At 50.1% G+C, this 114,262-nt stretch carries 109 protein-coding genes and 6 pseudogenes (2 of these 115 running past the window's edge); 56 read left to right on the plus strand and 59 right to left on the minus strand.

What is annotated here, in order from left to right:
* Together ACLJTG_RS02335 and srfC are read left to right on the plus strand one after the other, a co-directional pair.
* Positions 1-411 carry the 3' end of a virulence factor SrfB gene (locus ACLJTG_RS02335; protein ID WP_023218160.1) on the plus strand. It extends 2,571 nt beyond the left edge of the window, so the window shows 411 of its 2,982 coding nt (coding positions 2,572-2,982); its start codon lies beyond the left edge, outside the window; it ends in the stop codon at positions 409-411.
* Positions 408-2,552, plus strand: a complete 2,145-nt coding sequence (gene srfC, locus ACLJTG_RS02340; RefSeq protein ID WP_079957828.1) for a virulence-associated effector SrfC — start codon at positions 408-410, stop codon at positions 2,550-2,552. Before ACLJTG_RS02335 ends, srfC begins: the two co-directional genes overlap by 4 nt.
* A 44-nt stretch (positions 2,553-2,596) precedes the next feature.
* On the opposite strand, the gene ACLJTG_RS02345 is transcribed toward srfC, so the two are convergent.
* Positions 2,597-2,770, minus strand: a complete 174-nt coding sequence (locus ACLJTG_RS02345) for a GhoT/OrtT family toxin (protein WP_000171943.1) — start codon at positions 2,768-2,770, stop codon at positions 2,597-2,599.
* Between the two features lie 198 nt (positions 2,771-2,968).
* Between ACLJTG_RS02345 and yncL the strand changes: the two genes are divergently transcribed.
* Complete coding sequence (yncL, locus tag ACLJTG_RS02350; RefSeq protein ID WP_001103198.1) at positions 2,969-3,064, plus strand: stress response membrane protein YncL; 96 nt, start codon at positions 2,969-2,971, stop codon at positions 3,062-3,064.
* Positions 3,065-3,168: 104 nt separating this feature from the next.
* Here the strand turns inward: yncL and patD are convergent, their stop codons facing one another.
* The 5 genes from patD to ACLJTG_RS02375 all read right to left on the minus strand — a co-directional run bounded on the left by patD (position 3,169) and on the right by ACLJTG_RS02375 (position 7,979).
* Entirely contained in the window at positions 3,169-4,614 is a 1,446-nt protein-coding gene (gene patD, locus ACLJTG_RS02355) for an aminobutyraldehyde dehydrogenase (protein WP_000158093.1), read from the minus strand.
* Between the two features lie 114 nt (positions 4,615-4,728).
* Positions 4,729-6,153, minus strand: coding sequence for a GntR family transcriptional regulator YdcR (gene ycdR / locus ACLJTG_RS02360; protein ID WP_000760692.1), 1,425 nt, complete (start codon positions 6,151-6,153; stop codon positions 4,729-4,731).
* A 135-nt stretch (positions 6,154-6,288) separates the two neighbouring features.
* Positions 6,289-7,059 (minus strand): M15 family metallopeptidase, encoded by a 771-nt coding sequence (locus tag ACLJTG_RS02365; RefSeq protein ID WP_000237715.1) that lies wholly within the window; start codon positions 7,057-7,059, stop codon positions 6,289-6,291.
* Between the two features lie 258 nt (positions 7,060-7,317).
* Entirely contained in the window at positions 7,318-7,548 is a 231-nt protein-coding gene (locus tag ACLJTG_RS02370) for a hypothetical protein (RefSeq protein ID WP_001597849.1), read from the minus strand.
* A gap of 32 nt (positions 7,549-7,580) precedes the next feature.
* Entirely contained in the window at positions 7,581-7,979 is a 399-nt protein-coding gene (locus ACLJTG_RS02375; protein ID WP_410958880.1) for a D-alanyl-D-alanine dipeptidase, read from the minus strand.
* 536 nt (positions 7,980-8,515) lie between these two features.
* On the opposite strand from ACLJTG_RS02375, the pseudogene sifB (ACLJTG_RS02380) reads away from it, so the two are divergent.
* Positions 8,516-9,316 (plus strand): annotated as a pseudogene (sifB, locus tag ACLJTG_RS02380) (SPI-2 type III secretion system effector SifB); the annotation flags it as partial.
* 36 nt (positions 9,317-9,352) lie between these two features.
* Here the strand turns inward: sifB (ACLJTG_RS02380) and sifB (ACLJTG_RS02385) are convergent.
* Positions 9,353-9,511, minus strand: a pseudogene (gene sifB / locus ACLJTG_RS02385) (SPI-2 type III secretion system effector SifB); the annotation flags it as partial.
* 228 nt (positions 9,512-9,739) lie between these two features.
* On the opposite strand from sifB (ACLJTG_RS02385), the gene ACLJTG_RS02390 reads away from it, so the two are divergent.
* The gene (locus ACLJTG_RS02390; protein WP_000956438.1) at positions 9,740-9,970 is read left to right on the plus strand and encodes a DUF2554 family protein; all 231 of its coding nucleotides are present in this window, start codon (positions 9,740-9,742) and stop codon (positions 9,968-9,970) included.
* Here the strand turns inward: ACLJTG_RS02390 and ACLJTG_RS02395 are convergent, their stop codons facing one another.
* Positions 9,971-11,935 carry a DUF3656 domain-containing U32 family peptidase gene (locus tag ACLJTG_RS02395; RefSeq protein ID WP_198898136.1) on the minus strand — a complete coding sequence of 655 codons (1,965 nt, stop codon included), beginning with the start codon at positions 11,933-11,935 and terminating at the stop codon, positions 9,971-9,973.
* Positions 11,936-12,013: 78 nt separating this feature from the next.
* A complete protein-coding gene (locus ACLJTG_RS02400) occupies positions 12,014-12,550 on the minus strand; it encodes a helix-turn-helix domain-containing protein (protein ID WP_023165920.1) in 537 nt (178 codons plus the stop codon).
* Between the two features lie 91 nt (positions 12,551-12,641).
* On the opposite strand from ACLJTG_RS02400, the gene ACLJTG_RS02405 reads away from it, so the two are divergent.
* A complete protein-coding gene (locus ACLJTG_RS02405) occupies positions 12,642-13,820 on the plus strand; it encodes a benzoate/H(+) symporter BenE family transporter (RefSeq protein WP_064047067.1) in 1,179 nt (392 codons plus the stop codon).
* Between the two features lie 53 nt (positions 13,821-13,873).
* Here ACLJTG_RS02405 and ACLJTG_RS02410 read toward each other — a convergent pair whose 3' ends face one another.
* From ACLJTG_RS02410 to tehA, 3 genes are all read right to left on the minus strand, one after another.
* Positions 13,874-14,542: a DUF3313 domain-containing protein gene (locus ACLJTG_RS02410; RefSeq protein ID WP_001259025.1), complete on the minus strand. Its 669-nt coding sequence runs from the start codon at positions 14,540-14,542 to the stop codon at positions 13,874-13,876.
* A gap of 155 nt (positions 14,543-14,697) precedes the next feature.
* Positions 14,698-15,294 (minus strand): tellurite resistance methyltransferase TehB, encoded by a 597-nt coding sequence (gene tehB / locus ACLJTG_RS02415; protein WP_000218276.1) that lies wholly within the window; start codon positions 15,292-15,294, stop codon positions 14,698-14,700.
* A complete protein-coding gene (tehA, locus tag ACLJTG_RS02420; RefSeq protein WP_001244002.1) occupies positions 15,281-16,294 on the minus strand; it encodes a dicarboxylate transporter/tellurite-resistance protein TehA in 1,014 nt (337 codons plus the stop codon). The genes tehB and tehA overlap by 14 nt, the downstream gene beginning before the upstream one ends.
* A 106-nt stretch (positions 16,295-16,400) precedes the next feature.
* Between tehA and ydcK the strand changes: the two genes are divergently transcribed.
* Positions 16,401-17,381 (plus strand): YdcK family protein, encoded by a 981-nt coding sequence (ydcK, locus tag ACLJTG_RS02425; RefSeq protein WP_410958881.1) that lies wholly within the window; start codon positions 16,401-16,403, stop codon positions 17,379-17,381.
* On the opposite strand, the gene rimL is transcribed toward ydcK, so the two are convergent.
* Positions 17,378-17,917: a 50S ribosomal protein L7/L12-serine acetyltransferase gene (rimL, locus tag ACLJTG_RS02430; RefSeq protein WP_000229298.1), complete on the minus strand. Its 540-nt coding sequence runs from the start codon at positions 17,915-17,917 to the stop codon at positions 17,378-17,380. The genes ydcK and rimL overlap by 4 nt on opposite strands.
* Before the next feature lie 216 nt (positions 17,918-18,133).
* On the opposite strand from rimL, the gene ACLJTG_RS02435 reads away from it, so the two are divergent.
* The 8 genes from ACLJTG_RS02435 to aac(6') all read left to right on the plus strand — a co-directional run bounded on the left by ACLJTG_RS02435 (position 18,134) and on the right by aac(6') (position 24,131).
* On the plus strand, positions 18,134-19,252 hold the full coding sequence (locus ACLJTG_RS02435; RefSeq protein WP_000144629.1) for a M42 family metallopeptidase: 1,119 nt from the start codon (positions 18,134-18,136) through the stop codon (positions 19,250-19,252).
* Positions 19,249-19,530, plus strand: coding sequence for a PTS sugar transporter subunit IIB SgcB (gene sgcB / locus ACLJTG_RS02440; RefSeq protein WP_000976132.1), 282 nt, complete (start codon positions 19,249-19,251; stop codon positions 19,528-19,530). The genes ACLJTG_RS02435 and sgcB overlap by 4 nt, the downstream gene beginning before the upstream one ends.
* 10 nt (positions 19,531-19,540) lie before the next feature.
* A complete protein-coding gene (gene sgcC / locus ACLJTG_RS02445) occupies positions 19,541-20,854 on the plus strand; it encodes a PTS sugar transporter subunit IIC SgcC (protein ID WP_000460835.1) in 1,314 nt (437 codons plus the stop codon).
* Between the two features lie 13 nt (positions 20,855-20,867).
* A complete protein-coding gene (sgcQ, locus tag ACLJTG_RS02450; protein ID WP_000118615.1) occupies positions 20,868-21,674 on the plus strand; it encodes a BtpA family protein SgcQ in 807 nt (268 codons plus the stop codon).
* A gap of 131 nt (positions 21,675-21,805) precedes the next feature.
* Entirely contained in the window at positions 21,806-22,243 is a 438-nt protein-coding gene (sgcA, locus tag ACLJTG_RS02455; RefSeq protein WP_198898138.1) for an SgcA family PTS sugar transporter subunit IIA, read from the plus strand.
* Positions 22,244-22,254: 11 nt separating this feature from the next.
* Entirely contained in the window at positions 22,255-22,887 is a 633-nt protein-coding gene (locus tag ACLJTG_RS02460; protein WP_000600602.1) for a ribulose-phosphate 3 epimerase family protein, read from the plus strand.
* 15 nt (positions 22,888-22,902) lie between these two features.
* Entirely contained in the window at positions 22,903-23,694 is a 792-nt protein-coding gene (locus tag ACLJTG_RS02465; RefSeq protein ID WP_001682390.1) for a DeoR/GlpR family DNA-binding transcription regulator, read from the plus strand.
* On the plus strand, positions 23,694-24,131 hold the full coding sequence (aac(6'), locus tag ACLJTG_RS02470; protein WP_079951421.1) for a cryptic aminoglycoside N-acetyltransferase AAC(6')-Iy/Iaa: 438 nt from the start codon (positions 23,694-23,696) through the stop codon (positions 24,129-24,131). Before ACLJTG_RS02465 ends, aac(6') begins: the two co-directional genes overlap by 1 nt.
* Positions 24,132-24,177: 46 nt before the next feature.
* On the opposite strand, the gene ACLJTG_RS02475 is transcribed toward aac(6'), so the two are convergent.
* The 5 genes and pseudogenes from ACLJTG_RS02475 to ACLJTG_RS02495 all read right to left on the minus strand — a co-directional run bounded on the left by ACLJTG_RS02475 (position 24,178) and on the right by ACLJTG_RS02495 (position 30,937).
* Positions 24,178-25,380: a lactate oxidase gene (locus ACLJTG_RS02475; protein ID WP_000848088.1), complete on the minus strand. Its 1,203-nt coding sequence runs from the start codon at positions 25,378-25,380 to the stop codon at positions 24,178-24,180.
* A gap of 11 nt (positions 25,381-25,391) precedes the next feature.
* Complete coding sequence (locus ACLJTG_RS02480; protein ID WP_079942433.1) at positions 25,392-25,967, minus strand: YceI family protein; 576 nt, start codon at positions 25,965-25,967, stop codon at positions 25,392-25,394.
* A gap of 195 nt (positions 25,968-26,162) precedes the next feature.
* Positions 26,163-27,818 carry a glucan biosynthesis protein D gene (locus ACLJTG_RS02485; protein WP_001081954.1) on the minus strand — a complete coding sequence of 552 codons (1,656 nt, stop codon included), beginning with the start codon at positions 27,816-27,818 and terminating at the stop codon, positions 26,163-26,165.
* A 219-nt stretch (positions 27,819-28,037) separates the two neighbouring features.
* Positions 28,038-29,545, minus strand: a pseudogene (locus ACLJTG_RS02490) (carboxylesterase/lipase family protein).
* A gap of 48 nt (positions 29,546-29,593) precedes the next feature.
* Complete coding sequence (locus tag ACLJTG_RS02495) at positions 29,594-30,937, minus strand: VOC family protein (RefSeq protein ID WP_000024092.1); 1,344 nt, start codon at positions 30,935-30,937, stop codon at positions 29,594-29,596.
* A gap of 292 nt (positions 30,938-31,229) precedes the next feature.
* On the opposite strand from ACLJTG_RS02495, the gene ACLJTG_RS02500 reads away from it, so the two are divergent.
* Positions 31,230-32,153 (plus strand): LysR substrate-binding domain-containing protein, encoded by a 924-nt coding sequence (locus ACLJTG_RS02500; RefSeq protein ID WP_000414259.1) that lies wholly within the window; start codon positions 31,230-31,232, stop codon positions 32,151-32,153.
* A gap of 60 nt (positions 32,154-32,213) precedes the next feature.
* On the opposite strand, the gene ACLJTG_RS02505 is transcribed toward ACLJTG_RS02500, so the two are convergent.
* The 3 genes from ACLJTG_RS02505 to ACLJTG_RS02515 all read right to left on the minus strand — a co-directional run bounded on the left by ACLJTG_RS02505 (position 32,214) and on the right by ACLJTG_RS02515 (position 35,433).
* Positions 32,214-33,839, minus strand: coding sequence for a methyl-accepting chemotaxis protein (locus tag ACLJTG_RS02505; RefSeq protein WP_024792626.1), 1,626 nt, complete (start codon positions 33,837-33,839; stop codon positions 32,214-32,216).
* A 168-nt stretch (positions 33,840-34,007) separates the two neighbouring features.
* Positions 34,008-35,126, minus strand: a complete 1,119-nt coding sequence (locus tag ACLJTG_RS02510) for an S-(hydroxymethyl)glutathione dehydrogenase/class III alcohol dehydrogenase (RefSeq protein WP_021000368.1) — start codon at positions 35,124-35,126, stop codon at positions 34,008-34,010.
* Between the two features lie 31 nt (positions 35,127-35,157).
* The gene (locus tag ACLJTG_RS02515; protein WP_001120770.1) at positions 35,158-35,433 is read right to left on the minus strand and encodes a metal/formaldehyde-sensitive transcriptional repressor; all 276 of its coding nucleotides are present in this window, start codon (positions 35,431-35,433) and stop codon (positions 35,158-35,160) included.
* 522 nt (positions 35,434-35,955) lie between these two features.
* On the opposite strand from ACLJTG_RS02515, the gene steB reads away from it, so the two are divergent.
* A complete protein-coding gene (gene steB, locus ACLJTG_RS02520; RefSeq protein WP_001540100.1) occupies positions 35,956-36,357 on the plus strand; it encodes a type III secretion system effector SteB in 402 nt (133 codons plus the stop codon).
* 128 nt (positions 36,358-36,485) lie between these two features.
* Here the strand turns inward: steB and ACLJTG_RS02525 are convergent, their stop codons facing one another.
* Positions 36,486-37,202 (minus strand): membrane protein, encoded by a 717-nt coding sequence (locus ACLJTG_RS02525; RefSeq protein WP_000997196.1) that lies wholly within the window; start codon positions 37,200-37,202, stop codon positions 36,486-36,488.
* 425 nt (positions 37,203-37,627) lie between these two features.
* Here ACLJTG_RS02525 and sseJ point away from each other — a divergent pair, with 425 nt between their 5' ends.
* Complete coding sequence (gene sseJ / locus ACLJTG_RS02530; protein ID WP_001131425.1) at positions 37,628-38,854, plus strand: SPI-2 type III secretion system effector SseJ; 1,227 nt, start codon at positions 37,628-37,630, stop codon at positions 38,852-38,854.
* 120 nt (positions 38,855-38,974) lie between these two features.
* On the opposite strand, the gene ACLJTG_RS02535 is transcribed toward sseJ, so the two are convergent.
* Positions 38,975-39,319 (minus strand): DUF1294 domain-containing protein, encoded by a 345-nt coding sequence (locus ACLJTG_RS02535; RefSeq protein WP_000281185.1) that lies wholly within the window; start codon positions 39,317-39,319, stop codon positions 38,975-38,977.
* Positions 39,320-40,225: 906 nt separating this feature from the next.
* Between ACLJTG_RS02535 and ACLJTG_RS02540 the strand changes: the two genes are divergently transcribed.
* The 6 genes from ACLJTG_RS02540 (at position 40,226) to ACLJTG_RS02565 (ending at position 45,887) form a co-directional block, all read left to right on the plus strand.
* Positions 40,226-40,987 (plus strand): transporter substrate-binding domain-containing protein, encoded by a 762-nt coding sequence (locus ACLJTG_RS02540; protein WP_000949369.1) that lies wholly within the window; start codon positions 40,226-40,228, stop codon positions 40,985-40,987.
* A 6-nt stretch (positions 40,988-40,993) separates the two neighbouring features.
* A complete protein-coding gene (locus tag ACLJTG_RS02545; protein ID WP_021000369.1) occupies positions 40,994-41,641 on the plus strand; it encodes an amino acid ABC transporter permease in 648 nt (215 codons plus the stop codon).
* Between the two features lie 24 nt (positions 41,642-41,665).
* On the plus strand, positions 41,666-42,397 hold the full coding sequence (locus tag ACLJTG_RS02550; RefSeq protein WP_001196340.1) for an amino acid ABC transporter ATP-binding protein: 732 nt from the start codon (positions 41,666-41,668) through the stop codon (positions 42,395-42,397).
* Positions 42,394-43,074 carry an amino acid ABC transporter permease gene (locus ACLJTG_RS02555; RefSeq protein WP_000560166.1) on the plus strand — a complete coding sequence of 227 codons (681 nt, stop codon included), beginning with the start codon at positions 42,394-42,396 and terminating at the stop codon, positions 43,072-43,074. The genes ACLJTG_RS02550 and ACLJTG_RS02555 overlap by 4 nt, the downstream gene beginning before the upstream one ends.
* A 136-nt stretch (positions 43,075-43,210) precedes the next feature.
* Positions 43,211-44,758 carry a glycosyltransferase family 39 protein gene (locus tag ACLJTG_RS02560; protein WP_079951420.1) on the plus strand — a complete coding sequence of 516 codons (1,548 nt, stop codon included), beginning with the start codon at positions 43,211-43,213 and terminating at the stop codon, positions 44,756-44,758.
* Between the two features lie 466 nt (positions 44,759-45,224).
* Positions 45,225-45,887 carry a class I SAM-dependent methyltransferase gene (locus ACLJTG_RS02565; protein WP_001531566.1) on the plus strand — a complete coding sequence of 221 codons (663 nt, stop codon included), beginning with the start codon at positions 45,225-45,227 and terminating at the stop codon, positions 45,885-45,887.
* A gap of 271 nt (positions 45,888-46,158) precedes the next feature.
* Here ACLJTG_RS02565 and cybB read toward each other — a convergent pair whose 3' ends face one another.
* From cybB to hrpA, 3 genes are all read right to left on the minus strand, one after another.
* Positions 46,159-46,689, minus strand: coding sequence for a cytochrome b561 (gene cybB, locus ACLJTG_RS02570; protein WP_000527273.1), 531 nt, complete (start codon positions 46,687-46,689; stop codon positions 46,159-46,161).
* Positions 46,690-46,805: 116 nt separating this feature from the next.
* The gene (locus ACLJTG_RS02575) at positions 46,806-47,606 is read right to left on the minus strand and encodes a YdcF family protein (protein WP_001098498.1); all 801 of its coding nucleotides are present in this window, start codon (positions 47,604-47,606) and stop codon (positions 46,806-46,808) included.
* A 63-nt stretch (positions 47,607-47,669) separates the two neighbouring features.
* Complete coding sequence (gene hrpA, locus ACLJTG_RS02580; protein WP_079951435.1) at positions 47,670-51,572, minus strand: ATP-dependent RNA helicase HrpA; 3,903 nt, start codon at positions 51,570-51,572, stop codon at positions 47,670-47,672.
* Between the two features lie 200 nt (positions 51,573-51,772).
* Between hrpA and azoR the strand changes: the two genes are divergently transcribed.
* Positions 51,773-52,378, plus strand: coding sequence for an FMN-dependent NADH-azoreductase (gene azoR, locus ACLJTG_RS02585; protein WP_000048924.1), 606 nt, complete (start codon positions 51,773-51,775; stop codon positions 52,376-52,378).
* Here azoR and ACLJTG_RS02590 read toward each other — a convergent pair.
* From ACLJTG_RS02590 to ACLJTG_RS02605, 4 genes are all read right to left on the minus strand, one after another.
* Complete coding sequence (locus tag ACLJTG_RS02590) at positions 52,375-52,824, minus strand: GFA family protein (protein WP_001531579.1); 450 nt, start codon at positions 52,822-52,824, stop codon at positions 52,375-52,377. The two genes, azoR and ACLJTG_RS02590, sit on opposite strands and share 4 nt — an antisense overlap.
* 142 nt (positions 52,825-52,966) lie before the next feature.
* The gene (locus ACLJTG_RS02595) at positions 52,967-53,290 is read right to left on the minus strand and encodes a YdbL family protein (RefSeq protein WP_000760414.1); all 324 of its coding nucleotides are present in this window, start codon (positions 53,288-53,290) and stop codon (positions 52,967-52,969) included.
* 7 nt (positions 53,291-53,297) lie between these two features.
* The gene (locus ACLJTG_RS02600; protein WP_000784063.1) at positions 53,298-53,489 is read right to left on the minus strand and encodes a YnbE family lipoprotein; all 192 of its coding nucleotides are present in this window, start codon (positions 53,487-53,489) and stop codon (positions 53,298-53,300) included.
* Positions 53,489-56,125 carry a YdbH family protein gene (locus ACLJTG_RS02605; protein WP_017465577.1) on the minus strand — a complete coding sequence of 879 codons (2,637 nt, stop codon included), beginning with the start codon at positions 56,123-56,125 and terminating at the stop codon, positions 53,489-53,491. Before ACLJTG_RS02605 ends, ACLJTG_RS02600 begins: the two co-directional genes overlap by 1 nt.
* Before the next feature lie 239 nt (positions 56,126-56,364).
* On the opposite strand from ACLJTG_RS02605, the gene ldhA reads away from it, so the two are divergent.
* Entirely contained in the window at positions 56,365-57,354 is a 990-nt protein-coding gene (gene ldhA, locus ACLJTG_RS02610) for a D-lactate dehydrogenase (RefSeq protein WP_000762206.1), read from the plus strand.
* Between the two features lie 110 nt (positions 57,355-57,464).
* A complete protein-coding gene (gene hslJ, locus ACLJTG_RS02615) occupies positions 57,465-57,875 on the plus strand; it encodes a heat shock protein HslJ (RefSeq protein ID WP_079951418.1) in 411 nt (136 codons plus the stop codon).
* A 43-nt stretch (positions 57,876-57,918) separates the two neighbouring features.
* Here the strand turns inward: hslJ and ACLJTG_RS02620 are convergent, their stop codons facing one another.
* Positions 57,919-58,185 carry a DUF333 domain-containing protein gene (locus tag ACLJTG_RS02620; protein WP_001200679.1) on the minus strand — a complete coding sequence of 89 codons (267 nt, stop codon included), beginning with the start codon at positions 58,183-58,185 and terminating at the stop codon, positions 57,919-57,921.
* On the opposite strand from ACLJTG_RS02620, the gene ACLJTG_RS02625 reads away from it, so the two are divergent.
* From ACLJTG_RS02625 to uspF, 3 genes are all read left to right on the plus strand, one after another.
* On the plus strand, positions 58,101-58,400 hold the full coding sequence (locus ACLJTG_RS02625; protein ID WP_001137722.1) for a hypothetical protein: 300 nt from the start codon (positions 58,101-58,103) through the stop codon (positions 58,398-58,400). The genes ACLJTG_RS02620 and ACLJTG_RS02625 overlap by 85 nt on opposite strands.
* Before the next feature lie 60 nt (positions 58,401-58,460).
* On the plus strand, positions 58,461-61,985 hold the full coding sequence (nifJ, locus tag ACLJTG_RS02630; protein WP_079951417.1) for a pyruvate:ferredoxin (flavodoxin) oxidoreductase: 3,525 nt from the start codon (positions 58,461-58,463) through the stop codon (positions 61,983-61,985).
* Between the two features lie 481 nt (positions 61,986-62,466).
* Entirely contained in the window at positions 62,467-62,901 is a 435-nt protein-coding gene (uspF, locus tag ACLJTG_RS02635) for a universal stress protein UspF (RefSeq protein ID WP_001082296.1), read from the plus strand.
* Between the two features lie 49 nt (positions 62,902-62,950).
* On the opposite strand, the gene ACLJTG_RS02640 is transcribed toward uspF, so the two are convergent.
* Positions 62,951-63,289 (minus strand): SMR family transporter, encoded by a 339-nt coding sequence (locus tag ACLJTG_RS02640; RefSeq protein ID WP_000159240.1) that lies wholly within the window; start codon positions 63,287-63,289, stop codon positions 62,951-62,953.
* Entirely contained in the window at positions 63,282-63,434 is a 153-nt protein-coding gene (locus tag ACLJTG_RS02645; RefSeq protein WP_000089155.1) for a hypothetical protein, read from the minus strand. Before ACLJTG_RS02645 ends, ACLJTG_RS02640 begins: the two co-directional genes overlap by 8 nt.
* Between ACLJTG_RS02645 and ACLJTG_RS02650 the strand changes: the two are divergent.
* Positions 63,390-63,593 (plus strand): annotated as a pseudogene (locus ACLJTG_RS02650) (tyrosine-type recombinase/integrase); the annotation flags it as partial. The gene ACLJTG_RS02645 and the pseudogene ACLJTG_RS02650 sit on opposite strands and share 45 nt — an antisense overlap.
* Positions 63,594-63,644: 51 nt before the next feature.
* Positions 63,645-64,580 (plus strand): tRNA 2-thiocytidine(32) synthetase TtcA, encoded by a 936-nt coding sequence (gene ttcA, locus ACLJTG_RS02655; protein WP_001156208.1) that lies wholly within the window; start codon positions 63,645-63,647, stop codon positions 64,578-64,580.
* A 43-nt stretch (positions 64,581-64,623) separates the two neighbouring features.
* Here ttcA and dbpA read toward each other — a convergent pair whose 3' ends face one another.
* The 4 genes from dbpA to smrA all read right to left on the minus strand — a co-directional run bounded on the left by dbpA (position 64,624) and on the right by smrA (position 69,723).
* Complete coding sequence (dbpA, locus tag ACLJTG_RS02660; protein ID WP_000123700.1) at positions 64,624-65,997, minus strand: ATP-dependent RNA helicase DbpA; 1,374 nt, start codon at positions 65,995-65,997, stop codon at positions 64,624-64,626.
* A 486-nt stretch (positions 65,998-66,483) separates the two neighbouring features.
* A complete protein-coding gene (gene zntB, locus ACLJTG_RS02665; RefSeq protein WP_000387373.1) occupies positions 66,484-67,467 on the minus strand; it encodes a zinc transporter ZntB in 984 nt (327 codons plus the stop codon).
* 145 nt (positions 67,468-67,612) lie between these two features.
* Complete coding sequence (locus ACLJTG_RS02670; protein ID WP_000945621.1) at positions 67,613-68,767, minus strand: methyl-accepting chemotaxis protein; 1,155 nt, start codon at positions 68,765-68,767, stop codon at positions 67,613-67,615.
* Positions 68,768-69,159: 392 nt separating this feature from the next.
* Positions 69,160-69,723, minus strand: coding sequence for a DNA endonuclease SmrA (gene smrA, locus ACLJTG_RS02675; protein WP_001046799.1), 564 nt, complete (start codon positions 69,721-69,723; stop codon positions 69,160-69,162).
* Between the two features lie 257 nt (positions 69,724-69,980).
* Between smrA and ogt the strand changes: the two genes are divergently transcribed.
* The 3 genes from ogt to uspE all read left to right on the plus strand — a co-directional run bounded on the left by ogt (position 69,981) and on the right by uspE (position 72,542).
* Entirely contained in the window at positions 69,981-70,496 is a 516-nt protein-coding gene (gene ogt / locus ACLJTG_RS02680; RefSeq protein WP_000945036.1) for a methylated-DNA--[protein]-cysteine S-methyltransferase, read from the plus strand.
* A gap of 195 nt (positions 70,497-70,691) precedes the next feature.
* On the plus strand, positions 70,692-71,444 hold the full coding sequence (gene fnr / locus ACLJTG_RS02685; RefSeq protein ID WP_000611914.1) for a fumarate/nitrate reduction transcriptional regulator Fnr: 753 nt from the start codon (positions 70,692-70,694) through the stop codon (positions 71,442-71,444).
* Between the two features lie 150 nt (positions 71,445-71,594).
* Entirely contained in the window at positions 71,595-72,542 is a 948-nt protein-coding gene (uspE, locus tag ACLJTG_RS02690) for a universal stress protein UspE (protein ID WP_001262138.1), read from the plus strand.
* A 54-nt stretch (positions 72,543-72,596) separates the two neighbouring features.
* On the opposite strand, the gene ACLJTG_RS02695 is transcribed toward uspE, so the two are convergent.
* Positions 72,597-72,851: a DUF2534 family protein gene (locus ACLJTG_RS02695; RefSeq protein ID WP_000605645.1), complete on the minus strand. Its 255-nt coding sequence runs from the start codon at positions 72,849-72,851 to the stop codon at positions 72,597-72,599.
* A gap of 238 nt (positions 72,852-73,089) precedes the next feature.
* Here ACLJTG_RS02695 and ACLJTG_RS02700 point away from each other — a divergent pair, with 238 nt between their 5' ends.
* Positions 73,090-74,121, plus strand: a complete 1,032-nt coding sequence (locus ACLJTG_RS02700) for a mechanosensitive ion channel family protein (protein ID WP_000493670.1) — start codon at positions 73,090-73,092, stop codon at positions 74,119-74,121.
* Positions 74,122-74,206: 85 nt separating this feature from the next.
* On the opposite strand, the gene ACLJTG_RS02705 is transcribed toward ACLJTG_RS02700, so the two are convergent.
* Entirely contained in the window at positions 74,207-74,809 is a 603-nt protein-coding gene (locus ACLJTG_RS02705) for an XRE family transcriptional regulator (protein WP_410958883.1), read from the minus strand.
* Positions 74,810-74,852: 43 nt separating this feature from the next.
* Here ACLJTG_RS02705 and ACLJTG_RS02710 point away from each other — a divergent pair, with 43 nt between their 5' ends.
* Positions 74,853-75,539, plus strand: coding sequence for a B3/4 domain-containing protein (locus tag ACLJTG_RS02710; protein WP_017465581.1), 687 nt, complete (start codon positions 74,853-74,855; stop codon positions 75,537-75,539).
* A 27-nt stretch (positions 75,540-75,566) separates the two neighbouring features.
* Positions 75,567-75,905, plus strand: a complete 339-nt coding sequence (locus ACLJTG_RS02715) for an antibiotic biosynthesis monooxygenase family protein (protein ID WP_000051816.1) — start codon at positions 75,567-75,569, stop codon at positions 75,903-75,905.
* A 106-nt stretch (positions 75,906-76,011) separates the two neighbouring features.
* On the opposite strand, the gene ACLJTG_RS02720 is transcribed toward ACLJTG_RS02715, so the two are convergent.
* From ACLJTG_RS02720 to zirU, 4 genes are all read right to left on the minus strand, one after another.
* On the minus strand, positions 76,012-76,569 hold the full coding sequence (locus ACLJTG_RS02720) for a redoxin family protein (protein WP_001119109.1): 558 nt from the start codon (positions 76,567-76,569) through the stop codon (positions 76,012-76,014).
* Positions 76,570-76,664: 95 nt separating this feature from the next.
* The gene (locus ACLJTG_RS02725; protein WP_001652734.1) at positions 76,665-77,489 is read right to left on the minus strand and encodes a ZirS family two-partner secretion-like system exoprotein; all 825 of its coding nucleotides are present in this window, start codon (positions 77,487-77,489) and stop codon (positions 76,665-76,667) included.
* 26 nt (positions 77,490-77,515) lie between these two features.
* Complete coding sequence (gene zirT / locus ACLJTG_RS02730) at positions 77,516-79,498, minus strand: two-partner secretion translocator ZirT (protein ID WP_017465583.1); 1,983 nt, start codon at positions 79,496-79,498, stop codon at positions 77,516-77,518.
* A 74-nt stretch (positions 79,499-79,572) separates the two neighbouring features.
* Complete coding sequence (gene zirU, locus ACLJTG_RS02735; protein WP_023210613.1) at positions 79,573-80,418, minus strand: two-partner-like secretion system exoprotein ZirU; 846 nt, start codon at positions 80,416-80,418, stop codon at positions 79,573-79,575.
* A 296-nt stretch (positions 80,419-80,714) separates the two neighbouring features.
* Here zirU and ACLJTG_RS02740 point away from each other — a divergent pair, with 296 nt between their 5' ends.
* Complete coding sequence (locus ACLJTG_RS02740; protein ID WP_077248414.1) at positions 80,715-81,572, plus strand: GyrI-like domain-containing protein; 858 nt, start codon at positions 80,715-80,717, stop codon at positions 81,570-81,572.
* Between the two features lie 389 nt (positions 81,573-81,961).
* Positions 81,962-83,071: pseudogene (locus ACLJTG_RS02745) on the plus strand (hypothetical protein).
* 213 nt (positions 83,072-83,284) lie between these two features.
* On the opposite strand, the gene ACLJTG_RS02750 reads toward ACLJTG_RS02745, so the two are convergent.
* Together ACLJTG_RS02750 and ACLJTG_RS02755 are read right to left on the minus strand one after the other, a co-directional pair.
* Positions 83,285-83,521: a YgdI/YgdR family lipoprotein gene (locus ACLJTG_RS02750; RefSeq protein ID WP_001168017.1), complete on the minus strand. Its 237-nt coding sequence runs from the start codon at positions 83,519-83,521 to the stop codon at positions 83,285-83,287.
* Positions 83,522-83,649: 128 nt separating this feature from the next.
* Positions 83,650-84,240, minus strand: a complete 591-nt coding sequence (locus tag ACLJTG_RS02755; RefSeq protein WP_000208473.1) for a TetR/AcrR family transcriptional regulator — start codon at positions 84,238-84,240, stop codon at positions 83,650-83,652.
* A 77-nt stretch (positions 84,241-84,317) separates the two neighbouring features.
* Here ACLJTG_RS02755 and bdcA point away from each other — a divergent pair, with 77 nt between their 5' ends.
* Complete coding sequence (gene bdcA, locus ACLJTG_RS02760; protein WP_000979084.1) at positions 84,318-85,031, plus strand: SDR family oxidoreductase; 714 nt, start codon at positions 84,318-84,320, stop codon at positions 85,029-85,031.
* 90 nt (positions 85,032-85,121) lie between these two features.
* Here the strand turns inward: bdcA and ACLJTG_RS02765 are convergent, their stop codons facing one another.
* Together ACLJTG_RS02765 and ACLJTG_RS02770 are read right to left on the minus strand one after the other, a co-directional pair.
* A complete protein-coding gene (locus ACLJTG_RS02765; protein ID WP_000456780.1) occupies positions 85,122-85,991 on the minus strand; it encodes an aldo/keto reductase in 870 nt (289 codons plus the stop codon).
* Between the two features lie 275 nt (positions 85,992-86,266).
* The gene (locus ACLJTG_RS02770) at positions 86,267-87,172 is read right to left on the minus strand and encodes a LysR family transcriptional regulator (protein WP_410958884.1); all 906 of its coding nucleotides are present in this window, start codon (positions 87,170-87,172) and stop codon (positions 86,267-86,269) included.
* A gap of 118 nt (positions 87,173-87,290) precedes the next feature.
* On the opposite strand from ACLJTG_RS02770, the gene ACLJTG_RS02775 reads away from it, so the two are divergent.
* Positions 87,291-88,220, plus strand: a complete 930-nt coding sequence (locus tag ACLJTG_RS02775; RefSeq protein WP_154023534.1) for an aromatic alcohol reductase — start codon at positions 87,291-87,293, stop codon at positions 88,218-88,220.
* Between the two features lie 96 nt (positions 88,221-88,316).
* On the opposite strand, the gene ACLJTG_RS02780 is transcribed toward ACLJTG_RS02775, so the two are convergent.
* A complete protein-coding gene (locus ACLJTG_RS02780; protein ID WP_001216553.1) occupies positions 88,317-89,930 on the minus strand; it encodes an ABC transporter substrate-binding protein in 1,614 nt (537 codons plus the stop codon).
* Positions 89,931-90,119: 189 nt separating this feature from the next.
* Between ACLJTG_RS02780 and mpaA the strand changes: the two genes are divergently transcribed.
* The gene (gene mpaA, locus ACLJTG_RS02785; protein ID WP_410958885.1) at positions 90,120-90,848 is read left to right on the plus strand and encodes a murein tripeptide amidase MpaA; all 729 of its coding nucleotides are present in this window, start codon (positions 90,120-90,122) and stop codon (positions 90,846-90,848) included.
* Here mpaA and ycjG read toward each other — a convergent pair.
* Positions 90,823-91,788, minus strand: coding sequence for an L-Ala-D/L-Glu epimerase (gene ycjG, locus ACLJTG_RS02790; protein WP_021000382.1), 966 nt, complete (start codon positions 91,786-91,788; stop codon positions 90,823-90,825). The genes mpaA and ycjG overlap by 26 nt on opposite strands.
* A gap of 115 nt (positions 91,789-91,903) precedes the next feature.
* Between ycjG and tpx the strand changes: the two genes are divergently transcribed.
* Complete coding sequence (gene tpx, locus ACLJTG_RS02795; protein WP_000084401.1) at positions 91,904-92,410, plus strand: thiol peroxidase; 507 nt, start codon at positions 91,904-91,906, stop codon at positions 92,408-92,410.
* Between the two features lie 89 nt (positions 92,411-92,499).
* Here the strand turns inward: tpx and tyrR are convergent, their stop codons facing one another.
* The 8 genes from tyrR to pspA form a co-directional block, all read right to left on the minus strand.
* Positions 92,500-94,041: a transcriptional regulator TyrR gene (tyrR, locus tag ACLJTG_RS02800; RefSeq protein ID WP_001235493.1), complete on the minus strand. Its 1,542-nt coding sequence runs from the start codon at positions 94,039-94,041 to the stop codon at positions 92,500-92,502.
* A gap of 147 nt (positions 94,042-94,188) precedes the next feature.
* On the minus strand, positions 94,189-95,250 hold the full coding sequence (locus ACLJTG_RS02805; protein WP_001294467.1) for a YcjF family protein: 1,062 nt from the start codon (positions 95,248-95,250) through the stop codon (positions 94,189-94,191).
* Positions 95,247-96,644: a YcjX family protein gene (locus ACLJTG_RS02810; RefSeq protein ID WP_000825858.1), complete on the minus strand. Its 1,398-nt coding sequence runs from the start codon at positions 96,642-96,644 to the stop codon at positions 95,247-95,249. Before ACLJTG_RS02810 ends, ACLJTG_RS02805 begins: the two co-directional genes overlap by 4 nt.
* A 148-nt stretch (positions 96,645-96,792) precedes the next feature.
* Complete coding sequence (gene pspE / locus ACLJTG_RS02815; RefSeq protein WP_000913432.1) at positions 96,793-97,107, minus strand: thiosulfate sulfurtransferase PspE; 315 nt, start codon at positions 97,105-97,107, stop codon at positions 96,793-96,795.
* A 75-nt stretch (positions 97,108-97,182) separates the two neighbouring features.
* Positions 97,183-97,401 carry a phage shock protein PspD gene (pspD, locus tag ACLJTG_RS02820; protein ID WP_001097607.1) on the minus strand — a complete coding sequence of 73 codons (219 nt, stop codon included), beginning with the start codon at positions 97,399-97,401 and terminating at the stop codon, positions 97,183-97,185.
* A gap of 22 nt (positions 97,402-97,423) precedes the next feature.
* Entirely contained in the window at positions 97,424-97,783 is a 360-nt protein-coding gene (gene pspC / locus ACLJTG_RS02825; protein ID WP_000508938.1) for an envelope stress response membrane protein PspC, read from the minus strand.
* On the minus strand, positions 97,783-98,007 hold the full coding sequence (gene pspB, locus ACLJTG_RS02830) for an envelope stress response membrane protein PspB (protein WP_001274953.1): 225 nt from the start codon (positions 98,005-98,007) through the stop codon (positions 97,783-97,785). The genes pspC and pspB overlap by 1 nt, the downstream gene beginning before the upstream one ends.
* A 59-nt stretch (positions 98,008-98,066) precedes the next feature.
* Positions 98,067-98,735, minus strand: a complete 669-nt coding sequence (gene pspA, locus ACLJTG_RS02835) for a phage shock protein PspA (RefSeq protein WP_000511006.1) — start codon at positions 98,733-98,735, stop codon at positions 98,067-98,069.
* Between the two features lie 170 nt (positions 98,736-98,905).
* Here pspA and pspF point away from each other — a divergent pair, with 170 nt between their 5' ends.
* The 6 genes from pspF (at position 98,906) to sapF (ending at position 105,286) form a co-directional block, all read left to right on the plus strand.
* Positions 98,906-99,886, plus strand: a complete 981-nt coding sequence (gene pspF / locus ACLJTG_RS02840; RefSeq protein WP_001675625.1) for a phage shock protein operon transcriptional activator — start codon at positions 98,906-98,908, stop codon at positions 99,884-99,886.
* Between the two features lie 111 nt (positions 99,887-99,997).
* Positions 99,998-101,647 carry a peptide ABC transporter substrate-binding protein SapA gene (gene sapA, locus ACLJTG_RS02845; RefSeq protein WP_001241622.1) on the plus strand — a complete coding sequence of 550 codons (1,650 nt, stop codon included), beginning with the start codon at positions 99,998-100,000 and terminating at the stop codon, positions 101,645-101,647.
* Positions 101,644-102,609 carry a peptide ABC transporter permease SapB gene (gene sapB / locus ACLJTG_RS02850; RefSeq protein ID WP_410958886.1) on the plus strand — a complete coding sequence of 322 codons (966 nt, stop codon included), beginning with the start codon at positions 101,644-101,646 and terminating at the stop codon, positions 102,607-102,609. The genes sapA and sapB overlap by 4 nt, the downstream gene beginning before the upstream one ends.
* On the plus strand, positions 102,596-103,486 hold the full coding sequence (gene sapC, locus ACLJTG_RS02855) for a peptide ABC transporter permease SapC (RefSeq protein WP_001146150.1): 891 nt from the start codon (positions 102,596-102,598) through the stop codon (positions 103,484-103,486). The genes sapB and sapC overlap by 14 nt, the downstream gene beginning before the upstream one ends.
* A complete protein-coding gene (gene sapD / locus ACLJTG_RS02860; protein WP_001128869.1) occupies positions 103,486-104,478 on the plus strand; it encodes a peptide ABC transporter ATP-binding protein SapD in 993 nt (330 codons plus the stop codon). Before sapC ends, sapD begins: the two co-directional genes overlap by 1 nt.
* 1 nt (position 104,479) lies before the next feature.
* Complete coding sequence (sapF, locus tag ACLJTG_RS02865) at positions 104,480-105,286, plus strand: peptide ABC transporter ATP-binding protein SapF (RefSeq protein WP_000230462.1); 807 nt, start codon at positions 104,480-104,482, stop codon at positions 105,284-105,286.
* Positions 105,287-105,301: 15 nt separating this feature from the next.
* Here sapF and ACLJTG_RS02870 read toward each other — a convergent pair whose 3' ends face one another.
* Positions 105,302-106,009: an EAL domain-containing protein gene (locus ACLJTG_RS02870; RefSeq protein ID WP_001268402.1), complete on the minus strand. Its 708-nt coding sequence runs from the start codon at positions 106,007-106,009 to the stop codon at positions 105,302-105,304.
* Between the two features lie 465 nt (positions 106,010-106,474).
* Complete coding sequence (gene steC, locus ACLJTG_RS02875) at positions 106,475-107,848, minus strand: SPI-2 type III secretion system effector kinase SteC (protein ID WP_079951414.1); 1,374 nt, start codon at positions 107,846-107,848, stop codon at positions 106,475-106,477.
* A 34-nt stretch (positions 107,849-107,882) separates the two neighbouring features.
* Here steC and ACLJTG_RS02880 point away from each other — a divergent pair, with 34 nt between their 5' ends.
* The 6 genes and pseudogenes from ACLJTG_RS02880 to pdeR form a co-directional block, all read left to right on the plus strand.
* A complete protein-coding gene (locus tag ACLJTG_RS02880; RefSeq protein WP_001535215.1) occupies positions 107,883-108,062 on the plus strand; it encodes a hypothetical protein in 180 nt (59 codons plus the stop codon).
* The gene (locus ACLJTG_RS02885) at positions 108,037-108,336 is read left to right on the plus strand and encodes a hypothetical protein (RefSeq protein ID WP_010989025.1); all 300 of its coding nucleotides are present in this window, start codon (positions 108,037-108,039) and stop codon (positions 108,334-108,336) included. The genes ACLJTG_RS02880 and ACLJTG_RS02885 overlap by 26 nt, the downstream gene beginning before the upstream one ends.
* A gap of 117 nt (positions 108,337-108,453) precedes the next feature.
* The gene (fabI, locus tag ACLJTG_RS02890; RefSeq protein WP_000506501.1) at positions 108,454-109,242 is read left to right on the plus strand and encodes an enoyl-ACP reductase FabI; all 789 of its coding nucleotides are present in this window, start codon (positions 108,454-108,456) and stop codon (positions 109,240-109,242) included.
* A 199-nt stretch (positions 109,243-109,441) separates the two neighbouring features.
* A pseudogene (locus tag ACLJTG_RS02895) lies at positions 109,442-110,419 on the plus strand (CMD domain-containing protein); the annotation flags it as partial.
* 244 nt (positions 110,420-110,663) lie between these two features.
* Entirely contained in the window at positions 110,664-112,598 is a 1,935-nt protein-coding gene (locus ACLJTG_RS02900; protein ID WP_000485055.1) for an exoribonuclease II, read from the plus strand.
* Between the two features lie 261 nt (positions 112,599-112,859).
* Positions 112,860-114,262: the 5' portion of a cyclic di-GMP phosphodiesterase gene (gene pdeR, locus ACLJTG_RS02905; RefSeq protein ID WP_023245456.1), read on the plus strand. The gene runs 580 nt beyond the window's last position; 1,403 of the gene's 1,983 nt are visible here — the first part of the coding sequence; the start codon lies at positions 112,860-112,862; its stop codon lies off the right edge, out of view.

Consider the following 114,262-nt stretch of genomic DNA (forward strand, 5'->3'; position numbering starts at 1 on the left):
ACCGTTAATACGCTTCGCGATGAAAACATCTGGTATCACGAGATCGATTTGGATAAACCCGGCGCAACGCTGGACGCACGCCTGCATTTTCCGCTACGCGGCAACGTGACGTTGGGTTTCCGTCAACTGGCGAACAGTCGCTGGCCGGCAACCCCACTCTATTGCCTGAGCATTAATTCCGCCGAACTGGCGAAAACCATCGCTGGCGACGGCGTACTGAATGTGCGACTGAAATTACGCGGCAGTAGCAAAGATAGCGCCCCGGAATCGTTCATATTAAGTGATGCCTGGCTCCAGGACGGGACGCCGGTCGCCGCCGATGCGCTGACATTAAAATTGAATACGCTGGCTGACCGTCGCCACAGCGGCAGCCACTACTGGATAGATAGCGGGAGTGTATACCTGAAATGACAAAACCGTTAAACGCCACCCAGGCTGTTATCGAGTGGGTTAACAACACGCGCCGTTACGCAACGCGGCTGGATGATGAAGCCGACGCTCTGCTGGCGCAACTTACGCTTGCCGCAGCGGATGAGTCAGCGCTCAACGCCGCCTGCGCATCACATGGCTGCGTCGGTCTGTACGGGTATGCGCAATCCGCAAAAGCGCATCTGTTAACGACGCTATGCGGTAACGAGAATGGCAAGCTGGAAATTATCACGCCGGACCGTGACTATGATTATTTCAGCCACATCAATCCGGGTCATGCGCCAGCGAATATGGCTATTCGCTTTACGCGCGACATTTTTTCAAACGAGAGCGGCTGGCCGTTGCGCCTGCGCTTGATCAGTGAAGCCGAACTGGTGCAGATCTTTATTGCCTGGACCAGCTCGTCCCCCGTTTGTCGCCAGGTCGAAAAATCCATTATCACATCACGCCTGGAGAAATGGCAATCGCTTCGCCAACCGCAGCCCGTCCCCGGCGTTACCGCTGAAGAGGTAGCGACCATCGCGAGTTTCTGGCGCTCTTGCCTGCCGTCCGCCAGACAACATATTGATGATGCGACATGGCAACACTTTGCCTCGCTCTTGCCTACGCTGGATCTCACGACACGGGCGCACGCCTGGGCATTACTGTGGGGAGAGCAACCAGAGATCACCCAGCAATGGCTGGCGCTGGCGCATATGTTGCAACAAACCGGCCATGCCGGGGAACTGGCGGCGCCGCTCAGCCTGCTGGTCGATCATTTTGGCTTACCGGCGGAAAACTTCCTGACGCAAATGGCGCTAACCGCCAGCGATACGCAAAGCGATGTGGTGGTGCATCCGGTTAAGGAAGGCCGACTGCTCAATGCGGTCAGCCTTTCGCTTGATTCTCTGGCGCTGCTTACCCGCGAACTGGTGCTAACCGTTGAAAATAGCGTACTGGATAACGTTGATTTACTGGATATTCCGGTCGCGCCAGACAGTCATCCTCATCCGTTATGGCGGGCGAAATTAGGCTGGATGCTGGCCCATTACCGTCAGCAGATACAGCCCGATGTTCTGGTGATTTGCAATGCTCTGGCATCTCGCTCGCAAACGTCCACTGCCGCCCGTCACTTACTGGAGTGGGTTAACGCCACGCAGCCGCAGCATGAATCAGCGTTACCCGGCGTCGTCTGGGCTATTACTCCACAGGATGCCCGTTTTGCCACCCAGCAAAATCTGGATGAGGCCGTCCAGCAGTTGATGGGTAAACCTGGCGTGCATTGGGGAACGTTGCAGGCGCTGGATAAACACAGTATGCAGCGTTTGGTGGAGTGGTTATCGCAGGCGACATCGGCACCACAGCGACAGGCGCGCTTACAGGCGTTACGCGCACAACTGCGAGGCCGCGTGCGCGATCTGTTACCGATGTTTGATGACGCGCGGCTACCGGTTGAAACCGTGATCCGGCGTCTTCAGGCCCAGGCCGCCAGACATGGCGACCTGCTGGCCGGGCTGTTACCGCCAGTACAGAATTTCGAAGCGTTGCTGCGCACCCGACAGTCGCGAGAAGAACAGGTCAGCGGTTTATTTAATGACGCGATCGATCTCTTTGCCGACGAACCAACGCGCGCTTCAGCGTCAGAAGGTCACGAAACAGGCTACCAGGCGCACAAAATGTGGATCAATCATCTGCGCCAGTGGGCCCACTGCCGGGATAATGCGCAGCGTCTGGGACTGGAACCGCAGATGCTCAACGCCGTGGCGGAGATTTTAATTACCGCCAGCTATCGCCTCGGTTTACCTCAGCAGTTACAGAAAACCATGCAGCGCGAGGAGGTGAGCGGCGCGCAGCTTCATGCCATCATTGGTAACTTCATCGCCTGGCTCGGCTACGCAAATATCGAGGAGGCCCAACGCCCGGCCAGCCGCGTTCAGAAAGGCGCAGCCATTTTCGCCGCAACGCCGCGTTCGACAATGTTACGTCTAACAAAGCTTGACGAACAGCCCGTTCACGCCGCCAGCCGCTATGTCTATGACTGGCTTGTTGCGCTGTATACCCTGGCCAATGAGAACGCAGGTTATCGACATCCGCAGGACGTTACCGACGTAGACAGAGCGCAATTAATTGCCCTGATAGCCTGACCTGGCGGAAAAACCATGCCCGGTAACCTGTATCGGGCTTGAGGTCAGAAAAGCGAAAACAGCAATGCGACGGGGAAACTTATCGGCCATGTCGCGCCAACCAAAAAGGCGCTCAGGAAACGAATTCGTTTTTTGTCATGAGTCAAAAACCAGGTGATCAGGGATGATATCACCGCCATGACGGCGTAAAAAATTAATATCTTTTGAAAGAGGGTCATATCAGGCATCCGCGCCAACCAGAGGAAAAAACGCGCGCAATATGCTCTTTTTATTTGACACACATCAAGGTTTATCAGCCTTAACAGCAAAACGTTCTCAATGCACGGCTCCGCTCACAGAATATCCTGTTTACGTATTATTGCGGATCTCGCCAACCCGTACTATACCCATAGGGGTTATGATGAAAGGTGGCGAAAATGAATGTTTCCAGTAAAACCGTCGTGCTGATTAATGTCTTTGCTGCTGCAGGACTTTTGGGTCTGATCTCGTTGAGATTCGGCTGGTTTGCTTGAGGTGTTCAACCTTTGAGTACTTGCTGCGCATGTTGGCGGGGAGGTCCCCCTCTCCGCCGACACCCGCCTATTTTTTCATGATTTTTCTGAACAGTAAATGATCCTTAATGCTTAACCATGATGTGACGGACAAGGGTGTAGTCTTCCAGACCATACAATGACATATCTTTGCCGTATCCCGACTGTTTTTGCCCTCCATGCGGCATTTCGCTAACCAACATGAAATGGGTATTAATCCAGGTACAGCCATACTGCAATCTGGCGCTAAGCCGGTGCGCCCGCCCAACGTCCTGAGTCCAGACGGAGGATGCCAGACCATAGCGAGAATCGTTGGCCCACCTCAGAACCTGATCTTCATCATCAAAGACGGTTATACTGACCACCGGGCCGAAGACCTCGCGTTGCACGATGGCATCTTCCTGTTTTGCGTCTGCCAGCAACGTCGGAGCGAAATAGTAACCTTTACCTTCCGTTTGACTTCCGCCAGTAATCACTCGGATATGGCTGAGGGCCTTCGCCTCCTCTACTGCCGCTGTGACGCGCTTCAGGTGCGCCAGCGAACTTAACGGCCCCAGCTCTGTCGACTCATCCTCCGGCGCGCCCATTTTCAGGCTGCTCACCGCGTTCCCTAGCTTTTCGACCAGCGCATCATAGATACCGCGCTGCGCGTATATACGGCACGCCGCAGTACAATCCTGTCCGGCATTATAGAAACCGAAAGTCCGGACGCCCTGCGCCACCGCATCCAGATCGGCGTCATCAAAAACAATTACCGGGGCTTTACCACCGAGTTCCATATGCGTACGTTTTATCGCTGGCGCAGTATGGCGCAGAATATGCTCCCCGGTCGCGATAGAACCGGTTAAAGAGACCATGCGTACTTTTTCATGACCGGTCAATACATCGCCAACAGTCTGCCCTCGTCCGAACAGGACATTGAGCACCCCCGGCGGAAAGATATCCTTCGCCAGCGCGGCAAGTTTAAGCGCCGTCAGCGGCGTGATTTCAGAAGGCTTAATCACCACGCAGTTACCTGCCGCCAGCGCTGGCGCCAGCTTCCAGGCCGCCATCATGAGCGGATAATTCCACGGCGCGATAGAGGCAACCACGCCAATCGGATCCCGGCGGATCATCGACGTATGTCCTTCCAGATATTCGCCCGCCGCCAGCCCACTCAAACAACGGGCCGCGCCGGCAAAAAAGCGAAAGACATCCACGATTGCCGGAATTTCATCATTAATTACGCAGTGCAAAGGCTTACCGCAGTTTTGCGATTCAAGCCGGGCGAACTCAAGGGCGTTTTGCTCGATGCTGTCCGCCAGTTTTAACAGACATTCCGCCCGTGCTTTGGGTGTGGTCTGCCCCCATTCGGCAAACGCGCTATCGGCGGCCAGCACTGCGGCGTCAACCTGCGCGGGCGACGCTTCCGCAATCTCAAGTATGACCTCGCCTGTCGCCGGGTTATAAACAGACTGCCTTTCTCCCTCGCCGTCCACCAGCACGCCATTAATCAGTAATTGATATTGCATAGCATTTTCCCATATCGTCATTAATCGATTTCCGGCGAACGGGCCGCCGCTTTCCTAAAAATAGACGGCGCGCCAGATGCTCACCCGGCACACTCGGGAAATTTAGTCAGGTTGTGAGCTGACACGCATTCCACCTCACACAAGGCTTTTAGCGCTCAGCATCTCGCGAATCAGGCTGCCAAGCTGTTTTACGGCCTGTTCTTCCCGTTCTCCCCAATGCCATGCAGTGTTAAAACGAAAGAAACGCGTCCAGGCGCCGGACGTTGAAAACATTTTCCCCGGCGCGATACTGATAAGGTGTTCAAGCGCTTTGGCGCTAAGTTCACCGGCATCAAGCTGCTCAGGTAGCTCCAGCCAAAGAAAATAACCGCTATCGTTATGGTGAATTTTTACTTCCGCCGGGAGATGGCGCAAAAGGGTTTGCCAGGCTTGCTGTTTACGTTCGGCAAGCTGCCTTCGCAATCGTCGCAGATGCGCGTCATATCGACGTGTCGAGAGATAATCCACTAACGCCAATTGCATGGGGGAACTGGTAGATAATGTGCTCATTAACTGCAAACGCTGAATTTGTCTGGCATGGCTTCCTCCCGCAACCCAGCCAATGCGAAAACCGGGAACCAGACATTTGGAAAAAGACGAACAATGCAACACGGTATCGTCGCGATCCCATGCTTTGGCAGGCAGAGGTTTCTCGCGGCCAAAGTAGAGTTCGCTATAAACATCGTCTTCAATTAGCGTCACGTTATGGTGCGTGAGTAACGCAACCAGCCGCGCTTTTTTCTCAGCACTCAGCGTGAACCCTAACGGATTCTGGCTGTTCGTCATTAACCAGCACGCTTTCACCGGATATTCCTGTAACGCCTGTTCCAGCGCCATAAGATCGATACCTTCTTTAACATCGGTAGGTATCGACAACGCTTTCAGGCGCAATCGCTCCAGGGCCTGTAGCGCACCGTAGAAACAGGGGTTCTCCACCACCACCCAGTCTCCCGGCGCCGTCACCGCCTGTAAACTAAGATTCAACGCTTCCAGCGCGCCGGCGGTAATGACAATCTCGTCAGGAGAAACGGTAATCCCCTGCTGCGCGTAACGGCGTGCTATCGCATAGCGCAATTCTGCATTACCTGGCGGCAAGTTTTCGATGACGCTCATTGCCGTCGCGGTTTTACTGACCTGCGCCAGAGAGCGGTTCAATTGCGGCAAGGGAAACAGACGCGGATCGGGAAACGCTGAGGCAAAGGGCACCACAGAGGTATCACGGCTCGCCTGCAGCATCTCAAAAATATAGGTATTGATATCTACGGCTTCATCCCGAATAACGTGCGCTGCCGTCGCGACTGACCGACAAACCGGATGCGGCGCGACATAATAACCAGATTGCGGACGGGCGATAATCCGTCCCTGACTTTCCAGCAACTGGTACGCATGACCGACAGTCATAAAACTCATGCCGCTACTGGCGACCTGCTCCCTCAGCGAGGGTAATCGATCGCCGGGTTGCCAAACGCCAGAGGCGATTTGTTCTCTAATTTGCTCCGCCAGACGTTGATATTTTTTCATTATTCGATCTCATTGAGCGCTGCTTGCAGGTGGCAACCGCAGTGTATATCAGTTGTTAAAATTAACAATGATTTGCTAACTGTTATGGTGCTTTCCAACAGGCGTAATGATTAGATTTCGCAACAAAACGCCGTTTCAGGGTCTCTGCTTAACGGGAAAGTCAAACCAAGTGTTCGGGTATGGTTCATGAGTAAGAGAGAAGTGCCACCATTCAGTATCCAGTGGCGTAAAACCCGCATCACGCATCAATGTTTGTAATAACAACCTATTTGCGCGTTGCTGAGCGGTAAGTATGACATTATCGGGATGGGATAACGGACTAAAACAGTCAAAGCCGGTACCAAAATCCAGACTATTATCTGGCGAGCGTTGCGCCGCGGACGCAGTACAATTCACCAGTGGTCGTCCGGGATCGTATATTGGTATTTTACTGTCAAGTGGAACAATCGTTAGATCAAGCGTACTTCCCCGACTGTGGCCGGATCTGGCGGCAAGATAACCTTCCTCAAACAGACGATTTTTCTCTACCTGCGGATAAAATTCGTTTTTCATTTGGTTTTGAGAAGGATCTTTGGCCCACGCGATAAAGTCGTTCACTGCGCTTTGCGGACGGTAGCAATCATATATTTTTAAGGTAAGTCCGAAGGGGCGTAAACGATCGGCGACCTGCTTCACTGCGTTCGCGGCTGGTCGTGTTAACAGGCAAACAGGCGCGTTATAGCCTTTAATGGGGCGACCAATAAAGTTATGGGAACTGAAGTATCGCATGTCTACCTGTACGTCGGGGGCGACCGTAGTAATATCGACAAAGTCTTTTGGCTGGTGGAGATCAATATGGTTTTCAGCTGACATTGCCTGAACGGACAACAGGCTGAACAGGAGGAAAGAAGATACGCATTTTACCATATGTTACACCTCGCGAGAGTCACAGGGGTGATTATGTATTTGAGCAGGTAAAGATTAGCGGACACCGCTTAAACAGATGGTTAAAATAAACATCATTCCCCCTGTAATCTGTGCCTTATCACAAACGGAGAGTTTATATTTTGCTTATACGACCACTGCGCCTCCTGTTCTATACCCAAAATAATTCGAGTTGCTTAAAGGCGGCAAGGGAGTGAGTCCCAGGAGCACAGATAACGATGTGTTTTCACAAAGGCGAGTCTACCTGACCAGAAAGGTCATTTGATAATCAGTAGTACAGTTGTTGTCGCCTTCCATAACTAAATAACATTGTTTCGCCAAAGATAAGACCACTATATAGTCAGGAAGGCAATTAGTGAGGAACACGTCGATTGTCGGCGATAATGCACTGAAATTACGATTCACTGCAGTTGTGCAAACACATAGAATCCCCCTCGAACCGAGATAATTCGGTCTGCTGGTCATAGCCATTATTCAGTAAGACCGCAGGTTGCAGCGGCGGATCACGGGCGTGAAGAAAAATCCTGTGCCCCAAATTTTTTGGACAAGCGCTGAACCTGCCGTATACTTTTACTTAACGTACACTCCGCCATAAAAATAAACCCTGCGATGATACCGTAATGCCATAGGCATAACTTAAGGATATGCCATAAATCAAGCGAAGCATGATTTAACTTCTCAGTAATTGCGATAGTCTGTACAAATATTATGGGATGAAATAATAAGATGCCTAACAAAAATATCCCTGCCACGATCATGGCAAGTAACTGAAAAAAAGCCCATCCGATAACGAAACGGTAAAGTAACAGCAATAATAGCCGTCCACATTTCCTTAGCCATTCTGACTGCAAAATGCCCCAGAATGCTGTCTTTTCGTGAATTTTACCATCTGATTTCTTCATTTTGAGCCTCCTCGCAGGTTTTTATAATTTTATCGCCCAACTGGAAACAAAGCCGTCAGCTAATCGTTACAACAAATATAATTAAGACAAAAACTAAAGAGTAAGATATTTATATCATAAGCACTATCAGTATTGGCCTTCTGCCCTACCGCTAAACCTCTCATTGTTGTTAGCCTAATAATACTTTTAGTTTAACTTCTTATAAGACAATTTCTACACGGTTGAGCAACTATTTACTTTCTCTAAAAATAATATAGCGCGTAATTAATCATTACTCATAGTACATGATGATGTGATAATTAAGAAAACCGTTTTACTTTCATTCGTTTTATCTGACATATTTCATGGCCAGGAGGCGTGGGCATGACTAAAGCTACGGGTCGATTTGAACAATTGAACAATAATGTTGACGGTTCAGGACAAAGCAAAAATCAGGTGTTTCACCGATAGGCAAACCGATGGGCAACATGGGATAATATTTCGAATACCACCTATTCCAGTAATGAAGTATCATATAATCACTTGTGGTCTACATTATGCCAATTACTATCGGGAGAGGATTTTTAAAGAGTGAGATGTTTTCTCAAAGTGCCATCTCTCAACGCTCCTTCTTTACGTTACTATGGGAAAAGATTAAAGATTTTTTCTGTAGCACGCGAAGATCCGCTGCCGATCAATATATAAAGGAATTATGTGATGTTGCCTCTCCGCCTGACGCGCAACGTTTATTTGATTTATTTTGTGCGTTATATGAATTATCATCACCGTCATGCAGAGGAAATTTCCATTTTCAGCACTATAAAGATGCTGAGTGTCAGTATACAAATCTCTGTATTAAAGATGGCGAAGATATTCCGTTATGCATTATGATACGTCAGGATCACTACTATTATGAGATAATGAATAGAACAGTGCTCTGTGTTGATACTCAGTCTGCCCACCTGAAAAGATATTCTGATATTAATATAAAAGCTAGCACTTATGTTTGTGAACCGCTATGTTGCTTGTTCCCTGAGCGGTTACAACTCTCGCTATCCGGCGGTATAACATTTTCCGTTGACCTAAAAAATATAGAAGAGACGCTTATCGCCATGGCAGAAAAGGGTAATTTATGTGACTGGAAGGAACAGGAAAGAAAAGCCGCCATCTCCTCCAGGATTAATCTGGGCATCGCACAAGCAGGTGTAACAGCTATTGACGATGCTATCAAAAACAAAATAGCCGCAAAGGTTATTGAGAATACTAATTTAAAGAATGCAGCATTTGAACCAAATTATGCACAAAGCTCAGTTACTCAAATTGTTTATTCATGTTTGTTTAAGAATGAGATACTATTGCCAGGGGATTGTAAATCCATACTATTTATGGTGTGGTCAACTCTGGTAATGAGCCTCATTTTTTGTTGTTTCAACGAGTGAAGATAAATCTTCAGAAAAAAGGCTGTTATGAACTTGTAGCGCTACATATTCAGTAAGCTCGTTTAAACATAGCAGGCCATGAGAGGAACTTTCTTCCAGCATATTCAATACCAAAACCATCTAATACAATACCTTTAAAAATATGCTTCCAGGGAATAATGGATTTACTATGGAACGAATTGGCTCGTTATTTTTATAATTGACATACTCAGTATAAATATATTTTCTCATACAACTTATCGCACTTATTGACAAACCGTTTTCGCTAATTTGAAGTGTGGAATAATAACTCAAAGAAATTATTGGCATCATAGCCTCACGACGTAACTGGAAGGTGGCATGATGCTTACAAAAACGTTATCAGTAGTTTTACTGACCTGTGCGCTGTTTTCAGGCCAGTTACTGGCGAAACAGCAAGACCACGCATTCGTATGGTTTGCGACGGGAGGGCACCAGCTTAGACACGAAGCCGACAGCGATGAATTACGGGCGGCAGCGGAAGAATCCGCGGAAGGCTTGCGCGAGCACCACAACTGGCAGAAATCGCGCAAACCAGAGAGCTATTTTCGTTAATTAAACGCCCCTGCGCTTCGGCAGCGTTTTCATCAGCGCTTCAGGGCTCACTGAAGCGACAACGCTGCCGGGCTGGGGCATTTTTAAGATGTGGTTTTTAATTTTGCCAATGACATGCATTTCGCAAGGGCGGCAGTCGAATTTTAGCGTCAGTACCTCATCGCCATGCACCAACTGCATCGGCGTGGCTTTCCAGCTCTTAATATTTCCTTTCGCCTGCTTTGGACAAAGGTTGAACGCAAAACGCAGGCAGTGTTTGGTGATCATGACCGGTACCTCGCCCTTCTCCTGATGTGCCTCATAGGCCGCATCAATCAATTGTACGCCGTAACGGTGATAAAATTCCCGTGCTTTGTGGTTGTAGACATTAGCGAGAAAGCTGAGATGCGTTTGCGGATAGACCGGCGCAGGCTGCGCCACGGGTTTCCGACGACCTCGTTGATAATGGGCCAGCCGCGCCGCGTCAAGCATATCAATCGCCTCCCGACGGAACTGATTGAGCAGGCTATTTGGCACGAACAACACCGCCGGTAATGTCACCTGCATATCACGCGCGTAGTAAGGCGTCTGTCCCAGCTTCGCCAGTCCGGCTTTTAGGTTATTCAACGCTTTTTCAGAGTTGTTGGCTTCCTCAAATACCCCGTCAAGCGTATGCGTGATGCAGACACCGTCTTCACTGGTCAGTGTCAGAATAAGCTGTTCCTGCCAGCCGCCCAGCATGATATCAACCGCCACACGGCGCTCACTGGAGGTTTTTGTCAGCGCTTGCTGCCAGTTATGATCCAGATTACGATTCAACGGATGATGCGGACGGACTTTATGCAGGTCGGCAGGCATATCATTTGGCCAAACGCGGTAGCGGTTATGACCGGTTTTCTCCACCGTATTGGCGCGAAAACCCACCACTTCACGCTTAATCAACACGTTCAGACCATCGCCATTCGCCAACGGCTCCGTAGCTTCTACGTCGAGATAATCCTTCGCCACATTCAGCACCTCGCCTACCGGCAAGCCAATAAATTTTGGTGAATCAAATGCGCCAATATCACCTTTACGCGCGTTAACAAAATAGTCGGTGCTGCCGCGATGGAAAGTTTTCTCCGTGGAGGGAACAAAAAAGTGTTCGGTCCGACCAACCGACGCACGCGCCAGATCGCGACGTTGCTCGATAATCGCGTCCAGCATCTGACGATAATGCGCGGTGATGTTTTTGACATAGCTCATGTCTTTATAGCGCCCTTCAATCTTGAAGGAACGTACGCCTGCATCGATCAACGCGCCGAGGTTAGCCGTTTGGTCGTTATCTTTCATCGATAGCAAATGTTTTTCGTAAGAGACCACCCGCCCCTGATCGTCTTTTAACGTATACGGTAAGCGACAGGCTTGCGAACAGTCGCCCCGATTCGCGCTGCGCCCGGTTTGCGCATGAGAGATATAACACTGCCCAGAATAAGCGACACACAGCGCGCCATGAATGAAGAACTCAATCGTGGCGTCAGTAGCCTGATGAATAGCCGCTATCTGACTCAAATTAAGCTCGCGCGCCAGTACAATCTGTGAAAAACCGACATCGGCAAGAAACTTCGCTTTTTCCACGCTGCGAATATCACACTGTGTACTGGCGTGAAGCTCAATCGGCGGGATATCCAGTTCCAGAATGCCCATATCCTGCACAATCAGCGCATCCACCCCGGTGTTGTACAAATCGGTGATTAACCGCTGCGCGGGCTCCAGCTCATCATCATGCAGAATAGTATTCAGCGTGACAAAAATCCTGGCGCCGTAACGGTGAGCAAACGGAACCAGATCGGCGATATCGCGCAGACTGTTACTGGCGTTATGACGTGCGCCAAAACCGGGTCCGCCGATGTAGACGGCATCTGCGCCATGCAAAATCGCTTCGCGAGCAATTGCGGCGTCACGGGCCGGACTTAACAATTCGAGATAGTGAGGTTGCTGGCGCATACAGTCTTTCTTATCCAATAGCAGCGAAATGGCGGCCATTGTAGTCAGAAGCGCAAACTAACGAAATAGTTTTCCCGCTTAATCACGCGGGTAATGGATCAGCGAGTGAAAATGAACCGTCTGGTCACTGCTGTTGCGATAGGTATGCGCCGTATCGCCGGCAAAACGCAAACCTTTACCGGCGTCTATGGTTTGCCATACCCCACCAGTACACATGTCCAGCCGACCCTGAATCACCACCACATGTTCGATAACGCCGGCTTTATGCGGCGCTGATTCGCTGCACGCGCCAGGCGCCAGCAATAGGGAAAAATAGTCAAAACAGAGTTCAGGGTCCCACGGAAACAGCGGTGTAATTACCATCGCTTGCTGCTGGGGATCGAAGGTTGGCGGAAATTCGGCCTGCGGCGGCGAAATAAACACTGAGAATGGAACGTTCAGGCCCGTCGCAATTTTCCACAGCGTTGCGACTGTCGGACTGGATTCATTACGCTCTATCTGCCCCAACATGGCTTTTGAGACGCCGGAGATCTCCGCCAGACGCGATAAACTCCAGCCTCGCTGATGGCGTAACGTTCTTAACGTGGTCGCCAGATAGTGTGTCAGGTTATCCATTTTCCCCCCCTGTAAGGCCATAGCGTATCACTTGTACGCTATAACGCACAATGCTACATTGACTGACCGTTATAACGCACAAGAGGCGATCATGCGTCTGTTATCACTGCCGTTACCTACTGTATTATCTGGTCTGGTCGCCGTTCTGGTCGGCTATGCAAGTTCCGCCGCCATTATCTGGCAGGCGGCGCTTGCCGCTGGCGCAACACCCGCAGAGATCGCCGGCTGGATGACCGCCCTCGGTATAGCCATGGGCATAAGCACACTAACGTTAACCTTGTGGTATCGTGCGCCGGTTTTAACCGCCTGGTCAACGCCTGGCGCCGCTCTGTTGGTGACAGGGCTTCAGGGATTATCGTTGCCAGACGCCGTGGGCATATTCATTGTCGCCAATGCCCTGATTGTGCTGTGCGGCGTCACGGGATTGTTTGCGCGTTTGATGCGGATAATCCCCCATTCTCTTGCCGCCGCAATGCTGGCGGGAATACTGCTACGCTTCGGCCTGCAGGCGTTCGGGACGCTCAACGGAGAGTTTGTCATGTGCGGCGGTATGCTATTGGCGTGGCTACTCTTTAAAGTATTCGCGCCCCGCTATGCCGTTATTGCTGCCATGGTGATGGGAATAACGGTGGCGCTCATCCAGGGTAAGGTGGCGATGAGCGGTATTCATTTCGCGCCGGTGTGGCCCACCTTCGTTCCCCCCCACTTTTCATTCGCTCAAAGCCTGAGCGTCGCGGTGCCGCTCTTCCTGGTGACGATGGCATCGCAAAACGCCCCCGGCGTCGCCACAATGAAGGCGTCTGGCTATCAGCTTCCTGTCTCTCCGTTAATGATTTTTACCGGATTGCTGGCGCTGCTGCTTTCGCCATTTGGCGTTTATTCTATCTGCATTGCCGCCATTACAGCCGCCATTTGTCAAAGCCCGGACGCACACCCCGATCCAACGCGTCGCTGGTTAGCGGCCGCCGCCGCAGGCGTTTTTTATTTACTTGCCGGGTGGTTTGGCGGTTCGATAACCGCGCTGATGGTCGCCCTGCCGGTTAGCTGGGTGCAAATGCTGGCTGGTCTGGCACTGTTAAGTACGATTAGCGGTAGCCTGTATCAGGCGCTTACCCACGAAAGTGAGCGTGACGCGGCAGTTATCGCATTTCTCGTCACCGCCAGCGGGCTAACGCTGATGGGCATCGGATCGGCATTCTGGGGGTTGATCGCTGGCGGGATAGGCTACGCAGTATTAACGAGAATGCGCCGCCCATCGTTGTCTGGCTGATGGTGACCGCTAATCTGCCGGGGTTTGCGCCATCTTGCGATGGCGCCGCAGAATTATTTTTTGTTAACGTCAAACATAGAGGTATCCGTCGCCATATCATCCACGACCTGTTTCAACGTCTCAAACGCCATTGGCGTACTGGAGTTACTCAGGTCTTTACCTTCACCCTGGCGTACTACCTTGACGACCGGCTTGTTGGTCGCGGCATCTATCAGCTCACCTTCAAAATAGAGGTGGGTATCCATGGTCCGGTGGCCCGTCGCCATTTGCGTGCCCGCCACAATCAGCGCTACAGGGATCACCTCATAGAATTGCAGCCCTTCTTTGCTGGTATCCACGCCCGTAATCGCCCCGCGGAAAATCAAACTGCGCGGCCCTGGCGTCGTGACCAGCGGTTTGCGCTGTTCAATTGCTGATTTTACTTTAGTGTTCGTATAAGCCAGCAGTTTATCAAGAACTTGCTGCCCGACCTGGGTCGTTGGTTTGGGGACGGGATAGTATGTTATCGGATTGTAAACAATACTATCATAGTTAGAGTCATTGAAATGTGGATCTACCCAGCGCAACACCGGTTTTCCCGTGGCGGAGGTAGTTTCCTGCAGGTCCGAATAATTTTTTAAGAATCCAGAATACTTATCCGGCTGTGTGACTTTGGACGCACAGCCAGATAACGCCAGCAAGCCAGTAAGCACTGCAACTTTAAATAAAGTATGAGTACGCATGAAACGATCCCTTTAGTCTTCGCAATGATGCAAAGGAAATAATAGCAAAACGAAATCATTCTGGATGCACTAAAAATGGTAACGACAGCACAATTTGAGCGCAGCGCCCGACAAAAAAATGCCGAACGCAGCGAGACTTACAGAACTTGCATGGGTCAGGCCGTTTTTCTCGCCAGCATCGTAGCAAAGCGCAGTTTGATACGGTTGCCGTTTTCGTCCGTGCGGTGAAGCTCGCCGACATCTTCGTTGTATTTCAGCATGTCCCATCCTTCGTAATAGCGGCGTAATTCGCCTTCTTTAAAAGCAAACGGGAATCCCACCGTACAGGGAAAGTCCGGCGTATCCATTGCCGCAACAATCAAATTATACCCGCCGGGTTTTGTGCAGCGTTGCATATTGGCAATTAAACCGGGAATGGTTTGCGCCTCAAGAAACATCATAACTACTGTCGAGAGAATAAAATCGTATTCGCCGTCAAAGGTCAATGTATTCAGATCGACAATGTCGGTTTGCAGATTATCCAGCCCTTCTGCCGCTTTAATACGCTCAAGGTTAGCCATACTGGCCGGATTTTTATCCCACGCGGTAACGTCATAACCGTTCGCGGCCAGATACAGACTATTACGGCCATTGCCACATCCCAAATCCAGCGTTCGGCCTGGCGCGACAACCTTTGCCGCCGCCAGCACATCCGAATGCGTGCGGGTTAAACCGTATTTCTCAGTAAAGTAATTTTCGTCACGAACGGTCATTTTTTTCCTCCGTTTTCAACAGTGCAGCGCGCTCAGTGCGAATAAGCAACGTCCCCTGCACCAGCAATAGAAATGTACGAACCAGCAATAAAGCGATAATAGCGTTAGTAAAAATAAACAGCGGGACGGCCAGAATATGGAAAAGCCCTGATTCACTACCGTGACCAAGATGTAACCCCGTGGTCGCCAGCGCGGAAACGCCGAACGAAAAACTCCAGAAGGAAGCATTAAACGGTTGTGATAAATACCAAGGCATTAATCGCAGCATAAATAAAAGCTGTAACAGACCGTAGCCGAATAGCATTTTCGCCAGCGTGTCGCCCTCCCCGCCATTGACGCTCAGCCAGGCGCTACAGGCGACCAGCGCGGGCGCCAGTTGGATACCCAGCGACGTACGCAGCACCGCCGGTAATTCGCCGCAGCTACGCAGTCGCTGCAAAATAACCGGCTCCAGACTTAACCATGAAAAGACGCCTGCGCCTAAAAACACCAGTCCGGCATCATTGTAACCGAGCGCTCCACAGGCCATAGCGCTGATAAAATTATTCGCTACCGTGGGCAGATAAAGTCCTGGGGTTGTCGCTTCTTCCGGATGCGCTCCGCGCCAAAGTCCCGCCGTCTGCCAGGCGGCATACGCCAGTTGTATGACGACCCCCACGCTGAATAGCGCAACGGCCAACGGGCGATACCAGGGAACGAAACCGATCGCGACCAGCATCGTGGTGGCGGGAAACAGGCTGACAAAACTGCTCATTACCGGATGTCGCACTTCAGCCATCACGCTATGGGGAAAGCGCACCAGACGGCTAAGGAACGCCAGGGTCAAGAGTGCCCAAATAATCATCGCCAGGATCACCATGATGTCGCCGGGCCAGTGGCTTATTCCCCAAATCTGGCTGGCATAACGCCAGGCGAATCCCATACCGATAGTGCCAAGGACGATGCCAAAATAGCCCGCAGGCAGATTGAGCACGCGATCGCTCTGCTTGTGATTACGCATTTTGTTTAATTTATAAAGTATATTTGAAATGCATTTTATGGAATTTCTGGTTGTTTCGCCAGTACCTTTGCTACGGTTATCTTAATCGTTCACACGGAATTTCCCTATGACCAAATATCGACTGAGTGAAGAACCTCGTGCTTTTACTTATCAGGTAGACGGTGAGAAGAAAAGCGTCTTATTACGACAAGTTATTGCCGTAACGGATTTTAACGATGTTAAAGCCGGAACCTCCGGCGGCTGGGTTGATGCCGATAATGTGCTGTCACAACAGGGGGATTGCTGGATTTATGATGAAAACGCGATGGCCTTTGCGGGCACGGAAATTACGGGTAACGCGCGTATCACGCAGCCATGCACGCTCTACAATAACGTGCGAATAGGCGATAACGTCTGGATTGATCGCGCTGATATAAGCGATGGCGCGCGGATAAGTGACAACGTCACCATCCAGTCCTCTTCCGTGCGCGGAGAGTGTGCGATTTATGGCGATGCCCGCGTGTTAAACCAGTCAGAAATTCTCGCCGTTCAGGGACTAACGCATGAACATGCGCAGATTTTACAAATTTACGATCACTCCACCGTGAACCATTCGCGGATTGTCCATCAGGTACAGCTTTATGGCGACGCCACTATCACACACGCTTTTATTGAGCACCGGGCGGAGGTCTTTGATTTCGCGCTCATCGAAGGCAACAAAGACAATAATGTCTGGATCTGTGACTGCGCCAAAGTCTATGGCCATGCGCGGGTTATCGCCGGTACAGAGGAAGATGCGATCCCTACCCTTCGCTACAGCTCGCAGGTAGCGGAACATGCGTTAATCGAAGGCAACTGTGTGTTAAAACATCATGTGCTGGTAGGCGGACATGCTGAGGTACGCGGAGGCCCGATTTTACTGGACGACCGCGTGCTGATTGAAGGCCATGCCTGTATACAGGGCGAAATTCTGATTGAGCACCAGGTCGAGATTAGCGGACGGGCGGCGGTGATAGCCTTTGACGGCAATACTATTCACCTGCGCGGCCCAAAAGTGATCAATGGCGAGGATCGTATTACGCGTACCCCCTTAGTCGGTTCCCTTTAATCCGCATCAATAATGCGGGCATACATATTAACGTCGTGATAGTCGCCGTTAAGATACTCCGCCTGCTTCATACAGCCTTCCAGCGTAAAATGGTTGCGCCGTGCGACTGCGTTACTGGCCTGATTATCAACGCGGCATTTAATGACGAAGCGCCGAATATCGCCGCGCCGGGCATAATGTGTCATCAGCGCCTGTAATGATTGCGACATTATCCCTTGTCCCTGGAGGGACTCATCCAGCCAGTAACCGATATAGGCGGCTTTGTTTACCGGTTCAATGACATTAAATGAGAGTACGCCCGCCATCTCATTCTGGCAGAAAATCAGGTACATTTTGGCGTAACCACGCTGGTGCAACAGCATATTACCCTGCACATGCTTACGCGTTTCCTCCTGCGACGTGACATATTGCGGCCAGTCGAGCGACTGTTGTAGCCACGCTTTGTTTTTGAGTACCAGTTGGTGCAGCGCCGGAACATGACTTTCATCTGCCGCTTGTAGTTCCAGCGTCGTGCTAACAGGAATAATTTCCACCATCGCGTTGCCCTTCTTCGTTGTTGGTCGTAATCACATAAATAGCCTGGTTTACCGATAACCCGCAGGTGATATGAGCGTTTTTATTGTATCGCCATCACATTATTTTTTATTGGCCATATTTAGCGTATTTCCGCGTGACACATTTCACACTTATCCAACCATTCTCCGCCTATAAAACGCTCAACGACTGATTGTTTTATCACCACGGAGACGCCAATGACCTTTTCTGTGCAGGAAACGCTTTTTTCTTTACTGCGGCTAAACGGGATTTCAGGACATGAAAGCAGTATTGCAAACGTTATGCAGCACGCGTTTGAACAGCAGGCCAAAGACGTCTGGCGGGATCGCTTAGGCAATGTCGTCGCCCGTTATGGCAGCGACAAATCCGACGCGCTTCGCCTGATGATTTTTGCGCATATGGATGAAGTCGGTTTTATGGTACGCAAGATCGAACCCTCCGGCTTTTTACGTTTTGAACGCGTGGGCGGCCCGGCGCAAATTACTATGCCCGGTTCGGTCGTGACGCTTGCCGGACGTTCAGGCGATATCATGGGCTGTATCGGTATTAAAGCATATCACTTCGCGAAGGGTGACGAGCGCACCCAGCCTCCCGCGCTCGATAAACTCTGGATTGATATCGGCGCAAAAGATAAAGCGGATGCCGAACGAATGGGTATTCAGGTGGGGACGCCAGTAACCCTTTACAACCCGCCGCACTGTCTGGGCAACGACCTGGTATGCAGTAAGGCGCTGGATGACAGACTGGGGTGTACGGCGCTACTGGGCGTCGCCGAGGCTCTCGCCTCCACACCGCTCGATATCGCGGTGTTCCTGGTCGCGTCGGTACAGGAAGAGTTCAATATTCGCGGGATTGTTCCCGTTTTACGACGCGTGCGCCCCGACCTGGCGATTGGTATTGATATCACCCCCTCCTGCGACACGCCTGACCTGCAGGATTACTCGGATGTGCGGGTCAACCACGGCGTCGGCATCACCTGTCTGAACTATCATGGACGCGGTACGTTGGCGGGACTGATTACGCCGCCGCGTTTGCTGCGGATGCTGGAGACCACCGCGCACGAAAATAATATTCCCGTACAGCGAGAAGTCGCGCCAGGCGTCATCACCGAAACCGGCTACATTCAGGTTGAACTGGACGGTATTCCCTGCGCCAGTCTTTCTATTCCCTGCCGCTATACCCACTCGCCAGCCGAAGTCGCCAGCCTGCGCGACCTGGCTGATTGTATCCGTTTACTGACTGCGCTGGCCAACATGTCGCCAGAACAGTTTCCCATTGAGCCTGAAACAGGCGCTACACAAGAGGCACGACCATGATGAAGAAGATCCTTGTGGCATGTGGTACCGGCATGTCGACATCAACCATGATTGCACAAAAACTGCAGGACTTTCTTGCGGAGCAAGGCATTGCGGCAACCACGGCGCAATGCTGTCTGAATGAGATCCCGTTGAACTGTAACGGTATGGATCTCATCGTAACGTCCATGCGTACGCACAGTGACTATGGCATCCCGACGCTCAACGGCGCCGCCCTGCTGACAGGCATCAACGACGACGCATTAAAACAAGAAATCAAGGCGCTGTTAACACAATAAAGGGGGCATTATGTTTGATTACATCCTGTCTCTCGGCGGCACCGTTTTTGTGCCCATCATTATGATTATCATCGGCTTAATCTTTCGTATTCCCTGGCTACAGGCGGTGAAAGCCGGGGTGACGGTCGGCATCGGTTTTGTCGGCATGGGGCTGGTGATCGTCATGGCGATCGACAGTCTCAGTCCGCCGATTAAAGTGATGATTGAGCGTTTTGGCCTGACGCTGCATGTGTTTGACGTCGGCGCCGGGCCCGCATCCGGCGTCGGCTATGCGACGGCCATCGGCGCGATGATCATTCCCGTTATCTTTCTGCTCAACGTCGGTATGCTGGTGACTCGTCTGACCAAAACCATGAACGTTGATATTTATAACTACTGGCACTACGCCATTACCGGAACGGTCGTCCAGTTGATGACCGGCAGTCTGATTTATGGCGTACTGGGCGCGATTTGCCACGCCGCCTTGTCGTTGAAAATGGCCGACTGGACGGCGAAACGAGTACAGAACATTGTGGGTCTGGAAGGGATTTCTATTCCGCAAGGGTATGGCTCCAGTTCCGTGCCGTTGTTCGTATTGCTGGATGCGATATACGAAAAAATACCGTTTATGAAAGGACGCAATATTGATGCTCAGGAGATCCAAAAACGGTATGGGATGGTTGGCGACCCGGTGATCATTGGCGTTGTTCTCGGGCTGATCTTCGGACTTGCCGCAGGCGAAGGCTTTAAAGGGTGCGCAACCTTAATGATTACCGTGGCGGCGATTATGGTGCTGTTTCCGCGCATGATTCGCCTTATCGTTGAGGGATTAATGCCCATTTCCGACGGCGCGCGTAAGTTCTTCCAGAAACACTTTAAAGGGCGCGAAGTCTTTATCGGTCTGGATACCGCAGTGACGTTAGGCCACCCGACCACCATCGCGGTTGGACTGCTGTTAATTCCCATCATGTTAATTCTGGCGAGCATACTGCCGGGCAATAAAGTCCTGCCGCTGGCTGATTTACCGGTTGCGCCGTTTTTTATCTGCATGGCCACGGTTATTCATCGCGGCGATCTGATTCGTACTCTGCTCAGCGGCATCATTGTCATGATTACCGTTCTGCTGATCGCCACCCAGTTCGCACCGTACTTTACCGATATGGCGCTCAAAGGCGGCTTTAGCTTCGCCGCTGAAAACGCGCAAATTACCGCGCTGTCGGTGGGAAATATGTTTGGCTGGTCAATATCTGAATTGATGTCGCTGGGCATGATTGGCGTGGTTATTGTGGTCGGCATTGTCGCCAGCATCATACTTGTCTTACGTAAACGTGAACTACCGGAATAAGGAGCAACCCAGAATGAGTTGGCTAAAAGAGGTAATAGGAACAGAAAAAGCCGTCATCGCCATGTGCCATTTACGGGCGTTGCCGGGCGATCCCGGGTTCGATACCAGGAAAGGCATGAACTGGGTAATTGACCGCGCCCATGACGATTTAATGGCGCTACAAAATGGCGGCGTGGATGCGGTGATGTTCTCCAACGAATTTAGTCTGCCTTATTTAACGAAAGTCAGACCGGAAACGACCGCCGCGATGGCAAGAATCATCGGTCAGTTAATGAGTGAAATCCGCGTACCGTTTGGGGTAAACGTGTTGTGGGACCCTGTGGCCTCGTTTGATTTGGCGATGGCGACCGACGCAAAATTTATCCGCGAAATTTTCACCGGCGCTTACGCCAGCGATTTTGGCGTCTGGGATACGAATGTCGGCGAAACCATTCGCCATCAGCATCGCATCGGCGCAGGCCACGTGAAAACGTTGTTTAACATCGTTCCGGAAGCGGCGGTGTATCTGGGAAACCGCGATGTCTGTTCAATTGCGAAATCGACCGTATTTAACAATAACCCCGATGCCCTGTGCGTCTCGGGGCTGACGGCGGGCGCTCGCACGGATAGCGCCATACTGAAGCGGGTAAAAGAGACCGTCCCCGACACGGTCGTGCTGGCGAATACCGGGGTGTGTCTGGAAAACGTCGAGGAGCAGCTCTGCATTGCCGACGGATGCGTAACGGCAACCACGTTTAAAAAAGACGGCGTCTTCGCCAACTTTGTCGACCAGGCGCGCGTGGCGAAGTTTATGGAGAAAGTACGCCATATCCGACAATAAAATGGGGATAAGCAAAACGCTTATCCCCTGCAGAGAGCGATAACTCTTCTGCCGATCTCCGTCGCCTTCGCCAAAAGACACGCCGGGGATCGGTTCCAGAGTAACCCGAACCGGCAAGGAGTCAACGATCGATGATTAATGATGTTAAGTGGGTTCAGGCGCAACGCCATGCCAGCGACTGGCGACACGCGCTGGATATCGCCGTTCGTCCGCTGATTACGTTCGGCGCGGCGGCCCCCTGCTACCTAGACGGTATTATTGAGAACACCCTTAAATGGGGGCCATATTATCTTATCGCGCCGGGGATTGCGCTGCCCCATGCCAGACCAGAGCAAGGCGCTAACCATAATCAAATCAGCGTCACTACGTTAGCAACGCCGGTCGCTTTCGGCAATGCGGATTGCGATCCCATCTGGCTGTTGCTTTGCGCCAGCGCCACGGATGCCGAAGCACATATTCGCACCATTCAACGCATCAGCCAGTGGCTCGACTCGCCGGAAAGCGTCGCGATGCTGCAAGATGCGCCAAATGACGCCGTGCTTTTCGCGCAATTAACCGCATTGCGCTGATGGAGGTTTCGATGATCCTGCACCCTTCACTGGCCTCCGCCGATCCGCTGCGCTATGCCGAGGCGTTGACCGCTTTACACGATGCGCCTCTCGGCTCGCTGCATCTGGATATCGAAGATACCAGTTTCATCAACAATATTACCTTCGGTATGAAAACCATTCAGGCAGTCGCACAACACACTCGCCATCCGCTCTCATTTCACCTGATGGTCTCATCACCGCAACGCTGGTTACCCTGGCTTGCAGCTATCCGCCCCGGCTGGATTTTCATTCATGCCGAAAGCGTACAAAACCCCTCGGAGATTCTGGCGGATATTCGCGCTATCGGGGCGAAAGCAGGACTGGCGCTTAACCCGGCAACGCCGCTATTGCCTTATCGTTATCTGGCATTGCAACTGGATGCGCTGATGATCATGACCAGCGAACCCGACGGGCGCGGACAGCAATTTATCGCCGCGATGTGTGAAAAAGTGAGCCAGAGCAGAGAGCATTTCCCTGCTGCGGAATGCTGGGCGGACGGCGGTATTACACTTCGCGCCGCACGGCTGCTTGCCGCCGCAGGCGCACAGCATCTGGTGATTGGCCGGGCGTTATTCACGACGGCGAACTATGATGTGACGTTGTCACAATTCACCGCGCTATAAAGGAGTCATATGCTGATGAGCCAACAGCGCCCCGACCGTATCAAACAGATGTTGCATTACCTTTGGCAACACAGGCACCTCTCAACACAACAAGCTATTGAGCTTTTTGGCTATGCAGAGGCAACCGTGCGCCGGGATTTTCACTATATTGCCAGCCGTTATCCCGGTATGGTTCGCGGCCATGGTTGTATTGACTTCGACGACAGTACGGAAGATAAAGAATATGTTTTCGACGTTAAGCGAACGTTACAAAGCGAGGCGAAACGCGAAATCGCCGCCCTCGCCCGCACGTTCATCAAGGATGGAGACTGCTTTTTTCTCGACTCCGGCTCCACCTGTCTGGAACTGGCAAAATGTCTGGTCGACGCCAAAGTAAAAGTCATTTGCAATGACATCAAAATCGCTAATGAACTGGGTGGCTTCCCACACGTAGAGAGTTACATTATCGGCGGACTGATTCGCCCCGGTTACTTTTCGGTGGGCGAGAGTCTGGCGCTGGAGATGATTAACGCCTTTGCCGTTGAACGCGCCTTTATCTCCTGCGATGCGCTGTCGATTGAAACGGGCATCACCAACGCTACCATGTTTGAAGTAGGCGTCAAAACGCGCATTATTCAGCGCTCACGCGAGGTCATATTGATGGCCGATCATTCAAAGTTTGATACTGTAGAACCCCATGCGGTGGCGACGCTGTCCTGTATTACTACCATTCTTAGCGACAGCGCGCTCCCGTCTGCTATCGCCCGACGTTATCAGCAGGCGGGGTGCCGTCTCATCATGCCAGACCCCTCATCAGGAGCGCGTTAATGGACATCAGGCAAATGAACAAAACCCATCTGGAGCTCTGGCGCGGATTGCGAAAACAGCTCTGGCCTGGTCACCCGGATGACGCCCATCTGGCGGACGGCGAAGAAATTCTGCAAGCCGATCATCTGGCATCATTTATTGCGATGGCAGACGGGGTGGCGATTGGCTTTGCGGATGCCTCAATCCGCCACGATTATGTCAATGGCTGTGACAGTTCGCCCGTGGTTTTCCTTGAAGGTATTTTTGTTCTCCCCTCATTCCGTCAACGCGGCGTAGCGAAACAATTGATTGCAGCGGTGCAACGATGGGGAACGAATAAAGGGTGTCGGGAAATGGTCTCCGATACCTCGCCGGAAAATACAATTTCCCAGAAAGTTCACCAGGCGTTAGGATTTGAGGAAACAGAGCGCGTCATTTTCTACCGAAAGCGTTGTTGAGGGAAATCATACAGGAAAAGGTCGGGTATAGTACCCGACCTTTATATTACTGGGGCAGATCTTTTTCAGTTAACAAGCGTGTCGTTTTCACTTGTTCAATATTTCTGGCGCCACCCAACATCATGTTAATTGTCAGCTCTTTGTTTAGCTGTTCAATCACTGATGCCACACCCTGAGCGCCACCAAGATTAAGACCATATAATACAGGCCGGCCAACCGCCACAATATCCGCCCCGCTGGCTAACGCTTTGAATATGTGCGAACCACGGCGTACTCCACTGTCAAAAATAACAGGCACTCGCTTGTTGACGACTTTTGCAATCGCAGGAAGCATGTCGAATGAGGACGGCCCGCTGTCTAATTGACGGCCGCCATGATTAGAAACCCATATTCCTGCGGCCCCGGCCTGGATAGCAATTTCAGCATCCTCCGGCGACTGAATGCCTTTTACGATAACCGGCAGACCGGAAATACGATGTACATAGGCAATATCCTCCGGCGTAAAGGCTTGTTTAGCCTGCGCGTAAATTTCACTTATCCCTGCTCCTTTGCCAGTTTTTGAACCATCGTCATTTTTTCTGGCGAACATTTCCAGGTTTGCAAAACCCAGCGGGAACTGGAAGTTATTTTTAATATCTTCTTCCCGATAACCGCCGACAGGCGAATCTACGGTCAGAATAATCGCTTTAGCGCCATGTTTTACCGCTTGTGCAAGAATAAATTCGTTAAATTGATTATTCTTGCTCATATAAAGCTGGAAGAAGAACGGATTTTTCCCGGAAACGTTAGCCACCTCTTCGATGGTCTTGTTGCCATAGGTGCTCAACGAGAAAATCGAACCGACCTGCGCCATGCCTTTCGCCGTCGCCAACTCTCCGGAGGCGTGGGCCAGGCCCTGCGCCGCCATCGGTGCCTGGATTATAGGCGTTTTAAGCGGAATACCCAGTAGCTGCGTTGATAAATCGATCTCTTTTAACTCAATGCCCTGTAATACGCGCGGCATAATATATTTTTTGTCAAAGCTTTCGGTGTTGCTGCGAAGGTTATTCTCATCTTCGGCTCCACCGCGAATATAACCAAATGCCCCTTTCTCCATTCTGGCCTGAACGCGTGCTTCCAGAGAGGCTACGTTCGTCATTTTTATTGCTTTTTCGTCCGTGCTGGCTTTGTACTCTTCAGCATAAGCCAGGCCTGATGTTGCCAACATTACCAGCGAGGCCACTACCCGAATGAGGTGATGAGTTTTCATCATTATTCCCTTTATTGCTTAACCGCTTCTGCCTGGATTTTTATATCGACAACTTTCGTCATCCCCATATCGACCAGATAATCTACCCCCCATTGGGTGCGATCTATTTGCGTGACAAAATCACCACCGCAAACCTGCGCCTTGAATATCGGGCTCATATAACAGCCAAACTTGGTGGTGGTTAAGGTAACGGGCTTAGTTACTCCCTTCATTGTTAGCAAACCGTCAATAGAAACCGGTTTATTATCTTCAAAATGCCATTTTGTTGATTTAAATACCATTTCTGGATATTTTTCCGCATCCAGAATATCGCTACTGCGGATATGGTTATCAAACGCATCCACCCCGGTATTTAAGGCGCTCACGGGAATCGTCACACGCATCTCTGCGACTTGCTTTTCCGGCTGATATTTCAGTTCGCCGCTAATAGCATAAAACCCGCCATGATTGGTTGAGGTCTGGAAATGATCGATATTAAATACCGCATTGGTATGCGTATTATCAAATTTATATACATCTGCATGAGCAGCACTTAATAAACCCAGAGACAGGAGAGCACCAAGAAAACTCTTTTTCATTATATTCACTTTATATCTTAAATAAGGTGAAGCTATCTTAATGTCCCCTGTACGCAGGATCGAGAGGGATAAACAGGAAGGACTGTTGCAAAAATAGAACGATGAAAAGGCCGTGTCACAAAAACAGCGGCTCACGAATGAGTTTATGTCAGGGCTATTTCCGCAACCTGTACCGCCTTTGTGGCGGTACAGAAGGCAAACTGTCTAACGCATGATACGATCGTCAACATAACGGCGCTTATCCGGCGCGGGCGGGAAATACTGATACAGCCAGGTTTCGCTGATAGCCTCCCCCTGGCAGCGCAGGAACATACGCATATCCACCGGTGCCGTAGAATCCGAGGTCGGATACCAGTCAAACTGGATACGATAACCGTCGAAAGGCTCAACGTAGAGGATCTCAATCTGCTTCGCCTCACCGCTGGAGAGCGTAATTACCGGCTCAATGCCTTTTGGCGCGGCCGCTTTCAGATCGCCGCCGACAAAATCAATAGCAAAACGGCGCGCCCATTTATCCGGGTAATGTTCGCCCGGAGCCCAACCCTCGGGAAAGCCGCCCATCCCTGTACGGGTCGCCATGACCCGCGCAAGCGGAGATTGTACCGGCGGCTGCGCGCTCCAGTACAAACGATAATTAAACGCCAGCGTATCCCCGGCTTTGATCGCTTTTTCCGGCTGCCAGAAACAGACCACATTATCCAGAGTTTCGCCAGTGGTTGGGATCTCCATCAGGCTAACCGCGCCTTTCCCCCACTTACTGCGCGGCTCCACCCACAGGCTCGGACGTTTGTTGTACCAGCCCATCACATCCTGATAATGCGAGAAATCGCGATCGAGTTGCAGCAGGCCGAACCCTTTTGGGTTATCGTCCATATATGCATTGAACTGCAATTTCTGCGGATTATTCAGCGGGCGGCAAATCCACTCGCCGTTACCCCGCCACATCGCCAGCCGATCGGAGTCGTGAATTTGCGGGTGAATGGTGTCGCATACCCGACGTTCATTATTCCCACAGCTAAACATACTGGTCATCGGCGCAATGCCAAGTTGCTTTATATCTTTACGGGCGTAGAGATGGTTTTCTACATCCATGATCACCTGCGTTTTTTCGCAATGGATCACAAATTTATACGCGCCCGTCACGCTAGCGCTGTCCAACAGAGCGTAAACGGTAAACGTAGTATCGCCCGGCTTCGCGGTGTCAAACCAGAATGCGGTGAAGTCAGGGAACTCTTCCTGACCGTCAGTATAGGTATCTATCGCCAGCCCGCGAGCCGACAGGCCATACTGATAAGTATCATCTACCGCCCGGAAATAACTGGCGCCCAGGAAGGAGACGACATCGCGCCGCGCCAGTTCCGGCGCTTTAAAGACACGGAAACCGGCGAAACCGAGATCGCTCTGCCCTTCCAGTTGCGTCGTATCAACGCCGGCATCGTTGTATTTAAACAGTTCCGGGCGAAAATGAATCTCGCGAGCAAGATGCGTCGTCGTATCAACGGAAAACATGCGTACGCGACGACGGAAGCCCATCCCTACGTGGAAAAACTGAATATCGAGCTGCCGGTTGGCAACACCGTTCCAGAGTGAATGCGCCGCGTCATACTGAATGCTGTTATAGGCCTGCGGCGTCAGATTGGCGAGCGTATCCGGCAAGGGTCCCGGCGCGCCACCCCAGGGCTTTTTCGCTAACGCCTGGGCCATTGATTGCAGACCAGCAAAATCAAAACGGACAATTTTACCATCCGCAATATCGGATTCCGCGGCAAACGCCGCCTGAGAAAAGAGTGAAGCAATACCGCTGGAACCGCACACGGCGGCCATTGCCATTGAACCTTTAATAAATCGTCTACGATTCATACCTGAAAATGAGTCCTTCTGGTCTTGTGAATGGTCCCGCGCTGGTTTTTTCAGCAGCAAGAATGTGCCCGTTTCTGACCGCTCACTCTAGACAAAATTCATTAATAATCCAATTGTTGGTCGCCTGGAAACTGTGCAAAAGCGTAAATATTTTATGTCGATAAGAACCGACCGAATCGGATGTAAACCTCACGCAGCATTCTTCAGGTTATGAAAAGTTTATTCCAGACTAACGTGATGTTTCATGACTCGTTTAAACAGCGCCAGACGCGCACGCATAAAGCGGTTTTCCACTTTAAAACCGGCAAGTTTGTTCAGCCCAATCCGCAACAGACGATCTCGCCCCCGAATGCTGGCGGGCCAGCGAACCGGGCCGTGCAGCACGTCGCGCGTGCGGCTGGCATGACGAGCGAAATTCACCCAGTAATCCGCCACCTGCGAGGCAAAGGCCAGGTCATTCTCATTCACATAATGGCATGTGGGCTCAGCCCGCGTTAACGTATCGAATACATACGGTATTTCATTGCCATGACAGGCGCCATTCGCGTAGGTGTTATGCTCCGCCTCGGCGACATAATCAAACCAGTAACGCCAGCACGGTTCGCCGATCCGCTGCTGCGCTTGCATGACGACATAACCCAACGTGGTAAATACCATATCCCGACAGACCTGCCGCCCTAGCGCTTCGTCGCCTTTCACTCCAGGATAAAGCAGCCGGATTAACCCCAGACCAACACGCCGCTCACGGCGCATTTTTTGAATTTGACCGGCAATATCGACGCCAAAAACGGCCAATACGCTGGCTTCATCGCTATTCGAGCCGATCATCACCGGTATGGGATGCTGTTTCGCCGCAAAGAAGGTTTCCAGCATCGGATGCGGCAGCACGACGTCGCCGGAAATCGGCGTCGGCGCAATTTTAAAAGGCGCGTCCAGCGGCCAAAACGTCTCTGCCGGTAAAGCGCGTAGCTGTTCGGCAGTGGCATGGGCTAAACCAAGATGTTCCGCCAGCGCAACGCTTTTTTTAGCGCCACCTCGCGGGGCGTATCCGGCAGCGTATAACCACTCTGAATAATCGCTTTATGAAAAAGCCCCTTCGCCAACGGCGAAGCCATCAACGACAGCACGCTGCGGGCGCCGGCGGATTCGCCAAATAACGTCACATTCTGCGTATCGCCGCCAAATGCGGCAATATTGTCCTGCACCCAACGCAGCGCAGCGATTTGATCGAGTAAAGCGAAATTATGAATACACTCCGCCCCTTCGCCTTCCAGCGCCGGATGCGCGAAAAAGCCCAGATGGCCAAGCCGATAATTGACCGTCACCACGATCGCGCCGCGCTTCGCCAGCGCTTGACCGTCATAGGGCGGCAAACTCCCCGCGCCAATGGTGTAACCGCCGCCGTGTAGCCAGACCATGACCGGCAACGGTTCATGACGCACGGCGGGAGCCCAGACGTTCAGATAGAGACAGTCTTCAGCAAAATTTCCCGGATCGCCGCCGCCGAGTTCGCGACACCAGGTAATATCCTGCCAACTGGCGCAGGAGAAACAATCCGCCTGGCGCACATCCTGCCAGGGCGTAACAGGCTGCGGCGCACGCCAGCGTAGCTCCCCTGTTGGCGGCGCGGCATAAGGTATACCGCGCCAGATATGGATTTCTTCCTGTACGACGCCCACGATTTTACCGTGACGCGTCGCCACCAGCGGGATGGAGGGATTCAACATAACGCCTTCCTTTTACAGTATCCTCACAGCCTGTGAAGCTTACCGCTTTTAAAGCAGACCGCAACGGCGTTTACTGCGTTCTTCCGCTTCCTGATATAACGAAAATTCATCCCGTACAGCACATCCCAGCGCCTGTTCAAAGGCGTCGCGGCTGGCATTGCCGTGGCTTCTGGCCAGCGTTTCATTTCCCAAATTCGACTGAAAAATGCCGGCTGCGCTGACCGGAAGAAAATCTTCATAGGTAATCGGCTGCGCGATCACCCAACCGCGCTCAATAAGCGGCTGCGGATCGTCGCCAGGATGGATCGCCTGACGATGCGCCTCGCCGGAAGGCGTTAAGCGATAACGGAACCAGGCAAGCCCCTGCTGGCGAAGCAGAAATTCGCTATCCGGAAAGGCGTTAAAGACCTCCCGCAAATGGAGTTGATGCGTGAAGTTATCCTTACCCGTTCCCGCCTTGTGCAACAGTTCGTCATATAATCGACGACCTTTTGGCGTCAGCGCGACGCCACGTTGCTCAATTTCGCCGAAGCGCGCCGTGTGCGTACCCTGCTTTTCATCAACGAAGAGCACCTGCTCTTCCAGGGCTTTGAAACTGGTTTGCCGCAACAGAATAGGCACTTCGCGGCGAGGCGGACCTTCGATAAGAATTTTAGGCGTAATGCCGCACTCCGGCATCATGGCCTGTACCCGGTCGATATCCAGAGTACGCGGCGTCAGATGGTTAATGTGGCATCCCGGAAAACAGACCACGTCGGCAATTAAACGATGCTCACGATGCAGGCTGCGGTACGTTTCTTCATCAACGGTAGCCTGACGATGCCAGCGAAAAGTCTCCAGCGTTTCACGGACGAACTCTTCGGCCTGAGCAGCACTAAAACCGCCCTGCTCGTCGTACTCATCCAGCAATTGTCGGCAGCGCGATGTAAAAATATCACGCTGCGATAAGATTTCCGCCGCCCGCTGGCGTAATGCCGCGTTTTCAATGAGCTCCAGGCGTAATAGCGAAGTGAACATGCGAAAGGGATTACGCGAGAGCGAAGCCTCGTCAATGGGACGAAATGCCGTGGAGTGCACAGGCACGCCCGCCTGAGAGAGATCGTAATAACTTACTGGGTACATCCCCATGATGGCGAATATCCGACGCAAGGTAGAAAGTTCTTCTGCGGTGCCAACACGAATGGCGCCATGTCGTTCCACGTTCAATCGCGCCAGTTCATCGGCATTAGCCAACTGCTCATGCAGTTTGGGATTATTTTCCAGCACCGCCAGATTCACGTCAGCCACAAGTTCCAGTAACGTACCGTACTGCGGAACTTCCTGCTGGTACATTGCCGACATTGCCTGCGAAAAGTGTTCCCGAATCTCATCTGCCGTGATGGTGTTCGCCATAATGTCATGCCTCCAGTGAATGTTACCTGGAGTGTAGAAAACCTCATCCATTCCGGGGAGAAGAATTTATAAAGTGTGATCCGGTCTGAATTCATTATGCAGAACGGATTGACATGAGTTGGCATATCCCCGACCAGATCGCGGCTTAACACGCTTAACGGCAGTTGAATCATCAGTAAAATAAAACAGTTGTAACTTGAAATGGTAAAATGTTAATAATATTTTGCTATCAGGTTATCAAAAACAAACAACTTTACTTGTCACCCGCACGGCTCTGTTTTTAACATCGCTTATGGAAAAAAATGGTCTGTTTAGTCAGCGCATTCGGTTGCGCCACCTTCATACATTTGTCGCCGTTGCGCAACAGGGAACTCTGGGGCGCGCGGCTGAAACCCTTAACCTGAGCCAGCCAGCGCTTTCTAAAACGCTGAACGAACTGGAACAACTCACCGGAACCCGTCTGTTTGAACGCGGGCGACTGGGCGCGCAATTAACGGTTCCTGGCGAACAATTTTTGACTCATGCGGTAAAAGTATTAGATGCATTGAATACCGCCGGGCAGGCGCTGAATCGCAAAGAGGACGCCAGCGCCGATGTGGTGCGTGTTGGCGCGCTCCCCACCGCTGCGCTGGGTATACTCCCGGCGGCTATTGGGCGGTTCCATCAACAGCAAAAATCGACCTCGTTACAGGTCGCGACCATGAACAATACGATGTTGCTTGCAGGTCTGAAATCAGGCGAGATCGATCTGGGTATTGGCCGCATGTCAGACCCGGAATTAATGGGCGGTTTAAATTACGAACTGCTGTTTTTAGAATCGCTTAAATTAGTGGTACGCCCCGGTCATCCCCTGTTACAGGAGACGATCACGCTCAGTCGGGTTATGGAGTGGCCGGTAGTCGTCTCGCCAAAAGGCACGGTACCGCGCCAGAATGCGGAAGCCCTGTTGCAAAGCCAGGGGTGTAAAATGCCTGCCGGATGTATCGAAACGCTATCCGCATCGTTATCACGACAACTGACCGTAGATTACGATTACGTCTGGTTCGTCCCCTCTGGCGCGGTTAAAGAAGATCTTCGCCAGGCGACGCTGGTCTCATTACCCGTGCCGACCCAGAGCGCAGGCGAACCGATAGGTATTCTTACGCGAGTTGATATCCCGCTCTCAACCGGGGCGCAAATGCTGATTGCGGCGATCCGTAAATCGATGCCGCTGTGATAGCGGCTGTCGGAGAATAAACGCGCCCGCGGCTAAAATAGCCCGCTGGCGCGACGCTTACTAAAGGAAGGATGATCGCATCGTCGCGCCAGTATCCTGTAAATGAAACGCATCAACGGCTTGCGTCAAGCGGGCGGCCTGTTCTTCAAGCGAGGCGGCCGCCGCGGACGCCTCTTCGACCAGCGACGCGTTTTGTTGCGTAACCTTGTCCATCTCAGAAATCGCCTGACTGACCTGAACAATACCGCGACTTTGCTCATCAGAGGCTGCCGCGATATCGAGCATAATATCGGTGACGCGTTTGACGGCATCCACAATCTCATTCATGGTGCTCCCCGCAGCGATAACCTCTTCAGATCCTTGTTCAATCAGGCTGACCGATGCGCCGATCAAGCCTTCAATCTCTTTTGCCGCCTGCGCGCTGCGACTGGCGAGGGTACGAACCTCACTGGCGACCACCGCAAAACCGCGTCCTTGTTCCCCGGCGCGTGCCGCCTCGACCGCCGCGTTCAGCGCCAGAATGTTGGTCTGGAAAGCGATACTGTTAATGACGGCGGTAATTTCCGAGATTTTTTTCGAGCTGGTGGAAATATTCCCCATCGTTTGTACGACCCCGGAAACCATCTGGCCTCCGCGACTGGCTTTACCGGAAGCATCTTCCGCCAGTTTGCTGGCGTGATGCGCATTATCCGCATTCTGTTTAACGGTTGCCGTCAACTGTTCCATACTGGCCGCAGTTTGTTCAATGGCGGCAGCCTGCTGTTCAGTACGAGAAGATAAATCCGTATTACCAGCAGTAATTTCGCTGGTGCCTCGATAAATTTCCTCCGCCCCCTGACGCACCGCCCCTACCGTTTGTTGCAACGCATGCTGCATCTGCTGAAGATGATGACTCAGGCGACCAATTTCACTGCGTCCTGTGGGCTCGTCAGCCATGGTCAGATCGCCGGCCGCAATGCGTTCGATACGTGACGCAGACTGCTGCAAGGGTTGTATCACCGTGCGACGCAGCGCCATGAAGGTCATTAACGTCAATACCAGCGCCAGCGTAAATGCGCCAATCATAAACATCATACCGAGCCGGGTACGTTGGTAAGCCTGCTCGCTAAGTAGTCTCGCCCGCTCGGTGCGCAGTTCAATCGCTTTCAACAGGACATGGTTATATGCGGCATCCAGTTGTTTTGCCTGCTCGTTTTCATGATTAATGATCGCTTCGAACATGCCATTTTTGGCAAATTTCAGCATCGGTTGCAGGCCGTTGATATAGGCGGTGTAGCGGGCGTTTAACTCGTTATCTAACGCGTCATCGGCGGGTGTTTTCACCGCTCTGGACATATAAGCGTTAAAGCCGTCCTGAGACTGCTTGATCCGCGTTTCCGCAGCGGCAATATTGGCTTTCATTTCATCCATTTCAGCAATCCGGCTCGCCGCGCCAGCGTGGATCATATTGATACGTGCGGTACGTAAGTGGTTAGCGCTGTTGGATAATCCCATCCGTACCTGAATCTCGTCCGTGACATCACGCTGATCGCGATCGGCCTGTAACAGAAAATAGCCTGCCAGCCCGGCGCTCAAAGCAAAAAGAAGAAGGATGCCACCGAGAATGGAGGAAAACAGCGGAACCAGCCGAATATGATGCAGGAAGCCCAGTTTATGCGAGGCTTGCATCGAGAATGTGTTGCCCATGACCGTCGACTCTCTTGTAGGTTTTATGCGTAAAACACGCCCGTTAGATAGTCATCGGCACTTCGTGACGTTTGCTTATCGCGAAAAGCATCGCCTTCGTCACATTTTCACAACATTCATTCCAGAAAATTCAGAAAAGCGCCAGCGGAAAATCCGCTGGCGGATGAATCAGTTATCGCCAAAGTGGATAACAGTACGGATGGATTTACCCTGATGCATCAGTTCAAAGGCATCGTTAATCTGCTCCAGCGGCAGGCGGTGAGTAATAAAAGGATCTAAACGGATTTTACCGTTCATCGCATCTTCGACCATCCCTGGCAGCTGCGTGCGCCCTTTCACGCCGCCAAAGGCGGAGCCACGCCAGACGCGACCGGTCACTAGCTGGAAGGGACGGGTTTTGATTTCCTGCCCTGCCCCCGCTACGCCAATAATAATGCTTTCGCCCCAGCCTTTATGACAACATTCCAGCGCTGCTCGCATCACGTTAACGTTGCCGATACATTCAAAACTGAAATCTACGCCGCCATCAGTAAGCTCAACAATAACGTCCTGGATCGGTTCGTCGTAATCATTCGGATTAATAAAGTCCGTGGCCCCCATTTCGCCCGCCAGCGTAAATTTTTCCGGATTCGTGTCGACAGCTAAAATACGCCCGGCTTTAGCCTGAACCGCGCCCTGAATAACCGCCAGCCCAATACCGCCTAAACCAAAAACGGCAACGGTGTCGCCCGCTTTCACTTTAGCGGTGTTATGGACGGCGCCAATACCAGTCGTCACGCCGCAGCCCAACAGACACACTTTATCCAGCGGCGCCTGCGGGTTCACTTTCGCCAGAGAAATTTCCGAGCAAACGGTATATTCGCTGAACGTGCTGGTTCCCATATAGTGATAAACGGGTTCGCCGTTATAAGAAAAGCGGGTAGTGCCATCCGGCATCAGCCCTTTTCCCTGAGTGGCGCGTACGGCCTGACAAAGGTTAGTTTTACCGGACTTACAGAACTTACACTCGCCGCATTCCGCCGTATACAGTGGAATAACATGATCGCCGGGTTTCAGGCTGGTGACCCCCTCGCCGACCTCGACTACCACGCCGCCGCCTTCGTGACCCAGGACTGCCGGGAATACGCCTTCCGGATCATCGCCGGAAAGGGTAAAAGCATCGGTATGGCAAACGCCGGTATGAGTGATTTTGACCAGAACTTCGCCTTTTTTCGGCGGCGCAACGTCAATCTCGACAATTTTTAACGGCTGACCGGGACCAAAAGCAACTGCTGCACGTGATTTCATATATCTCTTCCTGTTACGGTGAGGGAAATTGTTATTTTAGATAAGCGCGAAGAAGATGGCCGATTTCCGCCATCCGAACCGCGCGCTGATCTGGCGTAGTCTCCCCGCTGACCAGCTCATCTTTCAGATGGATTTCAACCATTTCACTCATCAGGCCATTAGACGCGCCGCGCACGGCGGCAATCTGTTGCAGAATCGCCAGACAAGGTTCGCCAGACTCAAGCGCCCGCTCCAGCGCTTCGACCTGCCCGCGTATGCGACGAACACGGGTAAGGATACGTTTTTTATCTTCAGGTGAATGCGGCATTCGACCTCCATATACTATAGGGGGGTATACTATCAGAATTTTATGTTTATGTAATTGTAAAATTACACACAATATAAAAATCAATAGCTTATAGATTTCCGGCATAGACCATCAAGAATCAGTTCACATTCAACATATTCAGCTCATGGGAACTTTTTCAGGCCACAGACAATAAACACCAAAGCTTTCTTTCTAAGCTGCAATGTTCTGCCCGACTGGGGCACAGAGGTAATGCCGGTAAATCCAGTCCCATTACCCAGAAGTAAATATTTGCTTAATAGTTTTTATTTACTCACCAGGTGGTAATGAATAAAGGTTATGATATGAAGATGTCAGTCTTGTAAGAACGTAACATCACAACTGCGATACACCGCCGACGGGTAGCGAAAATATCTCAACCCTGTGTCTTTCCAGGCTTAGTCAATGTGGACAAAAAATCAAATGAGCGTTATTTGAAAGATTTTTAATACCCAAAAGCGTCATCATTATTGTTAATTTGAAATCAATCTCAGGTAATAATCCATGCCTATTTCGATTTGTAAACATGGTGCTCCTTTTGTTGTTCAACATGAAAATCGGTACGGTTCCGGTGCAAGTCAGTCATCATCACTTTCAAAATCAATCCGCCATATTAGCAACTCTCATGAGGAAATAAAATTTATAAGTTGCTATAGTGCAAATGGAGCCTGTTTTTCCAATGCACAGATGCTAGCCAATGCCTCAGGGAGGCCTGTTATAGGTTACTATGGGAAAATAAATAAGTTAACAGCCAGTCTGGATAATAGCGGTCGTATATTCCGGCCACAGCATAAGCTTGCGGCCAATATTTGTTATGTAGGTAATCGGCTTCTGAGCGCTCCAGTTCAACTTGGGTTTGGCCTGAAACATCTGCTAACCTGTCACTCAAATGGTAATGTCAGATAAAGTGTCATGCCATGTCCTTCCCGGCATTGCTATTCCACAGCCTACAGATATGGGCGCTCAGTTCTTTCCTCAATCGTTGCTATGGGAAGTTCTGCCGTCATTTCACGCTCTTGCCAACCAGCATTTTATTAAAGCCTGACTTTTACCAGAGTAATTTCATAAGAGTGCCCATCTTCTGGTCTAAAAATAATAAATCTATTGTTATTTTTAGTAAAGGATTTCGACAAAATAAAACTATCATGATATCTGGCCAGGACGTAGTACCAGCCTCCATCATACAATATCATTTCGTATTCTTTCTTTAATTGTGGTTTATAGATTCCAACAAAAAAAGAAAATATAAAAAAATATATAATAAAACCAAGCATAACTATAGTGAAACAATGCCTTCGCACCCAACTGAGTTGCGTAAAACAAATCACTGGCATCAATTTACTATAAAAACGCATCCCCACCGATAAGCATAAAGCCACCAGTAAAATGATAAAAAAAAGCTCCCACAAAAACGATTCTGTTAAGAGAGAAAACTCGATAACAATTGGAATAAAGAACAAAACCGCTGCCAAAAAAAGACGTAAAAAGCTAAGGTCGTGGATACGTGCTTTTTGCTTTACTAGAAAAAATAATAGAATACCCACTCCCCACGCTATTATGAATATAGCCATCAGGCTAATCGCATGGAATAGACTTCGGGCAATGTTGTCAGGGCCGACGCCTACATACCACCACGGGAAACCATAGTACGCGGAGACGCCCCAGCCATAAAAATAGGCGCTTCCCCATCCCAAACCACCTAAATAGGCCAAAAGCATCGAAGAGTTTTTAATAATTGAATCATCATTCATTATATTTAACTCACTTAAGAAATATTTAATATGAAAATAGAAATCAAAATGTCACATAAAACACTAGCACTTTAGCAATAATAGTCGGATGATAAGTTTGTCTGTTTTTCCTGAGTATCAAGCCAGCTCATACTCACGCCAGCACACTAAAATCAGGAGTGGCTTCTTTTTTAGATCTTTGCCTTAGCCTGGCGCACACTCAATAATAATAGCAGTCAGATAATATGTACCAGGTATTAACCTCACGTTGTTGATGATATATTTACTTCGTTGAAAAACAATAAACATTGTATGTATTTTATTGGCGACGAAAAACTGTTAAAGAAGCGTAATTCCATATACACCATTTACCTGATTACTTTTCTTGCTAATATTTGCTAATTAATTATTTGCTAAAGCGTGTTTAATAAAGTAAGGAGGACACTATGCCATTGAGTGTTGGACAGGGTTATTTCACATCATCTATCAGTTCTGAAAAATTTAATGCGATAAAAGAAAGCGCACGCCTTCCGGAATTAAGTTTATGGGAGAAAATCAAAGCATATTTCTTTACCACCCACCATGCAGAGGCGCTCGAATGTATCTTTAATCTTTACCACCATCAGGAACTGAATCTAACACCGGTACAGGTTCGCGGAGCCTACATCAAACTTCGAGCCTTAGCGTCTCAGGGATGTAAAGAACAGTTTATTATAGAATCACAGGAACACGCCGATAAGTTGATTATTAAAGATGATAATGGTGACAATATTTTATCTATTGAGGTTGAATGTCATCCGGAAGCTTTTGGTCTTGCCAAAGAAATCAATAAATCACATCCCAAGCCCAAAAATATTTCTTTGGGTGATATTACCAGACTGGTATTTTTTGGCGACAGCTTGTCTGACTCCTTAGGGCGTATGTTTGAAAAAACACATCATATCTTACCCTCCTATGGTCAATACTTTGGCGGAAGGTTTACTAATGGATTTACCTGGACTGAGTTTTTATCATCTCCACACTTCTTAGGTAAAGAGATGCTTAATTTTGCTGAAGGGGGAAGTACATCGGCAAGCTATTCCTGCTTTAATTGCATCGGTGACTTTGTATCAAATACGGATAGACAAGTCGCATCTTACACCCCTTCTCACCAGGACCTGGCGATATTTTTATTGGGGGCTAATGACTATATGACACTACACAAAGATAATGTAATAATGGTCGTTGAGCAACAAATTGATGATATTGAAAAAATAATTTCCGGTGGAGTTAATAATGTTCTGGTCATGGGGATTCCCGATTTGTCTTTAACACCTTATGGCAAACATTCTGATGAAAAAAGAAAGCTTAAGGATGAAAGCATCGCTCACAATGCCCTGTTAAAAACTAATGTTGAAGAATTAAAAGAAAAATACCCCCAGCATAAAATATGCTATTACGAGACTGCCGATGCATTTAAGGTGATAATGGAGGCGGCCAGTAATATTGGTTATGATACGGAAAACCCTTATACTCACCACGGCTATGTACATGTTCCCGGGGCTAAAGACCCTCAGCTAGATATATGTCCGCAATACGTCTTCAACGACCTTGTCCATCCAACCCAGGAAGTCCATCATTGTTTTGCCATAATGTTAGAAAGTTTTATAGCTCATCATTATTCCACTGAATAAAGTTCCATCGGCTGCGGTACGCCTTGAGCAAAACACAACTCAATATCATAGTGCCGGTGGCATGAAAATATGATGCTATCTTTGCTGCCGATTGGTCAATAAGTGATACATAGTCTATGTTCAGTAAGACAAAAATGGATAGAGTCGATAAATCGCCACCGTAACTAAAATACTCACTATCACACTGACAATAAAGTATGTTTTGAATGGCTGCTTTTGCGTTTTATGACGGAAGAGTTGTTGACCAACAATCGCCCCAGGCCACCCACCGACAACCCCAAACACCAACAAAGTGGATTCCGGCACTCTGCGCCAGGTTTTACGTGCCGCCGTTTTGTCTATACCGTAGATCGCCAGCGTTAGCACATTGGCGAGCAGGAACCACATCGCGACGGGATGCGATGTAAAAATGCTTCCGACCGCAGCGAAGATCAGGAGTAAATAACAAAAGCGGTTAAGATACATATCATTATGTCATAGCAATAATTAGGGGCATCGGAGCCCATTATACGCGATACATGCGCCTATGTGATGTAGAATTTTTTTCACTCAGCCAACGAGTCATTAAGGATTCATTTTTAATTACCATGGTAATCATAAGGTAATTAACGGCTGTGAACACGATTAAAATGGGTAAAGCCACCGAAAATGTTACCACCTTAATCGTTGCCAGGATAACTTAATGAAGAACCCTCTTTATTGCTGTTTGTTATCCGGTTGTCAGTCTCAGTTTTGGATTTATTAATCGTATTTATATTTATTACATAAGATGTACGATGTTAATTTGAGAATTTTATCTCAACAACCGTATATATTCAGATATTTCTGAATTAAGATTATCATCGATTAAAACAAGTTAACGTTTTGATAAACATAACAACATCGTCAAAAATCCTGATTTGTTGTCGTTTGTTCATGAGACAAATAATTTATATGCTTGCAAATATAGATAGCACGCAAATCAACTTAGCTCAAAAAATGTATTTGACAAGAAAAGATAAGTCTTTATATTGGCCCTGGATAGAGTGGTAAGATGATAATTAGAGACATGAAAGGCACCGTCACTGAAGCATTTATCTGCTTATCATGTAAATATGTATGCGTAAATGGAGCATAAACTATGTCCAGTATACTAATGTCTATGGTATCTTTACATTTTCACCTTTCATGGTGTCGCTGCACTCATATCCAGTTGATATCTTATGGTATATTCAATCCATTCCCTTTGATGATTCCTGTCAAACCTCCTGATTAAATTAGTTAACAGCGATGGAATACATAACGTTAAGTACTTTACGCCTGCAAATGTCAGGCTCACGCCCTAATGCTTAATTTATAATACGCATTACCTTACTACAGGAAATAGATAGCATGTTATCCAAAAAATTTGGCTTATCGATGATAGTGTTGGGAATAATGTCGTCTTCAGCGTTTGCTGATAGCATCGTTGAAGGGAGAACACTCAATGTCGCAGTATCACCAGCCTCTCCCCCTATGTTATTTAAAAGTGCTGATGGCAAATTGCAGGGGATAGATCTGGAGCTTTTTTCGTCTTACTGTCAGTCACGGCATTGTAAGCTAAACATCACCGAATATGCCTGGGATGGAATGCTTGGCGCAGTGGCGAGTGGTCAGGCAGATGTAGCATTTTCGGGAATTTCAATCACAGATAAACGTAAGAAAGTTATTGATTTCTCTGAACCTTATTACATCAACTCTTTTTATCTGGTCAGTATGGCCAATCATAAAATAACGCTCAATAACCTCAATGAATTAAATAAATATTCTATTGGATACCCTCGAGGAATGGCTTACTCCGACCTTATCAAAAACGATCTGGAGCCCAAAGGATACTACTCGTTAAGTAAAGTAAAATTGTATCCAACCTATAATGAGACGATGGCTGATCTAAAAAATGGCAATCTTGATCTGGCTTTTATAGAAGAGCCGGTTTATTTTACCTTCAAAAATAAGAAAAAGATGCCGATAGAAAGTCGTTATGTTTTCAAGAATGTTGATCAACTTGGCATTGCCTTTAAGAAAGGCTCTCCCGTGCGCGATGATTTTAACTTATGGCTTAAAGAGCAAGGGCCACAAAAAATATCTGGCATCGTCGATAACTGGATGAAATAGTAAGCTATGTCATCAGGTAATATGCTGGCTATCTTTTATTTCCTATTGGAAGGGATTGGTAATACGCTGCTTGTAACATTTACCTGTTTTCTCTCAGCGTTTTTGACCGGGCTTACAGTCGCCGTATTACGGCGACTATCCCCTCTTCCACTACAGAAGATACTCGACGTACTGGTCTTTATTCTTCGGGGAATTCCAATACTTATTGCTGTTTTTCTTGTCTATTTTGGATTACCATCGATTGGCATATATGTTTCACCACTGGTGGCCATGAACCTCAGCGTCGGCTTAATCAGTGGGAGCTATCTTGCCGAGGTGTTCAGAGGGGCGCTTAAATTAGTTGAGCCATACGAAATTACGGTAGCGAAAGTAGCAGGAATGCGTCAATTACAGGTTATAATAAATATTGAACTGCCACAGATGTTGCGATTTTCTGTGCCCGGTATTATCAATGAGTTTTCTTCTGTATTAAAAGCGACGCCCTTTGCTTATACTGTAGGTATCGCTGAAATAACGAAGCAGGCAATGTCACTGACAGCCATCACGCTGAACGGGTTACAGATCTATACTCTTGCCGGGGTATTATATTTCATTATTTATAAAGTTTTTACTCTTCTGGCCGGAGTGTTTGAGAAAAAATATCGCATCAGTTGAACCATAAAAATAGAGGTGATACTCATGGCTTTACTGAAACTAAAAGAGATAAGTAAGGAATATTCAGGAAAAAAGGTTCTTGATACGGTTAGTCTGAAAATTCAATCGGGAGACATGAAAGTAGTCATGGGGCCATCAGGTTGTGGAAAAACGACGCTTTTACGCTGTCTGCTTCGATTAGAAGAACCTGATTATGGCAATATTTATTTTCACGGGAAAAATATTTACGACAAAGAATTTACTATTCTTGAGTTCAGAAAAAAAGTTGGTTGTGTCTTCCAGAATTACGCTTTGTATCGCCATCTTAACGTCATGGATAATATTACCCTTGCCCTATGTAAAGTGTTTGGCATGCCGGGACAACTAGCCCGGGAGAAAGCCTTACATGAGCTACAAAAACTTGATATGGCCTCGCATAGCGCGAAATACCCTTCGCAATTATCGGGCGGCCAGCAACAGCGCGTCGCCCTGGCCCGTACAATGGTCACCGACCCAGAACTCATTATTTTTGATGAGCCGACGTCTGCGCTTGATCCGCTCATGACTCGTGAAGTCGGAATGTTGATCAAGCAACTTCACGACAATGGCGTCACTATATTATGCGTCACTCATGATATTCGCCTCGCCAGATTACTAAGCGATAACGTAACGTTTCTTAATCATGGCAAAATTCGTGCAGAAGGCGCTTTTACCGATCTTGCCTTACGAGAAACGGATCCAGATATCCACTGTTTTTTTAGCGAGGCACAACGATGATCGCTGGCTGGTCTCTCTTCTTTAATGACCTGACTGAACAACTGCCACTTGTTGTGGACGGTATTAAAGAAACCTGTAAACTTGCGCTGATTGTTTCCATCACCGGTTTTTTGTGGGGAATTATTATTTTCTTTCTGAGCCTGAGCCATCGCCCCGTGGTAAAAGCCATAACTCGACTGTACATGGATTTCTTTATCGGTACGCCACTCATTCTTATTCTGTTTGTTATCTATTATGGTTTACCTCAATCTGGCATTCACCTGTCCTCTTTTACCGTGGCGGTTACAGGGTTTACCTTAAATGTCGGCGCATATAATGCCGCGTACATGACAACGGCCTATAACGCATTGAATAAATATGAAACGGAGGCAGCAGTCGTTCAGGGATTGAACAAACGGCAGGTCTTTTTGTGGATTATACTGCCTCAGGTATTGCTGTCTTCCATTCCAGCCTTAACGAATCAGGTGATTAATAACCTTAAAGACAGTACCATCGTTTTTCTTATCCAATATACAGAGTTTTTCGCGCGAATTCAGGAGGTTGCAGCAACCAGCTTTAAATTCTTCCATGCTTACCTTTTTGCTGCCATAGTGTACCTTATTGGCGTTACCTTTATTGTCGGTTTGACGCGGTTTTTAGAGCATAGACTGCTTCGCCATTACGGTCAGGGTTACTGAGTTGCACTGCACTATTCTGATTAATTCACCACTGACATTATCAAAGTTATTTTTATTTAGCGTTGATTAAGATTTTAACCTTCATTATTGCGTTAGATGTCCATTCTGGTCTAAGTCTTACTCCATTGAGGATATTATGGCGCTACCACAACTATCAATATGGCAGCCCGGCGATGGGTTAAGAAAAATAAAGTATAAATATCATGTTTGTCTCATTATCATATTCTCCGCCCTTATACGGTTGCTGTTTTTAACTGACCGCTACCTTTGGTGTGACGAAGCGTCCAGCGTGCTGATTAGTCGACATAGCGTAGATAATCTGCTCTTCCATGCCGCTTTTGACGTGCATCCCCCGCTTTATTATCTGTTACTGCATGACTGGATCATATTATTGGGTGATAGCATTGCAGCGGTACGCTCTCTCAGTCTACTCTTTGGGATCCTGACAGTTGTGCTGGTTATCGCGCTTACGCGATGGCTGGCAAATGAACGTACAGCCTTATTGGCGGGATGGTTCGCCGCCCTGATGCCGATGGCAGTTCATTACAGTCAAGAAACGCGCATGTACGCGTTAATGGGAATGCTAACGCTCGCTGCCGCGTTAGCATTGATGATGTGGATAAAAACACCCACCCATAATCGCTATCTTGTCGCGTATGCTTTACTTATGACGTTCAGCTTTTACACCCATTATTTCACCCTATTTACACTTATTGCCCACTGGATCGCAGTAACAATATTATCCTGCCAAAGCCATAAAACGGCCTGCTACCTTAAACTTCCTGGCTGGTGGTTTGCTAACCTGGCGATTGCTGTCGCTTATCTCCCCTGGTTGCCCGTATTGTTTAATTTACTGACTCATCTGGCGCAGTTGAGAGCCGGTAATGATATCGGTTGGATTCCTCCCGTAACATGGCGTGACCTGCCTGCGATGTACTGGCATTTTTTTACCGGAAACAACGGTCTGGGTTTTCCGTCGATCATTCTGTGGCTGGCTGTGGGGAGTTTTATCGGTACTGTGGGGCGAATATCTTTATGCAACGGAGAATATGAAAGATATCAGCTGATATTATTTTGTAATCTGGTCATCCCTGTAATGCTGGTCTTCATCATTTCCTGGTGGATGCCGTTATTTATCGATCGTTATTTCTTCTTCTCATCGCTGAGCATTCCTCCCCTGCTCGCGGTATTACTTACCCGCGCAAAAAAAGCGGTTTGTGGCTTCTGGTTTATCTTATTCACCTTATTATTCGGCTATGGTTCATATCATAATAACCCTGAGCACATAGACGAGTTTAAACCACTGGTAAACTATATTAATACCCGTCACCAGCCTAATGATGCCGTGGTAGTCAGTAAAATGTTCGATTATTTAAGTTATGTGTATTATAATAAGCGAGATTATCGTACGTTTCTTTATACACCGCCTAACGCACACGGAACATCAGGAAGACCGAATGCCTATGGCTTTGGTTCACTGTTTTATGCGCAAGCCGATCAGACATATATTGATACTCTGACAACGCTTTCAAAAAGTTACCATCGTGTCTGGTTGGTAAGCGGCGGTAACTTTAGTCAGGATTACCCCTTGCCGTCAGAATGGCAAAATATCGCAAAATTCAGAAGTGGTAGATTTCAGGTACAATTATTTGTAATACCAACTCAACAGGCGCGTCAAATGTAATGATTACCGTTTTCTATCCAGTGCAGTGATAAACAGTACTGCCACTGCCAGACCGCCTAAAAGTAAGGTCCAGCCAAACGCTTCAAAAACTTCAATCATATCGCCTCCAGGTAGGTGATATTAAATAAAGATGGCTATCTCAGCGTAACATTTAAAATATCAATTAATGTGCAATAATCGCTTTATGTGTTTGAATAAATATTGTTCTTCCTGCATTTAATTGCATTGTTATTATCAAAGGGCTTAATACGCGTACATCAACGATTATTAATTATCAGCTTATAATAATATGACTGTTCAATTCATTTATCAGCTATTATTATCCTCTATATTCTTTAAGATAACCGCTTAATTCATAATATCGCCTTTATTCGTCGCATTAAATTACTCACTCACCTGATTAATGCTTGCCTAACGATTGCTTCGTTGTTTTAATTCCAGCGCGAAATTATTTAGTGAGAGAACAATGAAGCATACACAACAATCAGGCGCAAAAGTCTATAACCCATTCACGCTTAGCTTATATGACTGGTGGGTACTCAATATCTCAAACAAATATGCCTGGAAGTGTCCTACTGATACGCGACTACTTCCTTTCTTCCTGCATCACATGGGCGAGACTCACCTGGATATTGGCGTAGGTACAGGTTATTACCTGAAACATGCACCTGCGACTCATGCCATTTCGCTGATGGATTTAAATCCGGATAGCCTGAAAATAGCCGCCAGCCGAGTGGGTAATACAAAAATCCGCGCCACACTACAACACGATGTTTTCGACACGTTCCCGGCGGACTGGCACGGGCGCTTCGATTCCGTTTCGATGTACTATCTTCTGCACTGCTTACCTGGTGAGATGACAACAAAAGCGAAGGCAATTAAAAATGCCGGTATGGCGCTTAAACCCGGCGGCACACTTTTTGGCGCCACGATTCTGGGCAAAGAGGTTCCTCACAATGCTTTTGGCAAGAAATTGATGGCTGTTTATAACAAGAAAGGAATATTCAGTAATATCAATGATTCAGCCGATACGTTACGCAGCGTGTTGGACGAACATTTCGCTAAGGTGACTTTGGAGCAACATGGCGCCGTTGCGCTATTTTCCGCCACTACCCCACGTTCATCGTAAGTACAGGCTCTTCCGAGCGGTCGGGCAGCGCGATCATGTGGGTTTAAACCGTTGATTAAACATTGGATTACGGAATAGTAATTGCTTATTTTATTTGTCATACAAATAAGTATAATACCCGCTTCCGATGTAGACCCGTCCTCCTTCGCCTGCGTCACGGGGCCTGGTTAGACGCAGGCGTTTTCTGTATGGAATACGCCATCCCCTCTGATAGATGCCTTGTTTGCCTTAAGCAGTTAACCCCGCCTGAAGCAAACGTCATACAGGACGGTCAGTCACGCTTACGCGGCATCATCCGTAACAGCGTATTGTCTTTCCAGAAATAGTGATGCATCAAAGCAGCGATGGCATGAAGTCCAATAACAAAATAGCCCAGATTCGCCAGCGTGACGTGCCAGGATTTCAGCATATCTACGCGTTCAAAGTTAGCTTCGGCGGCATGGGGCATAGTAATGCCAAATGCGACCCAGGGATTACCGCGGTTATACATCATGACCAGACCAATAACAGGCAGCGCGATAAATAACAGGTAAATCACCAGATGTCCTAAATGCGCCATTCCGGTCATCATCGGTTTTGGACGAGGAACAATGGGCGGCGTGGGATATTTCAGCCGAATAAACAAGCGCGCCACCATTAAAAGCAAAATAGTGATACCACATGAAACGTGCGTCATATTAAACCAGGGCCGATAACTACGCGGCGCAAAACCGCGCAGCTCCATCGCGGCGTAAGCCACAATAACCAGAAAAAAGACTAACCAGTGAATACCAATTTGCAGGCCGGAATACTTATTACCCATAGCGCGTCCTGAATGAAAACCGTAAAGCGACAACATAACCAGCTTTTATAAATAATTCATCAAATTTATGAAATGGTGATCGCACTTGCCCGTTCACCCTCGCAAACGGGCGATTTTTAGCGTAAAGCTCTCTGTCCTAACGCACTGCGCAGCGTAGTATCTGCCTGCAATACCTGCCATGCGTTTTCAATATCGCGTGGGATATCAACGTGAATGATAAAATCTTTACCACGCGGTCCATACCCTGTTTCATCGTCACGCAAACGGGGCAGCTCGCCGGCAATCAGAGACAGATAACGCTCCACCGTCCAGATGCCCTCTTCAACATTGGCAAAACGTGTACCGTCATTAAGGTGGCGCAGTACCGGAACAAAACCAGGAAAACTCAGCCAGCGCGGCGCATCGGTGTCGTCGTTTGTCACGCGCCGGAATGCCGCGATAGTGCGCCGCTGCATGGTGGGGTCTTGCACAACGATAGCCGTGTTAATGTTTTCTTTCGCCTGACGGATCAGTGCGCAGGAGAAACGGGCATTTTCGCCGCAATTAGTTGACCGATCTTCCAGCCAAATTTTCTCAGCCGGAATATGCCAGAACTGGTTCGCGATATCCGCAAGGATCGCGGCTTCAGCGCGTCCGCTTGTGCGAATAGTGTGGTAGCGCGGATGCCGGGCAATCACGGCGTACAAAAACGGCGTCGAATGACCTATACCGCCGCTAATCAGTAAAGGAACGCCTTGCGCTTTGGCGATGCGACAGGCCGCGTCGATAGTGGGGATCACCGCATTGCCCGCCAGGACGACGCAATCCGACGAATAAGGTTGTTCGCCGGAAAAATCATTTTGCGCCAGCCACTGTCCGACGGTATTCACCGCCAGCAATGTTTCCGCAGAGAGCGCCGGAAATGGCGTTGTATTCATAATTCCTCCTTTTTGTTCCGAACTTGTACCGGATCTCTTTGAAAGACATCGTCGCCTGGCTTTTTAGGCCGTAATCTGATCCATGGCCTGTAAAATACGCTTATCGGAAATAGGATAAGGCGTACCGAGCTGTTGGGCGAAATAACTGACACGCAGTTCTTCAATCATCCAACGGATCTCTTTAACATCATCATCTTCGCGACGCGCTGGAGGCAGTTTATTTATCCATTGTTGCCACGCCTGCTGGACGCTTTCGACTTTCAGCATTTGCGCCCGATCGCGGTGCGGATCGACAGCCAGTTTCTCCAGCCGCTTTTCAATTGCCTGCAGATAACGCAGCGTATCGCCGAGACGTTTAAAGCCGTTGCCAGTCACAAAACCACGGTATACCAGACCGCTCATCTGCGCCTTGATATCGGAAAGCCCCAACGCCATGCTCATATCCACCCGCCCTTTCAGACGCTTATTGATATTGAATACGGTCGTCAGGATCCGCTCAACCTGCTTCGCGATATCCACCACAGTATCATTCAGCTCGGCGCGTACCTTTTCGTGCAGCGCGGTGAAACCTGCTTCGTTCCACACCGGTCCGCCGTTGGCATCTATCAGCTTATCTACCCCGCAGGCGATACAGTCATCAATCAACTCCAGTACTTTGCCGTACGGGTTAAAGTACAGCCCCAGCTTGGCTTTATTCGGCAATTTCTCATGCAGATACTTAATCGGTGAAGGAATATTGAGCAACAGCAGACGGCGTAAACCGCACCACATCGCCTGTTGTTGTTCCAGCGGATTATCAAACAATTTGATAGCGACGCTGTCACGCTCATCCACTAACGCCGGCCACGCCTTCACTTTATAATTACCGCGTTTCTGTTCGTAGCTTTCCGGCAGCTCGCCGAAACTCCAGATATGCAGCCCGCTCTGCTCGATGCCGTCATCCGCCACCGCCGAGAGCGTCTCCTGCACTTTGCCTTTCAGCGCATTTTTAAGCTCGGCGAGCGAACGCCCTTCCTGCAGTTTCTTGTTTTTGTCATTCACCACGCGAAACGTGATTTTCAGATGCTCGGGCACCTGATCCCAATGCCAGTCTTCCCGATCGACCGTGACGCCGGTCATCCGGCGCAGTTCACGCTCCAGAGCGTCCAGCAGCGGCAGCTCCAGCGGCGTTACGCGACCTAAAAACGCTTCAGCATAGTTTGGCGCCGGAACAAAGTTGCGACGTACCGGTTTTGGCAACGATTTAATCAGCGCAATAACTAATTCACGGCGCAGCCCCGGGATCTGCCATTCAAAACCGCTCTCGTCAACCTGGTTAAGTAGCGGCAACGGAATATGGACGGTCACGCCGTCAGCATCCGCGCCCGGTTCAAACTGATAGCTCAAACGCAGCTTGATATTGCCCTGGTGCCAGAAATTCGGGTAATCCAGTTTGCTGATTTTTTCCGCGCCTTCTTTAATCAGCATACTTTTTTCAAAGTTGAGCAGATCTGGCGTCTCGCGGCTGATTTTTTTCCACCAACTATCAAAGTGGCGGGCGGAAATAACGTCATGGCTAATACGCTGGTCATAAAACTCAAACAGGGTATCGTCATCCACCAGGATATCGCGGCGGCGAGATTTGTGCTCAAGTTCCTCGACTTCCGCACGCAATTTTAGATTCTCACGGAAGAAGGCATGACGGGTTTGCCAGTCCCCCTCCACCAGCGCATGGCGGATGAACAACTCGCGACACAACGCCGGGTCAATCTGGCTGTAATTCACCTTGCGCGCGGCGACAATCGGCAGACCGTAGACAGTAACCTTTTCCGTCGCCATCACCGCGCCTTGCGCCCGCTCCCAGTGCGGTTCGCTATATGAACGTTTAATCAGGTGCTGGGCTACCGGTTCCACCCATTCTGGCTCAATGCGGGCAGCGATGCGCCCCCACAGGCGGCTGGTCTCCACCAGTTCTGCGACCATTGTCCATTTCGGCGGTTTTTTGAATAAACCGGAACCGGGGAAAATAGAGAATCGGGCGTTACGCGCGCCGGTGTACTCTTGTTTATCGGCATCTTTCATCCCGATATGCGACAACAGCCCCGTTAACAACGCAACGTGAATTTCTCGGTACTCTGCGGGTTCGCTGTTTACCGGAATCCCCAGTTCTTTTACCACCTGACGCAGTTGGGTATAGATATCCTGCCACTCACGCACGCGTAAATAGTTCAGATAGTCGGTGCGACACAGACGGCGGAATTGATTCGACGACAGGGCCTTTTGTTGCTCGCCGAGGTAATTCCACAGGTTAACAAACGCCAGAAAATCAGACTCCTTATCATGGAAACGCCGGTGTTTCTCATCGGAAGCCTGCTGCTTATCCACTGGGCGCTCGCGCGGATCCTGAATAGAGAGTGCGGAAGTAATGATCATCGCTTCGCGCACACAGCCATGCTTTTGCGCTTCCAGAACCATACGCGCCAGGCGCGGGTCGACCGGCAACTGGGATAATTGTCGGCCCAGCGGCGTCAGCTTATATGCCGTTTGCTGTTCGTCGGCGGTAATCGCCCCCAGCTCTTCCAACAAACGCACGCCATCCTGAATATTGCGCTTATCCGGCGCTTCAACAAACGGGAAGGCGGCGATGTCCCCCAGCCCCAGGGCGGTCATCTGCAAAATAACCGACGCCAGGTTGGTACGTAGAATTTCCGGGTCGGTAAATTCCGGACGTGACAAAAAGTCATCTTCCGAATACAGACGAATGCAAATCCCTTCCGATACGCGCCCGCAACGCCCTTTACGCTGGTTGGCGGAAGCCTGTGAGATCGGTTCAATCGGCAGGCGCTGCACTTTAGTGCGGTAGCTGTAGCGGCTGATGCGCGCAGTGCCAGGATCGATCACATACTTGATACCCGGCACCGTCAGCGAGGTTTCCGCCACGTTAGTCGCCAGCACGATACGGCGTCCGCTGTGCGACTGGAAAACGCGGTTCTGTTCGCTGTTCGACAAGCGTGCATACAGCGGCAACACTTCGGTATGCCGTAAGTTCAGCTTGTTCAGGGCGTCGGCGGTATCGCGGATTTCCCGCTCTCCGCTCATAAAAATCAGGATATCGCCGGGACTTTCACGCCCCAGTTCATCAACAGCGTCGAAAATTGCCTGTAGCTGATCGCGTTCAGTGTCGTCAGCCTCTTCTACAATGGGGCGATAACGAACTTCTACGGGATACGTTCGGCCAGAGACTTCGATAATCGGCGCGTTATTAAAGTGGCGCGAGAAGCGTTCCGGGTCGATGGTCGCAGAGGTAATAATCACTTTCAGATCGGGGCGACGCGGCAGAAGCTCTTTCAGATAGCCGAGCAAGAAGTCAATATTCAGGCTGCGTTCATGCGCTTCATCAATAATGATGGTGTCATACTGCATCAATAGTCTGTCCTGCTGGATTTCCGCCAGCAGGATACCGTCCGTCATCAGTTTGACCATGGTGTTGCTACTGACATGATCGCTGAAACGAACTTTATAGCCGATGCAGCCGCCTGGCTCCGTTTGCAACTCTTCGGCAATGCGGTTAGCGACGGTGCGCGCCGCCAGGCGACGCGGCTGAGTATGACCAATAAGTCCTTTAATTCCACGTCCCAGTTCCATACAAATTTTCGGCAACTGGGTGGTTTTACCGGAACCGGTTTCCCCTGCCACGATCACTACCTGATGATCGCGGACCGCTTCCAGAATGTCCTGTTTCTTCTGGCTAACAGGCAGATTTTGCGGATAAGTGATTGAGGGGCGCGCCGCTTCGCGGAGGGCGACCTGCGCCGCAGCCTGTTCAATTTCTTTCGCCATCGTTTGGAAAATGGCCTGTTGCGCATCAGGATTTTTTACTTTCTTTACGCCATGCAGGCGGCGCGCAAAGCGCTGTTTGTCACGCAGCATCAGTGCATCCAGCCGCTGCTGTAACACCTGAAGCGTCAACATAGATTGTTCAGTCATAAAGCTCTTGGGCAGCATTCTGCCTGTTTAAAATCGTTTTAAATGATAGGTATAGAGTACCACATTGGGGCTTTTTTTGTGTTGTTCAATAATTTCGAACAAAGGGTTCGACATATTGCGCTATCCCTGCGACATATTTGTGAATAAAGTGTCAACAAGCAACGGGGCACGCCCCTTCAAACACATAAAAGGAAACACCCATGAGCAAGGTATTAGTTCTTAAATCCAGTATTCTGGCAGGGTACTCTCAGTCTGGTCAGTTGACTGACTATTTTATTGAACAATGGCGCGAAAAACACGTCGCAGATGAAATTACTGTCCGCGATCTGGCGGCCAACCCTGTTCCGGTGCTGGATGGCGAGCTGGTGGGCGCGATGCGTCCGGGCGATGCGCCTTTAACGCCACGTCAGCAGGACGCTCTGGCGCTGTCTGATGAACTCATTGCTGAACTGAAAGCCCACGACGTCATCGTTATTGCGGCACCGATGTACAATTTCAATATTCCGACGCAGCTGAAAAACTACTTTGATCTGATTGCCCGCGCCGGTATCACTTTCCGCTATACCGAAAAAGGCCCGGAAGGTCTGGTAACCGGTAAACGCGCGGTGGTTCTCTCCAGCCGCGGCGGTATCCATAAAGACACCCCGACGGATTTGATTGCGCCTTACCTGAAAGTGTTCCTTGGTTTTATCGGTATCACCGACGTGAATTTTGTCTTTGCCGAAGGCATCGCCTACGGGCCGGAAGTGGCGGCTAAAGCTCAGGCCGATGCAAAAGCCGCGATTGACAGCGTCGTGGCCGCTTAAATATTTTTGCCTCCCGTTTCGACGGGAGGCAACGTCTCCGGTTCGTAGCGCAAATATCCTACCACGCCGCTACTGCCGCCATCGCTGGGATGCGTTACCCCATCATTGACTTCAACGCAGGCGAAATCAAAAGGCGACACATTTTCGATGCACGCCACATTGACCCCATATTGATCGGGATTGGATCGGCGCTGATGAAAAGTATATATCCCGCATACCGAACAGAAAAAATGCACCGCCTTGCCCGTATTGAAGCGATATTCGGTAAGCTTATCCTGCCCTTTTAGCACTTTAATACCCGATAGCGGCGCAGACACTGCCACCGCTCCGCGCATCCGGCAAAACGAACAGTTGCAGCGCCTGGCGGTATGAAAGCCATCGCTAAGTTGAACGGTAAACACGACGCTGCCACAATGGCAAGCAGCAGATAATTTTTCAGACGTCATACCTGGTTACTCTCGCGAATAGTGATACCAGTCGACAGTATAGAAATAGCCTTCCGGTTCGCCTAATGTAAATACGACCTCCGTATTCAAAAATTACCCATATAAAAATGCATTTTGCGGTAAAAAAATTGTCGGGAAGCGGTTATTTACGCATCCATTTGCCATTAATTCCCTGGACATATTCTCCCGGCCTGGCGCGCTCAACCAGTTTTTGCCCTGCCATCTTCGCCACCTCGTCCACGGGAAGATGATTGCTATCCGCTAACTGCTGATAACTGGCGCGGCGGGCATGATTAATATCAAGCACCAGTTTCTGGGTTTCGGCATCATTCTTTAAGGCCACCAGATAGCCATTCAGCGTTTCCCCGACCCGGCCCTGCGTGCGCGCTTCGTCCAGGGTTAAGGCCCACACAGAAGGTGTGAGCAAGCTCAGCGTCAGCACCCATAGCATTAAATACTTTTTCATTATGGCCTCAGAATAGATCGCTGCGTGATTTCAGGAGTTCTTCAACGTCTTTATCGACTTTGATATGTATTTCATGCTCGATCTTTACATTCATGTTGATGGTAATCGGCTGTTCCGGCGCGGCGACTTCAATACGTGGCGTGCAGCCCACCACGATAAATGACGCAAGCGCTGACAGCATGGCAATACTCATTTTCATTATTTATCCTCACAGTCCTTGTCTTTCCGGCAAGGAGGTTGCGGCAACGCTGTATTTTGTTCAAGCCATGCCTGTAAATTGTCGCCAAAACGCAAACTGCGCCACAGCGTAAACACATTTTCTTCATGGGTATAGTTCAAGTTAACGATCGCGGTTTTACCATCTACCCGGCTTTTGCCGGTAATGGCCGCCTGCATCGTTAGTACGCCCAGGTTATCAACGTTAATTTTCGTCCACGAATGCGTAATCTCCATATAACGTAGCCAGTTGATCGCCGAGCCTGCCGTGACATTATCCTTCACCACCGCATCCGCAGTATCTTTATCGATACGCAACGTCATTGGCCCAGGATTCGTAAGCCAGCCATCTTTGATTATCCATTTTTCATTGTTCAGCCACAGCGGCAGCGCGCCGCTAACCGGACCAGACATGGCGAATTGCTTTGGATTTATGGCGCTAATCAATTCGCTGGATGAAATATTTTGCACCCGCAAAAGCGCCGGGTCGTGCTGCGGCATTCGCAACTGTTTCATAATGATTTGACCGCCCAGCACGTCTACGCTGACATCGCTTAGCAGTAATGGATTCGACTCGCTCCAGGGATAACCGCCCTGTAAATCAGCGGTGATATTTTTCGCCGTGACCTGGTTAACTATCCCGGCGATACGCAGCGAGACGGGCCCGCGCGTCCCCAATTGCCACGCGCCGTTGTGGAAGCGAAATGGCAGAATGAAATCGACGCCGTTGATTTTGTTATCCGGCATCCAGGCGCTACCACCCTTTAACACGCCGTGTCCACCTGCTTCAAATCCCTGCCCCTGTGCGGCGGAAAAAGCCACCTGCGCATACAGTGAGCCTTCGCGCAGCGTCATTTTCCAGTCCGGTGGAAGCAACGGCTGGAAAACGATAAGCGACTGCTTCGGCCACCAGGCCTGTCCACGAAGGCGTTCGCCATCCCAGCGCCCATTCAGCCGTACCGGCCCTATCGCCCCCGCCCGAAGGTCGCCTTTAAACTGGAACAGGGTTGGCTCTCGCCCTTCAACGCTAAAATTAAGGGTAGAAGGCGGCAGCACGCTCCCACTGGTAAATACGGTTTTCCCCGCCACCAGAGACAGCGCGCCCTGTAGCGACGGCGTTGTGGCGTCGCGAACCCAGACAATAGGTTTATTCAGCGCCAGTCTTGGCGATGTGACAGTCATTGCGCCATAGTGCAACTGATCAAAACCGGTGGACAAACTGGTCAACCTGATGGTGTTATCATGCCATTCGCCCTGTCCGGCAATATCCCAGCGGGCGCGCATTGGCGTAAAGCTTCCTTGCCCCCAATAGCGCCACCGCCAGCGACCAGCATCAGGGAGAAAATCATTGGCCAGGCCATCAAGATGAAGAACGAAATCGCCCATCTCATTTTCGTGCGCCCGTAAAATAGCCTGTAATCGACCATCAACGCCGCGCGGTGTCACCTTGACGCCCGCCAGCGGCCAACGAATTTCATCAATATCTAACGCATCAATCACTCGCCCACGTGAGCGTAGCAATGCGCCAGGTGCAAAGGTGAGCTGCGGATCGACCAGACTGCCGCGGAACATAGCGGGCAAGACGGCATAAAAGATTAAATCCTTCTGTTTAGCCTCGCCGGTAAGCTGTAGAGGCATCTCACTGCTATCCATGCTGAGTTTTCCCGGGCCGATAGTCAGTACCGCGTTCGCTTTACCGGCATCGCCCTGGGTCAGAATATTCAGGCGTCCGCTGACTCGCGCATTATCTGGCCCGGCTTGCCAGTTATCGATATTAAAAGCCAGACGTCCGCTCAAGGGGAATCCCTGATATGGCCAGTTCCAGCGGCCATCGCTGATGGTAAGCCGCTGACGCGTTACCGCCCAGGGGAGATCGAGAATCGGGTCAGGATTACCTCGCGCCATCACGATGAGCTGTCCGGCGTTATCACGCCACTCCAGTTCCGCATCCACCAGCGACGGTTCCTGCGGCAGACGCAAGGTCGCTGCCGCATGACCGCTGACCGGCAGGCCATCCGGTACCAGCGGCAACACAAATTCCCCCGCCAGGCTAACGGGAGGCTGGTTCGCCAGCGCGGCGATCTCCAGTTGGCTCACCGTCAATGCCTGACCGCGTAGCTGCCCTTGAAATTTTACTTTTTCGCCCTGATAACGTATCTGCTGAATGACCGGCGTCATGGAGATCGCCAGCTTGCCCTGCCATTCCGGCCAGGGCGCGAGAATGACATTATCGATGTTAATCCAGGTATTGGGCAGCATTGACTGCCACTGCGCCAGCGTACGCGGCGCGGCGGGAGAAGCTTCCGTAGCGGGCAGTTTCGCCAGGCACGCGGCATCCAGTTTGAGGCTTTTAATATTCAGCAACCAACGGCTGGGATGCGTCAGTTCCGCCTGGGTAATATGCGCTAACGAACAATCATTGACCAGATAGCGAAGATCGGGAATCACTAACCCATGACGTGTCAGGCGTGGACTTTGTTCCAGAGCGATACGGGTACCGACGGGTAGCCAAATTCCCGCCAGAGTGGGAACCCACAGCCCGAGGGTCATCAGTAGCGTCAGTGGGATAAGAATCAGCAGTAACAGTAGCGCAAGGGCGGCTTTATATTTACCCTTCATGGGCCATTAATTTCCTGATTTAACGAAAAATTCAGTCGGCTATCTCTTTATTTTGGCATGATTGCCCGTACATAGCCTAATAGTTCATGTTGCAGGGGCGCCCTCCGGCTATTTGAGGCGTTGTGGAGAATGATAACCTAAAATTATTCATTATATGTATGACTATCAATTATTTTTGATTTTTTGTAAGATAATTTTAAGCATATTTGTGTGATTCTAACATCACTGGAGAAGGTCATATGAAACTCGCCGTCTATAGTACCAAACAGTATGACAAGAAATATCTACAGCAAGTGAACGAAGCGTTCGGTTTTGAACTGGAGTTTTTTGATTTTCTGCTGACCGAGAAAACAGCGAAAACCGCCAATGGATGTGAAGCAGTGTGTATCTTCGTGAATGACGACGGGAGCCGACCGGTACTGGAAGAGCTGAAAAAACACGGCGTGAAATACATCGCGCTGCGTTGCGCCGGATTTAATAATGTCGACCTGGATGCCGCTAAAGAGCTCGGTTTGCAGGTGGTCCGCGTGCCGGCTTATTCTCCGGAAGCCGTCGCTGAACATGCGATTGGCATGATGATGACATTGAACCGCCGTATTCACCGCGCTTATCAACGCACCCGCGACGCTAACTTTTCCCTTGAGGGACTGACCGGCTTTACCATGCACGGAAAAACCGCTGGCGTCATTGGTACCGGTAAAATCGGCGTCGCCGCGCTGCGTATCCTGAAAGGCTTCGGAATGCGTTTACTGGCGTTTGATCCCTATCCCAGCACCGCCGCACTTGACCTCGGCGTCGAGTATGTGGATCTGCAAACGTTGTTTGCCGAATCAGATGTCATTTCTCTGCACTGCCCGCTCACGCCGGAAAACTACCATTTACTGAACCATGCGGCATTCGATCAAATGAAAAATGGCGTTATGGTCATTAATACCAGTCGTGGCGCGCTGATTGATTCCCAGGCGGCTATCGAAGCTCTGAAGAATCAGAAAATCGGCTCGCTGGGGATGGATGTGTATGAAAACGAACGCGACCTGTTCTTTGAAGACAAGTCAAACGATGTTATCCAGGATGATGTTTTCCGCCGTCTGTCGGCCTGCCATAACGTACTGTTTACGGGGCACCAGGCATTCCTGACCGCAGAAGCGCTGATCAGCATCTCTGAAACCACGTTACAAAACTTAAGCCAGCTTGAGAAGGGCGAAGCCTGCCCGAACGCGCTGTTCTAATCCTGTCGCTCCCCTGCGCTCAGGGGAGCATTTTCGGATAACCCCTGAAGATCTATCCGGTCATATCATTACTATAGTCAGTGTTAACTATCAGATTACAGAGAATATCAATGAAGAAAATCGTCACGCTGGTCGCCCTGAGCATCATAATGGCAGGGTGTGTGAGCAGTGGAAAAGTGTCCGTCAAACGCGAGCAACTGGAGCACCACCGCTTTGTTCTGGAAAGCGTAAACGGTAAAACGGTCACCGGCCCGGAGCTCAGCTTTGGCGAGGACATGACGGTATCCGGCAAAATGTGCAATCAATTCACCGGCGAAGGAAAACTGTCTGACGGCGAATTAAAAGTGAAAAATTTAGCGATGACCCGAATGATGTGCGCCGATCCGCAGCTTAATGCGCTGGACGGCACCCTCAGCGAGCTCTTCAGCAAAGGCGCGCAGGTCGATTTAACTGCGAACCAATTAACGCTGGCGACGGCAGAAACAACGCTAATGTATAAACTGGCGGATTTAGCGCACTAAGCCATTAAGTGAAAAGTTATACGCGTCAGGCGAAACGCCGCGCTTAGTAACTCCCGCAGTTTCCGGCGGCAAGCGACTGTTCGCTACAACGTTTGCCGTTGGGTAGCGCGCACATACCAATTACTGAACCATCAAGCTGCCGGGCCGCTGAAAGCGAACCGCCAATCATAGCGCAATTCGCTTCGCCGGCGCTGGACATCGCCGCTTTCATCCCTGGCGAAACATGTGCCGCGGTTGCCTGCTGAACAGGTTCGCTACTGCAAGCCGACAATAATAACGCGGCACATCCCACCCAAAACGCTGCGCGCATTTCTCTCCCCTCTGTTTATTCATCCAAACGACACCGCCCTAAATAATAGGCAGCAGAAACTGACGCGTCGAGAGGCAAAGCGCGCATTTATGCGCTTCATTAACATTTATTGGCAATTTTTTACGTCTTTTCGGCAAGAAATCGCCATTCTCCTCCCGCCAGGGACACAAAAGCGAAAATGGGGCTTGAAGGGCTTTGCTAAAATAAAAGGATAACTACAGGATGCGCTCACGATTATGCGTGTCCCTCTTTTTTGCGCAATGTAAGGGTGTCATATGCAAACAATTGACGGTAATGGCGCGGTAGCGTCGGTGGCGTTCCGTACCAGCGAGGTTATCGCCATTTACCCGATTACGCCCAGTTCAACAATGGCTGAACAAGCGGATGCCTGGGCCGGTAATGGGCTTAAAAATGTCTGGGGCGATACGCCGCGTGTGGTAGAGATGCAGTCGGAAGGCGGCGCGATCGCCGCCGTTCACGGTGCGTTACAAACCGGTTCGCTTTCTACGTCATTTACATCATCGCAGGGGCTGCTGCTGATGATTCCAACGCTGTATAAACTGGCGGGGCAGCTCACGCCGTTTGTACTGCACGTTGCCGCGCGCACCGTCGCCACACACGCGCTTTCTATTTTTGGCGACCATTCCGATGTGATGGCGGTCCGCCAGACAGGCTGCGCTATGTTATGCGCCGCCAGCGTTCAGGAAGCGCAGGATTTTGCGCTGATCGCGCACAGGGCTACGCTGAAAAGCCGCGTTCCGTTTATTCATTTTTTTGATGGCTTCCGTACATCGCATGAAATCAACAAAATTATACCGCTAACGGATGAAACCATTCTGAACCTGATGCCGCAGGCGGAGATCGACGCTCACCGCGCCCGCGCGCTGAATCCGGAACATCCGGTGATTCGTGGAACTTCAGCGAATCCGGACACCTACTTCCAGTCTCGCGAAGCGACCAACCCGTGGTACAACGCCGTTTATGATCATGTTGAAGAGGCGATGAAGGCATTTGGCGACGCTACGGGCCGTCAGTACCAGCCATTTGAATATTATGGCCATCCCCAGGCTGAACGCGTCATCATTATGATGGGCTCCGCCCTCGGCACCTGCGAAGAGGTCGTGGACGAGCTACTGATACGCGGAGAAAAGGTCGGCGTTCTGAAAGTCCGTCTGTTCCGTCCCTTCTCCGCCAAACATTTGTTACAGGCATTACCGGGAACCGTTCGCGCTATCGCCGTGCTGGATCGCACCAAAGAGCCTGGCGCGCAGGCCGAGCCGCTTTATCTGGACGTGATGACCGCACTGGCGGAAGCCTTTAATAATGGCGAGCGCGAAACGTTGCCGCGCACCATTGGCGGCCGTTATGGGCTATCATCCAAAGAGTTCGGCCCGGCGTGCGTACTGGCGGTCTTTAATGAACTCAGCCATGCGAAACCCAAGCCACGGTTTACGGTGGGCATTTATGATGACGTTACTAACCTCTCGCTGCCATTACCGGAAAATACCCTGCCCGGCAGCGCTAAACTTGAAGCGTTATTTTACGGTCTGGGAAGCGACGGCAGCGTATCCGCCACGAAAAATAATATTAAAATTATCGGTAATTCTACACCGTGGTATGCGCAAGGTTATTTCGTTTATGACTCTAAAAAAGCTGGCGGGCTCACGGTATCGCACCTGCGCGTCAGCGAGAAACCCATTCGTTCCGCTTACTTAATTGCTCAGGCGGATTTTGTCGGCTGCCACCAATTACAGTTTATCGATAAATATCAGATGGCGGAGCGTCTAAAGCCCGGCGGTATCTTTCTGCTTAATACGCCGTACAGCGCCGACGAGGTCTGGTCGCGTCTGCCGCAAGAAGTTCAGGCGGTGTTGAATCAGAAAAAGGCGCGTTTTTACGTGGTTAACGCGGCGAAAATCGCCCGCGAATGTGGACTTGGCGCCCGCATCAATACCGTCATGCAAATGGCTTTCTTCCACCTGACGCATATTCTTCCGGGCGATAGCGCCCTGGTTGAGCTGCAGGGCGCGATTGCCAAAAGCTATAGCAGCAAAGGACAGGATCTGGTTGAGCGTAACTGGCAGGCATTGGCTCTGGCGCAGGAATCGCTGGCGGAAGTGCCGTTGCAGGCGGTTAATCCGCATAGCGCGCATCGCCCGCCGGTCGTCTCCGACGCCGCGCCGGATTTCGTGAAAACCGTTACCGCCGCCATGTTGGCGGGCCTCGGCGACGCACTGCCTGTTTCCGCCCTGCCGCCGGACGGAACATGGCCAATGGGCACCACCCGCTGGGAAAAACGCAATATCGCCGAAGAGATTCCTGTCTGGAAAGAGGAACTGTGTACACAATGTAATCACTGCGTCGCTGCCTGCCCTCACTCGGCAATTCGTGCGAAAGTCGTTTCCCCGCAGGCGATGGAGAACGCGCCAGCCAGTCTGCATTCGCTGGACGTGAAGTCCCGCGATATGCGCGGCCAGAAATATGTGCTGCAGGTCGCGCCGGAAGACTGTACTGGCTGTAATTTATGCGTAGAGGTCTGCCCGGCTAAAGATCGGCAAAATCCACAGATCAAGGCGATTAACATGATGTCGCGCCTTGAGCATGTGGAAGAAGAGAAAGTGAATTATGACTTCTTCCTCGACTTACCGGAAATCGATCGAAACAAACTGGAACGAATTGATATCCGCACATCGCAGCTTATTACGCCGCTGTTTGAATATTCCGGCGCCTGTTCCGGCTGCGGTGAAACGCCGTATATTAAACTGCTGACTCAGTTATATGGCGACAGAATGTTAATCGCTAACGCCACGGGGTGTTCCTCTATTTACGGCGGTAACTTACCCTCTACGCCTTATACCACCGATGCCAACGGACGCGGCCCGGCGTGGGCGAATTCGCTATTTGAAGATAACGCGGAATTTGGCCTCGGTTTCCGTCTGAGTGTGGATCAGCACCGGGCGCGCGTCATGCGTTTACTGGCGCAATTCGCCGATCGCATTCCGGCGGAATTAAACGATGCGCTGCATGCCGAAGCAACGCCTGACGTTCGGCGTGAGCAGGTCGCCGCATTACGCCAACATCTGAAATCGGTTGCGGGCGCAGAGGAACTGTTAAAGGATGCTGATGCGCTGGTAGAAAAATCAATCTGGCTGATTGGCGGCGATGGTTGGGCATACGACATCGGCTTTGGCGGTTTAGACCATGTGTTAAGCCTGACGGAGAATGTCAATATTCTGGTTCTGGATACGCAGTGTTATTCCAATACTGGCGGCCAGGCGTCGAAGGCGACGCCGCTTGGCGCCGTCACTAAGTTTGGCGAACATGGCAAGCGTAAAGCCCGTAAAGATCTTGGCGTCAGCATGATGATGTATGGTCATGTTTATGTCGCGCAAATTTCGCTGGGCGCGCAGTTAAACCAGACGGTGAAAGCCATCCAGGAGGCCGAAGCCTGGCCAGGACCGTCGCTGATCATTGCCTATAGCCCCTGTGAGGAACATGGTTACGATCTGGCGCTAAGCCATGACCAGATGCGCCAGTTAACGGCGACCGGTTTCTGGCCGTTATACCGCTTTGATCCCCGCCGCGCGGATGAAGGCAAGCCGCCGCTGGCTCTGGACTCTCGGCCACCGTCTGATGCCCTGGCGGAAACGTTGCTTAATGAACAGCGTTTCCGTCGCCTGAATGCGCAACAGCCTGAAGTAGCTGAACAATTATGGCGAGATGCCGCATTGGATTTGCAAAAACGCTATGACTTTCTTGCCTTGCTGGCAGGAAAAGCGGAAAAACCCGGCGCAGATTAAAAAATATTCTAAGGATTAACCTGGAAACAAAAAAAGCCCGAACATCCGTTCGGGCTTGTCAATTTATACGCTGGAAAGCAAAGGTTAACGCAATGGCCCAGCGACAAAATGAATATGTGACAATAAAGGCATATAACAGGCGTAGAATATCGTAACCGAATGATATTGTATAATTTTTATTTCGTATAATACCCCCAAAAGCATTCGTATAAATTATATCTATTTCACTGCGAATTATTTCATTAATTATTGAATTAAACGGTAACATCTCTTTTTAGGTCTTTCCTGACAAGGCAGAAATAACGTTTTAACGTCAACTCGCTGATTATTTACGTGGAATACGCGTAATATTACGCCGTCCTCCCCTGTTGGTAGTCCCCGCAGAGTATCGTGGAGCAGCACCTAAAATGTGACGTATGTCATTGTACATAAAGTGCCTTTAGGGAGTAGAATTTCAGTGGATACTTAAACAGGAGGTTTTATGAACAGAACGATTCTTGTACCCATCGATATTTCAGATTCAGAATTAACTCAACGCGTGATTTCGCATGTTGAAGCCGAAGCAAAGATTGACGACGCTAAAGTGCACTTTTTGACTGTAATCCCGTCTTTGCCCTATTACGCTTCCCTGGGACTGGCTTATTCAGCAGAGCTTCCCGCAATGGACGATTTGAAAGCCGAAGCCAAATCTCAACTGGAAGCGATTATCAAGAAATTCAACCTTCCTGCGGACCGCGTGCAGGCTCACGTTGCAGAAGGCTCTCCTAAAGATAAGATTCTGGAAATGGCAAAAAAATTACCGGCCGATATGGTGATTATCGCCTCGCATCGCCCGGATATTACTACCTATCTGTTGGGTTCCAACGCCGCAGCCGTTGTGCGTCATGCGGAATGCTCCGTACTGGTGGTGCGCTAAATACCCGAGCCCGCATAAGAGAGTGCGGGCTCAAATCAATCATCATCGCCTAGTGACTGACACTTTTTGAAAACAGATTGATTACGATTACGCCGCAGATGATAAGCAACATGCCAATAATAGCCGGCATATCCAGTTTTTGGCCGAGAAATAACCATCCTATCAATCCAATAAGAACAATCCCTACCCCAGACCAAATAGCATAAATGATACCCGCAGGGATGGTTCGCATTGGGATGGTAAGACACCAGAACGCAATACAATATCCGATGATAGTAACGAGGCTCGGTACCAGACGCGTAAAACTATCTGATAATTTTAATGAGATCGTGGCGATAACTTCTACCACGATGGCGATAAATAGAAAGATTACAGCTTCTTTAGTCATACATCTCTTCGTTCCAATATTTTTCGGGTCGTGATGATATCTTAAGTAATACGGATGACAGAATAAAGACGCTTTTGAACCATTGCGTATCTTGCCATAAAAACGTGCTGGCATTCGTCGCCGTAATCCGTACCATACGCGACATACTTTTGCCTGCTGGCTGTTGACGGCAGGAGCGAACCCGGCATTTATCGCCAGCCAAATGGGGCATGAAACTGCGCAGATGGTGTATGAAATTTACGGTATGTGGATTGATGACATGAACGACGAACAAGTAGCGATGTTGAATGCGCGGTTATCGTAATTGCAAAGTTTGCCCCCAATTTGCCCCATTTAGTACCAGAGAACTGAAATAATGCAAGAAATTCAAAAGAATACAAAGAAAGAGCAATACAACCTCAACAAGTTGCAAAAGCGCCTGCGCCGTAACGTTGGCGAAGCGATTGCCGATTTTAATATGATTGAAGAAGGCGATCGCATTATGGTTTGCCTTTCTGGCGGCAAAGATAGCTATACGATGCTGGAAATTTTACGTAATTTGCAGCAAAGCGCCCCGATCAATTTTTCACTGGTCGCCGTCAACCTCGATCAAAAGCAGCCAGGTTTCCCGGAGCATATCCTGCCAGCCTACCTTGAGCAGCTAGGCGTAGAATATAAAATCGTCGAAGAAAACACCTACGGCATTGTGAAAGAGAAGATTCCGGAAGGAAAAACCACCTGCTCGCTGTGCTCGCGTTTGCGTCGGGGTATCCTGTATCGTACGGCGACTGAACTGGGCGCGACCAAAATCGCCCTGGGCCACCACCGCGACGATATTCTGCAAACCCTGTTTCTGAATATGTTCTATGGCGGAAAAATGAAAGGGATGCCGCCGAAGCTGATGAGCGATGACGGCAAACATATCGTGATCCGCCCGCTGGCTTACTGCCGCGAGAAAGATATTATCCGTTTTGCTGAGGCCAAAGCCTTCCCTATCATTCCTTGTAATCTGTGCGGTTCGCAACCCAACCTGCAACGCCAGGTGATTGCCGACATGCTACGCGACTGGGATAAGCGCTATCCTGGACGGATCGAGACGATGTTTAGCGCCATGCAGAATGTCGTGCCGTCTCACCTTTGTGACACTAACCTGTTCGATTTCAAAGGAATCACTCACGGTTCCGAGGTCGTCGACGGCGGCGATTTAGCGTTCGATCGTGAAGAGATTCCCTTGCAGCCCGCTGGCTGGCAGCCGGAAGAAGATGACACCGCCTTAGAGGCGTTGCGGCTTGATGTTATCGAAGTGAAATAATCTGCAGGCGTCTCAGCACTCCGCTGAGACGCCATGCTATCGATCATTTTAATAGCCGTACCCGGCATGACTTGCCTTTGATCTTCCCGTTTTGCAACTGCTTCCAGGCTTTTTGCGCTACTGCTTGACGTACGGCGACGTAAACGTGCATTGGATGCACGTTAATTTTGCCAATATCCGCCCCGTCTAATCCAATATCGCCGGTCAGCGCGCCCAAAATATCTCCCGGACGCATTTTCGCTTTTTTGCCGCCGTCAATGCATAGGGTAGCCATCTCTGCGGCCAGAGGGAGTAACGGCTGCCGGGCGGGCGCATTCAGCCAGTTCAGCTTGAGTTGCAGCATTTCTGAAAGAATATTCGCCCGCTGCGCCTCTTCCGGCGCGCAGAAACTGATCGCCAGGCCGCTGCTTCCCGCGCGCGCCGTACGGCCAATACGATGGACATGCACCTCCGGGTCCCAGGCCAGTTCATAGTTAACCACCAGTTCGAGCGATTTAATGTCTAACCCTCGCGCGGCAACGTCGGTGGCAACCAGAATGCGCGCGCTGCCATTTGCAAAACGCACCAACGTCTGGTCGCGGTCGCGTTGTTCCAGATCGCCGTGGAGCGCCAACGCGCTTTGTCCTACCGCATTAAGCGCATCACAAACGGCCTGACAATCTTTTTTGGTATTGCAAAACACCACGCAGGACGCTGGCTGATGCTGGCTAAGCAACGTTTGTAGCAGCGAAATTTTTTCATGCGCAGATGTTTCGAAGAACTGTTGTTCGATAGCCGGTAGCGCATCTACCGTATCGATTTCAATACGTATTGGCTGCTGCTGTACACGACCGCTAATCGCCGCAATGGCCTCAGGCCAGGTTGCTGAAAACAACAACGTCTGGCGCGTCGCAGGCGCAAAGCGGATCACCTCATCAATGGCGTCACTGAATCCCATGTCCAGCATTCGGTCTGCTTCATCCATTACCAGAATGTGCAACGCATCCAGCGATACGGTTTCTTTTTGTAAATGATCCAGCAGGCGCCCCGGCGTCGCGACAATGATATGCGGAGCGTGCTGAAGCGAGTCGCGCTGTACGCCAAAGGGCTGCCCGCCACACAAGGTCAGAATTTTGGTATTTGGCAGAAAACGGGCCAGGCGACGTAACTCCCCGGCTACCTGATCCGCCAGCTCCCGCGTCGGGCACAGCACTAATGCCTGTGTCTGGAACAGAGTGACATCAATTCGATGCAAGAGCCCAAGACCAAACGCCGCCGTTTTACCGCTACCGGTCCTGGCCTGCACACGCACATCATTTCCCGCCAGAATGACGGGTAATGCTGCGGCCTGAACAGGCGTCATCTCAAGATAGCCCAGCTCAGTAAGGTTATTGAGCTGGGCGGCGGGCAAAACATTCAGGGTTGAAAAAGCGGTCACAATTTACTCTCGCGGTAACGACTCATAGTCAGCAGGCGCGTATCCTCGCAGATCCGGACGTTTGATGCGACATTTTAATCGGTTCTTCGTCCGGCGGCGGGTCGGGCATCGGCTGAGGACGGGGAAGCGGCTCAGGAATGGGAACAGGGTCAGTGGGAATCGGGTCCGACAAGGACGAGTGTAGATATAATAAGGTTAAAAGACAGCTCATATTACCCTCCAGAATGTCATTCAGACTCTTAAAGGGTAGACGCTGATATCCTACAGGCAAAAAAAAGCCGACTAATCTAAGCCGGCGTCGTACGAATCAATTGTGCTATGCAGTAATTCAAAAAAGGAAGTAAGACAATATGGAGCGCAACGCCCATCGCTTGACGTTGCATTCACCTGCGAGAGAGATATTGCCCCGAATAGGTAGATGGTTTATTGACTTCGCTCAAATTTCTCGGCGTTTTTTCACCCGAAATGGTCTGAAAAGCGCTTTTGTTACAACCATTTACTGCGATGCAACCATAAAGTAACACCACCGATCAGGACAACTAACAGAATACAAAACAGAGAAAAGCCGAACCGCCATCCGCCGCCGGGAATACCGCCCAGGTTAACGCCAAATAACCCCGTTAAGAAGGTGCTGGGCAGAAAAACCATCGCCATAAGCGACATGGTATAAGTTCTGCGCGCCAGAGACTCCTGCATCACCTGGGCAATTTCATCCGCCATGATGCCAGTACGCGCGATACAAGCATCAATTTCATCCAACCCCCTTCCCAGCCTGTCGGCGATATCCTGCATTCTGCGCCGGTGATCGTCGCTCATCCACGGCAGCCGTTCACTCGCAAGCCGGGCATAGACGTCGCGCTGCGGCGCCATATAGCGGCGCATAACAATTAGCTGTTTACGTAGCAATGCGAGGAAACCGCGCGGTGGGATTTGCTGGTCGAGAAGATTATCTTCCAGATCGATAATTTTATCGTGTAGCTCTTCAATAAATTCACTGGCGTGATCGGTTAACGCATCGCACACATCCACTAACCAGCCGCCGCAATCTACGGGCCCGGTGCCCTCCTGCAAATCACTGACCACATCGTCCAGCGCCAGAACCTTTCGCTGACGGGTAGACACAATGAACCGCTCGTCCATATATAAACGCATTGCTACTAATTGATCCGGGCGTTCGTCAGTACTGCCATTAATACAGCGCAGCGTAATGAGCGTCCCTTCCCCCATACGACTTACGCGCGGGCGCGAGCTTTCACCAGCCAGCGCATCACGCACGTTATTGGGGAGTAAAGGCGTTGAAGCCAACCAGCGGGCGCTGTCCGGGTGGGTATAATTAAGATGTAGCCAACAGGGATGCTGACTATCGATCACATCATTATCTTCGAGCGGTTTTACTCCACCACGACCATCCAGTAGCCATGCGAAAACGGCATCCGGCACGTTCACATCCGATCCCTTAATGGCTTCCACAGCGCCTCCACGTTACAACTCTGATGCCGTTAGTCTAGCTTTCGGGAAAGGTTAAGCAATCTCTCATTTTCTCATTGCGCAAAAAGAATGACGGGAACGTGCGAAAAAAGCGCCTTAGCAACAGGCGCTTACCAAACATGTATTATCAGGCCTGGCCGCGCCTGGTGATGGTCGAAAGAGGTGATACATGAGAGCGCGACAGCGCATGTTCACTGTAACCCGGCTGGCTTAAACGAAATTTGTCGGTTTTAGTCTGTAACTCGATCACCTGCGCCTTTAAAACATCCGAAGAAGCAGATAGCGCTTCAACCATTAAGACATTGCTATGGGTTGCGCTTTCCAGATCGCTCAACGCCAGTGTTATCTGGTTAATGCCTTTTTCCTGCTCCCGCGTGGTGGTGGAAATTTCACTCATCAGCACGTTTAATTGCCCGGAACCGCCAACAATCTCCTGCATATTTTTTTCAGCCTCCTGCACTATGGCGGCCCCCTGCCGCACATTGTCATGCGTAACGTCGATCAGCGCCTTGATATTTTTTGCCGCCTCAGCGCTACGATGCGCCAGATTACGCACTTCCCCGGCCACCACGGAGAAACCTTTTCCATGATCGCCCGCCCGCGCAGCCTCTACCGCCGCGTTAAGCGCCAGAATATTAGTCTGGAATGCGATACCGTCAATCAATGAAATAATCTCCGTCATCTGCGAGGCACAGTCGGTAATAGAACGCATATTTTCTGTAACCCGCACCATTAATTCACCGCCTTTACGGGCGCATTGGGTTGCACAATCCGCCTGTATGCTCGCCATTCGGGTATTATCCGCATTGTTTTTGGTACTCGCCGCCATTTCATCCATACTGGCGGCAGTTTGAATTAACGAGGCCGACTGCTGTTCCGTCTTTACGGATAGCGACATACTGCGCGCCGCCAGTTGTTCGGAAAGGGTCATTGCCGTTTGCGAAGAGGATCTGATTTCGCGTACCAGCGCGGAAATATTCTCCGACAGGCTATTAATTCCGGGGATGAGTCGCCCGGCGCAATTATTGCCAAATTCGGAGATATGAATAGACAAGTTTCCTGCTGCGACCTCTTCAATACTTTTCTTCACGGTATTAATCGGCACTACCAGATAGCAGGTCATATACCACCAAAGCAGTAATGACGAGATCAGATAAATGATATTACACGTAATTAAAATAGGGAGATCGTGCAGAAAAGCTATTTGTAAAGTATCCACCAAAAGAAACGTACATACCATGAATAGAATAATGCATGTCCTGACGCTGATATTTCTCAACATTTTTGACGGCCTACAACCAGGATAGGAGACAGGTTTTATTTTTATAGCATTTCAGATACCTATTGCCATTCGTTTCTTTGACATTCTCCATATTCAATAGCAGACCATCGCCATTTCCCTTAGTGCAACAGATAAAATCACCTATATTCGCTATGCCAGGATATTCATCCATCCATATTGACAAGTGATGTACTTATCACCATTTTCTGCTTAATAGTTAAGTCGAAAGCCAGTATATTTTAATAGACGCTTAAATAAGCGAATGACTGTTTCTCCGTGTTATTACCGCGGACAGCGTTATCGCCCGTTCTCTTGCAGAATCTTGAGCATCAGGCATAAAATCGGGTTCGCGCGAGCTTGCGCTGGCGGTCCTGTCCGCCAGCGGCAACGATTTACCGACTACGCTTCGCATGGCGCTCCCAGTTATCCTGTTTAGCCTGCACCGTTTTACGTAACGCGACATAACATGCCCCGCCGCCGCCATGGTGCGGCAGCGCCGAACAATAAGCCTGTACATCTTCAAACTCTGTCAACCAGCGGGCCACATAGCTTCGGACGATATTGGCATGTGACTTCGCCTCTCGCCCTTTACCATGAATGATCAGGACATTACGCAACCCCTCTTTCTGCGCCTCCAGGATAAAACGAAACAGCATTTTTCGGCACGTTTCGACCGGCTGGCGTAACAAATTGAGGCTGGCCTGCTGAGGGTATTTCCCACTGCGTAACTTGTCGATGACACCCTGCTGCAATCCTTCCCGACGAAATTCCAGCGGTTCATTCAGCGGCAGAATATCCAGAAAGCCCGTCGTCAGGAAATTATCAAGCTGAAGCGTGTCGATACGCTGGGGCGTTTTAAGATTACGCGTTGGCTGCCAGTGTACATCAGTATGGCGTTTCAGCGGCTGGACATCCTCCATGGCGTCAAGAAACAGCGCTTTATCGTCAAGGTTCATGGTTCATCCTCCAGCGTTTTTGCGACTGCCGTTATCATAACCGTGCCCTGTTATACCGACAACGGTTTACAGTTATTTCCAATAACAGCGACAATGTCAGGCAATTAACCGTCTCGCCAGGCTCCCTTTTTCTCCGCCAACGATATTACTGGCGCTAAATGTGTTATCCCTGACTATCTTTTAAGGAGTATGGTTGCGGGTATTCCTGGCATGATATCTTGTCTCTTACGTTAGGCTAAGACGATGTGAGAGAACGGATGCTGAGATTACTTGAAGAGAAGATAGCCACGCCATTAGGACCGTTATGGGTGGTTTGCGATGAGCAGTTTCGACTGCGGGCCATTGAGTGGGAACAGTACCGCGATCGTATGGAGCAACTGCTAAATATCCACTACCGTCACGAAGGCTATGAACGCGTTTCTGCGACTAACCCCGGTGGACTCAGCGATAAGCTTGCAGATTATTTTGCAGGCAATCTCGCCGTAATTGATACCCTGGAAACCGCCACGGGGGGCACACCTTTTCAACGGGAAGTATGGCAGGCATTGCGCGCTATCCCCTGCGGGCAGGTGATGCACTATGGTCAACTGGCGGCGCAACTGGGACGACCGGGCGCCGCACGCGCAGTCGGTGCTGCGAATGGCGCTAACCCCATCAGTATTGTTGTTCCCTGCCATCGCGTCATCGGGCGTAACGGCACTCTGACCGGATACGCTGGCGGCGTGCAGCGAAAAGAGTGGCTATTACGCCATGAAGGCTATCTTTTATTATGAATATACAGGCAAAAAGTGCCTTATCGGTCACACTTTTATGTAAAGCAACAACAAATAAATTACGTGTTTTCAAATAGATAAAAGTATTCATCAAACTTATACTTGAATTATTCCTTCTCCGGGATAGCTCAGACTTACGCGCTCACCAAAAAGATGTTAAAATTGACAAATATCAATTACGGCTTGAGCAGACCTATGATCCCGGAAAAGCGAATTATACGGCGCATTCAGTCTGGCGGTTGTGCTATCCATTGCCAGGATTGCAGTATCAGCCAGCTTTGCATCCCGTTCACACTTAACGAGCATGAGCTTGATCAGCTTGATAATATCATCGAGCGCAAAAAGCCCATTCAGAAAGGGCAAACTCTGTTTAAAGCAGGTGATGAACTGAAATCGCTCTATGCTATCCGCTCCGGAACGATTAAGAGCTACACCATTACCGAGCAAGGCGATGAGCAGATTACTGGATTCCATTTAGCAGGCGACCTGGTGGGTTTTGACGCCATTGGCAGCGGTCATCATCCGAGCTTTGCACAGGCGCTGGAAACCTCAATGGTATGTGAAATTCCCTTTGAGACGCTGGATGACCTGTCCGGCAAAATGCCTAACCTGCGTCAGCAAATGATGCGTCTGATGAGCGGTGAAATTAAAGGCGATCAGGATATGATCCTGTTATTGTCGAAGAAAAACGCCGAAGAACGTCTGGCCGCGTTTATTTACAACCTGTCCCGCCGCTTTGCGCAGCGTGGTTTCTCACCGCGTGAATTCCGCCTGACAATGACCCGTGGCGATATCGGCAACTATCTGGGCTTAACGGTCGAAACCATTAGCCGTCTGCTGGGGCGTTTCCAGAAAAGCGGTATGCTGGCGGTGAAAGGTAAGTATATTACTATTGAAAACAGCGATGCGCTGGCGGCCCTCGCCGGTCATACCCGCAACGTCGCTTAAACGTCAGCTAAACCATTGATGTTATCTTCTGCCATATCGTTAAATTTTTCTCATTTATTGATCTGGCAGAAGCGCTTCCTCTGTTTCATTCACCATATTTGAGTTACTCTTTAGTTACAAACTGCGATGACAGTTGTAAGGAGACCCTGTATGGCTATGTATCAAAATATGCTGGTGGTCATCGATCCCAATCAGGACGACCAACCCGCATTACGGCGAGCAGTTTATTTGCATCAACGGATTGGCGGCAAAATTAAAGCTTTCCTGCCTATTTACGATTTCTCGTATGAGATGACCACCCTGCTTTCTCCTGACGAACGCACCGCAATGCGTCAGGGCGTAATAAGTCAACGCACAGCCTGGATACGTGAGCAGGCGAAATATTATCTTGAAGCCGGTGTCCCCATTGAAATTAAAGTGGTCTGGCACAATCGTCCCTTTGAGGCCATCATCCAGGAGGTTATCGCCGGCAGTCACGATCTGGTGTTGAAAATGGCGCATCAGCACGATCGACTGGAAGCGGTCATTTTTACCCCTACCGACTGGCATTTGCTGCGTAAATGCCCAAGCCCCGTGTGGATGGTCAAAGATCAGCCGTGGCCAGAAGGCGGCAAAGCCCTGGTCGCCGTGAACCTGGCAAGCGAAGAGCCCTATCACAATGCTCTCAACGAAAAGCTGGTAAAAGAGACCTTACAATTGGCGGAGCAGGTTAATCATACCGAAGTACACCTGGTCGGCGCCTACCCCGTTACGCCAATCAATATCGCCATTGAGCTGCCGGAATTTGATCCCAGCGTGTATAACGACGCCATCAGAGGCCAGCATTTACTGGCGATGAAAGCGCTGCGCCAGAAATTCAGCATCGATGAAAAAGTTACGCATGTAGAAAAAGGTTTGCCGGAAGAAGTTATCCCGGATCTTGCCGAACATCTCCAGGCGGGGATCGTTGTGCTTGGCACCGTTGGACGTACCGGACTCTCGGCCGCGTTTTTGGGGAACACGGCCGAACAGGTCATTGACCATCTGCGCTGCGACCTGTTAGTCATTAAGCCTGATGAATATCAAACACCGGTTGAACTGGACGACGAGGACGATTAATCCCTCTTGCGTCCTGCCGGATGGCGCTGCCATCCGGCCAATACCACATTTCTGTTACTCATCTCCGCCGAGGAAATAGATCCCCAAAGGAATCGCCAGCAGAATAGTGAACACCAGACTGTAAACGAAAATCATTGCCGACTGAATGGCATACATAGAGCTTGTCCACTCGGACAGTGGAATATGATACTGCTCAATCACACCGCCGATAGTCGCGCGCGTTACCACCGATGCCGCAACGATAAACACTGCCAGCAGGCATAACAGAAATTTTTTCCCCTTCGCCGATTTCAGCTTCATCATGATCATAGTATTGTCCTTTACAGATGACTTTTTTACCTGATAGCAACAATACCATGACAATCGCGCGATGTCTGCTCTATAAAACGTGACATTGTATTTACATAAAAAGTAAACCGCTGAGATTAAAGCTGATAGCACTATTTCTTCTTTTTACTTATCGATGATCTACGCGTTTATCCTGGGTAAAATACCTGTTAATCAGGTCATTCTGAGCTGTTATCGTAGGAAGGAGCGGAAAACAATAATGTTCACTGAATTTTTTCTCAAAAACGCATTTAATCTGGCGATACTTTTCAGTTGCGGTATGGCGTTGCTGGTCGTGAGATTTTGGCTCAGCCGTAACGTACAGTGGAAGAAAGGATTCACGTTCCATGCGGCACAGTTTTTTATTTACGCGATTATTATTGGGACCATCGGGAGCATACTGAATAATGCTATTGAAGATTATAATTTGCGTTTTATCTCTTCCGGGGTCATTGATTTTATCTGCACCTCGCTCATTGCGCTTATTCTGACGATAAAACTTTTCCTGATTATTAACCAATTTGAAAAAGCACAGGTCAATAAAGGTAGAGATGTCACCAGTACACGTATTCTGGCACGGGTCATAAAAATAACCATTATTGTCGCGATTGTCTTACTGTATGGCGAACATTTTGGCATGAGTCTGTCCGGTCTGCTGACCTTTGGCGGTATCGGCGGTATCGCTGTTGGTATGGCGGGCAAAGATGTCCTGAGCAATTTTTTCTCTGGTATTATGCTCTATTTCGATCGCCCCTTCAGTATCGGAGACTGGATTCGTTCTCCTGACAGAAATATCGAAGGTACGGTCGCCGAAATCGGCTGGCGAATTACACGAATTAACACATTCGACCACCGCCCGTTGTACGTGCCTAATTCCGTCTTTTCATCCATTAGCGTTGAGAATCCGGGACGGATGACCAACCGTCGAATAAAAACGGTTATTGGATTACGTTACGAAGATGCCGACAAAATTGGCCTCATTGTTGACGCTATCAGAAACATGCTGCAGGCGCACAGCGATATCGATCAGAAACAGACGCTGTTGGTCTATTTTAATGAATTCGCCGACTCTTCGCTGAATATTATGGTGTATTGCTTTACCAAAACAACAGTATGGCAGGAATGGCTTGCCGTACAGCAGGATGTTTACCTGAAAATTATTGCGATTGTCCAGGAAAACGGCGCTGACTTCGCCTTCCCAAGCCAGACGCTCTATATCGATGACCCGGAGGCCGCGCCTGCGATAAAATAAAAGATAGCCGGTGCCCGATAACGCTTATCGGGCACCGAGGCTTCCCTGTCCGAATGACGGGTTGTTAGCGCCTTCCTCACGGTGATCAACGGCTCTTTTCATTCACCGTCATGGTAAATTCAAGCACCTCATTAGTGTCGTTAACGTAGGCATGAGGCATGTCGGTTCTGGCTACAGCGGAGCAGCCCTCCCGAATAATAAAGCGTCTACCGTCGACTGTTAATGTCAGTGTTCCCTGATTAACAAACAGTAATTCACAGGTGTCTGCCGGATGCCCTGCCGATTCAAACTGTTCACCAGGATGCATTATCCATTGCCAGAGTTCCAGCATATCCGGCCCGCTGGCTCCCGCCATCAGTTTTGCGCTGCCGCCTTTCTCGCCGCGCCACAACACCGGAATAGCATCCCGGTCGATAAGATGGACCATCGGCTCGCTGGCGACGTTGACAAAATCCGCCACGGACACTCCCATTGCCGCCGCGATCTTACATAACAGCGCAATGCTTGGATTGGCTTTACAGCCTTCAATTTCCACCAGCATTCCTTTACTGACGCCGGAACGCCGCGCAAGCTCATCCAGCGACATCTTTTTTTGGCTACGAAATTGTTTGATACGTTGGGAAACAGCTTCATTTATCGTGCTGACGTCGGCGCCCGCCGTGGTCGATAAGTTGACTTTTTTGGTCATTGGTCGATATCATAGAAGAAAATAGTCATTACAGGATTATGCGATGTCTTCTATGTTACCGTCAATCAGCCCGGAACTGGCCCGTATCGCTCCCGGCTTTCGTGCATTAAGTATTAATGTTATTGCCGCTCCGGTTCGCGATGCGCAGGTCGGAGAAATCGCGCTAAAAGAGGCCTGTCAGGCCGTAATTAACGGCCAACCGGCGTGGGCACAGGCGCATATAGACGCCTGGAATGCGGTGTTTAAAGCATTCGGCGCAAAACCAAAGCGCACCCCCTGCTCGGCTGAAGCGCTACGAAAACGCGTGTTGAAGGATGGAACAATGGCGGCGCTGGACCCGGTCGTTGATCTTTATAACGCGGTGAGCCTACGCTATGCCGTACCGGTAGGCGGCGAAAATAGCGCGGCTTATTGTGGATCGCCGCGGCTGGTTTTCGCAGACGGAAGTGAAACATTTGATACCCTGAAAGAAGGACACCCCGTCACCGAGTCACCAGAACCGGGCGAAGTTATCTGGCGCGATGACAGAGGCGTCACCTGTCGGCGCTGGAACTGGCGTCAGGGAGTACGTACCCGACTAAGCGCTTCAGATAAAGCGATGTGGTTTATCCTTGAAAGCTTGCCGGAAATGCCGGTTGATGAATTGTACGCGGCAGGAAACATGCTGACTGACGGCCTTGAAAAAATGATGCCAGGTTTACGTTTTGAATCCACGTTGATGGGTGTTTGATTGATATTGCGTAACAGGAGAAATACCATGTCGCTGTTTCTGACAAGTTTTATTTTCGAAAAAAAAGAGTACGACGAAGAGTTTTATCAACTGGATGGCTGGATTGAGCGCTATACACAGACTATTGATGGCTATATTGGGATGGAAAGCTATACCGATGCCGCCAGCGGAAGAATGGTTAATAATTATTACTGGCAGACCCGCGAATCAATGGAGCTATTGATAAATAATTTACAGCACCAGCAGGCCAAATCACAAAGTCATAAGTGGCTTTCCGGTTACCAGACGATTATTGCAGAAATTCAGGGGTGCCATAACGTTAACCTGCCCCATCCGCTGGCATCATTTTCAGTTCCTTATGCGTGATGCAATAGTATATGTGTTAAATGTGGGGGCACTACAGGAGGATGCCTGCGCCCCTGCATTGCCGGTTATTCGGTTCTCTGTGCAGGGACGGTGCTGATATAAGTGATTAGTAAACAGGAAGATGAGTGATATCTCGTGGTACAATAACACGCGTAACCACATTATTTTCATCGCACTCTATCAACGCTCTGGCAAAAATACTGAGCTCATTAATTTTCAGCCCGGAATTATCCAAAAACTGGCGGCAAGCGTAGTCAGAAACAAAGGTTATGCCGGGATGAATATCATGTTCCCGAATAAAACGGGCCTGAGCAAATGGCGTATCCATACTCAGCACATATACCGCCCGGTTTGAGTGGCTACCCGCTGATTTAAGGCGGTTACTATAGTCTTTTACCTGCCATTCACAAACCGGCGTATCCAGTGACGGGACGACAATAATCCGCTTTTTTATCCCCGGGATACAGTAACCCGGTAATAAATTATGGCTCACCAGCCCCTTTGTGCAGGGTAATGGTTCGCCTTCAGCCAGTATACCGGGTTTGAGGGTCAGTTGCGTTTTGCCAAAGGTGACAGCGTGTTCCTGACCCAATGAAATATAATCTTGTGTTGTTGCTGGTGTCATAAAAACTTCTCCTTTTAACGTTTGTATTCTTTTAGCCATAATAATTATTTAGCAATCTACTAAAGAACCAAGTGAACATCCATAATAAGAGCAGTGAGATAAAAGCCAACCCATTATTCATTGCTGTTTTTACTCTACTTTTTTATTGTCCCGGAGATAGTAAATTTATCTTTAATCAATTCCCCAAAATATTTATATGTCAATTTCAACTCTCCATTTGAACCTCCATTATAAGTTACCGTCTGAAGATACTCTCCGGGATTACCCCCGGCTTTGATATCGCATCGACTATTCCAACTTCCTGTTGGAAAATGCCCACACTGGAGATTGAGATTAGATATGGGGTTATTATTTATATCTTTAACAATAATTTTCACAACAGCACTCTCTCCTGGCATCAGTAAAGATTTATCTGCACTAATGACAGATAAATCTTTACTCAATTTAACTATACGTTTTGTTTCAATAGAATGGATTTCAGAAACCATCGGCACAGGCGTATATCCTGGTGCTGAGACCATATCTGTTTCGTTATAATGCTCAATTCTTATCTTCGAACCTACATTATCCTCGCTGATAACAATTTCATATTTACACGGCTTTTCACGTAGAAGCTCATGCTGTGAGTCATCTTTCTCAACGCGATAATACGTACATACTGTGGTAGCCGTTTCATTAGCTTGATATTTTTCAGTATCAGGATCACTGACTCTCCCAACCATTCTTGATTTTAAAAGCATGCCTGGTATAGGTATATATGATTCAGCATATCCAGAATCCCCATTCAATTCCAACCCATAATCACTCAACGGCGAACCAGGCCTGTGCCCAACGCTCGGCGCCGTAGGAGGAGAAAACATCCCGACGGTTGTCGCGGACGTTGTCGACGAATCCGCCAAGACGCTTATCGGCGCAGCCGCCAGAAGCAGGCTATAGATAATAAGATTATGTTTCGACATACGCACTGTTGATCCTTTTTAAAACATTAATTCGCATCAGATGCTGCGGTAGAACTCTTGGCATTTTCTTTATCAGAAATAATTCTGACGCGGATATATTTATTCTGAAGCGGTTCCCCGTTAAGGCTATAAGGGATAAGCCAGGTGGCCTTTGTCGCCCCCGGTACGGATTTCCAGGATTTCATTTCATCCGAGATTTCCCACTGATAATTAAACGCATCAGTACAGTCCGTGTTATTTACACAAAGTGTTCTGGCTCGCATTTCCGTTCCGACGACTGGCGCGGTAACACTTCCGTTGTCCTCTTCAGTACCCGGCGTAAAAAGCACCTCCACAGAAGTGACCTTCTGCGCAATGCTGTCTGACTGCGCTTGCAGCAGTACGGTCCCCTTCACCGGATGTTTATCGTCTGGTCCGCTTGCTTCAATATGTAATTTGAGCGGGCGGGTATCATCGCCGATATGGGTCACCAGAACCCGTTCAACCCAATGACCATCACGCTCTGTACCACCGAGCGCTTTAAATGCCAGACCCGGCGTATCTGATTGATACTTAATATTACGTGGTTTGAGCGACGCCCACTCCTCTTCAGAACGCTCGCGCACGTAGTGCCACTCAATAACCTTCCCCTCTTCTCCGGCAGGAAGCGGCGTACTGACAACAAAGTTGCCGTCCTCAACCTGAACATCGTCATTGATAACATTTATCCAGGAACGGAAACTGGTCTCATCCTGTGTCACCCTTACCGGGATACGCTCGGAGGTCACGCGAGTACCCCGGCTGTCAGTCACCGTTAAATAAAGGCTATACTCCTGACCGTCGGTCACCGTCAGCGGAAGTTGTGGAAGAATAAGGCCGCTGCCCAGACTCCCCTGAAGCTGGAGCCCGGCGAGAAGCTCCGCATCACCCGACCACTCAACCTTCTCAACCGGGTAACGGCTATCTACCGTCGCCATTAATGTCACCAGCGTCCCGGACAGGCCTGACACCGGCATTGCCGTAATGCGGATTTTGCTGGCCTGCTCCCGATACGCCATGACGATATCGTAATTACGATCAACAAAGGCACGCCGATTAGTCGTATTCGACGGCGCCCCAACGTTGCGGTAATCAAGCTGTTCATGTAACGGCGTACCGAAGGAATAATTGACTCTCAGACCGCCCTCTGCCTGCGATCCGCCATTACCGGCGTCCCGATATCCTGCTCTGACCTCAAGCAAGGGGACAGGATTCCAGACCAGAGCCGCACCTGCGGCGCGGGGATTCCGGCTTAACGTACCGTTACCCAATAGATCAACTTTATCCCCGTAATACTGTTCATATGTCAGCTCGCCACTGAACCAGGGAAAATCGGGGAGCGTGCCTTTTGTTCGCAGATCAAAGCCATATGCCGGACGCTCATCATGTAACTCATGCGCTGCTGACGTTTTCCAGCCGGTGAGAGGGAAATAATAGTTGCCGGAAAAGGCCATACTGTCTTTATAGACTTCCCCGCCAATGCCGCCACGTAAGTGGGAATAACGGATGTCGGCATCCAGAAACGTATTGACGCCGAGCAGCCATCCATTGACCTCCTGGCGGTAACCGACACCAACGTTAACATAAGTGCGTCCATCGAAACTGCTGTTGTCGTGGTCGCGAAAGCCAAGCTGGCCAAAGAGTAAAGACGATGTTGTTTCCTGGACAGGAATAAACATATCGAACTCTGATGAGCGATATTTCGCGCCATCTTCAAGATTGACGCCACCACGGAAAATAATCTCCGGAAAAGCGTTCTTTATCCCCTCGTTCACCAGATGATTAGCGGCTTGCCCTGGTAACGCCTTGATTTTTCCTTTGGCATAATCCTCCAGCGTCCCCTCCTGCAGGTGCGGAGAAATAGACGATGCCGTCCCCGCAATCCACGACTGAATTTCACTATCGCTATCAGCAATGACCGGGAGTGGAATCTGACTGGTAACAATGGCCCAGGTTATATATTTAGTAATGGGTTTTTTAGAAAAAACCACTGTATTGTCTCCTGCTATATCCCCCTGCCTGGCAGGGGGAGCATTTAAATAAGATGTTTATTTAGCGATAAAGATCAGCGACGGATAGCGCGTTTATTCTCCGGCGTGGCTTTCGTCGTTTTAGGCGTGACGTGAACACGGAACAATTTATTCTGCTCAGTTCCCTTAATAATATATTTATGCTTTTCAGCGTTGGTATTATTCAGATCGGTGAACTTATCTGGTGTCCCGGCATCCGCCATCTGCCAGGTAAAGTTATAATTACTGACCTCACACTCAGCCGCCGCTGTGGCGGCACATTCCAGTACCGCTTCAAGGGTGCCGCCTACCACTGGAGTGTTGGCGTCATTGGTACCGTTGAGTTCATCAGTCGGTTTACCACTTTCATTCACCACATTGATAGTGACAGAACGTAGCTTATTAGAAATTGTACCGTCTGCGGCGGAGTCGCCGCTCACCCCAGAAGATGCAGAAGTTAATAAGACAGTGGCAGGCAAGAATGCACTATCCGGCGTCCCCGTTGCCGTCTTAATCCGGTAAACGATTTTAATTTTTTTACCGCCTGCATCAGCAGGAATGGTAAAAGCCGTCCCGGTTGCCGCCGGGGTTCCAGAAGGATCGGCGGCCTCATTATCCACCAGATACCATTTAATATCGTCGGCATTATTCATTTTATCCAGCGATAAGGGATCCCCATCCTCATCCTCAATAAAAACATCCGCTATCTGGAGGGTTGAACCGGTCGTCAGTTCCCCAGACACTTCTATCTTTTTTGCATTAGTAGTTGCCACAGGACGGTGACCAACAGAAGCAGGCGTAGAAGAAGAAGCCATATCATTGGCTCTGATATTCGCCACCGCCTCTACTGAGACCACGGATGCACAAATCGCTAAAGCTAATAAAGATTTTTTGAAGTACAAAACAATTCATCCCTTTTATTAAATCATTAGAAATAATTATGAGATTTATAATCTCACGGGCTAAAAATTCAGGATTATTCAATCATTTTAACCGCCTGTGAAATTATGCCCTTCGCCATGCTAATTACTTAGCTTTACTGGCAAAAGCCGATCGCCAAGTGTAAAGTTTATTCAGAAACGTCAAGCAATTTAAATCTTTCTTGTTTTGCCAGAAAAGCTAACACCCCCCCACTGGTTTAATAACACAGTATGTAAAACACCTTAAATGTTTATATTTTCGGCTTCAACAAAGAGGAATGATGATGAAAAGAGCCATAATAGTCTCAGTATTAGAGCAAATAGAAAAAAATCTTGAAGAGAGGATTGATATTGAAAAGTTGGTTGTTATAACAGGTTATTCGCGAAGGAGTTTGCAGGATTTTTTTAAAGAAAAGTGTGGCGTCTCTATCGGAAAATATATCAGACAACGCAAGTTGAGCAGAAGCGCCACTCTGCTAAAGCTGACCTCTCAGTCGGTCACAGATATCGCGTTCAGAATGGGGTTTGATTCAGTGCAGTCCTATAGTCGAGAGTTCAAAAAAACATTTGGCGTCAATCCCAATAACTATCGCAAGGCTGATTTCTGGGATCTCAGAAACCTACGGCCTCCCTACTGGCTTGACTGTGATGAGCATTATCAGTTCGAAATTTGTCAGCTTACGTCAAAAGAAATTTTCGGATTTCAAACATCTCATCAGATCGCAACAAATGACCTTCCTAAAAAAGCGTCGCCTATAAAATGGAAAATCATTCATGAGACGCTCAGAACGTGGGGCGAAAATGTTTATTGTCTCTCGTCTTTTAAGCCGGATAATACCAAAGACCAGGTCATCGCCGTAAGCAGTTTTTTTGGTATGGAACATAATTCCGTCGATGGAGGCAAAATACCCATGTCGAGGGTAATAAAATGTGGTAAATATGCAAAATTCCATTTCGTTGGTCATAAGGAACAATATCAACAATTTTCCAATACAATATATATGTGTATATTACCAAAACTGAATCTTATCAGGAGAGAAGGAGAAGATATTGAATACTTCCATTTGGCCTCCGTCCAAAAGCAACAGAATAATGAATCCATTGTCGATCTTTATTATTACATCCCTGTACTGTAATGACTTCGTACCATCCACGCATTTCATCTGAAAAGTCTTCTCTTTTCAGTACGGTAATAAAACTCTCAGTATTGATTCTGGTAAAATAAGTGGCTATTAATATAGTTAACGTTTTGAAAGAATTGAAAAAATAAATTGCGTGCATGCGACACCGGGGACAGATTTCTGACAGTACTGTACGGTGTAGTGATCAGGTAATATTGGCTACAGTTTACGGTAAAAGCAAAGTCCATACTTTAACTATTAACGGGAGTATGCTGGCCGGGCGGCTTGCGGGGCCTTCATGCTCCCACATTTACAATGTTGGTATGATTACATTCTCTCTATACTTTACTGTGCTAACCTTTTATCTCGTTGAGATACCGTTTAATTTAAATATTCTCTTTTTGATGTACATTATAAGAGGAGACATTATTCATATTTTCGAAATCAGGGCAGACGATATGTATACAACCATCAGAAACACAACGCTAGCAATGGTAGCTTGTTTTTCGTATATCGCACATGCCAGTACCCACCCTCCTCTTATTATCACCAGGGGAGCCGGAGGAGACGCCTCCGGAGCCGCAGTCATTCATGATAATTGGCGGCATGGCACTCCTGACCTGGTCAATCTTACCGATATCCCCATAGATAAAATCAGACCAGAAAAATACCGTTGTGTACTGATTATTGGGCAAGGAGCTATAAAAGAGATGCTTCTTGCGAACAATGCCTCAGCAATACTTTCCGGAAAAACTGTTGGTCTTTATACTCATCTGATCGATCAGAACACGCTCAGATTACTTCGGCAATTGCAGAACAAAGTGAGATTCAATCTCTTTTTTACCCGCTCGCAGATAACTCTACTAAAACTAAGGAATATTTCAGAATATAATTTTTTGAGTTCTAAAGTAAATAATGTCTGGGGACAAGACTCACTAGCAATTGAAACAGTGGCACCTGACAGGGGTAATATACCGGAAAAAGCGCTTCCCCTCAAAACAACAGATTATGTGATCTGGCTGGGTGGAAACTATACTACTTCCTCTGGTACGCAGCGTATCTTCACAAACGATCAGATTGTTGTAGCCCTGAAACCACTACATAATGTTATTTCATCAAATGCATCGATTGCTATTATGCTTTCACCACGTTTTTTTGATAATAGCATGAGTAAAGAAGCAAAAGTTAAACGACTGAAGGCAGTGCTTAACACCTTTTCGCGAAACAGGGTCACATTTTATATGAATAAGGAGATGCTTGCTAATCTGAAAGAATTTGATTTACCTGTTCAACTATCCCCTTCTTACGCAGAGCTGATGTGAATGCCCTGGGCCAGCGCTACCCGGCATTTTGCCTCTGTGGATCAATATAACCTGTTTGCTGATCTCATACCCAAAGTCACGCCGTTTCTTCTTGAACCGAATGATGCCGATCAAGCTCTCTATGCGACGGATTATCTTAATACCCGGCGTGTAAGTCTGACCCAAAATATTCTTAACCATGGTTGTGACTAAATAAAACGCGCAGAATCCGGGATAGTTAGCAATCCAAAACAGACCGTTAGCCATGAGTACTGTTTATCTTCACTATACAGGGAACAACCAAATAACTGACGACACAAATCAAGCCGAGACCCGGAATTCGGCTATACAGGCGCTCTATCCAATTCTGGCCCAGAAACAGTCCGGTACCCATACTGGACACGGCCTCCCAACTGCTTTAGCGCATTACCAGTCCAGCTTCGATGCGCCTTCTGTCGTCTGCACTATTTCACTGGTTTTAATAACGCGATGATAACCATAAACATCAGCGTATTTCGTCATTCCGGTTGCGGTGTCAACCTCCGGCTTACCCTGCGTTTCAATAATCTCTCCCGTCCGGGTCGTCATGGTATAGGTCGTTGTACATCCGGCTAGCATCAACACTGATAAGCTAAGTACCGTAATAAGACTACACTTTTGCATTTCTTGTTTCCCTGACACCTCTATTTTTGATGTACTTTACCGAATACCGCAACGGCAAGATGGATGATTAGGGCTATTGCTCTCTGTTTGCCCGTATCTGATTGGCTCAGGTTTTTTGATGCGCTGCGTTAATCCGGCAGTAATCGCTCCAGCACATCCCCAGCCAGAAGCACGCTCTCCTGAAGACGCTCCAGGCCATACCCCGCTCGCGCCTTGGCGGAAAGCCCCGCCATTAGCGTCCCCATAAAGTCCGTCGTCCGGTCAGCCTCTTGCGGATACCGCATGGCGACATAAGTGCGAATCAGGTTTTCAGCAGCGATGTAAAACTCGCAGGCGGCCTCTCGTGCCGGTTTATCGTTACAATGAGCGCCCTCCAGAACCAGACATCCAGTGGCATCAGGATCGGCAGCGTAACGTCTTGCCGCTTCCATCAGCACATCGATAAGGCACTTCGCAGTCGGGCGATCGTGACGCAGAAGCGCCCCGAGCGGAATCGCGTCGGTCATCCTGTAACGCTTTAATACGCGAGTATACAGCCCCAGCTTGCTGCCAAACGCCGCATAGAAACTGGGAGGATTGATCCCGAACGCTTTTGTCAGATCCGCTACGCTCACCGCGTCGTATCCGCGCGAATGAAATAAGTGTTGAGCGGTTTCAATGGCTTGCTCCGGATCGAACTGGCGAGGGCGACCCGGCGTTCGGCTATGTTTTGTAGTCATTACTACATAACTCCTTGACGGCATGATTTCATTACGCATATTGTAGTGGCTACTACAATATCATAAAGGACATCCTGATGATGCTATTTCGCAACAAATCTGTACTGGTTTTAGGGGGAAGTCGTGGTATCGGCGCGGCTATTGTACGACGCTTTAGCGCTGACGGCGCATCGGTCGTTTTCAGCTACGCCGGATCGCGTGAAGCCGCCGAAAAACTGGCAGCGGAAACCGGAAGCACCGCCATCCAGACGGATAGCGCCGATCGGGATGCCGTCATCAGCCTCGTGCGTGAGTACGGACCACTGGATATTCTGGTCGTCAATGCGGGCGTGGCTCTCTTCGGCGATGCGCTGGAACAAGATAGCGATGCGATAGATCGTTTGTTCCGTATTAATATCCATGCGCCTTACCATGCGTCAGTCGAAGCAGCCCGCAATATGCCGGAAGGTGGACGCATTATTATTATCGGTTCCGTGAATGGCGATCGGATGCCCGTACCGGGAATGGCCGCGTACGCCGCCAGTAAATCAGCCCTGCAAGGGCTGGCGCGCGGCCTGGCCCGTGATTTTGGCCCCCGCGGGATTACGATAAATGTGGTGCAGCCAGGTCCCATTGATACCGACATCAATCCGGAAGATGGCCCCATGAAAGAGCTGATGCACAGTTTCATGGCGATCAAACGACACGGAAGACCTGAAGAAGTGGCTGGAATGGTGGCATGGCTTGCCGGTCCGGAAGCTTCTTTCGTCACTGGCGCAATGCACACCATCGATGGTGCCTTCGGAGCCTGACGGCCAGGCGAATATCACACGGTTGCCGTCTACGCTCCGGCAACCGTGTTAGAAGCTGTTCATGCGAGAAAACATCCGCAAGCGCCGGGATCAATCGTGGATTTTAACGCCAAGACAACCGCGAACAAATTCAGGATTAAAATGCTTCACCGCTTCGCCAACGTAGCCTAAATCAAGGGCGTTGATTTGAGCCATTTCATTATCCGTTAGTGAGAAATCCCAGATGGCAAAGTTCTCTTCAATGCGTTCCTGTCGAGTGGATTTAGGAATAACCGTGACGCCACGCTGCACGTTCCAACGCAGGACAACCTGCGCGATGGTTTTTTGATGGGCATCGGCAATCCTTTGAAGCATGACATTTTCATACGGTTTATGTCTCCCGCCGCCTAACGGCGCCCACGCTTCAGGCTGAACGTTATAATGCTTCATGGTTTCCAGCGCGGCGGGTTGTGCAAAGTATGGATGCAATTCGACCTGGTTTACCATTGGCGTAATTCTGACGGTTTCACAGAAGTTGGCTAACACATGCGCATAGAAGTTGGACACGCCAATGGCTTTTAGTTTACCGGCTTCATAAGCGTCTTCCAGCGCGCGCCACGCACTAAAATAATCGCCCATTGCCTGATGCAATAAATAGAGATCAAAATAATCTAACCCGGATTTTTTCAGCGACGCTTCAATACCTGCTTTGGCCAGATCGTAGTTAGCCATATCTTGCACCCACAGTTTAGAAGTAATAAATAACTCCTCACGGGTACACAGACCTGTCGCGATAGCTTTACGAACAGCGTCACCAACGGCATCTTCATTGCCGTATACCGCAGCGGTATCGATAAGACGATAACCGCTGCGAATAGCGCTTAACACTGACTGCTGACATTCTTCTTTGTCGGTTACCTTAAAAACGCCAAAACCCACCATAGGCATTTTAAGGTTGTTACTTAATATTGAATATTCCACGCTAAAGCACCCTTTCGTCGTAAAGACGCCATGATAAGAGCAAAATACAGGTACAATGAATATTGTTAAATCCGATTATATTTATACAAAAAGTTCATTAATAACAGTTGTACAGATTTTTTATTGCATCCAAACGTTCCGTGCTTGCTATATCCTCGCCGTGTAGCACCCTGTTTGATAATGACTTTTCTTATGTGTCAAAACCAGTACCGTCATTTTGACCGTTTGTGAAAAAGTTTTCTGAACAGGCAATGCGATATCCGGAATAATATTTTTTAGCAAAGAGGCTCCGGCTGGCTCAGCGCCGTTTTGCACCAGTCATAAAAAGCGCGTACCGCAGGCGGCAGAAACCTGTTTTGCGGATAGACCAGCGCAAGCGGCAAATCGTAAGAATGGTTGTCCATGCAGGTCACCAGCGCCCCGCTGTGCAGATACGGCGTAACCAGATAGCTGGCGACGCGAATTAACCCCAGTCCCTGTATTCCGGCCTGAATATAAGCGTCCGTATCATCGACAACCAGCGTCTCCTGCACCCGCATCGCGTAATCCTTCCCTTCACGCGTAAAAAACCAGTCGGTGGTACGCCCGGTGCGGTGGTTCAGGTAGCCGACCGCATGGTGTTTTTGCAGATCATCTAAATTTTCAGGGCTACCGTAACGCTCAATGTAAGTGGGCGATGCTGCTATCACCCAGTTAAAACTGGCGAGCGGACGGGCAACCAGCGTGGTGGAATCATCGATCCTGCCGGCCCGAATCACGCAGTCATACCCTTGCAGGATAATATCCTCCACGCTATCGCTGGAACAAAGTATCAGCTCCAGCTCCGGATACTGGCGCAAAAAGGCCGGGAGCGTAGGAATAATGCAATGCCGGGCGAGAGATTGCGGCATCCCCACTTTAAAACGCCCTTTGGGTTGTGCTGCCCGGCCGGGAAATGACGACTCCATGGCCGCGATATCTGCCAGTACTCTTTTACACTCTTCGTAGTAACACCGCCCCTCTGCGGTCACGCTAAGTTTGCGGGTTGTACGTTGCAAAAGCTGAATCTTAAGCCAGGATTCCAGTTCTTTAACCACCCGCGATACCGTTGAGCGCGGCACGCCCAGCACTTCGGCGGCTCTGATAAAACTATGGGTATCCACCACGCAAACATAGACCTGCATCGCTTCCAGCTTGTCCATTTTCCCCCCGCCAATTATCCCATTTATCAGAACAGTCTAACCCGTCTTCGGCGTCTTATCGAACGCAGATCCCTGACGTAATCTCTATCTACAGGTGAATCAACACAGAGAGGTGCAAATGAAACAATCCAATAATCAGGTAGGTGAAAAAGTATTGGTGCTGGGTGCGGGACAACTGGGGGCGTCAGTGCTGGCGTCGTTGGTTCCGGCGGTCACACAGCGTAATGGTTCCGTTAGCGTTATTGTGTCAGGGCGATCCAGGGATAAACAGAGCAAACGACGTTCCAGCATTCATCAACAACTGGCAGATGCCGGTGCGCGGTTTATCCCGGTCGACATCGCAGGCAGTTCGGTTGCAGCGTTAAAAGATCAATTCCACGGTTTTGATACGATCATCAATTGTATGGGGTTTGTCGCCGGTGCGGGTACCCAGATAAAAATCACCCGCGCGGTACTGGAGGCGGGCGTTAAGCGCTATTTCCCCTGGCAGTTTGGCGTGAATTACGATGTGGTCGGCAAAGGCAGCGGCCAGCCGGTGTGGGACGAACAGTATGACGTCAGGACGCTTTTGCGCGAGCAAAACGTCACAGAGTGGGTGATTGTTTCAACCGGTTTATTTACCTCTTTTCTCTTCGAACCGGCCTTTGATGTGGTCAACTTAGACCAAAAAACCATCAATGCCCTCGGCGGATGGGAAAGGCAGGTCACCGTCACGTCGCCTGCGGATATTGGTCGCCTGACCACTGAAATTTATCTGCATCAGCCGCGTATCACTAACGAAGTCGTCTTTGTCGCGGGGGAAACGACCTCTTATGCAAAACTGGCGGAAACGGTCGAACGCGTGACGCAGCAAACTTTTACCCGAGGCGTATTGACGCAACCTGACTTACAGGAGCAGCTCCGTTTACATCCGCATGACCCAATGCTGCGCTATCGCGTCGCCTTCGCGCGTGGTGACGGTATGTGGTGGCCGATGAGTGACACCTGGAATGCACAACATCATCTGCCGACACAGGATATTGCCGCCTGGCTGAAAACACAGCAATGAGAACGGCGGCATCAGGCGCTCGCTTAATCCCCATGCCTTCTGCCAGCACCAGGCGGCGGGCGTGGTTACCTTACGTTAACAAGAAACCAGTACGCATCAGTGCTTCACGATATACATTGTACGACTATAGGCCACATCTTCCGGGTTAGTAATGGGGTATCCCTTTACCCACGGTTTAATTAACCGGCCATTGGTATACTGATAAATAGGCGCTATAGGCGCTTGTTCCGTTAAAATTTTCTCCGCTGCATTGTAATCCGCGTTACGCGCTTCGGCGGTATTTTCCATCGTCGCTTGCGTCAGGATTTTGTCATAAGTCGGATTAGTAAAGCGTGAAATATTCCCCGTATGCGTGGACGTTAATAAGGATAAGAAAGTCGACGGTTCGTTGTAATCACCCACCCAGGAGGCGCGAATAACATCAAAATTACCGGTATTCCGGCTGTCGATATACGTTTTCCACTCCTGGTTTTGCAATTTCACATCCACCCCCAGATTTTTCTTCCACATTGACGCCACCGCAATCGCGATTTTCTGATGGTTTTCTGAGGTATTGTAAAGCAGAGTTAATTTAAGCGGCTTCTGCGATCCGTAGCCTGCTGCACGCAGCAATGTTTTCGCCTGGGCGTTAAGTTCTTCCTGGCTCATTTGTTCAAACGGTGAAGGATCGGGCTTAAATCCTGCCGTGACATCCGGTGTAAAATGCCAGGCCGGTTTTTCACCGGTACCTAAGACTTTTTCCGCCATCAAACGGCGATCAATGGTCATACTTAGCGCCAGACGAACGCGGGAATCCGCCGTCGGCCCTTTCTGCGTGTTAAACGCATAATAATAAGTCCCTAATTGCGGCGGTGTATAAACTTGCCCTGGAATATCCTTCAATAATTTCTGGTACATATTTTTAGGGAAAGATTCGGTGATATCAATATCACCGGCAAGGTAACGTTTCGTCGCAGCCGATTCCTGGTTAATGGGTAAAAATGTTACTTTTTGCAGTACCGTTTTCGCGTTATCCCAGTAATGCGTATTAGGCACGACCACCAGTTTTTCATTTACCACGCGCTCTTTAAGAACATACGCGCCATTGCCAATCAGTTTTCCCGGCTTCATCCAGTCTTTGCCGCTTTCAACATTCGCTTTTTGGACCGGATAAAAGGCAAAACTGGCGGTCAGACTGGCAAACCAGGGCAACGGCTTGTCAAGCTGAACACGCAAAGTGTGCGCGTCCACGGCACTGACGCCAAGCTGATCCGGCGTGACTTTACCGTCGATAATGGCTTGTGCATTAGTGATGCCAGCCAGAGCGGCAAACCAGGCGAAGGGGGAAAGCGTTTTGGGATCAACGAGGCGTTGCCAGCTATAGACAAAATCCTGGGCGGTCACCGGCGTTCCATCGGCCCATTGCGCATCATCCCGCAACGTAAACGTCCAGATACGATTATCATTGCTCTTCCACTGGCTGGCGACGCCAGGGATAATTTCACCCTTTTCGTTCTGGTTAACCAGCCCTTCAAACAGATCGCGGATCACCTGAATTTCAGGCAGCCCAACGGCTTTCGCTGGATCTAACGAAGCGGGCTCATCTTTGATATGACGCACCAGTTCTTGTTTCTCTGCCAGTACCGTTCCGCCGGGAACATCCGCAGCATATGCCAGGGAAAAGCTGCTAACCAACAGCGCACAACAGGTTACTGAAACAGAATGCCTCATAGAAGTTCCTCAAAGATGAGTTAAATGACAACGTAATTATTTGTTTCAGCAGAAAGAAATGCAATTATCTTCCGCCAGAAAGTTGATATCGCGCCATACAAGAGGGTAAATAGAAACCATTTGATAATCGGCGGGTTTTACACAACACTACGATGATTACCCTACTGGTCTCAGCTTCGGGAAACGCGTATGACTGTCACCCGCCCCCGTGCCGAGCGCGGCGCATTTCCGCCAGGCACTGAACATTATGGACGTTCGCTACTAGGCGCGCCGCTAATCTGGTTTCCGGCGCCTGCCGCCAATCGCGAAAGCGGTCTGATACTGGCTGGCACCCACGGGGATGAAACCTCATCCGTGGTGACGCTCTCCTGTGCGTTACGCACCTTAAATCCAACCCTTCGCCGTCATCATGTCGTACTTGCCGTTAATCCTGATGGCTGTCAACTGGGGTTAAGGGCAAATGCGAATGGCGTTGATCTAAACCGTAACTTTCCCGCCGCCAACTGGAAAGCGGGTGAGACAGTTTATCGCTGGAATAGCCGCGCGCAAGAGCGTGATGTCGTGCTGCTAACCGGCGCCCATCCCGGCTCAGAACCGGAAACCCAGGCGCTTTGCCAGTTAATTCATCGACTCCAACCCGCCTGGGTCGTCTCTTTTCACGATCCCCTGGCCTGCATTGAAGATCCACGTCGCAGCGAGCTAGGCGAGTGGCTGGCCGATGCGTTTGCGTTGCCGCTGGTGACCAGCGTAGGTTACGAAACGCCCGGTTCGTTTGGCAGCTGGTGCGCCGACCTCAACCTGCACTGCATTACCGCCGAGTTTCCCCCTGTTTCCGCCGATGAAGCCAGCGAAAAATACTTGCTGGCTATGTCGAATCTGCTCCGCTGGCATCCTAAAGATGGAGTTGACCCGTCGTAAAGCGTAGCGCGGGCTCAACATCAACCGCCAGCCATGTTGGGCCATCAAGATCGGCGAAGCTCACCTGCGGCATAAGCGGCAGCGCGGCGCTAATCGCTCTTGATGTACAGAGCATACAGCCCAGCATCAGGCCGAATCCTTGCTCCCGCGCCTCCGTTGCCAGCGCCAGCGCCTCGGTCAGACCGCCGGTTTTATCCAGCTTAATGTTGATCATATCGTAGCGCCCCGTCAGGGCTTTCAGACTACTGCGAGTATGGCAGCTCTCATCTGCACAGATGGGCAACGGATGAACAAAATTTTCCAGGGCGGCGTCATCCTGCGCGGGCAGCGGTTGCTCCAGCATCGCGACATTCAGATCCGCCAGTAACTGGCAACGCGCCGCCAGCCCCTCCGGACGCCACGATTCATTGGCGTCCACAATGAGCGTCGCCTCCGGCACCGCCGAGCGGATCGCCACCATACGTTCGCTAATCAGACGAGCATCGAGTTTAATTTTCAGCAACGTCGCCCCTTTTTCCCATAGTGCCGCCGCACTGGCTGCCATCTGTTCCGGCGTGCCTATCACTACCGTTTGCGCGGTAGTAAAAACCGGGGCCAGCGTCACGCCGAGCAGCCCGGCAAGGCTTTGCTGCCGCTGGCGGGCCTGCAAATCCCATAAGGCGCTATCCACCGCGTTGCGCGCCGCGCCTGCCGGCAACAGTTTCTGCAATGCTTCGCGAGTCAGCCCGTTTTCCAACTGAGGCACAATACTCATGATTTGCGCCATGACCGAGGCATCACTTTCACCATAACGTGGATATGGCGTACATTCCCCGATGCCTTTTACGCCCTCTTCTTCCAGTTCGACAACGACAACATGCGCTTCGCTTCGGCTACCACGCGCAATAACAAAAGGCGTATGTAACGGCCAGGTTTCCTCATATACCTTAACAGATCTCATCTCTTCCCCTCTGATAGCGCCGGACGCGGCTTGCTACAAATAGTATTTGCCGTGTTAATGAATAATGACTTAAACTGGATTTCGACGTTAACTATAAGTAAATAGGAACATAATTATGTCACAGACTGTACATTTCCAGGGTAACCCGGTCACCGTTGCCAACGTTATTCCGCAGGCTGGTAGCAAAGCACAGGCTTTTACTCTTGTCGCAAAAGATTTGTCTGACGTTTCCCTCAGCCAATATGCAGGCAAACGCAAAGTGCTGAATATTTTCCCAAGCATTGATACTGGCGTATGCGCCGCATCAGTTCGTAAGTTTAATCAACTGGCCACAGAAGTGGAGAATACCGTCGTATTGTGCGTTTCTGCTGACCTGCCTTTTGCACAGTCGCGTTTTTGCGGCGCGGAAGGCCTGAGCAACGTTATTACGCTTTCCACTCTGCGTAATAACGAGTTTCTGAAAAACTACGGCGTCGAAATCGTTGACGGCCCGCTGAAAGGTTTGGCGGCGCGCGCAGTCATCGTGCTTGACGAAAACGACAACGTTATTTTCAGCCAGTTGGTGGATGAAATCACCCACGAGCCGGATTACGACGCCGCGCTTAATGTCCTGAAGGCATAAGCCAGCGCCTGCTGGCGCTACGTTTGTCAGTGCTACAGGCGGTGCTCTTTTGTCACAAGAAGGCCTCTATCCGGAGGCCTTCTTTTTTTCTACTCTTCACCCTTCTTCTGGCTCAGACCATATTCACGCAGCTTATTGGCAATCGCGGTATGCGATACCCCCAACCGTTTCGCCAGTTTACGCGTACTCGGATAGCTACGATAAAGCTGAGTAAGGACAGAACGTTCGAAACGACTGGTAATGTCATCCAGCGAACCTTCCATCGCATCCTCGCCGACTGCCACCGTCGCGGCATCGTAGTCAGGCAGCAGGATATCCTGCGGACGCAGCTCATACCCTTCCAGTTGCGTCAGCGCCCGGTAAATCGCATTTTTAAGCTGGCGAACGTTACCCGGCCAACCGTAACGAGTGAGGACCGTACTCAGATCGGCAGACAGTTTCGGTCGCGGAACGCCCTGTTCGTCGGCAAAACGCGCCACGAACAGTTCGGTCAACGGCATAATATCCTGCGGACAATCGCGCAACGGCGGCAAATTAAGCGTCAGAACGTTAAGTCGATAATAGAGATCTTCGCGGAACAGTCCTTTTTGCACCAGCTCCACCAGATTTTTCTGCGTGGCGCAGATAACGCGGACATCAACATGAATTTCGTGATCTTCGCCGACGCGACGGAACGTACCATCGTTGAGAAAACGCAGCAGCTTCGCCTGCATACGCGGCGACATTTCGCCAATTTCATCCAGCAGCACCGAACCGCCATTCGCCTGTTCAAAAAAGCCTTTTTTACCTTCCGGCGCATGGCCAAATAGTTCGCTTTCTACCGCATCTTCCGGGATTGAAGCGCAGTTGAGCGCCAGATACGGTTTCGCTGAACGAGGGCTTGCCTGGTGACAGGCATAGGCGAAAAGATCTTTGCCGGTTCCCGTATCGCCGGTAATCAGCAGCGGCGCGCTGAGCATCGCCAGTTTGCGCGCCTGCTCAACGACGTGCTTCATCTTTGCGCTCACGGCAATAATCTGACTAAACGCGCTCAGATCCTGCGTGGACAAATTCTGTAGCTGCTGCCCCATACGAATCGTGGAACGCAACATCACGACCGCCCCGGTCAACACGTATTCGTCATTTTCGTTTTGTAAATGTACCGGCGTAATCTCCATCAGGAAGTTTTGCCCGTTGATCACGACATGTTCGTTATGGGAGCTTTGCGGGTTACCGTCCAGCCAGCGCTGAAAATTGAAGCCGTTGATTAATTGTGCGGCGGTATGGTGCCGCATTCGCTCCTGGCTCTGGGCAAAAAGCTGACAACTCGCCGGGTTCGCCATCTCCACTTTACTCTTCATATCCAATGAGAGCACCGGCTCCGGCAACGCCTCAAGCAGCGCGCTCAGGGCCAGATGTTCACGTTCGGACGGCATCCAGGGAACGGTACGGACATCCGTTACGCCGGAAATACGGCGGATTTCGGCCATCAGGCTGCTGAAGTCGGTGAATTCCAGCTCAGCAAAATTAAGATAAATTCGCCCAATGGGATCAATCTCGATTCCGCGTAAATCAATGCTACGTAACACCAGTAAATCAAGTAATTCGCGGGTCAGACCAAGTCGGTCTTCACAAAAGACTTCCAGACGCATGGGAACCTTCACCTGAATAATGAACCATTAAATAGATGATAAGCCACTATTCGGCTGGCAGGAAGGATTCTGTCAACAAATATTGACAGCATGACGGAAAAACGGGCGCTGCGGCGTAAAGCCAGGCAATCAGCGCCCTGTGGAAGGTCATTTCTCCGGCGACGACTTACTCTTTTGCAGGGTCTCTTTTAGCTGACCGATAAGCTGACGACGAAAATCACCGAGACGTGGTTTATCGTTGTCGATCCACGGCAATGGTCGACATAGCTCCATCGCTTTTATTCCCAGTCGAGCGGTAAGGAGGCCTGCGCCAATCCCCTGCGCCGCGCGCGTAGACAGGCGTGCGGCCAGATCCTGAGACATCCAGTCCATACCGACTTCACGTACCAGCTCACTGGCCCCCGCGAACGCGATATTTAGCAACACCAGACGGAACAGACGAAGGCGGCTGTAATAACCAAGTTCAATGCCATACAGCGTTGCGATACGGTTAATCAGGCGTAAATTACGCCAGGCAATAAACGCCATATCCACCAACGCTAACGGGCTGACGGCGATCATCAGAGTCGATTCCGCGGCGAAACGGCTAATCTCACGTCGCGCCTGCGCGTCAAGTACCGGCTGTACCAGATTCGCATACAAACCGACGATTTCCCTGTCGTTTTGCGTTTCGTGAATAGCGGCATACCAACGTTGTAATGCCGGATGTGATTGATCAATCCCCGCCTGCTGCGCCAGTTTTTCGCAAAATGCGCGACCTTTCCCGACGCTATGGCTATGTAACAGTTCACGCGCTTCATCGCGTTCATGCGCCCGCTGGCGCAAGCGCCATAATCGCCGCCACTCCGTGACCACCGATCCCACGCCAGCGCCAATGATCAGCGCGCCTGCGGCACAGCCGCCTAAAGCGACCCAGTCCTGAGTTTGCCAGGCATTCATTGTCCACTGTACGCCTTGCCCGACCACGCTCGCGCCAAACAGCGCCAGCCCTCCCATCACCATTTTACGCCACAGGCTGCGTTTGGGGCGCAGCGCGGCATCGACCGCCGCTTCTGCCACGCCTTCGTCTTCCGGGCGCTCATCGATAGCCGCAGGCGCAAATGTACGCGACTCCGCTTCGCTGAAAGTTTGCTGCGCTTTGAAGGCCGACGTAGGCTCCTCCTTTAGCGGTTCTGCAAAATCAATACGCGGTTTTAACGGTTCGCTCATCGCAGCTTATCTCCTATTAAAAACTCCAGCGCAGCGTCCAGACGAATATGCGGTAACGGTTTATCAACATCCATCACCTGCGGACGAAAGGCTTCGAACTGAAAGCCCTGCTTATCCCAAAACGCTTGTCCCGGCAAACGCGAAGGCACTTCGCCGGGGTACACGGTTAACGGCGCGCCGTCACTCAAACGGTTTCCACGTAAAGCCGGGATTTTTTCGCCGTTGACCTCAATCACGCCGCTGGTGGTCGCCTGTACCGACGCCAGCCCCAGGCAATCCATACTGATGCCTTCAAACGCGGCATTTTGCCAGGCATCCTGAATAAGCTGCTGGAGCAAGGCCACCATATTGGCATGTTGGTCGAGGGTGACATGGTCGGCTTTCGTCGCGGCGAACAGCAATTTATCAATCACCGGCGAAAACAAACGACGAAACAGAGTCCGCTGGCCATAGTGAAAACTTTGCATCAGCTGCGTTAAGGCGAGACGCATATCATTAAACGCCTGCGGCCCGCTATTAAGCGGTTGCAGACAGTCGACCAGCACAATCTGGCGATCAAAGCGTAGAAAATGATTTTTGTAGAACCCTTTGACCACTTTTTCGCAATAGTAGTTAAAGCGTTCGCGCAGCATTCCAGCGTTGGTCTGCTTATCCGCCTGCGCCAGTTTTGACTCGCCGAAGGCGTCCACATCCGGCCACGGGAAAAACTGCAACGCTGGCGCACCCGCCATATCGCCCGGCAAAACAAACCGTCCAGGCTGAATAAAGTGCAATCCCTGCGATTTACACTGATGCAAATAATCCGTCCAGGCGGCGGCAATCTCCGCCAGCCGATTTTCATCGGCGGGCGCCAGCGGATCGAGCCCGTCGCAAAGTTGCCGCCATTTTGCGGCCCACTCAGCGCGTTGCCCTTGTAACAAGCCGTTCATCTGACGGGACCAGCTTAAATAATCCTGAGCCAGCATGGGCAGATCGAGTAACCATTCCCCTGGATAGTCCACAATCTCCAGATACAATGTCGAGGTATCTTTAAAATGGCGCAGCAGCGAGTCGTTGGAGCGATAGCGCAACGCCAGCCGAATCTCACTGACGCCGCGCGTCGGTGTGGGCCATGCGGGAGGATTGCCATAAAGCTGAAGTATCCCCTCATCGTAGGTAAAACGGGGAATACCAAAATCACGTTGAGGCACGCGCTTTACGCCAAGCAGGCGTTCTTCGCGTACCGCGCTGAGCAACGGTAAGCGCGCGCCCGCGTGGACATTAAGCAACTGGTTAACCATCGCCGTGATAAACGCTGTTTTACCGCTGCGGCTCAACCCGGTTACGGCAAGACGCAAATGCCTGTCTACCCCACGATTGACCAGCGCGTTGAGTTCAGTTTTAAGTCGCTTCATTGACATCCTGTTGAGCCTGAAGAGAAGAAAAAATAATAACGAGCCTGCGTTATAGATATGTGCAAAAACGTTATTATCAACTACCCGGAGAGATCAACAACGGCGCATTAAGCGCCGCGGTTAGTATGAGTATTGAGCAATAGATTATCTATTTTTTTACTTTCGGCATATCAAGACGACTGATGCCGCCCATATTCATCGCGTGCGTATACCCCATATCAAGCAACATTTGTTTTGCCATGCCCGACTGTCGTCCGGAGTTGCAATATAACTTTACCGTATCGTTCCTGTCTGGAACTACCGTTTCGATATGAGATTTAATCTCCTTCAATGGGATATTAATCGCGCCCTGAATATGCTCACGCTGATATTGTTCCGGAATGCGGACATCTATCCAGTATTCTGCGGCATAAAGCGGCATGGCTACGAATAACGCTAACGCAAATATTCCTTTTTTCAACATACTTCCGTCCTGACACGTAATGTATTTCGCACACACTATACGCCAGAGCTTAACGAAATATTATGACCAGACTCGCTATTTGTAACGCTGCGAAATTTTATTCGCCGCCTTACGAAGTACTGGCTCCAGCGCAAACGCCAGCAACATTTTTAGCGGACGACGGGCGACGGATTTTACCGCCCATCCCGCCACGCCGGCAGGCCCGTAGCGTAACGCGGTCAACAGAACCAGCTTACCTGCTATTTTGAAGCCGGGCTTCACCTTCTGCCCGGCGCGTTGCCAGCGAGTATTCATCTTCACCTTCCCGATATATCACTTAAAGTTGACGGAAACGACTACGCAATGTGAACGTATCTGACGTGACGTAGCGTTCCATTTCTCGCAAACGCTTTTCGCCTGCGGCAAGCTCTCTGTCTACGGTATCCAGCAGTTCACCGCTGGTCGGCTGCGGTTTGCCTGCGGCCAGATTATCCGGCATAGGGTCCAGCACAAAGGACAGGACGATATAGGCCACTACGGTAAAAAACGCCAGCCCAAAGAAAATCGACAGCACGACCAGAATACGCACCAGTTTTACCGGTACATCAAGGTAGTCGGCGATCCCGGCGCAAACGCCACGCACCATGCCCTTTTGCGGCATACGCCATAGTTTTTTATTCAGATTGATTCCACCCATTAGCGCTCTCTCCAGTTCGGATGCTCTGCATCAAGAATGTCTTCCAGCGCCTGAATGCGCTCGCGCATACGTTGCGCGTCGTCTGTGAGTTGCAGTAAGCGTTGCTGCTCGCTTTGCGACAGTTCTCCCCGACCGGCGCGGTTGCTGTAATGCAGCCACAGCCAAATCGGTAACACAAACAACACAAAAATGGTTAACGGGATGGCCAGAAATAGCGCGCTCATGCGTTCTCCTTACACCTAAAGCTGATGAGCGACGGCGCGTATCGGCGCCGCCATTGTCATTATTGATTATCTTGCTTCATTTTGGCTTTCAACTGCGCCAGCTGCTCGCTGATTTCATCATCGGCTTTCAGGTTGGCAAACTGTTGGTCCAGCGATTGCTGCTTACCAAAACGATGGCTTTCCGCTTCCGCTTCCATTTGATCGATACGACGTTCAAAGGATTCAAACCGCGCCATGGCTTCATCCAGTTTGCCGCTGTCAAGCTGACGACGGACATCGCGGGAAGAACTTGCCGCCTGATGACGCAGCATCAGCGCCTGCTGGCGAGCGCGTGTTTCGCTGAGTTTGTTTTCCAGCTCGCCAATCTCTTTCTTCATGCGCGCCAGCGTGTCATCCACCAGCGTGACTTCCTGTTCAAGCGTAGCAATTAAATCGGTCAGCTTTTGTTTTTCAATCAATGCGGCGCGCGCCAGATCGTCTTTATCTTTGCGCAGAGCCAGTTCCGCTTTTTCCTGCCACTCGGTCTGCTGAGTCGTGGCCTGTTCAATACGACGGGATAACTGTTTCTTTTCCGCTAAAGCACGCGCGGAGTTCGAGCGAACCTCCACCAGCGTATCTTCCATCTCCTGAATCATCAGGCGCACCAGCTTCTGCGGATCTTCCGCTTTTTCCAACAACGCATTGATATTGGCGTTCACGATGTCGGCAAAACGAGAAAAAATACCCATAATTCAATCCTCACATAATGTTCTGATAACGGGCGATGCCCTGCTACATGATTAATACAATTTGCGTGCCAACTTTTCATATCACTGATAATAAAGAAATTGTTTCGTTTTACCTCGCCAGCAAAAAAGGATAAAGTGGTGAAAAACACTAACAAGTGGCGATTTTCATCATGGCTGAATTTAAAGATAACCTGCTCGGCGAGGCAAACCGTTTTCTTGAAGTACTGGAACAAGTCTCCCGGCTCGCGCCGCTGGATAAGCCAGTGCTGATTATTGGCGAACGCGGGACGGGTAAAGAACTTATCGCCAATCGCCTGCACTATCTCTCTTCACGCTGGCAGGGGCCGCTTATCTCGCTTAACTGCGCAGCGCTTAACGAAAATCTGCTGGACTCCGAACTGTTTGGTCATGAAGCGGGTGCTTTTACCGGGGCGCAAAAACGCCATCCCGGTCGCTTTGAACGCGCCGATGGCGGCACGCTGTTTTTGGATGAACTGGCGACAGCGCCGATGCTGGTACAGGAAAAGCTGCTGCGGGTGATTGAATATGGCGAGCTAGAGCGCGTCGGCGGCAGCCAGCCGTTACAGGTTAATGTGCGATTAGTATGCGCCACTAATGCCGATTTACCCGCCATGGTGAAGGAAGGGACATTTCGTGCCGATCTGCTCGACAGGCTGGCTTTTGACGTTGTACAACTGCCGCCGCTGCGCGAACGTCAAAGCGATATTATGCTGATGGCCGAGCATTTTGCTATTCAGATGTGTCGTGAGCTACGTCTGCCCTTATTTCCCGGTTTTACCGATCGGGCAAAAGAAACGTTGTTGCATTACGCCTGGCCGGGTAATGTCCGCGAGCTGAAAAACGTAGTCGAACGTTCAGTGTATCGCCACGGCAGCAGTGAACATCCTTTGGATGAAATTGTTATCGATCCTTTTCAACGCCATTCCGCCGAACCGCCCACGCCCGCCCTGCCAGCGGCATCCGCCACGCCTGACCTGCCGCTCAAGTTGCGGGAGTTTCAACTGCAACAGGAAAAAGCGCTGCTGCAACGTAGCTTACAACAGGCGAAATTTAACCAGAAACGAGCCGCCGATTTGCTGGCACTCACCTACCACCAGTTTCGCGCCTTGCTTAAAAAGCATCAGCTTTAGCTATTTCTCCGGCTAATTGACGACATTTACGCCAGTTATCCACCGACATTTTTACGTGGCGGGCCGAAGTGCGATACACTTTGCAAATTGAACTTCAAAAACTTAACTATTATGCGCCTGGTTTTATCGTCTCTGATCGTGATAGCGGGTCTACTGAGTAGTCAGGCTACGGCTGCGGCTGCGCCCGAACAAACTGCGAGTGCAGATATTCGCGATAGCGGCTTTGTGTATTGTGTCAGCGGGCAGGTCAACACCTTTAATCCGCAAAAAGCGAGCAGCGGCCTCATCGTCGATACCCTGGCCGCCCAGTTATATGACCGCCTGTTGGATGTCGATCCCTATACTTATCGTTTAGTCCCAGAGCTGGCAGAAAGCTGGGAAGTGCTGGATAACGGGGCAACGTACCGTTTTCACCTGCGCCGCGACGTTTCCTTTCAAAAAACAGCCTGGTTTACGCCGACCCGAAAACTCAATGCTGATGATGTCGTCTTTACCTTTCAGCGGATTTTCGATCGTCGACATCCGTGGCATAACATCAACGGCAGTAGCTTCCCCTACTTTGATAGCCTACAGTTCGCCGACAATGTAAAAAGCGTGCGTAAGCTGGACAATAACACCGTTGAGTTTCGCCTGACGCAGCCAGACGCCTCCTTTTTATGGCATCTGGCCACACACTACGCTTCCGTCATGTCCGCTGAGTACGCCGCGCAGCTTAGCCGAAAAGATCGTCAGGAACTGCTAGACCGCCAACCGGTCGGCACCGGGCCTTTCCAGCTTTCGGAGTACCGTGCCGGACAGTTTATTCGTCTCCAGCGCCACGATGGGTTTTGGCGCGGCAAACCGCTGATGCCGCAAGTGGTAGTGGATTTAGGCTCCGGCGGTACCGGGCGTTTATCGAAATTACTGACCGGTGAATGCGATGTTCTGGCCTGGCCCGCCGCCAGCCAGCTAACTATTTTACGCGACGATCCGCGTTTACGTCTGACGTTGCGCCCGGGGATGAATATCGCCTATCTGGCCTTTAACACCGATAAGCCGCCGTTGAATAATCCCGCAGTGCGCCATGCGCTGGCCTTATCGATCAACAACCAGCGTCTGATGCAGTCGATTTATTACGGCACGGCGGAAACCGCAGCCTCCATTTTACCGAGAGCCTCATGGGCTTACGATAACGATGCCAAAATTACGGAGTACAATCCGCAAAAATCGCGCGAACAGCTAAAAGCGCTGGGCATTGAGAATCTTACGCTGCATCTCTGGGTGCCGACCAGTTCTCAGGCCTGGAACCCAAGTCCGCTAAAAACGGCGGAGCTTATTCAGGCGGATATGGCGCAGGTTGGCGTAAAAGTGGTCATTGTGCCGGTTGAAGGTCGTTTTCAGGAGGCGCGCCTGATGGATATGAATCACGATCTGACCTTATCCGGCTGGGCCACGGACAGCAACGATCCGGATAGCTTTTTCAGACCACTGTTAAGCTGTGCGGCCATCAATTCGCAAACCAATTTCGCCCACTGGTGTAACCCTGAATTTGACAGCGTGCTGCGTAAAGCACTGTCGTCGCAGCAGTTGGCTTCGCGCATAGAAGCATATGAGGAAGCGCAGAATATCCTGGAGAAAGAGCTGCCGATACTGCCGCTGGCATCATCACTACGCCTGCAGGCTTACCGCTACGATATTAAAGGGCTGGTGTTAAGCCCGTTCGGCAATGCGTCTTTTGCCGGCGTCTCCCGCGAAAAACACGAAGAGGTGAAAAAACCATGATTATCTTCACCCTGCGTCGGTTATTGCTGTTGCTGGTGACGCTCTTCTTCCTGACCTTTATCGGCTTTAGCCTGAGCTATTTTACGCCGCACGCGCCGCTACAAGGCGCATCATTATGGAATGCCTGGATTTTCTGGTTCAACGGTCTGCTGCACTGGGACTTTGGCGTGTCCAGCATTAACGGCCAGCTGATCTCCGAACAGCTTAAAGAGGTGTTTCCCGCCACGATGGAGCTGTGCATTCTCGCCTTTGGTTTTGCGTTGATGGTCGGCATCCCGGTCGGGATGCTGGCTGGCGTGACGCGTAGCAAATGGCCGGATCGTTTTATCAGCGCGCTGGCGCTATTAGGTTTCTCAATTCCGGTTTTCTGGCTGGCGCTTCTGCTCACACTGTTCTTTTCGCTCACGCTGGGGTGGCTGCCGGTATCCGGGCGATTTGACCTGCTTTATGAAGTTAAACCGGTTACCGGTTTCGCCATCATTGATGCCTGGATTTCAGATTCGCCATGGCGCGATGAAATGGTAATGAGCGCCATACGGCATATGGTTTTACCGGTGCTCACGCTTTCCGTCGCGCCGACCACAGAAGTGATCCGCCTGATGCGAATCAGCACTATTGAGGTCTACGATCAGAACTACGTTAAAGCGGCGGCCACGCGCGGCTTGTCGCGCTTTACGATTTTACGCCGTCACGTGTTGCATAATGCGCTGCCGCCGGTCATTCCCCGTCTTGGTCTGCAGTTTTCAACCATGTTAACGCTGGCGATGATTACCGAAATGGTTTTCAGCTGGCCTGGGCTGGGACGATGGTTAATTCACGCCATTCGTCAGCAGGACTATGCCGCTATTTCCGCTGGCGTGATGGTCATTGGGTCGCTGGTTATTGTGGTCAATGTGATTTCCGATATTTTGGGTGCTATGGCTAACCCTCTGAAATATAAGGAATGGTATGCCTTACGATAGCGTATACAGCGAAAAGCGCCCGCCAGGCACCCTGCGCACTGCCTGGCGTAAATTTTATAGCGACGCGCCTGCGATGGTGGGTCTGTATGGATGCGCCGGTCTGGCGTTGCTGTGTATTTTTGGCGGCTGGATCGCGCCCTATGGTATCGATCAGCAATTTCTGGGCTATCAGCTACTGCCACCCTCCTGGTCACGCTATGGCGAAGTCTCCTTTTTTCTGGGGACTGACGATCTGGGGCGCGATGTGCTGAGCCGCCTGTTAAGCGGCGCGGCGCCCACGGTCGGCGGCGCGTTTATCGTAACGCTGGCGGCTACGCTATGTGGATTAGTCCTCGGCGTAGTGGCAGGCGCGACGCACGGTTTACGCTCTGCCGTGCTGAACCATATTCTGGACACGCTGCTTTCCATCCCTTCGCTCTTGCTGGCGATTATCGTCGTGGCATTTGCCGGCCCACATCTGTCACACGCGATGTTTGCCGTCTGGCTGGCCCTGTTGCCGCGAATGGTACGTTCCGTCTACAGCATGGTGCATGATGAACTGGAAAAAGAGTACGTCATTGCCGCCCGTCTGGATGGCGCGACAACGCTGAATATTCTGTGGTTCGCCATTTTACCGAATATTACCGCCGGTCTGGTCACCGAAATTACCCGGGCGCTGTCGATGGCGATTCTGGACATCGCCGCGCTGGGATTTTTAGATCTCGGCGCGCAGCTTCCCTCTCCTGAATGGGGCGCCATGTTGGGGGATGCGCTGGAGCTAATCTATGTCGCGCCGTGGACCGTTATGCTACCCGGCGCGGCGATAACGCTCAGTGTTTTACTGGTAAACCTGCTCGGAGATGGGATTCGTCGTGCGATTATTGCGGGGGTGGAATAATGCCGTTACTGGATATCCGCAATCTCACCATTGAATTTAAAACCAGCGAAGGTTGGGTAAAAGCGGTCGATCGCGTCAGTATGACATTAAGCGAAGGTGAAATTCGCGGCCTGGTAGGTGAATCGGGTTCCGGAAAGAGCTTGATTGCTAAAGCTATTTGCGGCGTCGCGAAAGACAACTGGCGAGTCACTGCCGACCGTATGCGTTTTGATGATATCGATCTGCTGCGCCTCTCCTCACGTGAACGGCGTAAGCTGGTCGGACATAATGTGTCGATGATCTTCCAGGAGCCGCAGTCGTGCCTTGATCCTTCCGAACGCGTCGGCCGCCAGTTAATGCAAAATATTCCCGCCTGGACCTATAAAGGCCGCTGGTGGCAGCGTTTAGGCTGGCGTAAACGGCGTGCAATTGAATTACTGCACCGGGTGGGAATTAAAGATCATAAAGACGCGATGCGCAGTTTTCCCTATGAACTGACCGATGGCGAGTGTCAGAAAGTTATGATCGCTATCGCGCTGGCGAATCAACCGCGACTCCTGATCGCTGATGAACCCACCAACTCAATGGAACCGACGACGCAGGCGCAAATTTTTCGCCTGCTGACCCGACTGAATCAAAACAGTAATACCACCATTCTGTTGATTAGCCACGACCTGCAAATGCTGAGTCAGTGGGCTGACAAAATCAACGTTTTATACTGCGGCCAGACGGTAGAAACCGCGCCAAGTAAAGATCTGGTGACGACGCCACATCATCCTTATACGCAGGCGCTTATCCGTGCGATTCCGGATTTTGGCAGCGCGATGCCGCATAAAAGCCGTCTCAATACGCTGCCGGGCGCGATCCCGCTACTGGAGCAGTTACCGATAGGTTGTCGTCTGGGGCCGCGCTGCCCTTACGCGCAACGAGAATGCATTATCACGCCACGCTTAACCGGCGCGAAAAATCATCTCTATGCCTGTCATTTTCCGCTGAATATGGAGAGAGAGTGATATGGTGGAAACTCTGCTTGAAGTGCGCAACCTGAGTAAAACCTTTCGCTACCGGACAGGATGGTTTCGCCGCCAGACCGTCGACGCCGTGAAACCATTAAGCTTTACGCTTCGTGAGCGTCAGACCCTGGCCATTATCGGCGAAAACGGTTCCGGCAAATCCACGCTGGCAAAGATGCTGGCCGGCATGATTGAACCCACCAGCGGCGAGCTTCTTATTGACGATCATCCCCTGCATTACGGCGACTATTCGTTTCGAAGCCAACGTATTCGAATGATTTTTCAGGACCCCTCAACGTCACTGAATCCACGTCAACGTATTTCGCAGATCCTTGACTTCCCCCTGCGCCTTAATACCGATCTGGAGCCGGAACAGCGGCGCAAACAGATTGTCGAGACGATGCGTATGGTGGGGCTATTGCCCGATCACGTGAGCTACTACCCGCATATGCTGGCGCCGGGGCAGAAACAGCGTCTGGGCCTGGCCCGCGCGCTGATTTTACGCCCTAAAGTCATTATCGCGGACGAAGCGCTGGCTTCGCTTGATATGTCCATGCGCTCGCAGCTCATCAATCTGATGCTTGAATTGCAGGAAAAGCAAGGCATCTCCTATATCTATGTCACGCAGCATATCGGCATGATGAAGCATATTAGCGATCAGGTATTAGTGATGCATCAGGGGGAAGTGGTTGAACGCGGCAGCACCGCCGATGTGCTCGCCTCTCCGCTACATGAGCTTACCCGCCGTTTAATCGCAGGCCATTTTGGCGAGGCGCTGACCGCTGACGCATGGCGAAAGGATCGCTAAGCGAAACAAATACCCTCAGTTCGATTCTCTGAGGGTGTTCATGCGACTGCCCAACAGCAATGTTTCAACCTCTTCTAACGCAACGGAAGGAAATAACGAGCCCTGGGTTGCCCAAATGCCTGCCGTTTTTAACACCGGCAAATAGCGTGTGTTTTCCTGGCCCCCCACCACGATCTTGTCACAATAACGCCGGATATGTTTGACAAGCAGCGGAAACGTCATTTTTTCAATTTGTGAGACAAAAAAGCTGCGATCAAGTTTTACGCCGCTAAAACACCCGCAAACTAATGGCGCAGCAGTTGCATTCCCTACGCCCAGGTCGCCCAGCCATAATGGATTAGGTTGCTTATGAAGCGCGTGTATTAAAGGATCGATTAAGGCGTTATCTTGACATGAAAAATGTTCAGCGACCTGCAGCTCCACAAATAGCATGGCGTGTAGTAATGCGCGAATATCTTTATCCTGAAGGACAAGCTGCGCCATACCCCGATCAATATTTACGATACAGAATAGGCCGTGGCGTAGAAACCAGCCATGTTTGGCCGCGATTGTCCGCAACAGATCAAGCAGAAAACGGCGCTTCTGCGAATTGTCCCATGACGAGATAACAAACTCAGGGTGTAGCGGACGAGCGGGCGACGATGCAAAATGGGTAGTGATTTCGACACCCAGTAAATCCCCCTCCATTGCCCTTATCGGCTCTGCCATAAAAAAATAGCGCATGTGACCACTCCACTTGATCTTAACTCCCTGATAATGCGCTTTTAACGCAAATCAATCAATAAAAACGATCAATATATAAAAAATGATCGAAAAAAACAATATATGTTAACTTCATGATAACTTGCTAATTTTATGTTTTGAGAATGTTCTTCTATTGCTATAAGGAAATTTACATACTACGCCGAACAACGCTAATACGACGGCATGAGACCATCCGTAAAGCCAGGTTTTTCTTGTCAGGCAGAGGGGAAAAATCAAGGCGAGTTAATGGTGTTACACCATTGCGAGGCATTTCACCCACTATGGCAGCGCGGCATCGCCAACCCTAATGGCGAGTTGCATCTCCGCTGCAGGCTGTCCAGATCCCCCGAACGACCTTTAAACGAATAGCAACTCTCAATAATTGATCGGTAAATCTGTAGCGAATGAGCCCCGGCGATTCGCAGAAAAGAACGGAACTAAATGCTATTTTTTTAATTCATTCTTTAATACTTTAGCCACAAGAGTCCCCTCCTCAGGCGCGGCTAGTTTAAAACGTCTTCCTGGCGCAGGTGTCTGTTCTTCCTCTCCGATTAACGCATCAAGATCCGTAATAAGTGACTTATAATATTCAACATCTTCAGTATTTCCTTCGGTCTCGGCCCGCTTTAATTTTATCATGTGATGGGCCTTAATTTGCTCTTCCAGTTGCCTTGTTGCAAGAGAAACGCTTCGCTGTTGCCGTGATTCTTGTGACAACACGATTTGATCGCCATCCACAAAGAAAAGAACCCCCTCTTTAACCAGAATATTACCTAAGATATTTATATCATGCATATAAACCCCCCGGGATTTAAGAAGCGCCTCCGCCATTCGATAGTTATCTTCATCTTCAACATCGAACTCCTGACCTTCAATATATTTTGAAACTAAAACCGTAACGTCTTTACCATTAATATTCATGATGGCCGAACGAGAAAAATTCTTGTCGCCATTGGCCATATTCAAATACTTACTGACACGCTCAGGATGACAATTACGATGTTCCTGAGAGTTAACATCCACTTTTATTCCCCGCTCATTAACTGGAATCTTAACAACAAAGTCATCATGTAACCGATAGACTGTCCCATAACTTCCGCTACCTATTTTATTTTTTTCAATATCACGCATGCGAATATTTTTCTGAAACTCCGGCGAGTTAATAAACGCCTCTATTGCCGCTGGTTGTGATGCATCCGTCTGATCAATAGCGCCGCTCTCATAACCAGACGCCGTGGCGGGCGTGGTCAGGAAGTCTATCAAACGTTGCTCAAAAGCCTCATAGATTCCATTACTACCTGCCTCGCTCGGCGGTAGATTATCATTACCCAAAGCGGCAAGCGTAATTTCCCCGTTATTATAATTAAACATCGTTTCTTTTAAAAAATCGACGCAACGTTCAGAACACTCCGTCTCGGTCACTAATACTCCATCGTAAAACATCTGTAGTAGTAACATATTTTCTTGATGTGCTAATACCTCTACAGTGTATTTATCCATTGTTTCAGGTCTGGAGGCATCAATAAGTTTAATATATCCAAGAAGGGGGCGCCATCGTGTACAGTCTTCATCTCGCCTCGAAAATGGTCCTGGAGAGAAAGGCCCTTTAATATCGGGATGCTCTTTTTTTTGGCACAGTAGATTATAGATTTCTCTATAATCAGAAATTAAACTTCGCCTGGTAAATATATTCCTGAAAAAATCTATAAATTTCTCACACGTTGAAAAAACATGCTCTCTTTTATTATCGATGATATCTCTTAAATACCTTTCTGATATCTGGCAACTATGATTTCCGATATGAAATGTAAACGGCATATGTCTCATCCTCTGAAAATTTATTATAATACACATGCAAACATATAAAAACCTGGTTTGTAACTACTGTAATCACCTGATTTCCAAAATTTTTCATATTCAGTATTACTCTGCATCAATAAATAGAGAAAACCTTCAGCGCTTAAAAAAGAAATTATTTTTGTTAAGCATTTGCTGGTTAAAATTACATGTCCATAACATCGCTAATAGGTGAGGTAAACCATTTGGATGAATATTCAGGCTTCCTACAGAACCTTTATTTGTCTGGTGGAAAGCGCATCGCTATCGTACTTGCTATCCGTCCCGGTGTCTCTGGTTGGATGAGGCGAACCTTACACCAGCTGGTATACTGCACCGTAGGGCCTGTCCCATTAGACTCTTTGATTTGCCAGTTTGGCCCTGGGGAGTGCTCAAAATCCTCAGGGACTTCGTTACCGTGTGGTTTTAGAACGTCACCTGCCGGAGATAGCGGCGGAAAAATAGCGTGACACACGGGGCCAGGAGTGGGATATAATTTCAGACTAATTTCGAATAATGTTGAAAAGTTGCTGTTAACCATTGTTCGTAAAAGCAAAAAATAAGCAATGACTATAAGGATTAAAGCTATGGGTTTTCTTTCCGGTAAGCGCATTCTGGTCACTGGCGTGGCCAGTAAACTGTCCATCGCCTACGGTATCGCACAGGCGATGCACCGCGAAGGAGCTGAACTGGCGTTCACCTACCAGAACGACAAACTGAAAGGCCGCGTAGAAGAATTTGCTGCCCAGCTGGGTTCCAGCATCGTTTTACCGTGTGATGTCGCTGAAGATGCCAGCATTGACGCTATGTTTGCGGAGCTGGGTAACGTTTGGCCGAAATTTGACGGTTTCGTACACTCGATTGGTTTCGCGCCTGGCGATCAGCTGGACGGCGATTATGTTAATGCGGTTACCCGCGAAGGCTTTAAAATCGCTCACGATATTAGCTCTTACAGCTTTGTTGCCATGGCGAAAGCCTGCCGCACCATGCTGAATCCGGGTTCTGCGCTGTTGACCTTGTCTTATCTGGGAGCGGAGCGCGCCATCCCGAACTACAATGTCATGGGTCTGGCGAAAGCCTCTCTGGAAGCCAACGTGCGTTATATGGCAAATGCAATGGGGCCGGAAGGCGTTCGCGTCAACGCCATCTCTGCGGGTCCAATCCGCACGCTGGCGGCGTCCGGTATTAAAGACTTCCGTAAAATGCTGGCGCATTGTGAAGCCGTTACGCCAATTCGTCGCACCGTGACCATTGAAGATGTGGGTAACTCAGCGGCGTTTCTGTGTTCCGATCTCTCGGCAGGCATTTCTGGCGAAGTCGTCCATGTTGACGGCGGGTTCAGCATTGCGGCAATGAATGAACTGGAACTGAAGTAAGCGCATTAAGTTTATTAGCGGGCGGCACGGCTGTGCTGCCCCATTCCCCTCACTCACCGCTCATCTCGTTATATAGCGTTCTGATATTTGTTATCACCTAACAATCTTTCATCCCTTTCCCGCATACGCCAGGATAATCCAGCATAAACGATCCGACGCCGAATCATTATCGATCGCCATTTCATCCTCGGGAAACCCTATGGAACAATGCCGAAAAGCGGGTAAAAGCCACTGGTATCATGAAACACAATCCACTATGTCGTCACAACCCCCGCTTTCGCTGATGCCGGAAGCCGCGTATGTTAACGATCGTTTTTTACTGGATTTAACGGTAGCAGAAACCGCGTTGACGCCTTTTGAGTCATGGTTAAAGCCCGCTCGCCAGTTGGCGGATGTCTTATTTCCCCGCACGGTTCTCAACGACCGGCTTCATACGTTTAGCACCTATGAACGTATGAGCACCGCGCTGACCGCCGCTCAGGTATTTGGGGTTCAGCGTTTGTGCCGCCATTATGCCGCGCGTCTGGCGCCGCTACCTGGCCCTGACGCCTCAAGAGAGAGCAATCAACGGCTGGCGCAAATTACGCAATACGCTCGTCAGCTTGCCGGCTCCCCCTCCGTTATCAATACGCGAGCCCGCGAACAGCTTGCAGAGGTGGGATTAACCGCCCGGGATACCGTACTCATCAATCAGATCATTGGGTTTATCGGTTTTCAGGCGCGGGTAGCGGCGATATTTCAGGCGTTTTGCCGTCTGCCCGTGCGCGAACTGCCCGGCCAGGAGATGCAGCGCTTTGCCAGGGCCGCGCGGTTTCAAAACCCCCAGACGATATGGCGGCCCGCCGCCAGTCTGGTAGAATATCCTCCAGCCCATACCAAAGTTCGGCGGCAATATTCGTCTTCACAATGCCAAATGATGGCGCCGGTACTCATGCGCGATCCGTCTTCATTCGCGTTACTCGAACGCATACTGACCAGCACATTACACACTGCATCGCCCCCTTCTTTACTTCCACTTATCACGCTCCTCACATCACGTATCAACGGCAGCGCCGCCTGCTTTAACGAACAGGCAACCCAACCTGGCGCGTGGCGTCGCGCTGTCATCACGTTACGCCAGGAAGACGACGACATCGCTCGTTGGGAACTTGAGCCTGCGCTGACACAGGCGATACAATGGCTCACCAGAGCGCCCGATCGCTTTAGCGCCGCGCATTTTTTCCCGCTACTCACCAGGGGAGTTTCATCGGAGCAGGCCATTAATATGTTAGGCTGGTGCGGCGTGTGCGGATGGTTAAATCGTTTAAAAATCGCGTTGGGCGAAACCTATTAACTCATCCATTACTGAAAGAGCGCTTGCTGCGCCAGGCAGAATCGCGTAAAACTGTCAGCCGCTCTTTTGGCTACGAAAATAGACGAATATGTTTCAGGACAACCCGCTGCTAGCGCAGCTTAAACAGCAACTGCATTCCCAGACGCCGCGCGCTGAAGGGGTCGTAAAAGCCACGGAAAAAGGCTTTGGCTTCCTTGAGGTTGACGCGCAAAAAAGCTATTTCATTCCTCCGCCGCAGATGAAAAAAGTGATGCATGGCGATCGTATCGTCGCGGTCATCCACACGGAAAAAGAACGTGAGTCTGCCGAGCCGGAAGAACTGATCGAACCGTTCCTGACGCGTTTTGTGGGAAAAGTTCAGGGTAAAAATGACCGCCTGTCCATCGTGCCGGATCATCCGTTGCTGAAAGACGCGATTCCCTGCCGCGCCGCGCGCGGCGTTCAGCATGAGTTCAAAGAAGGTGACTGGGCGGTTGCCGAAATGCGCCGCCATCCGCTTAAAGGCGACCGTTCGTTTTACGCCGATTTAACGCAGTACATCACCTTTGCCGACGATCACTTTGTTCCCTGGTGGGTTACGCTTGCCCGCCACAACCTGGAAAAAGAAGCGCCGAACGGCGTAGCGACGGAGATGCTGGACGAAGGGCTGGAGCGCCAGGATCTGACCGCGCTGAATTTCGTCACTATCGATAGCGCCAGCACTGAAGATATGGATGACGCGCTTTATGCTGAGGAATTAGCGGACGGCAGACTCCAGCTTACGGTGGCTATCGCCGATCCTACCGCCTGGATTGCCGAAGGCAGTAAGCTGGATAACACAGCGAAAATTCGCGCCTTCACCAACTACCTGCCGGGCTTCAATATTCCTATGCTGCCGCGTGAGCTGTCTGACGATCTGTGTTCGCTGCGCGCCAACGAAGTGCGTCCGGCGCTCGCCTGTCGCATGATAATCGCCGCGGACGGCACCATTGACGATGATATCGCCTTTTTTGCGGCCACCATCGAATCGAAGGCCAAGCTGGCGTACGACAATGTCTCCGACTGGCTGGAAAATAACGGCACCTGGCAGCCGGATAACGAAGGCATTGCCCAGCAGATTCGTCTGTTGCACCGTATTTGTCTAAGCCGCAGTGAGTGGCGTCATCATCATGCGTTAGTTTTTAAAGACCGCCCGGATTACCGCTTTGTGCTTGGCGAAAAAGGCGAAGTACTGGATATTGTGGCGGAACCGCGCCGTATCGCTAACCGTATCGTAGAAGAGTCGATGATCGCCGCTAACCTTTGCGCCGCGCGCGTACTGCGCGATAAGCTCGGTTTCGGTATTTACAACGTACATACGGGCTTCGATCCCGCGAATGCCGACGCGCTGGCCGCGCTGCTGAAAACGCATGGTCTGCATGTCGATGCCGAAGAGGTGCTGACGCTGGAAGGCTTCTGTAAACTGCGTCGCGAACTGGATGCGCAGCCCTCCGGTTTCCTTGACAGCCGCATTCGTCGCTTCCAGTCTTTTGCGGAAATCAGCACCGAGCCGGGGCCGCATTTCGGTCTTGGTCTTGAGGCTTATGCCACCTGGACCTCTCCCATCCGTAAGTATGGCGATATGATTAACCATCGCCTGCTGAAAGCGGTCATCAAGGGGGAGGCTATTGCGCGTCCGCAGGAAGATATCACCCAGCAAATGGCGGAACGCCGTCGCCTGAACCGCATGGCGGAGCGCGATGTCGGCGACTGGTTATATGCACGCTTCCTTAACGATAAGGCGGGGACAAATACCCGTTTCGCGGCAGAAATTATTGACGTCAGCCGCGGTGGTATGCGTGTGCGACTGGTCGATAACGGCGCTATCGCCTTTATCCCTGCCCCGTTCCTGCACGCCGTTCGCGATGAACTGGTATGCAGCCAGGAAAACGGTACGGTACAGATTAAAGGTGAGACGGTTTATAAAGTGACGGATGTCATTGATGTCACTATTGCGGAAGTTCGCATGGAAACCCGCAGCATTATTGCCCGACCGGCAGCGTAACCACGCTTAGCTCGCTCAACGGCCTTTGCTGAGAAGGCAAAGGCCGTTTCTTTTCTTCTTCTCCCTTCCGTCATGCTCTAAGTTTAATCTTATTCAAGCGCCCCATTTCTTGTTATTTTTAGCTGGCGACTATGCTTTTTCCAGAATCTGGATTACATATGAATACATAGATAAAACAATACGTTCAGCCATAATTACCCTTATTTATAACATGGCTAACCTTTCTTTTCGGGCACCTGGCGCTTAAATGGGATGGTACGCATGATGAAACAGATTCAGGAACAAACGGCGCTAAATCCCCTTCACTCTCACTGGCGTCTGGCTGATGACCGCAACGTGCTGTATCTCTCCCCGACAGGTGAAACGGATGCAGAAAAAACGGTTGAGCTATCGCCGGAGCAAGCCGGGCGTATCCGGGAAATAACGGCGATTACGTCCAGTCTGCTGATAACGTTGTTGATAGAAAAACAGGTTACCGCTGTGCACCTGGTAGGCCGTAAGATTAATAACCGTGAATGGGCTGGCAGCCTGGCAACCTGGCCTGATACGCCTGCCGTCGCGCCAACGCAGGCGCAGGAACTCTCTTTTGCCGAGCAAATCGTATCAGAAGCCAACTCAGTCATTGCGATACTGGATAGTCGGGGAAAAATCTGTCGATTTAATCGGTTATGCGAAGAGTACACGGGCTTAAAAGAGCGAGATGTAATTGGTCAAAGCGTCTTTAAATTATTTATGAGTCGCCGGGAGGCGGTTGCCTCCCGGCACTACATTGAGAATTTTTTTCGCAATGGCAATGCCTATGAAATCGAACGCTGGATAAAGACTCGTAAAGGCCAACGCCTGTTCTTATTTCGTAATAAATTTGTCCATAACGGTAGCGGAAAAAACGAAATTTTCCTGATCTGCGCAGGCACGGATATCACCGAAGAAAGGCGGACTCAGGAGCGTTTACGCATACTGGCGAATACAGACACCGTCACCGGCCTGCCCAATCGCAATGCTATTCATGAATTTATTAATCATGCTATTGCCTCGGCTGGCGAGTCGCAGGTGGGTATCGTTTATCTCGATCTGGATAACTTCAAGAAAATTAATGACGCCTATGGGCATATGTTTGGCGATCAGCTCTTACAGGCCGTTTCGCTGGCGCTGTTGAGTTGTCTGGAGGAAGATCAATTGCTGGCCAGACTGGGGGGAGATGAATTCATTGTCCTCGCTGCCCATACGTCTCAGGCCGCGCTGGAAGCAGTAGCCTCACGAATCCTTACCCGGCTGCGGCAACCGTTTCGCATTGGACTCATTGAAGTTTACACGGGATGCGCCATTGGCATTTCGTTGGCCCCCCGGCACGGACAGGACAGCGAAAGTCTCATTCGCACTGCCGACACCGCAATGTATAACGCCAAAGAAGGCGGCCGCGGTCAGTTCTGCGTTTTTTCGCCGGAAATGAATCAGCGCGTATTTGACTATCACTGGCTGGATACAAACCTGCGAAAAGCGCTGGAAAACGACCAGTTACTTATTCACTATCAGCCCAAAATTACCTGGCGCGGCGAAGTACGTAGCCTGGAAGCGCTGGTACGCTGGCAATCGCCGGAACGCGGATTAATTCCGCCGCTGGAGTTCATCTCATACGCCGAAGAGTCAGGACTCATCGTCCCGCT

It is taken from the genome of Salmonella sp. SAL00672 (assembly GCF_046552175.1).
Lineage (GTDB): Bacteria > Pseudomonadota > Gammaproteobacteria > Enterobacterales > Enterobacteriaceae > Salmonella > Salmonella enterica.

Excerpts from the sequence above, each read along its gene's own strand:
- srfC (WP_079957828.1), top strand. The coding sequence starts at position 408 with ATGACAAAACCGTTAAACGCCACCCAGGCTGTTATCGAGTGGGTTAAC.
- ACLJTG_RS02345 (WP_000171943.1), bottom strand. The coding sequence starts at position 2,770 with ATGACCCTCTTTCAAAAGATATTAATTTTTTACGCCGTCATGGCGGTG.
- yncL (WP_001103198.1), top strand. The coding sequence starts at position 2,969 with ATGAATGTTTCCAGTAAAACCGTCGTGCTGATTAATGTCTTTGCTGCT.
- patD (WP_000158093.1), bottom strand. The coding sequence starts at position 4,614 with ATGACGATATGGGAAAATGCTATGCAATATCAATTACTGATTAATGGC.
- ycdR (WP_000760692.1), bottom strand. The coding sequence starts at position 6,153 with ATGAAAAAATATCAACGTCTGGCGGAGCAAATTAGAGAACAAATCGCC.
- ACLJTG_RS02365 (WP_000237715.1), bottom strand. The coding sequence starts at position 7,059 with ATGGTAAAATGCGTATCTTCTTTCCTCCTGTTCAGCCTGTTGTCCGTT.
- ACLJTG_RS02370 (WP_001597849.1), bottom strand. The coding sequence starts at position 7,548 with ATGGCTATGACCAGCAGACCGAATTATCTCGGTTCGAGGGGGATTCTA.
- ACLJTG_RS02375 (WP_410958880.1), bottom strand. The coding sequence starts at position 7,979 with ATGAAGAAATCAGATGGTAAAATTCACGAAAAGACAGCATTCTGGGGC.
- ACLJTG_RS02390 (WP_000956438.1), top strand. The coding sequence starts at position 9,740 with ATGCTTACAAAAACGTTATCAGTAGTTTTACTGACCTGTGCGCTGTTT.
- ACLJTG_RS02395 (WP_198898136.1), bottom strand. The coding sequence starts at position 11,935 with ATGCGCCAGCAACCTCACTATCTCGAATTGTTAAGTCCGGCCCGTGAC.
- ACLJTG_RS02400 (WP_023165920.1), bottom strand. The coding sequence starts at position 12,550 with ATGGATAACCTGACACACTATCTGGCGACCACGTTAAGAACGTTACGC.
- ACLJTG_RS02405 (WP_064047067.1), top strand. The coding sequence starts at position 12,642 with ATGCGTCTGTTATCACTGCCGTTACCTACTGTATTATCTGGTCTGGTC.
- ACLJTG_RS02410 (WP_001259025.1), bottom strand. The coding sequence starts at position 14,542 with ATGCGTACTCATACTTTATTTAAAGTTGCAGTGCTTACTGGCTTGCTG.
- tehB (WP_000218276.1), bottom strand. The coding sequence starts at position 15,294 with ATGACCGTTCGTGACGAAAATTACTTTACTGAGAAATACGGTTTAACC.
- tehA (WP_001244002.1), bottom strand. The coding sequence starts at position 16,294 with ATGCGTAATCACAAGCAGAGCGATCGCGTGCTCAATCTGCCTGCGGGC.
- ydcK (WP_410958881.1), top strand. The coding sequence starts at position 16,401 with ATGACCAAATATCGACTGAGTGAAGAACCTCGTGCTTTTACTTATCAG.
- rimL (WP_000229298.1), bottom strand. The coding sequence starts at position 17,917 with ATGGTGGAAATTATTCCTGTTAGCACGACGCTGGAACTACAAGCGGCA.
- ACLJTG_RS02435 (WP_000144629.1), top strand. The coding sequence starts at position 18,134 with ATGACCTTTTCTGTGCAGGAAACGCTTTTTTCTTTACTGCGGCTAAAC.
- sgcB (WP_000976132.1), top strand. The coding sequence starts at position 19,249 with ATGATGAAGAAGATCCTTGTGGCATGTGGTACCGGCATGTCGACATCA.
- sgcC (WP_000460835.1), top strand. The coding sequence starts at position 19,541 with ATGTTTGATTACATCCTGTCTCTCGGCGGCACCGTTTTTGTGCCCATC.
- sgcQ (WP_000118615.1), top strand. The coding sequence starts at position 20,868 with ATGAGTTGGCTAAAAGAGGTAATAGGAACAGAAAAAGCCGTCATCGCC.
- sgcA (WP_198898138.1), top strand. The coding sequence starts at position 21,806 with ATGATTAATGATGTTAAGTGGGTTCAGGCGCAACGCCATGCCAGCGAC.
- ACLJTG_RS02460 (WP_000600602.1), top strand. The coding sequence starts at position 22,255 with ATGATCCTGCACCCTTCACTGGCCTCCGCCGATCCGCTGCGCTATGCC.
- ACLJTG_RS02465 (WP_001682390.1), top strand. The coding sequence starts at position 22,903 with ATGAGCCAACAGCGCCCCGACCGTATCAAACAGATGTTGCATTACCTT.
- ACLJTG_RS02475 (WP_000848088.1), bottom strand. The coding sequence starts at position 25,380 with ATGAAAACTCATCACCTCATTCGGGTAGTGGCCTCGCTGGTAATGTTG.
- ACLJTG_RS02485 (WP_001081954.1), bottom strand. The coding sequence starts at position 27,818 with ATGAATCGTAGACGATTTATTAAAGGTTCAATGGCAATGGCCGCCGTG.
- ACLJTG_RS02495 (WP_000024092.1), bottom strand. The coding sequence starts at position 30,937 with ATGGCGAACACCATCACGGCAGATGAGATTCGGGAACACTTTTCGCAG.
- ACLJTG_RS02500 (WP_000414259.1), top strand. The coding sequence starts at position 31,230 with ATGGAAAAAAATGGTCTGTTTAGTCAGCGCATTCGGTTGCGCCACCTT.
- ACLJTG_RS02505 (WP_024792626.1), bottom strand. The coding sequence starts at position 33,839 with ATGGGCAACACATTCTCGATGCAAGCCTCGCATAAACTGGGCTTCCTG.
- ACLJTG_RS02510 (WP_021000368.1), bottom strand. The coding sequence starts at position 35,126 with ATGAAATCACGTGCAGCAGTTGCTTTTGGTCCCGGTCAGCCGTTAAAA.
- ACLJTG_RS02515 (WP_001120770.1), bottom strand. The coding sequence starts at position 35,433 with ATGCCGCATTCACCTGAAGATAAAAAACGTATCCTTACCCGTGTTCGT.
- steB (WP_001540100.1), top strand. The coding sequence starts at position 35,956 with ATGCCTATTTCGATTTGTAAACATGGTGCTCCTTTTGTTGTTCAACAT.
- ACLJTG_RS02525 (WP_000997196.1), bottom strand. The coding sequence starts at position 37,202 with ATGAATGATGATTCAATTATTAAAAACTCTTCGATGCTTTTGGCCTAT.
- sseJ (WP_001131425.1), top strand. The coding sequence starts at position 37,628 with ATGCCATTGAGTGTTGGACAGGGTTATTTCACATCATCTATCAGTTCT.
- ACLJTG_RS02535 (WP_000281185.1), bottom strand. The coding sequence starts at position 39,319 with ATGTATCTTAACCGCTTTTGTTATTTACTCCTGATCTTCGCTGCGGTC.
- ACLJTG_RS02540 (WP_000949369.1), top strand. The coding sequence starts at position 40,226 with ATGTTATCCAAAAAATTTGGCTTATCGATGATAGTGTTGGGAATAATG.
- ACLJTG_RS02545 (WP_021000369.1), top strand. The coding sequence starts at position 40,994 with ATGTCATCAGGTAATATGCTGGCTATCTTTTATTTCCTATTGGAAGGG.
- ACLJTG_RS02550 (WP_001196340.1), top strand. The coding sequence starts at position 41,666 with ATGGCTTTACTGAAACTAAAAGAGATAAGTAAGGAATATTCAGGAAAA.
- ACLJTG_RS02555 (WP_000560166.1), top strand. The coding sequence starts at position 42,394 with ATGATCGCTGGCTGGTCTCTCTTCTTTAATGACCTGACTGAACAACTG.
- ACLJTG_RS02560 (WP_079951420.1), top strand. The coding sequence starts at position 43,211 with ATGGCGCTACCACAACTATCAATATGGCAGCCCGGCGATGGGTTAAGA.
- ACLJTG_RS02565 (WP_001531566.1), top strand. The coding sequence starts at position 45,225 with ATGAAGCATACACAACAATCAGGCGCAAAAGTCTATAACCCATTCACG.
- cybB (WP_000527273.1), bottom strand. The coding sequence starts at position 46,689 with ATGGGTAATAAGTATTCCGGCCTGCAAATTGGTATTCACTGGTTAGTC.
- ACLJTG_RS02575 (WP_001098498.1), bottom strand. The coding sequence starts at position 47,606 with ATGAATACAACGCCATTTCCGGCGCTCTCTGCGGAAACATTGCTGGCG.
- hrpA (WP_079951435.1), bottom strand. The coding sequence starts at position 51,572 with ATGACTGAACAATCTATGTTGACGCTTCAGGTGTTACAGCAGCGGCTG.
- azoR (WP_000048924.1), top strand. The coding sequence starts at position 51,773 with ATGAGCAAGGTATTAGTTCTTAAATCCAGTATTCTGGCAGGGTACTCT.
- ACLJTG_RS02590 (WP_001531579.1), bottom strand. The coding sequence starts at position 52,824 with ATGACGTCTGAAAAATTATCTGCTGCTTGCCATTGTGGCAGCGTCGTG.
- ACLJTG_RS02595 (WP_000760414.1), bottom strand. The coding sequence starts at position 53,290 with ATGAAAAAGTATTTAATGCTATGGGTGCTGACGCTGAGCTTGCTCACA.
- ACLJTG_RS02600 (WP_000784063.1), bottom strand. The coding sequence starts at position 53,489 with ATGAAAATGAGTATTGCCATGCTGTCAGCGCTTGCGTCATTTATCGTG.
- ACLJTG_RS02605 (WP_017465577.1), bottom strand. The coding sequence starts at position 56,125 with ATGAAGGGTAAATATAAAGCCGCCCTTGCGCTACTGTTACTGCTGATT.
- ldhA (WP_000762206.1), top strand. The coding sequence starts at position 56,365 with ATGAAACTCGCCGTCTATAGTACCAAACAGTATGACAAGAAATATCTA.
- hslJ (WP_079951418.1), top strand. The coding sequence starts at position 57,465 with ATGAAGAAAATCGTCACGCTGGTCGCCCTGAGCATCATAATGGCAGGG.
- ACLJTG_RS02620 (WP_001200679.1), bottom strand. The coding sequence starts at position 58,185 with ATGCGCGCAGCGTTTTGGGTGGGATGTGCCGCGTTATTATTGTCGGCT.
- nifJ (WP_079951417.1), top strand. The coding sequence starts at position 58,461 with ATGCAAACAATTGACGGTAATGGCGCGGTAGCGTCGGTGGCGTTCCGT.
- uspF (WP_001082296.1), top strand. The coding sequence starts at position 62,467 with ATGAACAGAACGATTCTTGTACCCATCGATATTTCAGATTCAGAATTA.
- ACLJTG_RS02640 (WP_000159240.1), bottom strand. The coding sequence starts at position 63,289 with ATGACTAAAGAAGCTGTAATCTTTCTATTTATCGCCATCGTGGTAGAA.
- ACLJTG_RS02645 (WP_000089155.1), bottom strand. The coding sequence starts at position 63,434 with ATGTCGCGTATGGTACGGATTACGGCGACGAATGCCAGCACGTTTTTA.
- ttcA (WP_001156208.1), top strand. The coding sequence starts at position 63,645 with ATGCAAGAAATTCAAAAGAATACAAAGAAAGAGCAATACAACCTCAAC.
- ACLJTG_RS02670 (WP_000945621.1), bottom strand. The coding sequence starts at position 68,767 with ATGTTGAGAAATATCAGCGTCAGGACATGCATTATTCTATTCATGGTA.
- smrA (WP_001046799.1), bottom strand. The coding sequence starts at position 69,723 with ATGAACCTTGACGATAAAGCGCTGTTTCTTGACGCCATGGAGGATGTC.
- ogt (WP_000945036.1), top strand. The coding sequence starts at position 69,981 with ATGCTGAGATTACTTGAAGAGAAGATAGCCACGCCATTAGGACCGTTA.
- fnr (WP_000611914.1), top strand. The coding sequence starts at position 70,692 with ATGATCCCGGAAAAGCGAATTATACGGCGCATTCAGTCTGGCGGTTGT.
- uspE (WP_001262138.1), top strand. The coding sequence starts at position 71,595 with ATGGCTATGTATCAAAATATGCTGGTGGTCATCGATCCCAATCAGGAC.
- ACLJTG_RS02695 (WP_000605645.1), bottom strand. The coding sequence starts at position 72,851 with ATGATCATGATGAAGCTGAAATCGGCGAAGGGGAAAAAATTTCTGTTA.
- ACLJTG_RS02700 (WP_000493670.1), top strand. The coding sequence starts at position 73,090 with ATGTTCACTGAATTTTTTCTCAAAAACGCATTTAATCTGGCGATACTT.
- ACLJTG_RS02705 (WP_410958883.1), bottom strand. The coding sequence starts at position 74,809 with ATGACCAAAAAAGTCAACTTATCGACCACGGCGGGCGCCGACGTCAGC.
- ACLJTG_RS02710 (WP_017465581.1), top strand. The coding sequence starts at position 74,853 with ATGTCTTCTATGTTACCGTCAATCAGCCCGGAACTGGCCCGTATCGCT.
- ACLJTG_RS02715 (WP_000051816.1), top strand. The coding sequence starts at position 75,567 with ATGTCGCTGTTTCTGACAAGTTTTATTTTCGAAAAAAAAGAGTACGAC.
- ACLJTG_RS02720 (WP_001119109.1), bottom strand. The coding sequence starts at position 76,569 with ATGGCTAAAAGAATACAAACGTTAAAAGGAGAAGTTTTTATGACACCA.
- ACLJTG_RS02725 (WP_001652734.1), bottom strand. The coding sequence starts at position 77,489 with ATGTCGAAACATAATCTTATTATCTATAGCCTGCTTCTGGCGGCTGCG.
- ACLJTG_RS02740 (WP_077248414.1), top strand. The coding sequence starts at position 80,715 with ATGATGATGAAAAGAGCCATAATAGTCTCAGTATTAGAGCAAATAGAA.
- ACLJTG_RS02750 (WP_001168017.1), bottom strand. The coding sequence starts at position 83,521 with ATGCAAAAGTGTAGTCTTATTACGGTACTTAGCTTATCAGTGTTGATG.
- ACLJTG_RS02755 (WP_000208473.1), bottom strand. The coding sequence starts at position 84,240 with ATGACTACAAAACATAGCCGAACGCCGGGTCGCCCTCGCCAGTTCGAT.
- bdcA (WP_000979084.1), top strand. The coding sequence starts at position 84,318 with ATGATGCTATTTCGCAACAAATCTGTACTGGTTTTAGGGGGAAGTCGT.
- ACLJTG_RS02770 (WP_410958884.1), bottom strand. The coding sequence starts at position 87,172 with ATGGACAAGCTGGAAGCGATGCAGGTCTATGTTTGCGTGGTGGATACC.
- ACLJTG_RS02775 (WP_154023534.1), top strand. The coding sequence starts at position 87,291 with ATGAAACAATCCAATAATCAGGTAGGTGAAAAAGTATTGGTGCTGGGT.
- ACLJTG_RS02780 (WP_001216553.1), bottom strand. The coding sequence starts at position 89,930 with ATGAGGCATTCTGTTTCAGTAACCTGTTGTGCGCTGTTGGTTAGCAGC.
- mpaA (WP_410958885.1), top strand. The coding sequence starts at position 90,120 with ATGACTGTCACCCGCCCCCGTGCCGAGCGCGGCGCATTTCCGCCAGGC.
- ycjG (WP_021000382.1), bottom strand. The coding sequence starts at position 91,788 with ATGAGATCTGTTAAGGTATATGAGGAAACCTGGCCGTTACATACGCCT.
- tpx (WP_000084401.1), top strand. The coding sequence starts at position 91,904 with ATGTCACAGACTGTACATTTCCAGGGTAACCCGGTCACCGTTGCCAAC.
- tyrR (WP_001235493.1), bottom strand. The coding sequence starts at position 94,041 with ATGCGTCTGGAAGTCTTTTGTGAAGACCGACTTGGTCTGACCCGCGAA.
- ACLJTG_RS02805 (WP_001294467.1), bottom strand. The coding sequence starts at position 95,250 with ATGAGCGAACCGTTAAAACCGCGTATTGATTTTGCAGAACCGCTAAAG.
- ACLJTG_RS02810 (WP_000825858.1), bottom strand. The coding sequence starts at position 96,644 with ATGAAGCGACTTAAAACTGAACTCAACGCGCTGGTCAATCGTGGGGTA.
- pspE (WP_000913432.1), bottom strand. The coding sequence starts at position 97,107 with ATGTTGAAAAAAGGAATATTTGCGTTAGCGTTATTCGTAGCCATGCCG.
- pspD (WP_001097607.1), bottom strand. The coding sequence starts at position 97,401 with ATGAATACTCGCTGGCAACGCGCCGGGCAGAAGGTGAAGCCCGGCTTC.
- pspC (WP_000508938.1), bottom strand. The coding sequence starts at position 97,783 with ATGGGTGGAATCAATCTGAATAAAAAACTATGGCGTATGCCGCAAAAG.
- pspB (WP_001274953.1), bottom strand. The coding sequence starts at position 98,007 with ATGAGCGCGCTATTTCTGGCCATCCCGTTAACCATTTTTGTGTTGTTT.
- pspA (WP_000511006.1), bottom strand. The coding sequence starts at position 98,735 with ATGGGTATTTTTTCTCGTTTTGCCGACATCGTGAACGCCAATATCAAT.
- pspF (WP_001675625.1), top strand. The coding sequence starts at position 98,906 with ATGGCTGAATTTAAAGATAACCTGCTCGGCGAGGCAAACCGTTTTCTT.
- sapA (WP_001241622.1), top strand. The coding sequence starts at position 99,998 with ATGCGCCTGGTTTTATCGTCTCTGATCGTGATAGCGGGTCTACTGAGT.
- sapB (WP_410958886.1), top strand. The coding sequence starts at position 101,644 with ATGATTATCTTCACCCTGCGTCGGTTATTGCTGTTGCTGGTGACGCTC.
- sapC (WP_001146150.1), top strand. The coding sequence starts at position 102,596 with ATGCCTTACGATAGCGTATACAGCGAAAAGCGCCCGCCAGGCACCCTG.
- sapD (WP_001128869.1), top strand. The coding sequence starts at position 103,486 with ATGCCGTTACTGGATATCCGCAATCTCACCATTGAATTTAAAACCAGC.
- sapF (WP_000230462.1), top strand. The coding sequence starts at position 104,480 with ATGGTGGAAACTCTGCTTGAAGTGCGCAACCTGAGTAAAACCTTTCGC.
- ACLJTG_RS02870 (WP_001268402.1), bottom strand. The coding sequence starts at position 106,009 with ATGCGCTATTTTTTTATGGCAGAGCCGATAAGGGCAATGGAGGGGGAT.
- steC (WP_079951414.1), bottom strand. The coding sequence starts at position 107,848 with ATGCCGTTTACATTTCATATCGGAAATCATAGTTGCCAGATATCAGAA.
- ACLJTG_RS02880 (WP_001535215.1), top strand. The coding sequence starts at position 107,883 with ATGCAAACATATAAAAACCTGGTTTGTAACTACTGTAATCACCTGATT.
- ACLJTG_RS02885 (WP_010989025.1), top strand. The coding sequence starts at position 108,037 with ATGTCCATAACATCGCTAATAGGTGAGGTAAACCATTTGGATGAATAT.
- fabI (WP_000506501.1), top strand. The coding sequence starts at position 108,454 with ATGGGTTTTCTTTCCGGTAAGCGCATTCTGGTCACTGGCGTGGCCAGT.
- ACLJTG_RS02900 (WP_000485055.1), top strand. The coding sequence starts at position 110,664 with ATGTTTCAGGACAACCCGCTGCTAGCGCAGCTTAAACAGCAACTGCAT.